Annotated in this window: 105 protein-coding genes and 8 pseudogenes (1 of these 113 cut by a window edge); 52 read left to right on the plus strand and 61 right to left on the minus strand. The window is 69.9% G+C overall.

Annotated elements, in window-relative coordinates; genetic code table 11:
• Positions 1 to 384: 384 nt before the first annotated feature.
• Positions 385 to 606: a hypothetical protein gene (locus ACFYZ4_RS32335; RefSeq protein ID WP_390785535.1), complete on the minus strand. Its 222-nt coding sequence runs from the start codon at positions 604 to 606 to the stop codon at positions 385 to 387.
• Between the two features lie 251 nt (positions 607 to 857).
• Here ACFYZ4_RS32335 and ACFYZ4_RS32340 point away from each other — a divergent pair, with 251 nt between their 5' ends.
• From ACFYZ4_RS32340 to ACFYZ4_RS32350, 3 genes are all read left to right on the plus strand, one after another.
• Positions 858 to 3,395 (plus strand): Helicase associated domain protein, encoded by a 2,538-nt coding sequence (locus ACFYZ4_RS32340; protein ID WP_390785536.1) that lies wholly within the window; start codon positions 858 to 860, stop codon positions 3,393 to 3,395.
• Between the two features lie 164 nt (positions 3,396 to 3,559).
• A complete protein-coding gene (locus ACFYZ4_RS32345; RefSeq protein WP_390785537.1) occupies positions 3,560 to 4,315 on the plus strand; it encodes an HNH endonuclease in 756 nt (251 codons plus the stop codon).
• A 1,055-nt stretch (positions 4,316 to 5,370) separates the two neighbouring features.
• Positions 5,371 to 6,600, plus strand: coding sequence for a PQQ-binding-like beta-propeller repeat protein (locus tag ACFYZ4_RS32350; RefSeq protein ID WP_390785538.1), 1,230 nt, complete (start codon positions 5,371 to 5,373; stop codon positions 6,598 to 6,600).
• On the opposite strand, the gene ACFYZ4_RS32355 is transcribed toward ACFYZ4_RS32350, so the two are convergent.
• The 4 genes from ACFYZ4_RS32355 to ACFYZ4_RS32370 form a co-directional block, all read right to left on the minus strand.
• Positions 6,582 to 6,797, minus strand: coding sequence for a hypothetical protein (locus tag ACFYZ4_RS32355; protein WP_390785539.1), 216 nt, complete (start codon positions 6,795 to 6,797; stop codon positions 6,582 to 6,584). The two genes, ACFYZ4_RS32350 and ACFYZ4_RS32355, sit on opposite strands and share 19 nt — an antisense overlap.
• 153 nt (positions 6,798 to 6,950) lie before the next feature.
• Positions 6,951 to 7,319: a hypothetical protein gene (locus ACFYZ4_RS32360; RefSeq protein ID WP_390785540.1), complete on the minus strand. Its 369-nt coding sequence runs from the start codon at positions 7,317 to 7,319 to the stop codon at positions 6,951 to 6,953.
• A gap of 151 nt (positions 7,320 to 7,470) precedes the next feature.
• On the minus strand, positions 7,471 to 8,058 hold the full coding sequence (locus ACFYZ4_RS32365) for an SMI1/KNR4 family protein (protein WP_390785541.1): 588 nt from the start codon (positions 8,056 to 8,058) through the stop codon (positions 7,471 to 7,473).
• 42 nt (positions 8,059 to 8,100) lie between these two features.
• Positions 8,101 to 9,702: an ISL3 family transposase gene (locus tag ACFYZ4_RS32370; RefSeq protein ID WP_390785542.1), complete on the minus strand. Its 1,602-nt coding sequence runs from the start codon at positions 9,700 to 9,702 to the stop codon at positions 8,101 to 8,103.
• A gap of 108 nt (positions 9,703 to 9,810) precedes the next feature.
• On the opposite strand from ACFYZ4_RS32370, the gene ACFYZ4_RS32375 reads away from it, so the two are divergent.
• From ACFYZ4_RS32375 to ACFYZ4_RS32390, 4 genes and pseudogenes are all read left to right on the plus strand, one after another.
• Complete coding sequence (locus ACFYZ4_RS32375; RefSeq protein ID WP_390785543.1) at positions 9,811 to 10,017, plus strand: hypothetical protein; 207 nt, start codon at positions 9,811 to 9,813, stop codon at positions 10,015 to 10,017.
• 71 nt (positions 10,018 to 10,088) lie between these two features.
• Positions 10,089 to 11,213: a prenyltransferase/squalene oxidase repeat-containing protein gene (locus ACFYZ4_RS32380; protein ID WP_390785544.1), complete on the plus strand. Its 1,125-nt coding sequence runs from the start codon at positions 10,089 to 10,091 to the stop codon at positions 11,211 to 11,213.
• Positions 11,210 to 12,223, plus strand: coding sequence for a terpene synthase (locus tag ACFYZ4_RS32385; protein WP_390785545.1), 1,014 nt, complete (start codon positions 11,210 to 11,212; stop codon positions 12,221 to 12,223). Before ACFYZ4_RS32380 ends, ACFYZ4_RS32385 begins: the two co-directional genes overlap by 4 nt.
• Positions 12,224 to 12,333: 110 nt before the next feature.
• Positions 12,334 to 12,621 (plus strand): annotated as a pseudogene (locus ACFYZ4_RS32390) (HNH endonuclease); the annotation flags it as partial.
• Between the two features lie 91 nt (positions 12,622 to 12,712).
• Here ACFYZ4_RS32390 and ACFYZ4_RS32395 read toward each other — a convergent pair.
• Positions 12,713 to 12,973, minus strand: a complete 261-nt coding sequence (locus ACFYZ4_RS32395; protein ID WP_390785546.1) for a DUF2795 domain-containing protein — start codon at positions 12,971 to 12,973, stop codon at positions 12,713 to 12,715.
• A gap of 31 nt (positions 12,974 to 13,004) precedes the next feature.
• Between ACFYZ4_RS32395 and ACFYZ4_RS32400 the strand changes: the two genes are divergently transcribed.
• The 3 genes from ACFYZ4_RS32400 (at position 13,005) to ACFYZ4_RS32410 (ending at position 15,841) form a co-directional block, all read left to right on the plus strand.
• Positions 13,005 to 13,430 carry a Tn3 family transposase gene (locus ACFYZ4_RS32400; RefSeq protein WP_390785645.1) on the plus strand — a complete coding sequence of 142 codons (426 nt, stop codon included), beginning with the start codon at positions 13,005 to 13,007 and terminating at the stop codon, positions 13,428 to 13,430.
• 398 nt (positions 13,431 to 13,828) lie between these two features.
• Positions 13,829 to 14,740: a hypothetical protein gene (locus ACFYZ4_RS32405; protein WP_390785547.1), complete on the plus strand. Its 912-nt coding sequence runs from the start codon at positions 13,829 to 13,831 to the stop codon at positions 14,738 to 14,740.
• Between the two features lie 510 nt (positions 14,741 to 15,250).
• Positions 15,251 to 15,841, plus strand: a complete 591-nt coding sequence (locus ACFYZ4_RS32410) for a hypothetical protein (protein WP_390785548.1) — start codon at positions 15,251 to 15,253, stop codon at positions 15,839 to 15,841.
• Positions 15,842 to 15,912: 71 nt separating this feature from the next.
• Here the strand turns inward: ACFYZ4_RS32410 and ACFYZ4_RS32415 are convergent, their stop codons facing one another.
• Both ACFYZ4_RS32415 and ACFYZ4_RS32420 read right to left on the minus strand, forming a co-directional pair.
• Positions 15,913 to 16,734, minus strand: a complete 822-nt coding sequence (locus ACFYZ4_RS32415; RefSeq protein ID WP_390785549.1) for a hypothetical protein — start codon at positions 16,732 to 16,734, stop codon at positions 15,913 to 15,915.
• Positions 16,735 to 16,933: 199 nt separating this feature from the next.
• Positions 16,934 to 17,992, minus strand: a complete 1,059-nt coding sequence (locus ACFYZ4_RS32420) for an NAD(P)/FAD-dependent oxidoreductase (RefSeq protein WP_390785550.1) — start codon at positions 17,990 to 17,992, stop codon at positions 16,934 to 16,936.
• Between the two features lie 168 nt (positions 17,993 to 18,160).
• Between ACFYZ4_RS32420 and ACFYZ4_RS32425 the strand changes: the two genes are divergently transcribed.
• Entirely contained in the window at positions 18,161 to 19,060 is a 900-nt protein-coding gene (locus ACFYZ4_RS32425; RefSeq protein ID WP_390785551.1) for an RNA polymerase sigma-70 factor, read from the plus strand.
• A 418-nt stretch (positions 19,061 to 19,478) separates the two neighbouring features.
• Here the strand turns inward: ACFYZ4_RS32425 and ACFYZ4_RS32430 are convergent.
• From ACFYZ4_RS32430 to ACFYZ4_RS32445, 4 genes and pseudogenes are all read right to left on the minus strand, one after another.
• Positions 19,479 to 19,685 (minus strand): annotated as a pseudogene (locus tag ACFYZ4_RS32430) (hypothetical protein); the annotation flags it as partial.
• 356 nt (positions 19,686 to 20,041) lie between these two features.
• A complete protein-coding gene (locus ACFYZ4_RS32435; RefSeq protein WP_385162710.1) occupies positions 20,042 to 20,245 on the minus strand; it encodes a hypothetical protein in 204 nt (67 codons plus the stop codon).
• A 1,241-nt stretch (positions 20,246 to 21,486) separates the two neighbouring features.
• Positions 21,487 to 21,747 carry a hypothetical protein gene (locus tag ACFYZ4_RS32440; RefSeq protein WP_390785552.1) on the minus strand — a complete coding sequence of 87 codons (261 nt, stop codon included), beginning with the start codon at positions 21,745 to 21,747 and terminating at the stop codon, positions 21,487 to 21,489.
• Positions 21,744 to 22,052 (minus strand): DUF6247 family protein, encoded by a 309-nt coding sequence (locus ACFYZ4_RS32445; RefSeq protein WP_390785553.1) that lies wholly within the window; start codon positions 22,050 to 22,052, stop codon positions 21,744 to 21,746. The genes ACFYZ4_RS32440 and ACFYZ4_RS32445 overlap by 4 nt, the downstream gene beginning before the upstream one ends.
• Before the next feature lie 303 nt (positions 22,053 to 22,355).
• Here ACFYZ4_RS32445 and ACFYZ4_RS32450 point away from each other — a divergent pair, with 303 nt between their 5' ends.
• Both ACFYZ4_RS32450 and ACFYZ4_RS32455 read left to right on the plus strand, forming a co-directional pair.
• On the plus strand, positions 22,356 to 23,582 hold the full coding sequence (locus ACFYZ4_RS32450) for a cytochrome P450 (protein ID WP_390785554.1): 1,227 nt from the start codon (positions 22,356 to 22,358) through the stop codon (positions 23,580 to 23,582).
• A 162-nt stretch (positions 23,583 to 23,744) separates the two neighbouring features.
• Positions 23,745 to 24,545 (plus strand): crotonase/enoyl-CoA hydratase family protein, encoded by an 801-nt coding sequence (locus tag ACFYZ4_RS32455; protein WP_390785555.1) that lies wholly within the window; start codon positions 23,745 to 23,747, stop codon positions 24,543 to 24,545.
• 637 nt (positions 24,546 to 25,182) lie between these two features.
• Here the strand turns inward: ACFYZ4_RS32455 and ACFYZ4_RS32460 are convergent.
• From ACFYZ4_RS32460 to ACFYZ4_RS32480, 5 genes are all read right to left on the minus strand, one after another.
• Positions 25,183 to 26,154 (minus strand): hypothetical protein, encoded by a 972-nt coding sequence (locus ACFYZ4_RS32460; RefSeq protein ID WP_390785556.1) that lies wholly within the window; start codon positions 26,152 to 26,154, stop codon positions 25,183 to 25,185.
• A 200-nt stretch (positions 26,155 to 26,354) separates the two neighbouring features.
• Positions 26,355 to 27,374, minus strand: coding sequence for a CorA family divalent cation transporter (locus tag ACFYZ4_RS32465; protein ID WP_390785557.1), 1,020 nt, complete (start codon positions 27,372 to 27,374; stop codon positions 26,355 to 26,357).
• A 228-nt stretch (positions 27,375 to 27,602) separates the two neighbouring features.
• Positions 27,603 to 27,950, minus strand: a complete 348-nt coding sequence (locus ACFYZ4_RS32470) for a hypothetical protein (protein ID WP_390785558.1) — start codon at positions 27,948 to 27,950, stop codon at positions 27,603 to 27,605.
• Positions 27,951 to 28,094: 144 nt separating this feature from the next.
• Positions 28,095 to 28,565: a lamin tail domain-containing protein gene (locus tag ACFYZ4_RS32475; protein ID WP_390785559.1), complete on the minus strand. Its 471-nt coding sequence runs from the start codon at positions 28,563 to 28,565 to the stop codon at positions 28,095 to 28,097.
• A 444-nt stretch (positions 28,566 to 29,009) separates the two neighbouring features.
• Positions 29,010 to 29,171 carry a hypothetical protein gene (locus ACFYZ4_RS32480; RefSeq protein ID WP_390785560.1) on the minus strand — a complete coding sequence of 54 codons (162 nt, stop codon included), beginning with the start codon at positions 29,169 to 29,171 and terminating at the stop codon, positions 29,010 to 29,012.
• Between the two features lie 610 nt (positions 29,172 to 29,781).
• Here ACFYZ4_RS32480 and ACFYZ4_RS32485 point away from each other — a divergent pair.
• Complete coding sequence (locus ACFYZ4_RS32485) at positions 29,782 to 30,510, plus strand: hypothetical protein (protein ID WP_390785561.1); 729 nt, start codon at positions 29,782 to 29,784, stop codon at positions 30,508 to 30,510.
• Between the two features lie 39 nt (positions 30,511 to 30,549).
• A complete protein-coding gene (locus ACFYZ4_RS32490; RefSeq protein WP_390785562.1) occupies positions 30,550 to 31,158 on the plus strand; it encodes a hypothetical protein in 609 nt (202 codons plus the stop codon).
• A gap of 350 nt (positions 31,159 to 31,508) precedes the next feature.
• Here ACFYZ4_RS32490 and ACFYZ4_RS32495 read toward each other — a convergent pair whose 3' ends face one another.
• The 5 genes from ACFYZ4_RS32495 to ACFYZ4_RS32515 all read right to left on the minus strand — a co-directional run bounded on the left by ACFYZ4_RS32495 (position 31,509) and on the right by ACFYZ4_RS32515 (position 38,140).
• The gene (locus tag ACFYZ4_RS32495) at positions 31,509 to 32,111 is read right to left on the minus strand and encodes a hypothetical protein (RefSeq protein ID WP_390785563.1); all 603 of its coding nucleotides are present in this window, start codon (positions 32,109 to 32,111) and stop codon (positions 31,509 to 31,511) included.
• A gap of 57 nt (positions 32,112 to 32,168) precedes the next feature.
• Complete coding sequence (locus ACFYZ4_RS32500; protein ID WP_390785564.1) at positions 32,169 to 32,360, minus strand: hypothetical protein; 192 nt, start codon at positions 32,358 to 32,360, stop codon at positions 32,169 to 32,171.
• A gap of 850 nt (positions 32,361 to 33,210) precedes the next feature.
• Positions 33,211 to 34,401 (minus strand): caspase domain-containing protein, encoded by a 1,191-nt coding sequence (locus tag ACFYZ4_RS32505; RefSeq protein ID WP_390785565.1) that lies wholly within the window; start codon positions 34,399 to 34,401, stop codon positions 33,211 to 33,213.
• Positions 34,398 to 34,754: a hypothetical protein gene (locus ACFYZ4_RS32510; protein ID WP_390785566.1), complete on the minus strand. Its 357-nt coding sequence runs from the start codon at positions 34,752 to 34,754 to the stop codon at positions 34,398 to 34,400. The genes ACFYZ4_RS32505 and ACFYZ4_RS32510 overlap by 4 nt, the downstream gene beginning before the upstream one ends.
• Positions 34,755 to 35,074: 320 nt before the next feature.
• Entirely contained in the window at positions 35,075 to 38,140 is a 3,066-nt protein-coding gene (locus ACFYZ4_RS32515) for a Z1 domain-containing protein (RefSeq protein WP_390785567.1), read from the minus strand.
• 123 nt (positions 38,141 to 38,263) lie between these two features.
• On the opposite strand from ACFYZ4_RS32515, the gene ACFYZ4_RS32520 reads away from it, so the two are divergent.
• The 8 genes from ACFYZ4_RS32520 (at position 38,264) to ACFYZ4_RS32555 (ending at position 49,221) form a co-directional block, all read left to right on the plus strand.
• The gene (locus ACFYZ4_RS32520) at positions 38,264 to 38,419 is read left to right on the plus strand and encodes a hypothetical protein (protein ID WP_266506179.1); all 156 of its coding nucleotides are present in this window, start codon (positions 38,264 to 38,266) and stop codon (positions 38,417 to 38,419) included.
• A 172-nt stretch (positions 38,420 to 38,591) separates the two neighbouring features.
• Positions 38,592 to 38,990 (plus strand): hypothetical protein, encoded by a 399-nt coding sequence (locus ACFYZ4_RS32525; RefSeq protein ID WP_390785568.1) that lies wholly within the window; start codon positions 38,592 to 38,594, stop codon positions 38,988 to 38,990.
• Complete coding sequence (locus ACFYZ4_RS32530) at positions 38,987 to 41,017, plus strand: hypothetical protein (RefSeq protein WP_390785569.1); 2,031 nt, start codon at positions 38,987 to 38,989, stop codon at positions 41,015 to 41,017. The genes ACFYZ4_RS32525 and ACFYZ4_RS32530 overlap by 4 nt, the downstream gene beginning before the upstream one ends.
• 830 nt (positions 41,018 to 41,847) lie before the next feature.
• Entirely contained in the window at positions 41,848 to 42,183 is a 336-nt protein-coding gene (locus tag ACFYZ4_RS32535; protein ID WP_390785570.1) for a hypothetical protein, read from the plus strand.
• A 28-nt stretch (positions 42,184 to 42,211) separates the two neighbouring features.
• On the plus strand, positions 42,212 to 42,694 hold the full coding sequence (locus tag ACFYZ4_RS32540; RefSeq protein WP_390785571.1) for a hypothetical protein: 483 nt from the start codon (positions 42,212 to 42,214) through the stop codon (positions 42,692 to 42,694).
• Between the two features lie 81 nt (positions 42,695 to 42,775).
• Entirely contained in the window at positions 42,776 to 47,341 is a 4,566-nt protein-coding gene (locus ACFYZ4_RS32545) for an AAA family ATPase (RefSeq protein ID WP_390785572.1), read from the plus strand.
• A gap of 711 nt (positions 47,342 to 48,052) precedes the next feature.
• Positions 48,053 to 48,628, plus strand: coding sequence for a DUF6368 family protein (locus ACFYZ4_RS32550; RefSeq protein ID WP_390785573.1), 576 nt, complete (start codon positions 48,053 to 48,055; stop codon positions 48,626 to 48,628).
• 314 nt (positions 48,629 to 48,942) lie between these two features.
• Positions 48,943 to 49,221, plus strand: a complete 279-nt coding sequence (locus ACFYZ4_RS32555; protein WP_390785574.1) for a hypothetical protein — start codon at positions 48,943 to 48,945, stop codon at positions 49,219 to 49,221.
• Between the two features lie 57 nt (positions 49,222 to 49,278).
• Here ACFYZ4_RS32555 and ACFYZ4_RS32560 read toward each other — a convergent pair whose 3' ends face one another.
• From ACFYZ4_RS32560 to ACFYZ4_RS32570, 3 genes and pseudogenes are all read right to left on the minus strand, one after another.
• On the minus strand, positions 49,279 to 50,502 hold the full coding sequence (locus tag ACFYZ4_RS32560) for an aminotransferase class I/II-fold pyridoxal phosphate-dependent enzyme (RefSeq protein ID WP_390785575.1): 1,224 nt from the start codon (positions 50,500 to 50,502) through the stop codon (positions 49,279 to 49,281).
• A gap of 343 nt (positions 50,503 to 50,845) precedes the next feature.
• Positions 50,846 to 51,049, minus strand: a pseudogene (locus ACFYZ4_RS32565) (hypothetical protein); the annotation flags it as partial.
• A 335-nt stretch (positions 51,050 to 51,384) separates the two neighbouring features.
• A pseudogene (locus ACFYZ4_RS32570) lies at positions 51,385 to 52,239 on the minus strand (chloride channel protein); the annotation flags it as partial.
• 729 nt (positions 52,240 to 52,968) lie between these two features.
• Here ACFYZ4_RS32570 and ACFYZ4_RS32575 point away from each other — a divergent pair.
• Positions 52,969 to 53,694 (plus strand): peptidylprolyl isomerase, encoded by a 726-nt coding sequence (locus ACFYZ4_RS32575; RefSeq protein ID WP_351291226.1) that lies wholly within the window; start codon positions 52,969 to 52,971, stop codon positions 53,692 to 53,694.
• A gap of 697 nt (positions 53,695 to 54,391) precedes the next feature.
• Positions 54,392 to 55,402, plus strand: a complete 1,011-nt coding sequence (locus tag ACFYZ4_RS32580) for a quinone oxidoreductase family protein (protein ID WP_390785576.1) — start codon at positions 54,392 to 54,394, stop codon at positions 55,400 to 55,402.
• Between the two features lie 359 nt (positions 55,403 to 55,761).
• Here the strand turns inward: ACFYZ4_RS32580 and ACFYZ4_RS32585 are convergent, their stop codons facing one another.
• The 3 genes and pseudogenes from ACFYZ4_RS32585 to ACFYZ4_RS32595 all read right to left on the minus strand — a co-directional run bounded on the left by ACFYZ4_RS32585 (position 55,762) and on the right by ACFYZ4_RS32595 (position 60,599).
• The gene (locus ACFYZ4_RS32585; protein ID WP_384342677.1) at positions 55,762 to 57,120 is read right to left on the minus strand and encodes a DUF4157 domain-containing protein; all 1,359 of its coding nucleotides are present in this window, start codon (positions 57,118 to 57,120) and stop codon (positions 55,762 to 55,764) included.
• A 237-nt stretch (positions 57,121 to 57,357) separates the two neighbouring features.
• Positions 57,358 to 58,909: pseudogene (locus ACFYZ4_RS32590) on the minus strand (Mu transposase C-terminal domain-containing protein).
• A gap of 91 nt (positions 58,910 to 59,000) precedes the next feature.
• Entirely contained in the window at positions 59,001 to 60,599 is a 1,599-nt protein-coding gene (locus ACFYZ4_RS32595; protein WP_390785577.1) for an APC family permease, read from the minus strand.
• A gap of 80 nt (positions 60,600 to 60,679) precedes the next feature.
• Between ACFYZ4_RS32595 and ACFYZ4_RS32600 the strand changes: the two genes are divergently transcribed.
• On the plus strand, positions 60,680 to 60,976 hold the full coding sequence (locus ACFYZ4_RS32600; RefSeq protein ID WP_390785578.1) for a hypothetical protein: 297 nt from the start codon (positions 60,680 to 60,682) through the stop codon (positions 60,974 to 60,976).
• A 99-nt stretch (positions 60,977 to 61,075) separates the two neighbouring features.
• A complete protein-coding gene (locus ACFYZ4_RS32605) occupies positions 61,076 to 61,312 on the plus strand; it encodes a DUF6233 domain-containing protein (protein WP_390785646.1) in 237 nt (78 codons plus the stop codon).
• A 239-nt stretch (positions 61,313 to 61,551) separates the two neighbouring features.
• Here ACFYZ4_RS32605 and ACFYZ4_RS32610 read toward each other — a convergent pair whose 3' ends face one another.
• A complete protein-coding gene (locus tag ACFYZ4_RS32610; RefSeq protein ID WP_390785579.1) occupies positions 61,552 to 62,022 on the minus strand; it encodes a hypothetical protein in 471 nt (156 codons plus the stop codon).
• Positions 62,023 to 62,432: 410 nt separating this feature from the next.
• Between ACFYZ4_RS32610 and ACFYZ4_RS32615 the strand changes: the two genes are divergently transcribed.
• Positions 62,433 to 63,683, plus strand: coding sequence for a serine hydrolase domain-containing protein (locus ACFYZ4_RS32615; protein ID WP_390785580.1), 1,251 nt, complete (start codon positions 62,433 to 62,435; stop codon positions 63,681 to 63,683).
• Between the two features lie 46 nt (positions 63,684 to 63,729).
• Here the strand turns inward: ACFYZ4_RS32615 and ACFYZ4_RS32620 are convergent, their stop codons facing one another.
• Positions 63,730 to 64,410, minus strand: coding sequence for a DUF4386 domain-containing protein (locus tag ACFYZ4_RS32620; protein WP_390785581.1), 681 nt, complete (start codon positions 64,408 to 64,410; stop codon positions 63,730 to 63,732).
• 143 nt (positions 64,411 to 64,553) lie between these two features.
• Between ACFYZ4_RS32620 and ACFYZ4_RS32625 the strand changes: the two genes are divergently transcribed.
• Positions 64,554 to 65,237, plus strand: a complete 684-nt coding sequence (locus ACFYZ4_RS32625; protein ID WP_351291238.1) for a TetR/AcrR family transcriptional regulator C-terminal domain-containing protein — start codon at positions 64,554 to 64,556, stop codon at positions 65,235 to 65,237.
• Positions 65,238 to 65,360: 123 nt separating this feature from the next.
• Here ACFYZ4_RS32625 and ACFYZ4_RS32630 read toward each other — a convergent pair whose 3' ends face one another.
• Both ACFYZ4_RS32630 and ACFYZ4_RS32635 read right to left on the minus strand, forming a co-directional pair.
• Complete coding sequence (locus ACFYZ4_RS32630; RefSeq protein ID WP_390785582.1) at positions 65,361 to 65,537, minus strand: STAS domain-containing protein; 177 nt, start codon at positions 65,535 to 65,537, stop codon at positions 65,361 to 65,363.
• Positions 65,538 to 65,949: 412 nt separating this feature from the next.
• A complete protein-coding gene (locus ACFYZ4_RS32635) occupies positions 65,950 to 66,399 on the minus strand; it encodes a spore-associated protein (RefSeq protein WP_351291242.1) in 450 nt (149 codons plus the stop codon).
• Positions 66,400 to 67,641: 1,242 nt separating this feature from the next.
• Here ACFYZ4_RS32635 and ACFYZ4_RS32640 point away from each other — a divergent pair.
• From ACFYZ4_RS32640 to ACFYZ4_RS32650, 3 genes are all read left to right on the plus strand, one after another.
• Positions 67,642 to 68,118: a cupin domain-containing protein gene (locus ACFYZ4_RS32640; protein WP_351291246.1), complete on the plus strand. Its 477-nt coding sequence runs from the start codon at positions 67,642 to 67,644 to the stop codon at positions 68,116 to 68,118.
• A gap of 119 nt (positions 68,119 to 68,237) precedes the next feature.
• Positions 68,238 to 68,369 (plus strand): hypothetical protein, encoded by a 132-nt coding sequence (locus ACFYZ4_RS32645; protein ID WP_390785583.1) that lies wholly within the window; start codon positions 68,238 to 68,240, stop codon positions 68,367 to 68,369.
• A 980-nt stretch (positions 68,370 to 69,349) separates the two neighbouring features.
• Complete coding sequence (locus tag ACFYZ4_RS32650) at positions 69,350 to 69,826, plus strand: hypothetical protein (protein WP_384342771.1); 477 nt, start codon at positions 69,350 to 69,352, stop codon at positions 69,824 to 69,826.
• Positions 69,827 to 70,226: 400 nt separating this feature from the next.
• Here the strand turns inward: ACFYZ4_RS32650 and ACFYZ4_RS32655 are convergent, their stop codons facing one another.
• The 6 genes and pseudogenes from ACFYZ4_RS32655 to ACFYZ4_RS32680 all read right to left on the minus strand — a co-directional run.
• Complete coding sequence (locus ACFYZ4_RS32655) at positions 70,227 to 71,849, minus strand: MFS transporter (protein WP_390785584.1); 1,623 nt, start codon at positions 71,847 to 71,849, stop codon at positions 70,227 to 70,229.
• 125 nt (positions 71,850 to 71,974) lie between these two features.
• Positions 71,975 to 72,049 (minus strand): annotated as a pseudogene (locus ACFYZ4_RS32660) (Lrp/AsnC family transcriptional regulator); the annotation flags it as partial.
• A gap of 643 nt (positions 72,050 to 72,692) precedes the next feature.
• The gene (locus ACFYZ4_RS32665; protein WP_390785585.1) at positions 72,693 to 72,896 is read right to left on the minus strand and encodes a hypothetical protein; all 204 of its coding nucleotides are present in this window, start codon (positions 72,894 to 72,896) and stop codon (positions 72,693 to 72,695) included.
• A 127-nt stretch (positions 72,897 to 73,023) separates the two neighbouring features.
• A complete protein-coding gene (locus ACFYZ4_RS32670; protein WP_362860081.1) occupies positions 73,024 to 73,596 on the minus strand; it encodes a snapalysin family zinc-dependent metalloprotease in 573 nt (190 codons plus the stop codon).
• Positions 73,597 to 74,302: 706 nt separating this feature from the next.
• Positions 74,303 to 74,641 carry a hypothetical protein gene (locus ACFYZ4_RS32675; RefSeq protein WP_390785586.1) on the minus strand — a complete coding sequence of 113 codons (339 nt, stop codon included), beginning with the start codon at positions 74,639 to 74,641 and terminating at the stop codon, positions 74,303 to 74,305.
• A 238-nt stretch (positions 74,642 to 74,879) separates the two neighbouring features.
• Positions 74,880 to 75,791 (minus strand): annotated as a pseudogene (locus ACFYZ4_RS32680) (alpha/beta hydrolase family protein); the annotation flags it as partial.
• A 201-nt stretch (positions 75,792 to 75,992) separates the two neighbouring features.
• Here ACFYZ4_RS32680 and ACFYZ4_RS32685 point away from each other — a divergent pair.
• From ACFYZ4_RS32685 to ACFYZ4_RS32695, 3 genes are all read left to right on the plus strand, one after another.
• Positions 75,993 to 76,205: a hypothetical protein gene (locus tag ACFYZ4_RS32685; RefSeq protein ID WP_351291254.1), complete on the plus strand. Its 213-nt coding sequence runs from the start codon at positions 75,993 to 75,995 to the stop codon at positions 76,203 to 76,205.
• 362 nt (positions 76,206 to 76,567) lie between these two features.
• Positions 76,568 to 76,783, plus strand: a complete 216-nt coding sequence (locus ACFYZ4_RS32690) for a hypothetical protein (protein WP_390785647.1) — start codon at positions 76,568 to 76,570, stop codon at positions 76,781 to 76,783.
• Positions 76,784 to 76,952: 169 nt separating this feature from the next.
• Positions 76,953 to 77,792 carry an SDR family oxidoreductase gene (locus ACFYZ4_RS32695; RefSeq protein WP_351291258.1) on the plus strand — a complete coding sequence of 280 codons (840 nt, stop codon included), beginning with the start codon at positions 76,953 to 76,955 and terminating at the stop codon, positions 77,790 to 77,792.
• Positions 77,793 to 78,076: 284 nt separating this feature from the next.
• Here ACFYZ4_RS32695 and ACFYZ4_RS32700 read toward each other — a convergent pair whose 3' ends face one another.
• Positions 78,077 to 78,517 carry a hypothetical protein gene (locus tag ACFYZ4_RS32700; protein ID WP_351291260.1) on the minus strand — a complete coding sequence of 147 codons (441 nt, stop codon included), beginning with the start codon at positions 78,515 to 78,517 and terminating at the stop codon, positions 78,077 to 78,079.
• Between the two features lie 520 nt (positions 78,518 to 79,037).
• Between ACFYZ4_RS32700 and ACFYZ4_RS32705 the strand changes: the two genes are divergently transcribed.
• Entirely contained in the window at positions 79,038 to 79,421 is a 384-nt protein-coding gene (locus ACFYZ4_RS32705) for a hypothetical protein (RefSeq protein WP_351291262.1), read from the plus strand.
• Between the two features lie 783 nt (positions 79,422 to 80,204).
• Here ACFYZ4_RS32705 and ACFYZ4_RS32710 read toward each other — a convergent pair.
• A complete protein-coding gene (locus ACFYZ4_RS32710) occupies positions 80,205 to 81,296 on the minus strand; it encodes a hypothetical protein (RefSeq protein ID WP_351291264.1) in 1,092 nt (363 codons plus the stop codon).
• Positions 81,297 to 81,422: 126 nt separating this feature from the next.
• Positions 81,423 to 81,605: a hypothetical protein gene (locus tag ACFYZ4_RS32715; RefSeq protein ID WP_351291266.1), complete on the minus strand. Its 183-nt coding sequence runs from the start codon at positions 81,603 to 81,605 to the stop codon at positions 81,423 to 81,425.
• A 59-nt stretch (positions 81,606 to 81,664) separates the two neighbouring features.
• Here ACFYZ4_RS32715 and ACFYZ4_RS32720 point away from each other — a divergent pair, with 59 nt between their 5' ends.
• Positions 81,665 to 82,687, plus strand: a complete 1,023-nt coding sequence (locus tag ACFYZ4_RS32720) for a pentalenene synthase (protein ID WP_351291268.1) — start codon at positions 81,665 to 81,667, stop codon at positions 82,685 to 82,687.
• Between the two features lie 25 nt (positions 82,688 to 82,712).
• On the opposite strand, the gene ACFYZ4_RS32725 is transcribed toward ACFYZ4_RS32720, so the two are convergent.
• Entirely contained in the window at positions 82,713 to 83,390 is a 678-nt protein-coding gene (locus tag ACFYZ4_RS32725) for a GAP family protein (RefSeq protein ID WP_390785587.1), read from the minus strand.
• 293 nt (positions 83,391 to 83,683) lie between these two features.
• On the opposite strand from ACFYZ4_RS32725, the gene tap reads away from it, so the two are divergent.
• Both tap and tpg read left to right on the plus strand, forming a co-directional pair.
• On the plus strand, positions 83,684 to 85,801 hold the full coding sequence (gene tap, locus ACFYZ4_RS32730) for a telomere-associated protein Tap (protein ID WP_390785588.1): 2,118 nt from the start codon (positions 83,684 to 83,686) through the stop codon (positions 85,799 to 85,801).
• Positions 85,802 to 85,804: 3 nt separating this feature from the next.
• Positions 85,805 to 86,359, plus strand: coding sequence for a telomere-protecting terminal protein Tpg (gene tpg, locus ACFYZ4_RS32735; RefSeq protein WP_390785589.1), 555 nt, complete (start codon positions 85,805 to 85,807; stop codon positions 86,357 to 86,359).
• A gap of 338 nt (positions 86,360 to 86,697) precedes the next feature.
• Here the strand turns inward: tpg and ACFYZ4_RS32740 are convergent, their stop codons facing one another.
• The 5 genes from ACFYZ4_RS32740 to ACFYZ4_RS32760 all read right to left on the minus strand — a co-directional run bounded on the left by ACFYZ4_RS32740 (position 86,698) and on the right by ACFYZ4_RS32760 (position 91,269).
• Positions 86,698 to 86,946, minus strand: a complete 249-nt coding sequence (locus ACFYZ4_RS32740; protein WP_390785590.1) for a hypothetical protein — start codon at positions 86,944 to 86,946, stop codon at positions 86,698 to 86,700.
• A gap of 402 nt (positions 86,947 to 87,348) precedes the next feature.
• On the minus strand, positions 87,349 to 87,774 hold the full coding sequence (locus ACFYZ4_RS32745) for a hypothetical protein (protein WP_351291276.1): 426 nt from the start codon (positions 87,772 to 87,774) through the stop codon (positions 87,349 to 87,351).
• Between the two features lie 334 nt (positions 87,775 to 88,108).
• Positions 88,109 to 88,903, minus strand: coding sequence for an alpha/beta hydrolase (locus tag ACFYZ4_RS32750; protein ID WP_351291278.1), 795 nt, complete (start codon positions 88,901 to 88,903; stop codon positions 88,109 to 88,111).
• Positions 88,904 to 89,239: 336 nt separating this feature from the next.
• A complete protein-coding gene (locus tag ACFYZ4_RS32755) occupies positions 89,240 to 90,145 on the minus strand; it encodes an NADP-dependent oxidoreductase (RefSeq protein ID WP_390785648.1) in 906 nt (301 codons plus the stop codon).
• 44 nt (positions 90,146 to 90,189) lie between these two features.
• Positions 90,190 to 91,269, minus strand: a complete 1,080-nt coding sequence (locus ACFYZ4_RS32760) for an alkene reductase (RefSeq protein WP_390785591.1) — start codon at positions 91,267 to 91,269, stop codon at positions 90,190 to 90,192.
• Between the two features lie 241 nt (positions 91,270 to 91,510).
• Here ACFYZ4_RS32760 and ACFYZ4_RS32765 point away from each other — a divergent pair, with 241 nt between their 5' ends.
• Positions 91,511 to 92,068, plus strand: a complete 558-nt coding sequence (locus ACFYZ4_RS32765) for a MarR family winged helix-turn-helix transcriptional regulator (protein WP_390785592.1) — start codon at positions 91,511 to 91,513, stop codon at positions 92,066 to 92,068.
• Positions 92,069 to 92,372: 304 nt separating this feature from the next.
• Here the strand turns inward: ACFYZ4_RS32765 and ACFYZ4_RS32770 are convergent, their stop codons facing one another.
• Positions 92,373 to 93,125: a DUF4328 domain-containing protein gene (locus tag ACFYZ4_RS32770; RefSeq protein ID WP_390785593.1), complete on the minus strand. Its 753-nt coding sequence runs from the start codon at positions 93,123 to 93,125 to the stop codon at positions 92,373 to 92,375.
• 340 nt (positions 93,126 to 93,465) lie between these two features.
• Positions 93,466 to 93,858: a hypothetical protein gene (locus ACFYZ4_RS32775; protein ID WP_351291285.1), complete on the minus strand. Its 393-nt coding sequence runs from the start codon at positions 93,856 to 93,858 to the stop codon at positions 93,466 to 93,468.
• Positions 93,859 to 93,998: 140 nt separating this feature from the next.
• Between ACFYZ4_RS32775 and ACFYZ4_RS32780 the strand changes: the two genes are divergently transcribed.
• The 3 genes from ACFYZ4_RS32780 (at position 93,999) to ACFYZ4_RS32790 (ending at position 96,686) form a co-directional block, all read left to right on the plus strand.
• The gene (locus ACFYZ4_RS32780; protein WP_390785594.1) at positions 93,999 to 95,186 is read left to right on the plus strand and encodes a histidine kinase; all 1,188 of its coding nucleotides are present in this window, start codon (positions 93,999 to 94,001) and stop codon (positions 95,184 to 95,186) included.
• Between the two features lie 153 nt (positions 95,187 to 95,339).
• A complete protein-coding gene (locus ACFYZ4_RS32785; RefSeq protein ID WP_351291289.1) occupies positions 95,340 to 95,996 on the plus strand; it encodes a response regulator transcription factor in 657 nt (218 codons plus the stop codon).
• Positions 95,997 to 96,104: 108 nt separating this feature from the next.
• A complete protein-coding gene (locus ACFYZ4_RS32790; RefSeq protein ID WP_390785651.1) occupies positions 96,105 to 96,686 on the plus strand; it encodes a hypothetical protein in 582 nt (193 codons plus the stop codon).
• A gap of 701 nt (positions 96,687 to 97,387) precedes the next feature.
• Here the strand turns inward: ACFYZ4_RS32790 and ACFYZ4_RS32795 are convergent.
• Positions 97,388 to 97,972 carry a hypothetical protein gene (locus tag ACFYZ4_RS32795; protein ID WP_351291295.1) on the minus strand — a complete coding sequence of 195 codons (585 nt, stop codon included), beginning with the start codon at positions 97,970 to 97,972 and terminating at the stop codon, positions 97,388 to 97,390.
• Positions 97,973 to 98,346: 374 nt separating this feature from the next.
• Complete coding sequence (locus ACFYZ4_RS32800) at positions 98,347 to 98,517, minus strand: chaplin (protein WP_351291307.1); 171 nt, start codon at positions 98,515 to 98,517, stop codon at positions 98,347 to 98,349.
• Between the two features lie 690 nt (positions 98,518 to 99,207).
• On the opposite strand from ACFYZ4_RS32800, the gene ACFYZ4_RS32805 reads away from it, so the two are divergent.
• The 3 genes from ACFYZ4_RS32805 to ACFYZ4_RS32815 all read left to right on the plus strand — a co-directional run bounded on the left by ACFYZ4_RS32805 (position 99,208) and on the right by ACFYZ4_RS32815 (position 101,009).
• Entirely contained in the window at positions 99,208 to 99,501 is a 294-nt protein-coding gene (locus ACFYZ4_RS32805) for a hypothetical protein (protein ID WP_351291297.1), read from the plus strand.
• A 99-nt stretch (positions 99,502 to 99,600) separates the two neighbouring features.
• Positions 99,601 to 100,128: a 2'-5' RNA ligase family protein gene (locus ACFYZ4_RS32810; RefSeq protein WP_351291299.1), complete on the plus strand. Its 528-nt coding sequence runs from the start codon at positions 99,601 to 99,603 to the stop codon at positions 100,126 to 100,128.
• A 230-nt stretch (positions 100,129 to 100,358) separates the two neighbouring features.
• Entirely contained in the window at positions 100,359 to 101,009 is a 651-nt protein-coding gene (locus ACFYZ4_RS32815) for a response regulator transcription factor (protein ID WP_351291301.1), read from the plus strand.
• A gap of 90 nt (positions 101,010 to 101,099) precedes the next feature.
• Here ACFYZ4_RS32815 and ACFYZ4_RS32820 read toward each other — a convergent pair whose 3' ends face one another.
• Both ACFYZ4_RS32820 and ACFYZ4_RS32825 read right to left on the minus strand, forming a co-directional pair.
• The gene (locus tag ACFYZ4_RS32820; protein ID WP_351304686.1) at positions 101,100 to 101,483 is read right to left on the minus strand and encodes a hypothetical protein; all 384 of its coding nucleotides are present in this window, start codon (positions 101,481 to 101,483) and stop codon (positions 101,100 to 101,102) included.
• Between the two features lie 110 nt (positions 101,484 to 101,593).
• Complete coding sequence (locus tag ACFYZ4_RS32825; protein WP_390785595.1) at positions 101,594 to 102,478, minus strand: C40 family peptidase; 885 nt, start codon at positions 102,476 to 102,478, stop codon at positions 101,594 to 101,596.
• A gap of 252 nt (positions 102,479 to 102,730) precedes the next feature.
• On the opposite strand from ACFYZ4_RS32825, the gene ACFYZ4_RS32830 reads away from it, so the two are divergent.
• A complete protein-coding gene (locus ACFYZ4_RS32830; RefSeq protein WP_390785596.1) occupies positions 102,731 to 103,522 on the plus strand; it encodes a rhomboid-like protein in 792 nt (263 codons plus the stop codon).
• A gap of 106 nt (positions 103,523 to 103,628) precedes the next feature.
• Here the strand turns inward: ACFYZ4_RS32830 and ACFYZ4_RS32835 are convergent, their stop codons facing one another.
• Together ACFYZ4_RS32835 and ACFYZ4_RS32840 are read right to left on the minus strand one after the other, a co-directional pair.
• Positions 103,629 to 104,231: a hypothetical protein gene (locus tag ACFYZ4_RS32835; protein ID WP_351304694.1), complete on the minus strand. Its 603-nt coding sequence runs from the start codon at positions 104,229 to 104,231 to the stop codon at positions 103,629 to 103,631.
• Entirely contained in the window at positions 104,228 to 104,509 is a 282-nt protein-coding gene (locus ACFYZ4_RS32840) for a hypothetical protein (protein ID WP_390785597.1), read from the minus strand. The genes ACFYZ4_RS32835 and ACFYZ4_RS32840 overlap by 4 nt, the downstream gene beginning before the upstream one ends.
• A 277-nt stretch (positions 104,510 to 104,786) precedes the next feature.
• Between ACFYZ4_RS32840 and ACFYZ4_RS32845 the strand changes: the two genes are divergently transcribed.
• From ACFYZ4_RS32845 to ACFYZ4_RS32855, 3 genes are all read left to right on the plus strand, one after another.
• On the plus strand, positions 104,787 to 105,509 hold the full coding sequence (locus tag ACFYZ4_RS32845) for an alpha/beta hydrolase (RefSeq protein ID WP_351304699.1): 723 nt from the start codon (positions 104,787 to 104,789) through the stop codon (positions 105,507 to 105,509).
• Between the two features lie 194 nt (positions 105,510 to 105,703).
• On the plus strand, positions 105,704 to 106,066 hold the full coding sequence (locus ACFYZ4_RS32850) for a DUF1330 domain-containing protein (RefSeq protein WP_390785598.1): 363 nt from the start codon (positions 105,704 to 105,706) through the stop codon (positions 106,064 to 106,066).
• A gap of 146 nt (positions 106,067 to 106,212) precedes the next feature.
• The gene (locus ACFYZ4_RS32855) at positions 106,213 to 107,166 is read left to right on the plus strand and encodes an MBL fold metallo-hydrolase (protein ID WP_390785599.1); all 954 of its coding nucleotides are present in this window, start codon (positions 106,213 to 106,215) and stop codon (positions 107,164 to 107,166) included.
• 20 nt (positions 107,167 to 107,186) lie between these two features.
• Here ACFYZ4_RS32855 and ACFYZ4_RS32860 read toward each other — a convergent pair whose 3' ends face one another.
• From ACFYZ4_RS32860 to ACFYZ4_RS32880, 5 genes and pseudogenes are all read right to left on the minus strand, one after another.
• Positions 107,187 to 107,408 carry an I78 family peptidase inhibitor gene (locus ACFYZ4_RS32860; RefSeq protein ID WP_384340999.1) on the minus strand — a complete coding sequence of 74 codons (222 nt, stop codon included), beginning with the start codon at positions 107,406 to 107,408 and terminating at the stop codon, positions 107,187 to 107,189.
• A gap of 168 nt (positions 107,409 to 107,576) precedes the next feature.
• Positions 107,577 to 108,101, minus strand: a complete 525-nt coding sequence (locus ACFYZ4_RS32865; protein WP_390785600.1) for a hypothetical protein — start codon at positions 108,099 to 108,101, stop codon at positions 107,577 to 107,579.
• A gap of 118 nt (positions 108,102 to 108,219) precedes the next feature.
• The gene (locus ACFYZ4_RS32870; protein WP_390785649.1) at positions 108,220 to 108,960 is read right to left on the minus strand and encodes an SAM-dependent methyltransferase; all 741 of its coding nucleotides are present in this window, start codon (positions 108,958 to 108,960) and stop codon (positions 108,220 to 108,222) included.
• A gap of 39 nt (positions 108,961 to 108,999) precedes the next feature.
• Positions 109,000 to 110,190 (minus strand): annotated as a pseudogene (locus tag ACFYZ4_RS32875) (glycosyltransferase); the annotation flags it as partial.
• A 35-nt stretch (positions 110,191 to 110,225) separates the two neighbouring features.
• Complete coding sequence (locus ACFYZ4_RS32880; protein ID WP_390785601.1) at positions 110,226 to 110,867, minus strand: hemerythrin domain-containing protein; 642 nt, start codon at positions 110,865 to 110,867, stop codon at positions 110,226 to 110,228.
• 131 nt (positions 110,868 to 110,998) lie between these two features.
• On the opposite strand from ACFYZ4_RS32880, the gene ACFYZ4_RS32885 reads away from it, so the two are divergent.
• Positions 110,999 to 111,892: a LysR family transcriptional regulator gene (locus ACFYZ4_RS32885; protein WP_390785602.1), complete on the plus strand. Its 894-nt coding sequence runs from the start codon at positions 110,999 to 111,001 to the stop codon at positions 111,890 to 111,892.
• Between the two features lie 9 nt (positions 111,893 to 111,901).
• On the opposite strand, the gene ACFYZ4_RS32890 is transcribed toward ACFYZ4_RS32885, so the two are convergent.
• Positions 111,902 to 112,519, minus strand: a complete 618-nt coding sequence (locus tag ACFYZ4_RS32890) for a TetR/AcrR family transcriptional regulator (RefSeq protein ID WP_390785603.1) — start codon at positions 112,517 to 112,519, stop codon at positions 111,902 to 111,904.
• Between the two features lie 119 nt (positions 112,520 to 112,638).
• Here ACFYZ4_RS32890 and ACFYZ4_RS32895 point away from each other — a divergent pair, with 119 nt between their 5' ends.
• A protein-coding gene (locus ACFYZ4_RS32895; RefSeq protein WP_390785604.1) for an amidase crosses the window boundary here: on the plus strand, positions 112,639 to 112,804 show its 5' end (the start). It continues 1,274 nt past the right edge of the window; the window shows 166 of its 1,440 coding nt (coding positions 1-166); it begins with the start codon at positions 112,639 to 112,641; the stop codon falls past the right edge of the window.

The following is a 112,804-nucleotide window of genomic DNA, read 5'->3' on the forward strand; positions in this document are numbered from 1 at the left end:
ACTTCTAGCCCCCCGCGGGGGGGTTATTGGGGCTCCGGCTCTGCCCCCCCCGCCGGCCGCGTTGCGAGGGGGGAGGCACCTGAGCGCTGGCGCGCTCAGGAGCGACGCCCTTCGCTACGCTCCGGGCTGGCTTCGCTGACGCTTCGCCAGATTCCCGCGCGAGCGGGGGAATCGACGTCCGCAAGCGGACGTCCAGGGGAAGGGCCGGCGCAAGCGCCGGCCCGGTGGCGCTGACGCGCCACCAGATGTCCGCGCAAGCGCGGACATCGAAGGGGTGTCCGCTGACGCTCCCACCCCTTCGGGTCCTTCCGGCTCCGCCTCCAGGACCAGGCCCGCTACCGCGGGCCAGCTGGCAGCGGTGATGGGGGCTTGTCACTGTGCTCGTCATTCCCAATAGCAGCCGCTGATGTAGATGCTCGACCGGGTCGCGGTCCGTTCGTCGACATGGACGTCCCAGCGGGCGGCGGCCTCGGCGTATGCAGCCTCCACCTCTTCGGACGGCCGGCAGCAGTGGGTTGTCACCACTTCCTCCCACACCATGCGGATCCTGGCTGCTTCCTCTACCAGGTGCAGAAGGCGTGTCGTGTCCTGTGCACTGCGCTGCATGGCACTCCCCCATCGGTGTGTCGGCGCATCCATCGTCCACGGGTGACCCACAGCTGCGGTAGAGGCCGCTCGTTTCCGGTACGGATTCCGGTGATGTCTTGTTCCGGACGCCGTCGTGGGTGTAAGAGCGGTACAGTCGTAAGTGTGCATCACGTTGGATATGATGCGTGTAGCTGTGTAGGATCCCGAGAACATCGCCACCCCCTCCCTGGCGGGTCCGACCCGCTGCTTCGAGTTCAGCGGAGTGCCGAATGCAGAAGTCCGGTGACATCGTGTTGCGTCCTCATCAGGAGGAGGCGGTGGAGGCCATTGTCCGAGGGCTGGATATTCCGCCTGGGAAACAAATTCCGGAAGCGGGTCTGCGGGCGACGGTGGTGGCGGCGTGCGGGACCGGGAAAACCTTCATCGCCGCCGCTGCGGCTCTCCGGCTCGCGCGGCACGGCCGGGTCCTGGTGCTGCTGCCGACCCTGGATCTGCTGACGCAGACGGTGCGGGAGTGGCGTCTCGCCGGGCACACCGGGCCGGCTGTCGCGGTCTGCTCGTTGGAGGACGACCCGCAGCTGTGGCAGCTCGACGTGCGGACCACGACGTCGGCTCCGCAGCTGGGGCTGTGGCACGGCCGCGGCCCCGTCACCGTCTACGCCACGTACGCCTCCCTGCCGGTCCTCGCCGAGGCCCACGAAGGCGCATATGGGCTGCCCATGGACGTGTTCGACCTGGTGGTCGTCGACGAGGCGCACCGCACGTCGGGGTCGGCGGGGAAGGCGTGGGCCGATGTCCACCGCCAGGAGGTCATCCCGGCGATGCGCCGGCTGTACATGACCGCGACGCCGCGGATCTGGATGGAACGGCCCCCGCGGTCCCGGGCGCAGGAGCGGGAGCGGGAAGAGGCGCGCCGGCTCGCCGAGGAGGAGCGCAGGGAGCGTGAGGAGGCGGAGGCCGAGGGGCGGGTCTATGTCTCCCGGCCGCGGTGGGACCGGCTGCCGAAGGAGCTCGCGTGCTCGATGGACGACAAGCGGGTGTTCGGGCCTGTCGTTTATGAGCTGTCGCTCGCTTCGGCCATTTCTCGGGGGCTTTTGGCGAAGTATCAAATTGTCGTCGCGGAACTCCTCGACCCTGTCGTCACTCCGCAACGGCTGAATAGTGAGGAGCGGTACGAGGAACAGCTGCGCGGCCAGCGCCTCGCCGCCATGCAGACCGCGCTCCTGGAAACCATGGCCGCCCACGGGCTGCAGACCACCATCACGTTCCACCACCGGACCGTGGAGGCAGAGGCCTTCGCCGCCGGGCTCGACCGGGTCGCGCGCCGACTTCACGCCGTTGACCCGGGACGGCATCCGGAGCGGGTGTGGTCGGGCTGGCTGTGCGGGGAACACGAGGGCTCCCACCGGCAGTCGGTGCTCGCGGACTTCGGGCGCAGGGCCGGGCGGGCGGTGCTGAGTAATTGCCGAGTTCTGGGCGAAGGGGTCGATATTCGGGCGACGGACAGTGTGGCCCTGATCGATCCCAAGGGATCTGCCGTCGACATCGTGCAGGCGATCGGGCGGGCTTTGCGGCAGAAGCCCGGTGAAGGGAAGATGGCCACCCTGATCGTGCCCGTGTTTCTGCGGGAGAATGAAAAGCCTGAGGACATGCTTTCATCCAATTCCTATCGGCCGCTGGTTCGGGTTTTGGCTGGACTTCGGGCGCATGATGAAAAGGCTGTGGAAATGCTTGCTATTCCGCAGGAGAACCAGAAAAGGATTGTGGACCCGTCCTTGCCGGTCGGGAAGGCGCCGGAGGAGGGCGAGGAGGAGTCACGGCTGCTGCTCCGGTTCGCGGCCCCGCGGGATCCGGCGCTGATCGCGAAGTGGATCAGCTACCAGGTGATCAACACCGAGCGGCAGGACTGGCGCCGGGGAGCCGAGGCCGCGTACCGGTACCGGCAGCGCGAGGGGCACTTCGACGTCCCGTACGAGCACGTCGAGGAGGCGGGGAAGTTTCCGCTCGGGCGGTGGCTGTCCGACCAGAGGCGCACGTTCCGGGCCGGGAGCATGAGCGGGGAGCGGGCGGCTGAACTGGAGGAGCTGGGGATCGTGTGGGACACCGCCGACGCTGGCTTCGAAACCAACCTCGGCGCGGCGCGGGCCTACTACGAGCTCCACGGGACCTTGGCCGCGCCGCGGGGCGCGGCGGTCCTGGATGTCGCGATCGGGCAGTACCTCACGAACATCCGCCGCCCCGGCGGACTGGGCAAGGAACCCGGCCGGGCCCGCCGGCGGGCCGCCGCGCTGGCCGCAATCGACCCCGACTGGAACCCTCGCGAGCAGGGGTGGACGGTGGACTGGCAGCGCCACTACGCCTACCTGGGGCAGGCCCTGGCGGCCGGCGCGCGGCTCGCAGACGTCGTGCCGGGGGTGACGCGGCATGGGGAGGACGTCGGACGGTGGCTCGCCGCCCAGCGGCGGAACTGGGATCAGCTGAACAAGGAGCAGCAGCGGCGGCTCGGCGAACACGGCGTGAAGAAGGCCCCACGGGCCCGCAGGACGGCGGCGAAGACGGCCGCGGCGTCCGGGCCGCGCGAAGGCGGCGAGGCGTTCCAGAAAGGCCTGGCGGCCCTCCAGCAATACACCGCGCGTACGGGGTCTGTGACCGTCCCAAGGAGCCATGTGGAGGCCGTGGTCATCGACGGTCAGGAGCACGCCGTGAAACTCGGAATCTGGCTGACCAACACCAAGACCAGGCGCGACAAGCTCGACCAAACACAACTCACCGCCCTCACCGACGCCGGCATCCATTGGGCGCAATAGCGGCATGAGCAGTCATCCAGTCACCGTGGAGTCACCGGGATCGTCTGCCAGACCACCAATACCGCAACCAGCGGCATCACACCCGCTCCTCCCTCTCCTTCACCCGAAACGAAGGCCTCGCTGTGCTCGGCCGTACTGTCAGTGGTGCCTAATACGCTTCCCGCATGGCCACGAACCGGACCAAGGTGCCTCGCCCGTTAGCACGCCAGCTCTTCGTCGAGACTGGCCACCGATGCGCGATACCGACGTGCCGCGCGACACCTCTGGAGATCGCGCACATCGTGCCCTGGCACCGCGTCCAGAGGCACGACTTCCACAACATGATCGTCCTGTGCCCTAACTGCCACACCCGCTTTGATCGCGGAGACATCGACCGCCAGGCCATGTTCCGCTACAAGGAGCTGCTGCGACTCTCGGACCCCAACCGCGTAGCGCCCGACGATCCTTCTCCGAGAGCCGGTCTCATTCGGGCGTACCGGCTCTTCCAGAGCGAAATAATCAAATGGCACAAGAGCATCTCCGAGCTGGTCTTGGCATTCACGTTCTCCACCGGCGGCTTTCCGACCGACAATCTGAAGTCGTGCCGCACAGCGGCGTCCATCACCCGCGCAGCCACCGACAAACTGAGCGACCTAGGCGACGAGGCCGTCGCCGAGGCGGCGAACTACATCTTCGACTGGTACCGAAACTGGGCACACGACGTGTTCGACCTCAAGCCTTCCGCCTTCAACGGGGCCGGGGACAACTACGATGACTGGGCTCAGGAGAGGTTCATGGCCTTCGTCATACTCCATGAGGAGCTCTGCGCGGCGCTGGACCTGGACCCCACGGAGCTGGACTTCTTCGAGGCCGAGAGGTCCCGCCAGGGGCTCCCCAAAGTCCCCCTCGGCACCTGCGGCTTCTGGGAGACGGATGAGTGACCGCGCGGCGCTATTCGCCTACCGCCGCCGGGAGCCTCCTGCCGGCGGCGGTAGACCACGTACGCGACGACACACGCGACCGCCACGACCATCGCGTTCTCGCCGTTGATGTGCAGATTCACCGAAGCCCTTAAGGGGTCCATGGGGCCTCGCCCGGCGGACCGGACCCAAGCCCCAACGAGAGGTGGAAACCCCTCCCCGGCCCATGAGAGAAACCGTCCACGCAGTCCCGAAGGCTGTCGCTCAAAGGAGTGAAGGAGGGGGTTTTAACCTCTCGGGCCCTGCAGACCCGCGGGATCCTTCAGCCGGTGCCTGGAAGGCAGCTCCGCCGACACCCCCCCGGATCCAAGCTTCCGAACGCCGCCCCGGGCCGTCGCCGGTTCCGACCGCCTTCACCCGCGCGGGTAACCGTGACCGGGCAGTGTGCGGCGGCGACCGCCAGGAGGTCGCCGAGGGCGGCGACATCACCGGCACCCTCCGCTTGTGCGGCGCGGGTGGAACCTGCGGCCGATCAGTCTTGATCCTGGCCAGCGTCCATCGCTGGTCCGGCCAGTCGTGCGAGACCGGATTCTTCGCCAGCTCCTCCGTGAACACGGCGAACACGGCCGGCACGTCGGGCTCCGGGAACGAACCGCGTCCTGACGGGCCGCCCGCCACGCTTGCCGCCACCACTGGACCGACCGAACGCTGCCCCGTAACTCCTTCGCGATGTCCGCATGCCCCGCCTCCGGCGAACATCGCGACTGCTTCCATCCGGATCTGCTCGCGGAACGCTTGCCTCTCCGCGGTCAGACCCCCACCCTGCGGATACCTCATCCCCTGGCATACCGCGACGATCACCGACCGTCAGCCCCACGACAAAACGACTTCAACGTCAGAAACCGCGGGAGTTGCTCACGACGGTCGGGAACACCCCGGGGACCGGCGGTCGGAAACGAAAACCCAGCGGGTCGGCGCTCGAATCGAACTATCATGTTGGGCGCCATCGGTGACAGTCATGAGACGGGGTAGCGATGCGGTGGGGAAATCGGATGCGGCAGTGTGCCGCTGCGGCAGTGAGCACGACGCTGGCGATGACGGTGTTGGTCGCATGCAGTCAGGGAAGTGACGCGCCGGACCCGAAGTCGCCCGGCACGAGCCGGTCGCCCCGGTCCGATGTAACGAAGCCCGGCCGTCCCGCCTTCGATCCGCCCATGCGTTTCGAAGGGCCAGGGATCGATTTACTGGGCGCCCGACAGCCGAGTACGACGAGCGGGGGAGCGTCGCGGCCTGCGGTCACGCTCGCCAACGGGGTCGCCTTCGTCACTGCCGAGGAGGGGATGGAGGCGATTGACACGCAGACCGGAGAGCCGCGGTGGGAGGCGAGGCCGAAGAACGCCGCTGAGAAGGGTGGGTTCGGCAGTGACCGCGCCTCGCCCCTCGTGTCGGCTGATGGGAAGACGGTGTACGCCGCCTGGAACAGGTGGGTGAAGGGCGAAGGAACGGCCCCGGGCCGGGCGGTGATCGAGGTACTTGCTGTCGACACCGTCACCGGCAAGACAGCCGGGTCAGCCGAGATCCCGGCTGCTCCCAGTTCGACCGGGCTCTCTGCGACCCCTATTGGCGCCGACGAAATCCTCGCGGCGCGGGTGATCGGAGCGGATGCGACTACGGTGGTGGTCACTGCAGCCGATACGACGTACGCCGTGGACCCTGTCGCGGGCACGGTCCGTTGGAAGAAGGCCGATTTCCTTGCCGTGGTGCTGGCTGACGGCATCATCGCCGGTGGTGAGAGGACGGGATTCAGGGAAGGGCGCCTTACCGGACTGTCCGTGACCTCGGGCGACCAGCGTTGGACGATCAGCGATGCCAAGCGACCTGCAGGGGTCGGGTCCGGGTTGCTGACCGCCGTGCTCGGTGCCAAGACGCTCGTCGTTGACGCTGTCAAGGGCGAGCAGCGCTTGGCCCTTGACGGGGGCTGGGGATGCCGTTATGACCAACAGTCTCTGGTCCTGTGCTCCGGTGGTGCCACCGGGTCCGGTCGGGGCATTGCGGTGTTCGATGCCACTTCGCTCGAGAAGCGGTGGGCTCTGCCCGACGGATCCGGCCGGAACGTGCCGAGGGTCAGCGGATTCTGGCACGGGGCCGTGTACGGGGAAGTGGTGGCGGACGAGAGCCTGGTCCTGGACGGCAGGACGGGGCAGGACCGGGAGACATCAGCTGGTGCGGCGCCCACCGAGATCGACCAGTTCGGCGGCGTGGCCTTTGGGGCCGGTCGTCCCACGTTCTATCGCGCTACACGCTGAGACAGCCGCAGCAACAGGGCCAGAGCCTGCTTGCCCATGGCGTCCTCGACGAGGGGCAGCTGCCGCGGGGCCTCCTGGCGGAAGAGCTGCTGGATTCGTTCCGCGTCGGTTTCGATGCCCCGGCGGCGGCCAGCCCGCCGGAGCATGGCCGTCTGCTTCCACATCTGCAAATTGGTCGTCGCCAGCACGTACTTCACCCGGTAGCCGGCCGACCGGCACCGACTCCTACCGTCTCGCCAGCACACGAGCCCGCGCCGAAGCCGCGGCCAGCTAGCTTCCGCCAGGGCCGTCGGTCGCTTCTCCTGCCCCCAGGGAAGTTGGCCCGCGGCCATCAGCGCGAAGGGCGGCCGCTACTCGTCGGGGGTCGCAGGCTCTGGGTCAGGCACTGGCTGGCCCTCGTCGGATGACCAATTGGGGCGGATGCGTTCGACCATGGCCGTGAAGTCGTTCCGTAGATACCGAGAATCGCACGGCACCAACCGGATCTGTTGGCGGCCGTCAGCCCAAAAGATCTTGAAATTGGCAACCGTGCCTTCCGCTGGCCAGTCCTCGATCTCGTCTGACAGCCACAGGACGTCGACAAACCCTCCGACGCTCAGGCCGATGTCCACGAAGATCCCGATCACACCGGGCCGGGGAACCTTCACCACGGTGCCTTCAACTACCTGCCCGAAGCGCAGGCCCCTCCGGATCCGCGTCCACTCGGCATCTGTCACCACGAACAGATCCTCGCACCTTCGTCCGGGACGCCAGCATCCGGGACTCAACGTGAACCGAACCAGCGTCCCCTCACGATGTTCGCCTCGACGACACGGCACTGCCGCTACTTCTCGGGTTCTGGCTCACTTTCCGTGGAGTGATTACGAAGAGTCAGATCTTCGGAGCCAGGCGATGGCGGTTTGGATGAGCACGAAGCCGAGGCGAGGTGAGCTCCAGGGCCCGGTTGTCGCGTCCGGCGCTCATGTGGTTGAGCCAGCGTTCGTACCAGTCGAGGAAGTCGGTGGCGGAGGAGACATTGGGGCCCCAGTACCCGTCGCTGTTACCGATGAGGACGCGGCCGGTGAGGGGACCGGTCACCGCGATGAGGCATACGTCGGTGCAGCCCATCTCGATGATGTGGAGGAAGAGATCGCGTCCGTGGACATTGGGTTCTCTGCCGTCGAAGCCGCAGGGTGTCCCTGGTTCTCCGCGCGGATTCATGACCATCAGGGAACATCGCTCCAGCGGCATGAGGCCGTAGAACGGCGCCGCGCCTGAGCCGCCGATCTGCGTGAGGAACTGCCGATAGGCGTCGGGCAGGACGATGTCGTGCTCGGCCTCGAACGCAGCGACGCGTGGTTCCGCCAGCTTCGGACCGAGGCAGAACTTGTGTTGCTCTTCCCCGAAGGAGTGGCTGCGCAGTGGTTGGAACGGGATCGCGGCCAGCTTGCGACGCAGGCGGGGTATGCGGGGATCCATCGTGCTCTTCTCTCGTCCCCGTCACCCTACGAGTGGCTGTGGTCAGATGGCCAGAAGAACCCTCTTCCGCAGGAGAGCAAAGCCGGCCCGGCCGAACATCTGGTGCTTGAGCATCTTGATCCGGTTGACGTGTCCCTCGACCACGCCGGAGTTCCAGGGCAGGGTGAGCCCGGCGATGACGGCATCGCGGTCACGTTCGATGCCCGCGGCAAGAGTGTGGAGGCTGGGGAGGTCGTCGCGCCGAACGGCATCAAGCCACTGCGGCAGCCGTTCGCCCTGGCGCTCGGTGAGCATCTGGGCGAACGACCGGACGTGAGTGGTGAGGGCGTCGAGTTCGGGGCAGTGGACCAGGACAGCCTTGAGTCGAAGGTGGTCGATCTCTGAGAGGGTCTCGGGGCGCCGGAGAATCCAGCCGGCGACGACGCGGGGTGACGGTGGCCGAGCTGTGATCGGGTTGGGAGAAATCCGCTTCTCCCGGAAGTAGGCGCGAACGCGCTGGTAGCTGCCCTGATAGCCGAGTGACACGATCTCCTCCCACACCGTCCAGGCGTTGGTGCAGCCCTGGTTCCAGCGGTCATCCAGGTAGGGCTTGAACGCGTCCAGCTTGGATGGCCGCCCCTGCCACTGCCCGCGGAAGAGGTCCTCCGGGGTGGCTGCGTCGGCGAAGAGCTTGACGGTGCGGGAGGTCATGCGGAGCTGGCGGCCGATCGCCCTCCGGCTGAGCCCGGCCGCCAGCAGTTCGCGGACGGCCGCGTGCTTGTCGCGGGTGCGGTCAGCGAAGCGGTGTCCCCTTGGCCAAGGCGAGTCGGAGGGGTCTTCGAGCTTCTTCTGCTCGGGGGCCGACTGGGCTGAATCCCGCACCAGGACCTGCAGGCATCCGCGGTGGTCTGCGACGCATCGCTCGGCAGCCTCGCTCAGGTTGTGCCAAAGATGCCACCGGTCCGCGACCTGTACTGCTTGTGGTGCCCCGGCCGTGGCGCCTTCGGCGAAGAACGGTGCCCGATCGCGGCAGACCACCTCCACCCCGGGCCGTTTCGCGAGCCAAGCGGTCAGGCTGGACGCCTCCCGGTCGGGCAGCAAATCCACTGGACGCCGGCTTTCGACGTCGACCAGGACAGTCCCGTAGTGACGCCCTTTGCGGGTCGCGTACTCATCGACGCCGACGACCCGCGGGGCCGGAACTTCGGGGTCGGGCAGCGCTTCGACCAGCCGCAGCACCGTGCTGCGGCTCACTGAAACGCCGATCACGCTCGCCAAGCGGGCACCGGCCCGGCCGGCGAGCGCGAGCCCGACCGCGGCCAGCGTCGACCGCAGCCGCTCGGTCCGTCGGCCGTACCTACGTGTCAGCCCTGGCAGCTGTTCGGCGAAGGTCCGCTGCCCGCACGATGTGACCGGGCAGAGAAATCTGCGGACGCGCAAACAGAGAGCGACCCGTCTGCCACCGCTGGGCACATCCGCGGGAAAGCGCAGGTAGGAACTGTGAACCCGCCGTGACCAGCTTCCGCATTTGGGACAGACGGCCTCAGCCACCGTGCTTCGAGCCTCTATGCGTACCGTCTCGTCGTTCACGTCGACCGACAGCACCGCCACGTCTGCGATCGACGGGAACAGTAACTCCTCCAGCCGAAGCATCACTTCTTCCACGGGCCGAACTGTCAGCCACACCCCACCCGGTACGGGCCATTCTTGGGCAACTTCCCCAGGGGCCCACTCACCCGACAACCGTCACTCAGCGTGCAAGCTCCACGGAAAGTGAGCCAGAACCCAGATGACAAGAAGGCAGGACAGATGCACCAGAAGGTCGCCCAGCTCCGCGCATCCTCCACACCTGATATCGCCGCCTACGCCACCGCCTGCGCGGAAGTTGTCGCCATCAACAAGGTGTACTACGAAACCACCCTGCGCTACACGGCCCCGCAGCCCCAGCCCGGGCACCAACCGCACGATATCCATCCGTAAAGCACGAACGACGAGCGAGGCGTCACCCTCCGGTAAACCTGGAGATCCCGGCGCCCGCCGACCGCGGCCGCGTGTGGAAGCAAGGGCCGCTGCCGCGCCCGGTCGGATCCGTTGAACCACGGCTGGAACAGCTGCGGTCCGCGCTCCGCGCCGGCGTCGAACTGCCGCTGAAATCCTGGCACGTCCTCGAAGCCGGCGGCCCCCTCGCACACAGGGCAGCCACCGTCCATCCGGTAGGCGGCACGGTGGGCTGTTCACCCGCGGCCACCGCGGCCTGGCTCGGACCTCGCCGGCCCGCCGGCGACACCACCGGCAGCGCGGCCTACCTCGACCGGGCGGCCGCCCGGGGCGGCGGTCCCGTTCCCAGCGTCTGGCCGATCACCGCGTTCGAACGCGCCTGGGTCCTCTCCTCGCTCCTGCGAGCAGGCGTCCACATCACCCCGCCCACCGACCTCGTCCAGCAGATGCGCGCCGCGCTCGGGGACACCGGCACCGGCGGGGCACCCGGGCTGCCACCGGACTGTGACACCACGGCAGCCACCCTTTTCGCCCTCAGTCTGGCCGGCCGCCCCAGCCCGCCCGACATGCTGCTCGCCTTCGAAAACGCCACCCACTTCCACTGCTGGCCGCAGGAACGCACGCCTTCACCGACCGCCAACGCCCACGTCCTGGAAGCCCTGGGCCTCCACCTGCACCACCACCCCGAAGACCGCGGCGTATTCGGCCCGCCCCTGGCCAAGGCAGCGGCCTGGCTGGCCGCCTGCCAACGCCCGAACGGCAGCTGGCACGACAAATGGCACGCCTCCCCCTACTACGCCACCACCGTCGTTGCCCAGGCCCTCCACGACTTCGCAGGCCCCCGGTACACCGACGCGGTGGCCAAGGCCACCGGCTGGATCCGCACCACCCAGCACGACGACGGCAGCTGGGGCATCCACGAAGGCACCGCGGAAGAAACCGCCTACGCACTCGGCTTCCTGCACTCGGTCACCCCCGCCAGCCCACCCGACCAGCAGACGATCCGTGCCGCCCAGGCCCTCACACACCTGGCCGAAGCAGGGGAGCACACGCCGCTGTGGCACGACAAGGACCTCTACGCCCCGCCTGCCATCATCGACGCTGCCGTCCTGGCCACGCTCCACCGCGCCCACACCGACCCCGCGCTCGCCCCGCACCTGCCCGGAGGGACCGCATGAGCGAGCACTCTCCCCTCCAAGCGCACAGTCCCCTGCCGATGCCGAAGTTCCTGCACCTGTTCCACCACCGCACCAGCCCCCTGGCACAACCCGTGGAAGAACATGCCCAAGCATGGCTCCATCACTACCGCCTGCCCGAGGACCCCGCCCTGCGCGAGCGCGTGGCGCGCACCTGCCTGGGCACCACCACCGCGAGCGTCTACCCCGGCGCAGGGCAGGAGGTCCTCGAACTGGGCGCCGACCTGATCATCTGGCTGACCGCGTTCGATGACACCCACGTCGAGGCACCGGGCAGCACCGCCGCGCACCTGACCGAACAGCTCGCCGTCTTCGCAGGGATCCTGGAGCAGGGCGGTCCGACCACCGGGACCGGCTTCGCCTCGGCCCTGGCCGACCTCGTCCGCCGCATGCACACCGCCCTCACCCCCGGCCAGCGGGCCCGTCTGACCTCGTCCTTCTACACCGCGTTCCTGGGATGGAACTGGGAACTCTCCCTCCACGGCCGACCCGTCGGCCTCGACGAATACAACGCGATGCGCCCCCACACCGTCTACGGATCCATCGTCACCACCCTCATCGAGCCCGGCGCCGGCCTCGACCTACCTGACGGAGTCCGCGACACCCCCGACATCCGACAGCTGAACCGCACCGCCTCTCTGCTGTCAGGCTGGATCAACGACCTCTACTCCTTCACCTACGAACAAGGCACGCAGAGCCCACCCCCCTCGCTGCCCACGGTGCTCGCCCACCAGCACCACCTGCCACTCCCCGAAGCATTCGCCACCGCCGTCCGGATGTTCGACGACAAAGCGGGCGAAATGCACCAGAAGATCACCCAGCTCCGTACATCCCCCACACCCGGCGTCGCCGCGTACGCCACCGCCTGTGCGGAGTTCGTCGCCTCCAACAAGCTGTTCTACGGCGTCACCCGGCGCTACACGGCCGCACAGCCCCAGCCCTCACACCTGCAACACGCAAAGCGTGCAGGAGGAGTGACGTCTCGCTCGTAACGTCCTCATCCCGGAACGCCACCAGGGCGCGCTCCTGGCCAGTCTGCAATCTGCCCTAGTGCCCAGCGCCAGGCAGGAATACCGCGTGGTTCGAATCGCGCTCCCCGCCAGCTGGGGCGTCGGAATGGACCCCGGCCCGGCGCGAGGCGTACGCGAACGACCAGGGCCAGCTGGCCTCCCTGGTGGCCGTGACGGCCCGTTCGAACAGGAGCAAGGCTGACCAGGACCCGGCGGAGTGGCTGCCGCCGTCGGCGGACGCGCTGTGCCGGTACGGCGCCGAGTGGACCGCGACCAAGCTCCGCTGGGGACTGGCGGTCGACGAGGCGGAGCAGGACCGGCTGCTTGACATCGCGGCCGGCTGCGGCGGCACGGAGGTGGAGTTCACGCCCGCCCCGTAGCGCAGCCCGGAGGTGAGGGCCGCCGCCTCGACGGGACGCTGTCGGCCCATCCGGCTCGCCGTGTCATCGGCGAGCCGGATGGTGCCTGCTGTCAGAGAAGGTCCTTCATGAGCGTTGCGGCGTCCTGGTAGGCATCCTTGGGAAGCCTTTTCAGGGCCGCAATCGCTGCCTTGGGCGACCCCGCGTTCTTCGCCGCAGTGATGATGTCCTGCTTGGTGGCTGGCCACTTCTTCACCAGCCGGTCGGGGCGTAGTCGACCCCAACATCGACGAGCCCCGGTTGGTGGGATGCGGCAACGTTGACGGAGTCGCTGCGGCCGGTCACAGGGTTCAGGACCGCGACCTGCGCCCACTACGCGGCGTTCCGCGAGGTCGGCCGGGTGGATCCGTACCGTCCAGCTGCTGGGGTATCTGACGGACCCGCAGACGCGCCGGCCGGTGACGGCCGCGACGAACAAGGTTGAGGCGTACAACGGGTTCTCCGAGTGGGTGCGGTTCGGCAACCGCGGTGTCATCACCGACAACGACCCGGTCGAGCATGAGAAGGCGGTCAAGTTCAACGCCCTGCTGACCAACTGCCTGATCTTCCGCAACACCCTGGATATCGCCGAGGCGGTGCGCGCCCTGCAAACCGAAGGCTGGAAGGTCGAGCCCGAGGACCTGGCGGAGGTCTCGCCCTACCTGACGGAGGAAGTCATGCGGTTCGGCCAGTACTCCACTCACGAACTGGACCTGGCGCCGGAGGCGTACGAGCCGCACCTGGAGGTGGACTTCAGGGTGCTGGGCGCAGACGAGGCGGTGGCGGCGTGACGGACAAGCCGACCGGGAGCCGGGCCGGCCCGCCGCGCGGCCTTCGCCGCTATCCGCGGGTGGCCCTTGGCCCGGTAACGCTCGGCGGCCTCGGCGGACTGGTTCGCCGACTGGGCCGACGATCGACCGCCCGTCGCCGGTGCGGTTCCCGTACCGGCCGCGCTGGGTACAGGGTCGGCAGCGCGGCCGGCCATTCCGCCGCTCCGCGGCACGCATGCGCAGTTTGCCCGATTTCCGCCTGCCAATCGTCGCCGGATGCGACGATCTTCGTCAGGTGTCTCGCGGCGTGCCCGGCACCGACCCGGTGAAAGGCCAGCATGGACTCCACTTGTCTGCTGAACGCTCCCAGGGCGAGCAGCGTCATCGACGGAACGCGGTGGCAGAGCGACGGAAAGGACATGTCCTACGCCGATGCGGTCACCCGTGGCGCGCCGATCGCGATCCGCCGATCCACCTACTGCACCGGCGACAAGTCCTACGCAATGATTCCGCTGGGGCTGGCCGTGTTCCTCGGGGACGGCCCGGAGAGTGAACTTGATTACGTCTTGCAGGACATGCGGCGGTCTTACATGACCCGCGCGTGGACCGGCGGCAAGGTCAACCTGTCGAATGAGGAAATCGAGGGAATGTCCGAGGCGCAGGTACGGGAATCACCCCTGACCGGTCCCCTTCTCCTGCTACCCAGGGACCCGGAGTACGCCGACCTGCCGGACGACAGCCGGAACCCCACAGCGCCGTCGTTCGATAGGGAGAACCCGCCGCCCTACCGGTTCGTCCACGTCGACCCGGCCGACATGTACGGTTTCGTGGCCGCGAACCGGGTCCCCACCGCGGCGGAGATCCGGGCGGTGGATGGCCAGATCGTCAACAATCCCCCCTCCGGTGTGCACAGCCGCATCTCCGAGGGGGGCGGCCGGAAGATGAACGCCCGGGCCATCCTGAACATCAGCCCGGTGGGCAAGGACGGCAAAGCGTCCCTGGAGATGGTTATCGGGGCGGACTTGTTCACCTTCTGGGGCCTGCTCGGCATCGGGGCGTGGGCCCGTGCCGGGCAAAATCTGGCGGACGTGATCGCCACCCTGCGGGTGAGGAAGGGGAACGGCACGCAGTGGCTGGAGGAGCAGGTCCACGAGGAGATGACCGGCGGCTACTACGGCACGACGCTGAAGTTCAGCCACCGCCTCGATCCCGGCGCGACCTACGAGATGGCGTGGACCTGTACCAAGTATTGGACCTCCTCGAGAGGATCGGACTCCAACGCCACTACGGACACCGTCCAGGTCATCAGCGCATTCAGTTTCACCGTCTGAGGCCACGGGTAGGCCCCTGTGCTCGCATGGGCGCGGCGAAGTACAAGTAGCTCTGTGCAGCCGATCTGACGGTCTGTTGTCACAGGGGCCCCGGGATGGCGTTTCATAGGTGGTCGCTCGTGAAACACCCGGCCGCCCGGCGGTCCACCTGCGCCGATCATGATTCATGAGTTGTTGCAGACGACTGAACGTCTGAAACGCCGGACCGGCTGTTCGATCTCGTGGCGGACTGCGGGTCACCCCCGCCCCGTAGGACACCCCGGAGGTGAGGGCCGCCACCTCGACGGGGGCGGCCCTTCGTCATGCTCCGGAGTTCCGGCGTCGCGTCCAGGTCGTCTCGGGCCCTTCCGGACGCGTCAAATGCTTCGGGCGCTGCTGACCGCAGCGTGGCCGGCTGGGTCCAACTGGGTGCGTTGTTGGGCGGCCGGGGGTGTGGGCGGCCATGCGGGTGGGGCAGGGTGGCAAACGGGATCCGGCCGGCTCGTCGGCGGGTGCGCGGGAGAGGGCGGTGTGCTGGTGGAGTGGGACTGGTGGACGGTGGAGTTCGGGGACGCGCACGCGGGCGCGGCGGGTGTCCTCGTCGATGGCAGCGAGCCGGGTCCGGTGTACTTCGATGTCGGGAGCCGTCCGACCGTGCCGTCGACCACGCACTGGTCGGCCTATGATGGCCGGCACCGCCGCCCGCGCGCCGAAGCCCTTCGGGCGGTGTGCGAGTGCGGGTGGCGCGGCGCCGCGGAGTATCCCCTGCACTGGGATTCGATCGGCGACCAACCTCTGTACGAGGCGGACGTCGACCTCACCGGGCCGCTCGCGGACTGGAACGCCCACCTGTCCCTCGTCCGCGACAAGGCGGCACCGCTGCCCGAGCCGCTGGCTGCCCTCCTGGTCGAGATCACCGGGCAGCTGACCGCCACGGCCACGGACACACCCCTGGCAGCGCTGCGCGCCGCTGGCGTCCTCGAGCGGATCGCCGCCCGCGTCGGCCGGGAGGCGGCCGGCGCGCTGTGCGATGAGGGCGTGTCCGCCGAGACGGTGGCCACCGGGCTCGGGACCACCCGCTCCAAAGCCTTGGTTCTCCTCCTGACCGCCCAGGAGGGGTAACCGCAACAACCGCGCTCGCCCTGCCCGTTTCGTAACCGCCCATACTGACGGAACAGCTGGCAGCGCCGGGCTCACACCCCGCTTGTGCGGTAGTCGATACGGCGCTCGTCCCACTGCTTCCATGCGGTGGAGGTCAGCATCACGCATGCGGCTGCGACGGGCCCGACCTCGTCGAGGTCTGCCGTGGCCCGTACCCAGCTGGTTCCGTTCGCGCCCTGGAGGATGTTCTCGCGTTCGATCTGGAGCCAGCGTGTGTAGGCGTGTCCGTGAACGTGTCCGCTGGTCATCCGCCAGAGCATCAGCGGGGCATCGCGCACGGCGGGATCGAGCGCGACGATTGCTGCCTTCTTGATCACGTCGGTGGCGTTCACCCGCCACAAGGCGCCCTTGCCAGCTGGGTAACCGAGGCGCTGGGCAGCAGCGTCGATATCGAGGAGGACCTGCTCTTGCTTGGCTGCCTCGGCATCGCGCAGCGCCCGCAGCTCGTCGGTGGCAGCGGGCAGATCGTTCACGAACTTGCGCCGCTCGTCGGTGTTCGTCGCCGCGATCGTCAGCGCCCGCTTTTGGCGCTCCTCGCGCGAGGCCGGGGCCAGAACCCATACCGCCTGCGCCGCGCCCAGCAGAGCCGTACGCAAAACCGTGTAGTACGCAGACGGATACATCGTCCGGGTCGCTGAAAGAGCCGTGAAGGTGAATCCGGTGTGCTCGACCGCGGTCACCAGCCCGTGCCACGCCGCGCTCGACACCGTGAATTCCGGGAAGAGCCGGTCATCGGCTCCCAGGCTGCTGCCGGGATCGATCCTCTCGGGAGTGGAGCCGCTGGTCCGCTTCTCCCAGCTCTGCACTATCTCGTCCATACGCGGAACGCGCACGTTCCAGTTCATCTCCGCCATTTCACACACGCTAGAGGCCTCCGGCCCGTGCCAGCCGCCCAATTTGGCTGCGTAGGTGAAACCGAAGACCACTTGTCAGTGTGTACTGAGGGCGGTTGCTGGCTGGCTGTCATGAAGATGTCGCCGAGAGATGGGAGCCTCTCTGCTGGGGCCGGAGGGTCTACAGGCGCCGCGTCTTCGTCGTGCTCCGGGCCGGTGTTCAGGCGCCGATGCCTGTGCGGGCGCCGTACTTCCCGCCGCGGGACGCCATCTCCTTGATGACGACCGCGGTGCGCCCGGTGACGTAGGCCCGACGGAGGGTGTCGTCGGGGTGGGTGAACTGGCCCACCGCGTTGTTCCGTCCGAGCGTGACCGCCCGGGCGACGTAACGCAGGGCGTAGGGCTCGGGCTTGCGGCCCTCGATCAGACGGGCCAGGGTGTCGGCCGCGTGAGCGGCCTGCGGTGTGGCGAGCGCGCAGGCGAAACGGGCTCCGGGGACTGCCGCGCAGTCGCCCACGGCGAAGAGCCGTTCGTCGTCGACGCTGCGCAGGTATTCGTCCACGAGCGCACGGCCGTCCGCATCGACCTGTAGACCGCTGCGTGCCGCGAGGTCGGGCACGCCGGCCACGATCGCCCACAGGGTCAGGTCGGAGGCGAAGGCGGCTCCCGACCGGAGGTGTACGACGCCGTCGGCGACCTCCGTGACGCCGTCGTCCACGATGTTGACCTTCAGCCGCTCCAGTCCCGCGCGGACTCGCTGGTACGCGCGCTGGGAGAAGCCGTCGGCGACCGACGATCCGACGATCCGAACCCGGAGGTCCGGCCTCGCCTCCGCCACCTCGGCCGCCGTCTCGATGCCCGTCGCGCCGCCCCCGATCACCGCGACGGTGCTGCCCGCGGGAAGCACGGCGAGCGCCACGCGGGCCTGTTCGGCTCCCTCCCACGTGCCCACGGGGATCGTTCCCGGCATGGGCCGGGCCGTGCTGCCCACGGCGAGGAACGCGTAGTCGAAGTCGAGGCTCGTCCCGTCGTCGAGGCGGACGCTGCCGTCGCCGATCTTGTCGACGGTGGCGACCAGTGAGGTGATCCCGTCGCGCAGCATCGAGGTGAGGGGCGTGGCGGCGGCGCCGGTTCCCGCGAGCTGCTGGTGCAGCCGTACGCGCTCCACGAAGTCGGGGCGGGGGTTGATCACCGTGATCTCGGCGGTCTTCACCTTCTTGGCGATCCGGTTCGCCGCGTACATGCCCGCGTATCCGGCGCCCACCACTACAACCTTCATGTCGGCCTCCTGCCTTGGTGACTGGTCGGACATGAGATGCCGGCGGGTCGAGTCCTGTGACATCCCTGCGTACGTGTCGCACGTCACAGGGCGTGTGGTGTCACAGGACGGTGGGGTCCGGCGTCCTGTGGGTGACACCGTCGAGATCGAGAACCAGGAGACACCGGCATGAGTGAGGACGCCTCCCGTCCCGACCCCGCCACCGAGGTATTCGTCGCCCACCGCAACCTGCTGTTCACCGTCGCCTACGAGATGCTCGGCTCGGCGGTGGACGCGGAAGACGTCCTGCAGGAGACCTGGCTGCGCTGGGTGGGCGTCGATCTCGACACGGTGCGGGACCGGCGCGCGTACCTGGTGCGGATCGCCACCCGGCAGGCACTCGGCCGGCTGCGTACGCTCGGCCGGCGCAAGGAGTCGTACGTGGGGCCCTGGCTGCCCGAGCCGCTGCTCACCGTGCCGGACGTGGCCGAGGACGTCGAGCTGGCCGAAAGCATGTCGATGGCGATGATGCTGGTCCTGGAGACCCTCGCGCCGACCGAGCGGGCGGTGTTCGTACTGCGCGAGGTGTTCGACCTCGGGTACGAGGAGATCGCGGAGGCCGTGGACAAGACCCCGGCCGCGGTCCGCCAGATCGCCCACCGGGCACGGTCGCACGTCGCCGCGCGCCGGCCCCGCGGCGCGGTCTCCGCTGCCGAGACCCGGGCTGCGCTCGGGGCCTTCCAACGCGCGCTGGAGACGGGCGACCTGCAGACCCTGCTCGACCTCCTCGCTCCGGACGTCGTCGCCCTGAGCGACGGCGGCGGCATCAAGCAGGCCATGCCACGGCCCGTCGTGGGGGCCGGCAAGGTGGCCCGGGCCCTGGCCGCCGGCGTGGCGGTGTTCGGCCCCCGGGTGACGGTGGAACCGACACGGGTCAACGGCCACCCGGCACTGATCACGCGCATCGACGGGGAGATCGACATGGTCGTGGCGATGCGGATCGACGACGGCCTGATCACCGGGCTCTACACCGTGCGCAACCCCGAGAAGCTGACACGCATGGAGCAGGAGACCGCCGTGAGCCGCTGAGGTTGGGGATCCTCGTCCCCTCGCTGCACAACCATGGTCCCGAAGCAATCATCCAAGTGCTCTCAAAACCAACGACATCACTTTCCCGTGAAGGAAGGTGCTCTTGGCGCTGAGCAACAGGTGCTCTCGTGACTCGCCGACAAAGCCATCGCGGGCAACGCCGCGACGGCACGGCCTGATTCCGGCAGGCAGGGGTGGAGTCACCCACCACCGTCAAAGCCTCTGGAACATTCACGCCCGGGTGCATCTCGCGGACGTGATCTCCGGCCCGGACCATCACCAGGTCCAGCCGCCGCCCTCGAGGACGAGCACCGAGTGCTCCGCACTACGCGCACCGGACGTATGTCACCGCGACCGGGGTCCGCATCCCGAACGGCAGCTGCTCCACCATCTCCATGCCATGCCCAACACGGCGGAGTCACGCCGCACGCCGTCGGATCGGCACGGCGTGAGCAGGTGGGGTTAAGGACTGTTCGACTTCCGTCATGAGGAGTCGGAGGGTCAGGGAGTGCTTTTCCGGTGGGAGGGCATCCAGCGCGGCGCGGGCGTGGGCGGTGCTGGCTGCGGTGTCGCCGGAGCGGGCGAGCATCAGACCGCGGGGCTGCGCAGCCGGCTCTTGGCGGGCCGGATCCCGGGGGCGTCACGCGCATGATGTCGAGATGCGTAAGTCGACTCACGCTTCGCGGAGACCGACACGAGCCCGCCGTGAGGGACCTCGCCGGGAGGTGAGCGGGACGGGGTAGCGCATAGCCCGCTGCGCTAGGGTGGGGTGCGGTGTGACGTGAATGCCTTACGCGACTGCGGCGACGTGCATGAGGCTCGTTGATCAGATTCTTCTGAACGTTGTCAGTGGCGCGCGGCAAACTGATGTCACGCAGTACGGCGGCCTCTGCCCGGCTCGAACCTTGGACAGAGACCGCCGCGGGATGTACCCGCACCTCGCGCCTCTTGGTGTCCTACCACCAGGGGGCGCGTCGCGTTTTACAGGTGGCTGACGAGCATCTCGTACAGCCACACCAGGCACCGGTGGAACCAGTGCGCAGTCTCGTCGGCGACGCCAGCCATGAAGGCCTGGACTACGCCGGCGAGCAGGATCTCGCGAACGGTGGTGCGGCCCTCACCCCGGACAGGCGGTCGGCCTTCGTCCTCAAAACCGTCGGACGTCGGCTTGTCGCTCTCCGGCATGGGAGCCCCCCAATCAGGACCGCCGTGTGGCTTCAGGAAGGCCGGGCGGACGATCCGTGACACCCAGCCATCCCGAAGTCGCACAAGCGACCCGGATGGGCGCACCCAGAGTATCGGCACCCGCTGACAAACCCGTCCGCCCGACCACAAAGTTCGGGCACCCTCGATCGGCCGCACGCGGCTCCCGGCGCCTGCTTCGTCGCACGGGCGGGTTATAGAGCTGTGACCAGCTGTGCGCTACTCAGCACCCCACTGTCTAGGCGAAGTTATCCACAGGCGCGTCCCCGTAGAGCGCTCATCTTCGTGACGACCTGTGGGCGTTTCGCGTGTAGTAACCGCGTGACCGCTAGCGTTGAACTGGCCCCGAACGCCTGCTTACCCAGGACCATCTTCTCGCTGGTGAACTCGAACACTCGTCCAACTTGCAGTCGAAGATGCGACACATGGACGCGTCATCCCGGGATGCCGGTCATCTGCCGTCACCGGGACTGTCCGGAGCCCTGCCGAGGCTCCGACCTGGGAACAATCGGCGGCAGGGCGGGCCCGCCACAAGGACCTCGTGCTGCACTGCTTTTCGACCTTCTCGACTTTCAGTCCGGGACCGAGGTTCCGAACACGGTCGTCCGTGACGATGACCGTTCCTCCACCTGCGCGAACACGTCCCGTGTACGCGGAAGCGGTCCCGTTCGACGTGCAGATGGAGTTGGACCCTTGTCGTAGATGAGCAAGGCGCCAAAGGCGAGGACGGACATCTTCATGTACGCGAACGACGTCCTGGCCATGTGACGCCAGTCCCGTTCATCGACCTGTTCGCAGGTCCCGTCGGCCGTGCACCCGCTCGGTGATGTCCTTGTAGAACTCGACCATGATCTCGTCGAAGAAGTACGTCATGCCCTTTGAGCCGTGACGCTCAAGCGGTCCCGTTCGACGCCAACCTCACCACGAAGTCGGCGGGCTACCTGGCCGTAGAGACGGGTTGTGGGCCGGCAGGCCTGGCGAAGGTGGCCAAGGCGGCTAACCAAACTCGATGTTCTTGACCACGAAGCCGGTGTACGCGACGTCGTCGTGCGGGGTCACCTTCTTGCTCGGCGGACCTGGACCATCCTGGCCTTAGTTTCCGGTGTGGCCCTCGAACTTCAGGAACAGGTGCAGGAACTTGAAGATGCCTGTCGACGTCGTGTCCGGGAGAAGAGTGATACGGGCGTGCTGCGCGTCGTCCGCAGTGTCGTCGCCGGACAGGCTTAGCCGAGCCAGACGATGTCCAGGACGGACAGATGCCGCAGCGCTCGGTTGGCGAAGTAGATGACGGACAGGCGGCCAGCGGACGCGATCCGGACGTCTTCCCCTTCGGGGTCTGCGGGGTCCCACTGGCGGAATCCCCACGGGTCGACTGCGGCGGCGTCGAGCAGATCCCACGCCGTCTCTTCGGCGTGCTCGGGGAGGGCGGCGAGGACCTTCGCGGCCGGGGTCGAGAGGCGGACCGCGTACGGGGGCAGGCTCACCGGCGCCGCCGGCCGCGCAGCTCGGCCATGTCCACGAACCCGCTCTCGTCGTGGCCGGAAGCGGTGAACGCGTCGACCGCGGGGGCGGAGACGAGACGGGCCTGCCAGACGTGGACGACCTCGTAGAGGGTGTTCAAGGAGAACGTCCGGCGCGACTCCTCCAACGCGGACGCCCACTCCCGCTCGAAGGCCGGCACCCACCGCTCCGCACGCCGATCGGCCCGGAGCTGGACGAGGAGTTCAGCCGGCGCCCCGGGCGCGGGCGCGTACGGGGCGGCGGGCGTGTGGTCGGGCTGGGCGCTCATCGGCTCCTCCTGGCGGCGGGTGCTACCAGCCACCGTAGAACGCCGCGGCCCAGGCCGGGGAGCTTCGGGCGGATGCGAGAGCCCGGAGCGGCATCTGACGCGACTGTCCGGCTACTCGAGGTGAGGGTTCGTCGGTGGCGCCTGCGCCGGAACCAGCTGGACGGCCTGACCTGTGGCGTGCGCGGGAGCGGATGAACGCTTCAGCCGTGCCGCTGGATTGCGCCTGATGCGGCGCACCTTCGGGTGGATGCGGGTCGTTGGACCGGGGACTGTGTCCCCCTGCTGTACCGGAGTCCTGCCCCCGTGTCCTTTGACGTCCCCGCTGTGCCCGTACCGCCCCAGGAACTGCTCCGGATGCGGGTGAGCGACCCGTACCCGTATTTCGCGTGGCTGCGTGCGCACTCGCCTGTCTACGCCGAACGCAAGGCCGATGGCCGCTGTGTCTGGCACATCTCCCGCTACGAGGACGTCGCCGCCCTGCTGGCTGATGCCCGCCTCAGCAAGCAGCCGGCTCTGGTTCCCGGCTATGTGCCGGGTCCGGCCGGCCTGAACCGGCACCTGGTCCATGCCGATCCTCCCGACCACACCCGGCTGCGCCGACTGCTGTCCAAGTCCTTCGGCCCCAGGCGGATCGCCCACCTCGCACCGGTCATCGAATCGGCTGCACACCGGCTCCTGGACCAGGTCGAGGGCTCCGTCCACATCGATGTCATCGCGGACTTCGCCGCCCCTCTCACGTTCCGGCTGATCTGCACGATCCTCGGCGTCCCCGACCACCTGGACACCCCCGCCACCCGCGACACCCTCATGGCGACGCTCCTCCCAGCCCAGTACCGCCCCCAGGCCCCCAGCCCAGCGGCGGGCCCAGCGGCCGCCGACGGCCTGCACGCCCTCCTGGTGACCCTGGTCGCCCTCAAACGCACAGCGGGCCCGTCCGACGACGCGGACCTTCTGGCAGCCCTCGTCCAGGCCTGCGACGAGACCGGCGACATGAGCGAGGAAGAACTGCTCTCCACCGCCTACCTGCTGCTTCTGGTCGGCCACGACACGACCATGAACCTCATCGGCAACGGCACCCTGGCCCTGCTCTCCCACCCTGAACAGAAGGCACGCTGGGAGCAGGAACCTTCCCTCTCCCCCACCGCTGTCGAGGAACTCCTGCGCTACGACTCACCCGTCCGCGACGCCACCTTCAGGGCGGCAGCCGCCCCCATCGAAATCCTCGGCCACACCATCGGCAGAGGCGACATCGTCAACCTCCTGATCGGCTCCGCCAACCGCGACCCTGCCGCCTTCCACGATCCGGACCGCCTCGATGTGGCCCGCGCCCCCAACGACCACCTCGCCTTCGGCTACGGCCCCCACTTCTGCATCGGCGCCGCCCTGGCCCGTCTCGAAGGCACCCTCGCCCTGCCCCTTCTCCTCCGCCGCCTGGGCCCGGTCCGCCTCGCCAAACCCGCAGCCGAGCTCCAGTGGCGACCCGCCCGAGTCATGCGCGGCCTGACCCAACTGCCCCTCCAGCGCATCTGAATCCACACCGCAGAAGGCACGCCCAGAGGCCGGGGCACCTGCCCTGACCGCCAGGGCGCCCCGCACCGCCGGGACCGGGTACGTGAGCGCACACCGAGCCCGGGCCGCGGGACAGCCCACCATCACCGCCCCCGTCCGACCACTCTCGAAAGGCAGACCTTCATGAACACCGCCCCGGCCACAGCGGCCGACCCGGCACCCGACACCCGAAGCGTGCTCACCGAGCGGCACGGCCACCTGCTGGTGATGACCCTGAACCGGCCACACGTCCGTAACGCCGTCGACCACGACCTGGCCCGGTCGCTGAACGGGGCACTGTGCCGGCTGGAGGACGACCCCGCTCTGCGGGTGGGGATCCTCACCGGCGCGGACGGCTGTTTCTGCTCCGGCATGGACCTCAAAGCCTTCCCCGCCCAGGGTGTACCCGTCGTCGAGGACCGGGGGCTGGCAGGCCTGACCCGTGCCTGCTGGAGCAAGCCGCTCATCGCCGCCGTGGAGGGGCCGGCCGTCGCCGGCGGCTTCGAACTGGCCCTGGCCTGCGACCTCATCGTCGCCGGCACCTCGGCCGTGTTCGGCCTGCCGGAGGCCGCCCGCGGACTCCTCGCCGCAGAAGGCGGACTCATCCGCCTCCCGCAGCGCCTGCCCTACCACCTGGCGATGGAAGTCATCCTGGCCGGCCGCACCCTGGACACCACCACCGCAGCCCGTCACGGCCTGCTCAACCAGGTCGTCCCCGACGGCACCGCACTTCAAGCGGCTCTCACACTCGCCGAGACGATCAGCGCGCAGCCCCAGCACGCCATCCGGGTCTCCAAGCGGATCGTGCACGCCACCCGCGGCCTCAGCGACGCGGACGCGTTCGCCGTCCAGGACCCCTTGAGCGCACCCGTCTTCGCCACCAACGAAGCAGCGGAAGGAGCCCAGGCCTTCTGCGACAAACGCGCCCCCGTCTGGCAGTCCTGACCCACACCCCGCTCGCACACGACCCTCGTGAACAAGCCACGCGACCTCCGCGCACGCGTACGACCGTGACCACTGCATGCCGGGCCGTCCCTGCCTCGACCTCGACCAGGGGCCGACGCATCCTCGGCGGACTGAGCGCCGTCAGCGCCGCTGCGTCTGGGGCTGGACCACTAGCCACCCGATCCCCCTCCGGATCGTGAGGGCCGCGACCCCTGGTGGGTGGCGGCCCTCATCTCGTCTGCGTTCGTTCTACGGGGCGGGGGTGAACTCCACGTCCGTGCCGCCGCAGCCCGCCGCGATGTCTCACCGCCGGTCCTACTCCGCCTCGTCGACCGCGAGGCCCCAGCGGAGCTTGGTCGCGGTCCACTCCGCGCCGTAGCGGCACAACGCATCCGCCGCCGACGACAGCCACTCCGCCGGATTCCTGTTGGACAGGGGGACCGCCTCGGTGCGCGCAGGAGTGGGGGCCGTCGCCTGGTGGGGGCGACGGCCGTGCTCGCGTGCTGGTCAGTGGTTTGGTCGCCGCGCCGGCGGAACGGACGGAGCGGTGGCGGTCATCGGCCCTATGGCCGCCCTGGGGTGGTGGGTCAGTGGGGGATGCTGTCGATGACCTCGCGGGCGCCCTGGCGGAGGAGGGCTACGGCGACGGAGGTGCCGAGGGTGGCGGGGTCGAGGCGGCGAAGGTGAGGATCTGGTCCGCGCCGGCCCGCTTGAGCATGCCCAGGTACTCCACCATCCCGGCCGGCCCCAGGGCCTTGAGTGCGTTCCACTCGCCCGAGGTGGAGTAGGCGACGACCGGTACAGGCTGGTCGTCGCGGAGCCGGACGAGGACGTCCACGGCAGTCATGACGGGCTGGAGAGTGAGGGAGTCGGCTCCCTCGGTGATCCACCGGCGGGCCTGCACGAGGGTGTCGCGCTCGGCGCGGCCGGGCTCGAGCTGGAGGCCGCGGCGGTGGCCGGCGCGCGGGTCGGTCGCCATGAGGGCCTTGAACGGCCCGTAGAGACCGGTGTGGATCGCGAGGTTCGGGTTCACGCCGACGTCCCGGTGGCCGGCCTCGTCCAGGGCGTCCCGGACGACGCGGACCGACCCATCGAGCATCGCGGTCGGTGAGACGACATCCGCGCCGGCGTCCGCGTGCCGGACCGCCATCGCTGCCATGAGGGTGTACGTGGCGTCCAGATCGATCCCGCCGTCATCGCAGAGCAGGAGGCACCTGCCGTGATCGGTCCAGGAGCAGCCGCACACCTCGGTGGTGACCGCCGTCTCAGGAGCCGCAGCCTTCACAGCGGCGATGGCGCGCACCATGCGGTTGCCCGGCAGGAGTGCGCCGGTAGCGCGGCCGTCCCGGTCATGGCCGTACGCGAAGACCTTCACGCCCCGGATGCCGAGGTCGGCCCAGCGGCCGACGGTTGCCGCGATGCCGGGTACGGGGACGGCGCCGGGTAAGGCGGTCTCGACCGGCTCTGTGTCGGGGAGCGCGAGGAGGGGCGCGCTGAGGTCGGCGGCCGTCAGGGTGGGACCGGCGTAGAGGGCCCGGACGGCACGGCGGGCCCGGGTCGGGCTGATGCCTTCAGGCGCAGGCGTGGTGCGCGCGGTGAGGATGGTCATGCCGACGAGTGCATACCGACACGGTGTCGGTATACAGGGGCGCGCGGCAGCACTCGCGGCGCGCGCAGGGCATCGGACTGCGCCGCCTGGTACGCGCGGCAGTACGGGCCCGCAGCTTCGTGCAGCGGGCAGGACATCTCAACGCGGTGGCCTCGTGGGCGGCGGCTCGCCGGGGTCCTGATCACGTCGACCAATGAAGATCAAGATGGATCCGATAGCCGGCTGCCACCCGCATCGTGGGACCTGTCGTCGTCCCGGAGCTGGCGCCAGTGCGTCCGGTACAGCACGACGTACATGGCCACGGCCAGGGCGCACACCTGCATGCCGATGCCCAGCCACAGGAAGGTCTGCTCGCTGGCCAGGTTGTTGCTGAGGAAGCTGAAGTTCATGCCGAAGAAGCCGGTCAGGAATGACAGCGGCAAGAAGATGACCGAGGCGATCGCGAGTTTGTTGATCACGAGGTTCTGCTGGTCGGCGACGAGGGAGGCGTAGGCATCGGCGGCCCGCCTGGTTTCGTCGCGCAGCGACTCGATCTCCATCGTCACCAGCTGCACGGTGCGCTCGTGCATGCGGTTCAGAGCTCGCCGCTCCTCCGAGAGGTCGGGGTCCGCCATCCTTCGATGAGCGAGGAACTCCTGTGCGATCGCGGCGTAGGGAAGGAACGCACGGTGCAGCTGGGCCGCGCGCCGTCGCAGGTGAGCCAGGCGGTGGACGTGCTGCGACGCCCGCCCCTCGAGCATCGCCTCCTCGACCTCCCCTACCTCCAGGAGTGCTTGGGCGGTGGCCTTGCGAAAGACTTCCAGTACACCGTGCAGAAGGAGGAAGACCGCCGTCGCTCCGTTGGAGGGCGTGTCCTCCGGCAGCCGTCCGATGAAGGTATCGATCAGCCCCACGGGTCCGTGGTGAACCGTGACGAGATGGCCTTCGCCGGCGAAGACGTGGATGCGCTTGACGAGGCTGCCGTCGATCACCGGCACAACACATCCGACCGCTCCTGCGTGGTAGTCGGCCCGTACGGGTTCATTTCGTCTGCCGAGCCACTCCCACGTCGTGTCGTCCAGGCCCAGCGAGCGGGCGAGTGGCTGCTCGTCGGACGGGGCGTCTTCTCCCTGGTCGATGTCCACGATCACGAAGTCGGGGGCCGCCAGGCGCTCCCTGACCTCGGACAACGCTGTCCGAGCGACGACACCTTCCGGCATCGACACCACCGAAACGATCATCGCCCCTCACCCAAGATGACAACGCTGCCCGGAAGACGTGCCACCGTGCCTTCCCGCTTGCTCCACCGGCCGGGTTCCGCAGGCAGCGCGAAACCACTCAGCCTCCGCAGACCCACCGGCTCTGGCAGGGACACCCGTCCACGTGCATCGAACCACTGCGGTGGGCGTGTGGAACGGTCAACCAAACCGGAATGTCCCCATCCCCAAGAGGTATACCGCCGCCCCAGGTCAGAAGGCGACGGGAACACGCAGGCCGAGAGCAACCGCCGCGCGCCGGCAGCCCGCGCGAACAGCAGCAAGCTCCACCCGCACGTCCGTTCCCGGCTGCTCACCCGCGGCCGCGAGGGCCCTGGCGGCCGCCGCGTGCAGCTCGGCCCGCGCAGTCGCACCACCACCGGGGAGCACCGTGACCTCGGCAGCATCCGCGACCGCCCCGACCTCGGCCGGCCCCGACACCGATCGGTGAACGTGGACGCCGAGCATCCCGGGCACCCATCCTTCGAGGGCGCCCCGGATGTCCTCGTACAACCCGCCGAGACCCGCGTCCGGGCCCTCGGGAGTGATATCGGCGCTCATCTCCCCATGGTCACCGCCGCCACCGACATCCCACTTCGGTGCCGGCACTGGCCCAGCAGTGCGGGCCGTCGCCCGAGGAGGCGACGGCCCGTGCGGTCATGTCACGCAGGACCCCGACATCGTGCGCGGCCTGCGGTCGCGGTCCTAGCGGCGGCGGCCCCAGGACTCGGTGTCGACGGTGCGGCCGCGGTCGTCGCGCAGCGTCGCGGTGTCGGAGCCGTTGTCCCAGACGTAGTCGCGGCGGTCCTGGAACAGGTCGGTACGGGTGTCACGGCCGTTGCCGGTGTGGATCCGGACGGTGGCACGGGCGCCGATGCGGACGTTGTCGAAGCGGTAGCGGTTGCCCTCGCGGTCGCGCAGCGTCCAGCCGCGGAGGTTGATGCCGTCGCGGGTGTTGTTGGTGATCTCCACCCACTCGTTGTTCAGGGACCGGTTGGAGCGGTCGTCGCGTCCGGGGCTGTCGGCCTGGACCCGGCTGATCTCCACCCGCGGCCGCTGCTGGTGGTGACGGTCACCGTCCGCGGCGGACGCCGGCAGCGCGGCGGCGGAGACGATCGCGCCGGCCGCCAGGACGGTGGCGGCGATACGGCGTACGGAGGAAGAAGCAGAGGACATGGGTGACGCTCCCTCAAGAACAGCGCCCCACCAGCCGAAACAGGTCGGTGGAGGCCCTTTGCGGTGTCGGCCCGGATGAGCCGAGGGCCACACTCTCGACCCGACACGGACCCCACGGCAGCCCCCGCAGACGCCGGTTACCGGACACGGACATATCCGCCACACTCGCCTGCCGGATGCACGCATTTCGCCCGAACGTGCCCCTGACATTCACTGACAGCTACACCCATCCGCCCCGCAAACCGGACATCAGGCTCAACACACTCCGGCGCACCACCGGGCGCACTCCTCCCCCGCCTCACCCGCCCGGACCAGCGGATCAGGTAACAGCCGTTCTGCGGAATTCTTCGCATATCGGTCCGGAATTCGCACATACTTCCCGCCCTGTGGCAGGCCTCGCACCTCTCGCTCGGAGCCACGTACGCCGATGCCGACCGGGTGCTGTCACCTGTCCTGGACGGTCAGGCGGAGGACCAGGGCCTTGGAGCGAGTGGTCCCGAGCCCGGCGGCCACCGCCTCGGCGGACACGCCGTCTTCCGCCAGCACGCCGGCCGCCTCCCACCCGACGCGGGTGGCGATCCGGTCCAGCACGCCGACGGCGCGCATCCGCAGCCAGCGGCGACCGACAGGTCTTCGACGTCGCCCTGCCCCTGAACCAGAAGTAGCCACCTCACCCACACCCGCACCGCCGGCCTCTGCCATGGCCGCGCCGTCTGCCCGACCACCACGGCCTACGCACGCCAGCAGCTGTGCGTGTTGCTCCACGACGCCGTCCTCGCCCGCCCCGGCTTCTCCGTCAACCGGCCAGCCATCCTCGGAACTGCGTCACGCCGGCGCCGCGCACCAGCACCACGGCACCCACCGCCGGCGCCTCGGGCACAACGGTCACCGTCCCGACCAGCGCCGTACCGTCCGGAGACCTGAAGGGATTCTCGCCGCCACGGCGGCGTCGGAACCTGAGCCCCAGCGGGACATCCCGCCTGCGTACCCGCTCAACCGGCTCCGCCTGCCAAGTGCGGCATGAGATTTTCGGAAAGGCGGGAATTCGCCACAGAGGCCAATTTCGTCAGCACTTCCATGCGTACCCGCCAAGAAGCCAAGTGGCTTGAAGTGACATTCCCTTTGAGGTGAATCTGAGATTCCTGTGTGACCTGGGGCACAGTTCCGGGCGATCGATTGATCACTACACGCATTCATGAACAGAATTCCTAGGTCATTGAGCGAAGCCCGTCGGTGCCTGAAAGTCCTGGCGGGCGAACTCTGGAATGTTGAAAAATGGAGTGTCATGAATCTCGATATTTTCCGGCCGAAGCGGCGTGAAATCACTACGATTCTGGCCGCATCGGGTGTGGCTGTCGCCCTGACTGCGACCATGGGCACCGGGGTGTCTCATGCGGAAGGAAGTTCTCCGTTAGGTGTCCCCACCAGCTCGATCTCCGCGGACGGCAAGTTCTTCACCCCGGGCCCGAACACCGTAGTCAAGAGGACTGAGGCCCCGGCCGAAAACAGCCAGCTGTCGGCCGAGACCACTTCCCCGATAGCCCCTGCGCCGACAGGTGCGGAGGCCTTCTACCGCATCAAGAACGGCCACTGGATCGCCCAGTCCTGCGGGACTGACATCATTCAGCAGACCAGCGGGCAGGGTAAGGCCACGCTCGTCCTGTCGGTCGACAAGAGCGTCGCCGCCACCGTCACGAAGGAGGTCAACGTCGACCTCAAGTACGTCTCGATGGGCCTGGGCTGGAGCGTCACCAGCACCTACGGTGTCAAGAACGAGTCGCGCTACGAGGTGCCCGAAGGCAAGTGGGGGGCCATCCAGGCCTTCCCGCTCTACGACATCTACGAAGGCGAGGCCTGGTCCGGCGCCGGCGGCGACCTGCCCACAGGGAAGAGGGTCTGGGCCTACAAGCCTGTGGGGGTCTGCTTCAATCAGTGGACACAGTAACGAAGCCCTGAAGATACGACCTGAATGAGGTGCAGCCCCATGGCTCGAAATCATCGGACTCTAGCCATCGGGGCTGCCTTCATATTCTTACTCGCAGGGTGCGAAAGTGGCGTCCATCCCGGTGGCGAAGAATCTTCGAATGGAAGCCACTCCACCCCTCTGGCCGAGCTGGAATCGATTCCTGTCGCGGATGATCCGCTAACCGATATACCGGGCCCCGTTAAGATCCTTTCAGAGCTTCAGTACCGACAGAATCGTCTTATCGCCTATGTCAATGCCGACTCCTGCGGAATCCTGGCCACGCCCGAGGACGACCCCAAGGCGAATCGAATTCATCTGGTCTCGAAGCGGCCTGCTGAAGGCGAGGGGAGCAACAGCTACCCTGCAGGACCGTACAACAGTGCCTCAGGAACTGGTGGCCCGAAAATCTGGGCATCCCTCCTGTGCAGCAAGAGCGCCATGGTCATTGAATACGCCTCGGATGAACAAGGTGCCCCAGAACACGCACGCGGCCAGGTCACCGTCACACAGGTCACCAACAGCCCTGCAACCTCGCGAATCACCATCGGGGACTCGCAGACGCGAAAGCAGATCGAGAACTGGGTGAAAGACTCAGGCAAGCCGGCCCATACACCCGCCGCCCAGTAGCGCATCGATCCCGGGCAGGAAACCGGTGTTCCACGCCTGCAGACCCTGCAGCGTGCGACGAGCAAGGCACAGGCCAGTCCGGAGAGGCGGCATGGGCTCGCGTACCTGGCGACGGTGCCCCAGGCTCTCGCCGACCGACCAGGCTGCCCACACACCAGCGCGTCCCGTTGACCACCTCAAGTGGGGCCGCACCCAAACCGCCTGCCGCCGCCAGACCATCACCGATCCGAACCGCCTGGCCAGATCCCCAAATACGATCCTGGTCCTTTCCATGCCGATCTGGCGCGGGTATCCGTCGAGCGTGGCCCAGCGCGTCCGCAGGAGGTACGAGGGTGACGTTTGCGGCGGGCTCAGCTGACAGCGCGTTCGACGGTGGAGAGCACCCGCACCAGTGCCGGTGACGCGGGGGCCGACGCGAAGCCGAAGCGCACTGGCGGAATGACGGGAGCCAGTGCGCCGAGGTCGGTCCCGTCGAAGGAGGTTCGGGCGGTTGCGATCGGCCACAGGCCGCCTGCCGCATACCACTGGCGACATCCTGGGCGCGAGCTGCCCCGGGTACGTACGCCGGACATCAGGCGTACGGGCACGTCTGTCACGGTCGCCCACAGCGGCCGTCGAGCGAGCGGCCAGGGGACAGCCCGCAGGGCCAGGCCGAGGGCTCCCTGATGCCCGACCCGGAAGCGCAGGTCAAGGGGTCCCGCCTCGACGTCCCACACGCTGTCGCGAATCTGCACTCCCACGGGGTCCGTCCGGACCTCGTCGAAGTGATAGGTCCCGGCGATGTACTCCGCCGTCCGGGCGGTGGGGGCGAGCAGTGTGCGCCACCCGTCGGCGCGCTCCAGCATCACGTCACTGAACGGCCCGAAGGGTGACCGCGGCCAGTGGCCCACGATCACGCGCGTACCGGACCCCGTGCCGACGGCGGCGATCCAGCCGTTCGCATCCCACGCCACACCCGTACCCCGCTGCCCGGCTGCCCACACCGCCTGGCCGGGCGCGGACGGTCGCTGCTACGGCCTCGACTCGTAGACACCTTGATCAAGGTCGCCGCCTCGAATCGCCTCGGCGATGCGCAGCGCCACCGGATCGGCGGTTACCGCGCCGGCCGTGGCGGCCACTGGCGCGACGAACGGCGATATGTGCTGGAGACCATCGGCGCTGTCCTCTTTTTGCGCGGAGAACAGATCAGGCTGATCCGACACGCGCCCCCCTCACTCCCCCGCCCCGGACCGATCGACCAAGCATGGCTGTCGATGGCGTCAACGCGCCTGGAAACGAGCCAACTTGTACTTGATCATCGACAGGAGGCTCTTCACCCGAGACCGCACGATCGTCACGATCTCGAAGTACGCCGTCGCCCTGAGGCGGCAGTCGCAGAGGATCTTCCAGGTCTTCATGCGGGCGAAGACGTGCTCGACGCGGGATTGGCCCTCCGGCTGTAGGACAGCAGAGGCGCTGACAGGGGCGGTACGGTCGCCAGGACGTGCCGGGCGGCGGCCTTCGGCTCCGCGTCGAGGTTGCTGCCTGTGCTGCTCGGGAAGGGGTGTCTCAAAGAGTCTCGTGCGAGTACGACAAGAGCCTCCTGTTGGCTGTGGCGGCACCGATTGGGGCTGCGCCGTACGCGGACGGCCAAAGGCCGGGAGCCGAACTACTCGCCGCGCTGCGCTCCTATCGGCAGGCCACCGGACGCCTCGCACCCGGCAGGACGCGGAGCGGGCCTTGACCCGCAGCAGCTGGCCATGATCGGCCCGGGCTGGAACTGCCACTTGGCCGCTGCCCTCCGAGCGCCGGAATTCGGACATGCTTAGCCGTTCAGTGCCGAAAATGGAGCGCCATCAGAAGACTGGTGAGACTGTAAGTCTGCCGCGATGGGGGATGTGGAGCTGTGGCACAGCAGCGTAGGGGGTATTACCGGGCACGGCACTACGTGCAGCCGTCGTCGGCGTCAACCAGCCGGTGGAAGAAACCGTCCACCGGCGCAATCCTGGTAGTCGGTCTTCTGGTGATCGCCGGGTGGAACACGCTATTCGGGAGCGACACGGGGGAGAGCCCTCAGCCTCTTCCTTCCGGGGCCTCTGCCCCGGCTGACCCGGGTCGGTGACTGCGTCCCGGCCAAAGGGCGGAGAACCTCCTCCGTGTCTTCCCGTGCTCAGCGGTGCCGCCCTGCGGCGTAGCGATAGCCCTGTGGTGTGGCGCGGTGGCGTTGTGGCGCAGTTCCTGCCAGGTTCCGTGCCATTGCTGGATCTGGTCGTCGGGGACACTGCATGCGGCCAGATAGACGGCTGTGGTGTTCCAGGTGGCGGGAAGTGTGTCGCGGTTGGTCAGTCTGCTGACGGTGCCTGTGGAGATACGTCCGGCGGAGCGGCGGCTGATCTCCTGCTGGGTCAGTCCGCTGATTTCTCTGACCGCCGCAAGGTTCGTGACGAAGCCGGTGATCGTGCGGATCGAGGTCGGGTCGGGCCACAGTCGGTGCTCTGGCTCCAGTCCGGCTTCGGCGGTGACGGGTGTGTTGGGAAGGTCTGCATGGTTGCGTCCCAACGCCACTCGGGCTCCGGTGTTGCGATTTCTGGCCTGGGGAACAGGATGCGCCCGGGCTTCCAGAGTCAGGCGCAGGTGCCGGTAGATGGTCTCCAGGTCGAGTAGGGGCGGCCCGCCGGGGATGCCGTGGCGCAGCGCTTCAAGAAGGGCGCCCGTGAACGCTGTGTGAGCGTCGCCGACCGGGGCCAGGGCCGTGCGCGTCTCGGCGGAAGCTGCGAGGAGGAAGGTACCTTCCACTGCGGCCTGGTCGGCGAGGCCCTGGGATGTGCTCATCCTGCCGAGGGCGAGGCCGCTGTAGCAGCAGTCGAGGAGGACGATGTGCCGCTGTGCACGGGAGTCCAGGAGGATCTGGCGCAGCCAGTCATAGGTGAGGCTGGTCTCGACCCGGCCGGGCTGTGTGTGCGGCAGAGCCAGGGTGAGGGCGTCGTGGGGGTCGATGAGGCCGTGGCCGGCGTAGTAGACGATGAGCGTGTCAGTGGCCTCTGCCGCTGCCTGGCGCAGTGGATCCATCACGGTGGCCGGGTCGGGCGGATTCTCGACAACGGTCACGTGCGGGGCCGGCATACGCAGGGACAGCGGGCCTCTCAAGAGGGATGCGAGGGCGGTCACGTTGTTCGAGACGGCCGGCAGCTGCTCGAGGTGGTCGTAGCGGCTCGTACCAATGAGTACCGCGCGTGACGCCCCCGGGTCGGGCAAGACACTCACGTGTCCCGGTCCTCCTCCGCGGCAGAGTCCAGTGCTCTGGTTGCTCGTTCGATCTCATCGGCTGTGCAGTCGGTGAGGATAACGACCGTGTCGCCGCGGTGAATCTCTATCCGCGGTCGCTGCGGCCGGGTCTGCCGCCACGCCACCAGAGCCAGCACGAACGACGCCGCACTCCACCCGTTCCCCGTTACCAACTGCAGCACGTCGAGCGCGGAGCCCATCGCCCCCGGCCGAGGATCGTTCCCCCGCACATCGGTCACAGCCGTCCTGCGCACATCTGGGTCCGAACGAAGCCAGCTCTGCATCGAACGCAGTTCCCCCGCGCCCGACTCCAGGTGCACCTCTAACCGCACCTACGCCTCCTGCAACCGACCAGGGCGCCGCCCCGCTGACGGCGTTCTGTTCACATCGTCGTGCACCGGATCGCACCTCGCCTCGCACTCCGAAAAATCGCCCTCCACCGAGGGCGCGGCACGCAGGATTGGAGGTGGGTTTTACGGGATGGCGGTGGCCGATATGGCAAGAGACCTCCCGGGCACGGAGCGCGCACATACGGACGCGGCGGTGCCTCATATCGAACGTGCTGACCCCCGCCTTGGCTGGCTGCGCCGTGCCGGTGTCCCGTCGCCGACCCAGGTAACCAGGAAAATCCCCGGCTTCAAAGCCAGTCGCATCAAGGCCTGCGTAGGGACCGGAAGCGAAGCAGGGGGCTCTCTTTTCCCTTCTCCGGGGTGTAGATGCTGACCCCCATGACGATCTGCGACGGGTCCGCCTCTCCCTCCTTGGCGGAGCCGTCTTCCCCTTCGTGAATGGGGTACAGGAGCACCGCCCCCAGGGGCGACGGCGCCCCGTCGCCCCGGCCCATCGCGGCCTCGACAGCAGACTCGTGCGACGGGTTCGTGAACCTGCCAAAGCCGTCGCCTCGGCGCGCTCGGCTGAAGAGAGGTAGCGATTCGAAGCCGAGAACCGATGCCGTGGGGCCGTCGCCGGCGGGGTGCGGAACGACCAGCAGCCACTGGCTCCCGGGCTCCCGTCCCAGCTGCTCCAGGTACGAGAGGTGCGGACGAAGCTTCGGTCCGGCCCCTTCCAGCGCAGAGAGGGCATCCATCAGGCGGGCGTGCGGGACCAGGCCGGTGCGGGCACGGAGGGAGGCGGAGCGACCGCTGAGCACGCGGGGCTCCGCCAGAACATCCAGCAGTGGCCGCCACTGCTGGATGTTGCGGGCTTTCGCCACAGCGTCCACGGGGTAGGCAAGCGGCTCGATCCACCGGCCGGGTGAGCGGATCTCAACCAGTTCGGCGTTGAACAGGGCGCTCCGTCGCTGCTCCGCATCCAACGCGCCCAGGTGCTGCGCGAGCAGCGGGGGCACTTGGTCGGGCGTGAGTTGTGGCCTGCCGTCGACCTCGACGGCGTAGCGTGCCATGTCCTCCTCGAACGAGCGCTGGTCGCGGAAGATCGCAGCGAAGGCGTCGAAGACACCTCCGCCGGTATCGCCTGGGACCTGCGCGAAGTAGAGCCGCATCAGGTCCCGGTAACCGACACGGAAGCCGGCCCAGCGTCCGATCCCGGACAGTGCCACCGCGCTATCGGTGCGAGGCCCCTGGTAGATGACTGTCAGGCCCTCGACAGTGCCGCCGTGGGAGAGCCGTGAGCCGCAGACAAGGATCTTCCAGATGTGTCGTCGCGTGAAATCCAGCTCGTACCTGTCGTGTTCGCCGTCCGTGTATCTACTCTCGATCACGACGGCGTTGCCGTCGGAGTCGATCCGCGACCACGCGGCACTGACGTACGGTGCGAGCTCGTCGAAGGACTCGGGGACGGGAAAGCCGTCGGCCCGTTCACAGGAAACGGGCTCGACGTCTCTTTCGTACAGCTCGCGGAGACGTCCCAGACCCTCGGCCCGGTCGTACGAGCCCTCGTACCAGAGGCGGCGCAAGCGCGCTGCGTGTTCCCGCTTTCGGCCAATGAGATCCGAAGAGTGAACGATCATGGTGTGGTGGCGGTAGCCGGTTCGTGCTTCGATCTCGCCCCGCGCCGCGCGGTACAGCTTCACCGCGCCGGTCAGGACGAACATGTCCATCGCCTGTCGTTCGCCCTGGTCATCATCCTTGTCGCGGAGCACGAGATTACGGACGTGCGCCTTCTCCTGGGAGTTGGCGAAGGTCCGCTGCTCTGCCGGGACGTCCGAGTCGATGTCGTGGAAATCCCCCACACCCACGTAGCCGGCGGGGCGCGGCAGGGAGACGATGAAATCCCTCGGGAACAGGTCCTCCGAGGCGGCCGAGTCCATGAGGGTACCGACGAACGGTGACGTGGCGTAGGCGACATACTGCGCCCTGGGCATAAGGCCCAGCAGCTCCGCCATGGTGGCCTGGACGGACGTGAGGCCCGCCTTCCCTGTCCCGGTCGCCTTCCTGTGGGTGTTCACAGCGCCCGGATCCCATTCCGTGCTGTCGTCGATGATCAGCGTAGGGATCTCCGCCAGCGGCAGGTGAATGCTCTTCAGGTCCTTGACCAGCTTGGACAGAATGGTCTTGTTCTTCTTCACAACCATGAGCCGTGCGGACGCAGCGTGCAGGTTCTCGGGGTCGTGCAGCGGCAGCCCCGGCATCCGCTTCTCAAACTCGACCGCGGCGAGCTCCTGGCGCAGGCCGGTGTAGTCGTTGTCGCGCGTCGTAAGGCGGACGATGTCGAACCCGCCATCCGAGGCGGGACGTCGGCCGTGCCGCAGGAACCCGTCCGCCTTGAACCAGTCGGGATCGTCCACGTACTCGGAGTCCTCGGACTGGCCCGCGCCGCGCAGGATGTTCTCCCGCCCCACCAGATCGCGGTCGAGGGTCCGCTGCAGCTGGTACCGCAGCGCGTTGGTCGGTCCCGTCAGCACAATGACGAGGCGGTAGCCCGCGTCGACCGCTTTGGCCACGGTGCCAATGATGTGGGCGCTCGCGCCTGACTGCACGGGCGCGATCACCAAGCCCTTGGACTGGTAGGCCTCCGCCGCGCTCGGGTCGGCCAGCTTCTCCACCACCTGGTTCGTCGCCTCGTCCAGGCCTGCCACCCTGGATGCCTGCCACCCCCGCCGCGCCAGGAGGTCGGCGTACGCGGGCCAGTACTGACCCCGGTCGGGTCGTGGCTCCGGGCGGTACCACGGGGCAAACGCCGACCGAATCACCACGGGACCGCCGCCGTCCCGGGGTCCGGCCTCGGCGAGCAGCTTCCCGATGCGCCGCGCGAGCTGATCGCGCTCCTGCTCGACTCGGGCCAGCTCCTGCTCGCGCTGGTGCAGCCGGTGGCGCAGGGAGTCCATCTCGGCCGCGGTACCGTTCGTGTCCGCGGCGGCTCGGCTGTTCTCTACCTCGCGCAGGCGCTCCTCCAGCTCGCGCCGGCTACGCTCGAGGAGCCGTATGCGGCCAGCCGGATCCATGCGGCTCTCTTCGTCCTTGCGGAACAGCGCCCACACCCGGGCTGTCTCCTCATCGGGCAGCGGCGGGCGAGGGGGCTCACCCGCGTCGTGGAGGAGGTTCTTCACGAAGTCCTCCTGGGCGGCGCGCTCGCCGCTGAGCGTGCGGCTTACGGAGCTGGCGGCGCGCGCCTCCTTGCTCGCGTACGCCCGCAGGGGCATCTCCAGCCGCTGGAACAGCTCACGCAGGGCAAGAGCAAGTTCGCGGCGCTCCGGGCCCGCGTCAGGATGGAGCGGGCCCAGGGAGGCGGTTCCGCTTCGGCGTCTGCTGGTCGTCACCCGTCCAGTGTCGGACACCACTCGGCCTCACAGGACTGTTGCGCATGAATTGGCAACGCGTTGCGCACCATTGGCAACTGTTGCGCGCTGCGCACCACCCTCCGCGCCCCTCAAGCTCGCAGCATGACCCAGACGGCTCCCGAAGCCCCCCAGCGCAAGACCTCCCGCCTCCGCCGCACCGCCGCGGTCGTAATCCTCAGCTTCGTCGGCGGAATCTCCACAGGCCTGGGCCGCATCGCAGGAGCGGAGCTGCTCGACTGGCTGCAGCTGCTGCTCTAACAGCGCAGCACCCAAACATGCTTTGCCTGATGATCAGTCATTAGGATGCAACGTATGCACGGCCCGGCGCGGTGATCTTCCTCAGCAGCCTGCATCAACTCCATTTACACCAGCGTAGGTTGGAATCGCAGGTTTCAAGGACATCGGCTCTCGACGGCGGTTTGATGAGCCTATGCAGGAGTGGAAGAGATACGCGCTCGTCGTATGCGCAGCCGTCTGCGGGACGGCGGCCGCGTGTCTGGTGGTGGTCGCCGTCTTCATGGACCTCGAGGCGGCGGATCGGCTCGGCAGCGTTATGGGGGCGGTCGCCGGGCTCGCGGGCCTGGCTGTCTCTGTGTGGGCGCTCGCCGGCTCCAGACACCTCTCGGTCGAGGCACGCGACGGTGCTGTGGCGTCGGGTGGACACGTAGGACGCGTCATCTCCGGCCATCGGAACGAAGCGGCGTCACCACCGGCAACACCGCTCCACAGTCCGCCCGCAAGCAGCATCGTGCGTGCCTCGGGAGCGGGCAGCACGGCCGCCGCGGGAGACATCGGTGAGGTCATCACCGGGGACGGCAACCGCTCATGATTCCCGTATGGGGGCGCCGGGACCACGGAACGCAGGACGACGGTGGGGGCATTCCCCGGACGCCGCGCGGCGGGGTGCATGCGAGCAAGGAGTCGGTCGCCGCAGGCGGAGACATCGGCACGGTCATCAGCGGCGACGGCAACGCCGTCACGCATTTCTACGTCCTCCCCTCGCCGCAGCCCGGCAGCAGCACGGGTCAGGAATCACCCGTCGCCCGTCTTATCAACGAGTGCCACCCGCTCGACCTGGAGGTGCACCACGCGATCCGTGCCGTCTCCGGGAGTGATGAGCTTCCCGCCTACCTGCCGCGCGAGCACGACGCCCACCTGCGGCGCGTCGTGGACGCTGCACGGGGCGGCAGGAGCCAGCTGTGCGTGCTGGTGGGTGAGTCCTCCACCGGCAAGACCCGTGCGTGCTGGGAGGCCGTCCAACCGCTGGCGGACGAGGGCTGGCGGCTGTGGCACCCGTTCGACCCAACCCGAGCCGAGGCAGCACTGGCCGGCCTGGCTGCCGTAGGGCCAAAGACCGTAGTCTGGCTGAACGAAGCGCAGCACTACCTGGCCCCTCCCACCGTCGGAGACCGGATCGCCGCGGCCCTGCGGACTCTGCTGACCGACACCGAGCGCGCTCCAATCCTGGTGCTTGGCACACTCTGGCCCGTGCACTGGGACCAGCTGACCTCCCTGCCCACCAAGCCGGAGCACGATCCGCACGCCCAGAGCCGACATCTGCTGACAGGTCGGCAAGTACACGTGCCGGGCGCTTTCACCACACACGACCTCGTCGCCCTGCGCCACGCTGCGGAGACGGACGAGCGCCTCGCACAGGCCCTGGCAGGGGCATCTGACCGCCGCATCACCCAGTTCCTGGCCGGTGTCCCAGCACTGCTGGACCGGCACAGGCATGCCAGCCCAGCTGCCCGAGCAGTCCTCGACGTCGCCATGGACGCGCGCCGCCTGGGCTGCGGATCAGACCTTCCCGCAACGTTTCTCGAGGAGGCGGCCACCGGCTACATGCCCTATTCAGTGTTCCAGTCTCTGGACGACGGCTGGTTCGAACACGCTCTCACCTATACCGGGCGTCCCGTCCACGGCAACGCAGCACTGCTGCACCGGACACGCCGCACCCCAAGCTGCCACAACGACCGCTCCTTCCGGCTGGCCGACTACATGGAACAGCACGGCCGCAGGACACGAAGCCATCTGTGCCCGCCTGCCTCATTCTGGGAGGCAGCCCTGCAGCACCTGTCACGACGCACCGATGTCAGCGCGCTGGCATCAGCAGCCTCAGCCCGATGGCGGCTGCGCTACGCCGACCTTCTGACAGAGCGCGCCCGTCAACTGCCATGGACCGGACCCGCCATCGGCCCGGACGCGCATCCCCTCGAGGACGACTGGCTCGACAGAGACGCCAATTGGCCGGCCGAACATCTCACCTGCCGGGCGCTGACCGACCTCGCCTTCACCGCCGCCGAAGCCTCCGACTACGAGGAAGCTGCGGCCTTGGCGCTACAGGCCGCCGAATGCTGCCAGCCGGAAGCGCTCGCTGAGATCGCGCTGCAGCACGAAGAGGCCGGACTGACCGTCGAAGCATCCGACCTGGCTCACCACGCCGCAGCCAACGGAGCCCCCACTTGCTTGAGCCGCCTGGCGGTGATGCGAGAAGAGGCAGCCCTACACGACCAGGCAGAGCACTACGCGCGAGCGGCCGCCGAGTACGGGCTGACCAACACACTGGCCGACCTGGCAGTGCGCCGTGAAGCAGTCGGCAACCGAGAGCACGCCCAGGACCTATGGGAAGCCGCCGCTGGGTACGGGCACCCCGAAGCTCTCGCCACCATCGCCCGTTTCCAGTACGAAGCGCACGATGTCGACGGAGCGGCACGAACCGCCCGCGAAGCACTCGACCGGGGAGACGCCGCCCACCCCCGACACCGCGTCGAACCCCTATGGGCGCGGCTATGGCCACACGGCATTGAACCGGACGGCACCGCTACCCTGCCGCCTCACAAGGACCTCTCCTGGTGAGGGCCGCGTGATGTGGGCAGCCACTACCGAACGGACTGCCCACGAAGGCGGCGCGCCGCAAATACGGTGTCGCTGATGACGAACGAGGCCTGTGACGCGGAGACTGCGGCCGACGCTGCAAACCTTGTGCGCAGGTCCCGGCGCTCACCTACGTTCGCGCAGCAGAACGCAAGGCGCATCGTCAGCTGAGCCAGCAGTGGCCATCGACCGCCTGTCCACCCGTGATCGCATGGTCACGGCAGATGCCTGCGCTCGCGAACTACGCATGCCCCGCGTCCACGTAGTACGTCTCCGGAGGCGCCCTGGGAGAACGCTCGCGGGCTCCTAACCGGCCGTGAACGTCCGCAGCGCCCCTACCCGCCAGGAGGGCCAGCACGGATCGGCGCCGGCTGTTGCGCGGGCCGGTGAAAGCGCCGGAGAACTTCAGTGCTGCTGCTTGCAGACGTGTCGCCCTGCGTATCTCCTCGGCGATCGGAGCCTCCTCGTCGCCGCTGACAGCGATCGATCCCATGGAAAGAAACCGACCGCGGGGCTGGCCGTAGAGCTGGTCACCGTCCCACCACGGCTCGTCCAGGGCCACCCACTGCCCAGGGTCCTCGACTTGAGTGGTCGGATGAGGTCGATTGCGGTGGGTGCAGGGGACACTCACGCCTGATCGAGGTCCGATGGGGCGTCACGAGCAGGAGCATAGTGTTCGCATCGTGCAGATGGGCGAGGTGGCACTCCCGGAGGCCCTTGAACTCGAGGGGGGTGCTCCATACGGTTCAAGAAAGCGAAAGAGGTGGGGGCAGACGTTGGCCGGAGTCACTTTGGTTCACGGGATTGGGAACTTGCAGAAGGGCGTGTCGTCGGATCGTGCTGCGACGCTCCTGGCCGGAGCGGCTCGGCCGAAGCTGGAGCTGGGGCTTCGCAAGGCGGGGCTGGCTCATGTCGCGGTGCCGGAAATGGTCATGGCCTACTATGCCGACCTGCTCGCGGATGGGGTGGAATCTCAATCGGGCGCATCCGCCGGGGGCCTGGAAGCCTTGTCGACGGCCGAACTGAGTCTGGCGTGGGAGTGGCTGCTGGCCATGGGTGTACCAGAGCCTGAGGAGCCGCAGGCAGCGTGGCTGGCACCGGTCCGCCAGGGCATGGCGTGGTTGGTCCGCAGGCAGGGGGGGCGCTGAGCTGCCCCAGACATCGTACGCAAAGGTGATGGACCGTCTTGAACGGGTCATCTGCGCTCTGATCCGGGAGGTAGACGCATATACGTCCCGGCCGCAGACGCGTGCAGCAGCCCGCGCTCGCGTCGCGGACGCCATACGGGCCAGCCATTGTCAGGTTGTTGTGGCGCATTCGTTGGGGTCGGTAGTGGCCTATGAAACGCTCCATGCTTTCCCCGAGCTCACGGTCGAGCTGCTGGTGACATTGGGGTCACCTTTGGGGCTCCCCGCTTTGAGTCGCACGCTCGAGCCTGCCTTGCAGAACGGGACGGGCGCCAGACCGCCGGGAGTGGGGCGTTGGGTGAACATCGCAGATGTGGGTGATCTGGTGGCCTTGCCGCCTGAACTCGGAGGCCTCTTCGCGGTGGACGCACATCAGAACACCGATATCGGCCTGTTCGACCCGCACACCCTCGGTGCCTACCTGAGCAACGGAATGGCAGCCGCCGCTATCGCCGCGTATCTTCAAGGCTGACAGGTCATAACGCGGCGTACTCCTAAGCGGTTGCAGCTTCCTGCAGGGCGAAGGCCGCAGCAGTGAGGAGGGCTGCCGCCGGTGCGTTCGTTGGTAATCGGGGCCGGAGGCTCCGCAGCGGTCTTTGTCGACGAGGACGACGTGGCCCTCGGCGAGGAGCCTTTTGCCTACTTGCCCAGTGTGGCTGGCGCTGTCGAGGGGGTCGCCCGTGCGCTGCACCAGGCCGGCGTCCAAGCTAGTGCCCCTGTTCTGAATCCTACGGCCGACGACTTCAGGCATGCATGGGACGCGGCGTTGAGCAGCGCGGCAGGGCGGCCATTGATCGTGCACTTCAGCGGGCACGGTGAGCAGCAGGAAGGCACTCTCTACCTGGCCGTTCAGGGGAGCCAGCGCGGCAGCAGACTGCGGGCCACGAGCGTGGAGGTGAGTGCGCTCGTAAAGGACGCTCAGGCGGCTGCGTCGCCCGTCCTCTTCCTACTCGACGTGTGCCAGGCGGGGCAGGCGGTGACCGAGCAGTTGGTGCGGGAACTCATTCTGACTACTGGTGCCACCCATGGGGCACAGGCCCGCAAGGTGTGGATGATCGGAGCATGTTCGGCACACGAGATCACACGGCAGGCAGTTTTCAGCCGAGCCACCACCGCCGTGCTGCGCCGGCTCGCGGGGGGCCTGTTGGACGTATCCCCTGCCTTGAAGTTCGTGCCGGTGGAGACTTTTGCGGCCGAAGTGGCACGAGAGGTTGCACGCTCGGGTGGGATTGGCCAGTGCGTCGTGCGTACCCCCACCGATGTCGCGCTGGAGGAGGTTCCCGGGTTTTTCCCCAATCATTCTTTCGCGCGGGACGCGCCGAGCCGATTCCTTGCCGGTGTCAGCATGGCTCTGCAGCAGCTCGCGCTGGCCGTCGACCCGGGTGTTGACCTGCTGCACTTCGCGACGCGGGCTGCCGGCAATCAGCGAGTGGACGTCTGCCAGTTCTCGGGCCGCACGGCCCATCTGAAACGTATCCGGGAGTGGATCGACAACGCACAGAGGGATCAGCCGAGGCTCCTGGTCATCACCGGCGGCCCCGGCACGGGCAAGTCTGCTCTGCTCGGCGTCACTGCCTGTCTTCTGCACCCCGAACTACAGCCGCTGAGGCGGCAGGTTCGCGCGCGCCTGCCCGACTTCGATCCTCGCCCCGAGGCGAAGGTTCTCGCGATCCACGCCCGGCAGCTGACGGCACATCAGATTATTCAGTCCCTCTGCCGCCAGCTCTCGGCTCCCGCTTCCGGGACGGGGGTAGGCACCGACGAGCCGGAAGACGGGCAACGGCGAGAAGGCACCACCCATGCGCAAGGAGGCATCGACGACCTTGTCACGCTGATGCGCTTCAGCGGCGCCGTCGTCATCGTCCTGGATGCTCTGGACGAGGCCATCGACCCTGCTGCCGTTGTACGCGACCTCATCACGCCTCTGGTGGGCGACTCCGAGCAGGAGGGCGTGCCCGGCTGCCGCATCATGGTCGGCACGCGGCCGTGGTGGGAAGCCCTGAGCCAGCTCCATGAGCGCGCTTTCAGCACGGTCGGCGACGTGCTCGCACTTGACCCGACGACCGCGGCCGACAGGGAAAGCCTCGCCGGCGACCTGGCTGAGTACCTGAAACAACTGCTGGACGAGCACTACCCGGTCACCACGCCACGCGCCGTCGCCGACCGTCTCGCCACCCATGCGCAGACCGGCGCCTTCCTCATCGCTGCCCTCTTCGCCGACCATCTTGTCCAGCAAGCCATGGCCGGCCGGCCCCTCAGCGATGCCGAGATCCGCACTCGTCTGCCCTGCAGCATCACCGAGGTCTTCGACCTGCACACCCAGAGCCTGGCTGCCACCGACCGCTGGTTCCTGCCGGTGCTTCAGGTCCTGGGGCAGGCCCGCGGCATGGGGATGCCGCTTGCTCTGCTCCACGAGGCAGCCCTGGCACACGCCGCTCTGGCTGACGGCACCAGCCTGGCCCCGACGCAGGACGACACACGCCAAGTCCTGCTCAAAGCCTCGTTCTATCTGCGAACCGCTCCGGACAGCGACCATCGCCTGCTCTATCGATACTTCCACCAGGCCCTCAACGAGCACACGACGGCTGCCATCGACGCGGTGGCCGTGCACAAGGCACTGGCGGCCAGCATTCCGCTGTCTGCCGACGGCAGGCCGCAATGGGAATTCGCTCATCCGTATCTCAAGCGTCACGCCGCCGCGCATGCGCTGGCAGCTGGTGTGGAGCACCTTGATGAGCTCCTGAGCGACCCGGGATTCCTGCTGCACGCCGACCCCGACGGTTTGGTCCCCTACCTGCACCATGCGGCGACGGACACGGCGGTTCACCATGCCCACGTCTACCGCAGCACACTCCCCCAGCACCCCAAGCGCAGTGACGTCTCCAGCCGTCGGGGACTTCTCGCCCTCGACGCAGCCGCCTGGCACAATGCCTCCCTGGCCGCGGCACTTGCGCTCCCCCCACTCGAAAACGGGATACCGCCCGCCGTACCGGTCTGGGCGACCAACAGCACCGCCCACCCCGCTCTCCTACATACGTTCAGAGGACTCGCCGGGACGGCGGGTGCGGTGTCCGCTGTGGCCCCGCATCGCGGCGGCGCCCTCGCGGTCAGCTCCGACGGCGACAGAGTCCAGGTATGGGACATCACCACCGGCAAGCAGATGAGCAGCCTCGACCAGCCAGCCCGCGCCCTCGCCACGGTCGCTTTGCTCGACGGCCGCTCCTTGGCGGTAACCTCCGACGGCGGCAAGGCACAGGTATGGAACATCGCCACCGGCGAACCGGTGAGTGCTCTCGACGGGCCAACTCGCTCCATCGCCGCGGTGGCCCTGCCCGACGGCAGTGCCCTCGCCCTCACCACGGACGGCGGCCGGGCCCGGGTGTGGGACCTCATGACAGGGCAGCATCAGCGGTTCCTGTCTACTCGCGGCCGGTCCGGTGCCGCAGTGGCAGCAGTAGCCCTGTCCAGCGGCCGTGCGCTCGGCATCACCGGCGACCGCACCCGAAAGGCACTGGTCTGGGACCTGAACACCGGCAAGCGCCTGATGACCCTGAACAGCCACTCCGCCGCAGTCCGTGCGGTGGCGGCTGTAGCTCTTCCCGATGGTCGCGCGTTCGCGGTAACCGCCAGCATCGGAGGGGCCGCCGTCGTGTGGAACCTCCTGACGGGCAAACAGCACTGCAAATTCAATGGCCATGCCGCTGCCGTCCACAGCGTGGCGACAGTCGTCACCGAAGACGGCCGCCCTCTGGCCATAACCGCCGACCGCACCCGAAAGGCACTGGTCTGGGACCTGAACACTGGCAAGCGCCTCATGTCCTTGACCGGCCAGCATCGCGCGGTGGATGCGGTCACAGCCGTCGCTCTGCCCGACGGACGCGCCCTCGCCATCACAGCGGATCGTGCCGGCCTTGCAACGGTGTGGGACCTGGCCTCCAGTGCCCACCCACAACGGCCGGTGCCCGGCCACAGCAGACCGGTGCAATCGGCACTGACGGCAGCCCTGCCCCATGGCCAAGAGATCGCAATGACATCCGGGGGCAGTGTCACCTTCGTCTGGGACCTCGACACCGGCCACCAACTGCACACGCTCAACGGCCACGAAAGATTTCACACCCTCGAGGTCCTTAAAATCGATGGCCATGGGCTTGCAATGACCACTGACCAGCCGACGCCAGGCAACGAGCTGGTCTGGGACCTTGAGACCGGCGCCTGCCTTACTCCTCGCAAGAATGTTGCCCCCGGCTCCAAGCCAGGCCCTCTACACGTGGCTCTCCCCAAGAAACCCGTGCTGACTATCACCACCGGTCACGGCAGGGTTACTCGTGTTGAAAACCGTGTCACCGGAGAGGTCGCGCACACGGCAGCTCGTTCCCGATGGACGACCAATCGACGGGTCATGCTCCACGATCCTCAGGATGGCGGGAGTTGGATCTTCTGGGATCCCGCCACCGAATCGATGCGTAGGGCGGTGATCGGATCACCCCGATCACCGCAGTTGGAAGACCTGCTCGAGAGATGGCAGAACTACCCGCGGCATCAACGTGCCGAGATCCGAGGATGGCTGCGCTCGATCAACGTCAGACGAGAACTGCTCGAACTGCGGCACGCCAATCCATGGACGCGATACGCCTTGCTGGAGCAGCTGCGCTGGAACCACCATCCCTTCTCCCGGCATGCTCTCTCTACGGCTGAGGCCGAACTCCTCCGCCACGATCCCGAAAACATCGATGACTTGGACCGCTACCTCCACTGGGACACCCTAGATGCCTCGAAGAATCGAGTCTTCGCAGTCATCGATGACAGGTATGGTCCCGAAGTTTGGGAACTAACAGGACATCGAGACATCTGCCGCCTACGGCATTACACCAGTTCGGTGAATACGATGACCATCACACATCTCCCTGATGGACGCCATGCAGCTGTCCTCGCCAACCATGAAGGGGAGATACGCGTCTGGGACCTCGCCGAAGACCGCCAAATCGGCTCTCCCCTCACCCTGCCCAGGCCAGCGCAGGTCGTGACCGCGACGACTGCTGGGCTCATCGCCGGATACGGGTCAGAGGTCGCTTACCTGTCATGGAATACAAACAAAGAAGGCCCACTAATCACACGGTGATCGCCTGGTCGGTCGGCACGCGACAGCTTCGACGCAGCCGTTCAAGTCGCGGTCCCTTCGCCTCCATATCAGTGCGACCGTGCCTCGATCCCCTCGATCGGATATCGAGGCAAAGGCACCCCCGACCCGGACCCCACACCCAATCCGGGAAGCGGCCAGCGAACATCATCTAGTTCAGATCCAGCCACAGCAGCCACGTGCATGAACAGGACAGCCTCACCGCCCACGGTCCAAGACGAGATAGCGAGGGGCAACAATCGGAGGCACCAGGCCCATGGCCCAGGCGCGCAAGGATTCAGCCCCGGACATCGCTCCAGCCAGACGCAAACCACTTAGTGAAGACGTTCTCACCGCATCTGCAACAATCTCAACCAACCTGCAAGACTGCAGTTCAGACCTGCCCTCATGACTCGTAACGTCTCTCAGTACCGTCTCAAGGCATCTACAGGCCCCCCGGTCTGAGGCGCACGGCCACCTCAACATCGATGAGACCTCACAGTCGCAGTGCAGGCACTGGCTCAGGACTTGGTGGCCGCGATCGACAACCACGTCTGCGAGGCCTGCCGTCCCACCTGACAACAGACCCGCTGTCGCTCTCCCGGCGACCGTCCATTGACGAGCAGGTCCGCGTCCCGAAATCGATCGGATGTCTCTCCGTGGACCTGGTAGAACCAGGTCCACACGGCACTGGGCCGCGAATTTGGGGGCATCATGGCGGGACCCGCAGTGGGACTGTGGCTCTTTGAGCACCGCAGCTTTGAAGAGATACGCGCCGGTGTGATCCCGTGGCTGGAGACGTTCTGCGGACCGGTCGAAACCGGGGCTGACGGAGACTTGGCCTTCCGAGTCCGAGAGCCTGCAGGCCTCGGTCTGCACGCCCTCGAAACGGCCGAGGCGGGCATGTTCTTCCTCTCGGAGGACGACTGCATACCGGCAGACGACGAGGACTACTCCGAATTTTTGCTGCCGCCGGTTCAGGGCCTCATCCTCGCCGCCGGCTGTTCAGGGCAGGTGAACCACATTCTGCTCGGTCACCTCGCCCTTGCCTTCGCCCAACGGCTCCACGCGACGATCGACTTCGACGGCGTCCTTGGATACACCCCTGACGATCGGGCCAAAGAAGCTGCGGACTTGGCCCGAGCGCGGGCGCTGGTGGCAACACTCCCTGGCACCGTCAGGGAAGTCTCCTACGACACGGGCGGCGGCGACCGCTGGATCCGGCATGTCGGCGATCTGCAGTTCCTCAGGGCCTGGCTGCAGCACCCAGACTTCCGCCTCGTCAAGTAGGCCCAGGTGATCGGGGTCTCGGTGACGGGCCCGGGTTCGTGCCCCTCCCCTGTAAGCGAACGCTCCCATCACCCTCCGCGACCGCTCCCCAAGATCTGTGCCAGAACCTCGTTTTCACCTACGCAGCCAGGAAGCAGTTCCTGCGGTGACCACTGCTCGTTGAGTCGGTTGATCTGGGCTTGGTCCACGAGCTGCCCGAAAGCGTCCTTGAGCTGTTTCCTCAGTGACGGCCAGGTGGGGGGGTTCGGCAGCTTCCTGCTGCCGTTCCCTTTCCGTAGCGCGTGCCCAGTCGGCGACGGCGAACAGTCGGTTCCATGCACTCGTGGACGGGGCTGCTCCCCGTCGACGGCGTGGGCACCGCAACGATGTCGGCGCGCAACGCCTCCCTCACCGTAACCCCCGACGGCTCGGCCCAGCTCGTGGCCATCGGCGACGACGGCAATGTGTACCACCGCATCCGGAACGCGGCGGGCGGCTGGAGCCCGTTCCAGCCCATCGCGGGAGCGGGTGGCGCATCGACCTTCTCCGCTCCGCGCGTCCGTATCGCCGCCCTTCCCGACGGTTCCGCCCAGCTCCTGGTCACGAGCTGCTGACCGACCCGGCCCGGAACGGCGGACCCGACCTGTCGTCGGACGTCCGGGAATCAGGCATCAGCCCGGTTTCGGGGTCGCCGTCGGCCGCACCTCCGGGCCGGCGGCCAGTCGTGACGCGTGGGCGGTGACACGGCTCCAGGCGGCGGGCAGGTCCTCGGCGCAGTCCGGGTCCAGGAGCAGCCGGTGGTGCAGCCACAGGGCGCTGCGCGTCGCGCCCTCGGCCACGGGCAGCGACCTCGGGGCTCCCGTCGGGGGCCGGAACGCCGGCAGCAGGTGCCATGCCGGGAAGAGGACGCGCGCGGGGATTCCCTCGGCGGCTAGGGCCCGGACGGTGGTGGCGTTGTCGAGCCCGTCCGTGAGGGCCGCCTGGGGCAGTCGGAGGAGCACCATGTAGTGGTCGTGCCGGGTGACCCGGGGGTCGACCGCCGCGAGGGCACCGGCCGGCAGGGCCCGGTCGAGGCGCTCGTACGTACCCTTCCGCCGAAGCCACAGGGCGTCGGTTCCCGCCATATGGCTGAGCACCAGGGCCGCGTGGAATTCGCTGATCCGTGCGTTGGTCCCCGGTTCGAGATGATCGTAGTCGGAACTCCCTCTCGGTCGACCACAGTTGGCGATGCGTTCGACCCGACCGGCCAGGGCTCCGTCCGAGCGGATCAGTACGGCGCCGCCTTCGCCACCCGGCCACAGTTTCGCCGCCTGGAAGCTCATCGCGGTCATGTCGCCCGCCGAGCCGACGGGCCGGCCGTCCCATGCGGCGGCGACCGCCTGGGCGCTGTCCTCGATGAGGAGCAACCCCTTTTCGTCGCACAGCAGCCGGGCACCGGTGAGATCGGCGGGCTGGCCGCCCAGGTGCACCACCACCAGGGCCTTCGTCCGTGCGGTGACGCTCTCGCGGGCGGACCACAGGTCGAGGGAGAAGGTGTCGGGTCGCACGTCCGCGGGCACCGGCGTCGCGCCCACTGACGAGACCGCCGAGGCCGACGACACGAAGGTGGTGGCCGGGACGACGACCTCGTCGCCCGGTCCGATGCCCGCGGCGCGCAGGGCGACTTCGAGAGCGAGCGTTCCGTTGGTGACCGCGACGGCGGCGCGCACCTCGAACCGGTCGACCAGTGCGGCTTCGAGTCGTTCGCCGGCGCCGTCGCCGTTCTGCCACCAGTGACCGCTGTCGAAGACCGCGTTCACTGCGGCGCGGGCCTCGACGGAGGGGCTGGGCCAGGCGGGGAAGGGCCGGGTGCGGACGGGCCGGCCTCCCAGGGCCGCAGGTAGGTCGTGTGGCATGGGACGGCTCCCGTTCGGATGGGCCGCACGGGGCACTCCCACCCCGGGCCGCGAACGGCCGACAGCAGGAACGGACTGCGGAACGGCACTGGCGGAACGCCGTGTGCGGCCGGTGGATTTGCAGTTGGATCCACCCCTGTTCGAGGCTAACAGGACGCCGGTTGCCGCGGCGGGGTACGGCGTCGAATCGTCCGGAAGGCGGACCGATCGAACGACAGGGAGCGGCCGCAGCGGCGAGCGCAGCGGCGCCGGGCCTCGCGTCGAGGAGCAGGAACCCCTCCAGAAGGACCGCCGGCGCGGCACGGACGTACCCCCCGGGCAGCGTCAGACGGCTTCGGTGGTGAAAGAGTTCCAAGTGGCCGCAGCGGGGGCAGCGGTACGCCTCGATGCGACGGCGGGGCCGGCCCAGCCGCTTGGCGCCCCCGAACATACCCCGCTCCAATGCCCCGGCGATCCAACGGGCGTAACCGCGGGAGCCCTCCCCCGCGTCCTCGACAAAGCCGGGTTCGAGGCCTGCTCCGCCGGCAGTACGTACGCTTCGTCCCATCCACCGGACGAGTGTGCGAAGCGGGCGTGCGTCCCGCTCGCGGTTTCAGTGGCGGGGTCGGCGGTGCGCGAGCAGAGGGGGTCGCGGGGTCCGCGATCCCGCCCATTGACGGAACCGCGCGGCGTACCTGCGCAGTCGAGGTCGGGGCCGTGCGGGCGGTGGCCTGCCGCGTGCCGGGGCTCCGGTCGACCCGGCGGCCTGTAGGCGTGATGCAGAAGAGGGTGCACCCGGAGAGCACCCGCGGAGCAACAGAGTGTAATGATGAATCCCGCGCTCGGCTGGTTTCCCCGAAGGCACAGGAAGGCGACGGGTGCGCTCACCAGCAGGGCGTTGCCGCGCGGCGCCCGTTCGCTCGCGGCCGCCGTGAGCCGGGAGAACCCGTACGCGCACGCTCCCACGATCGGACCGACGAGCGCCGACCACAGCGGCAGCGAGCCGCTGAGGGGCAGTTCCGGCCGTTGGTAGGTCGGCTCGTCCGACATCGCCACGCGCACGAACATGGTCGCCAACGCGGCCGTCGGCACCGCCGGTACCACCGCGCCGAGGGCCCCGCTCCCCAGGAGCACCTCCAAGGTGAAGAGGGCGCCCCCTGCGCAGCAGCAGGAGCAGCAGGCCGCCGCACACCCGGATCCCACGCCGACGACGCAGGCAGCGGCGGCGAACCGGACTCGCCGCGCAGTGAGGACGGGCCGAACAGCTGGAACCAGAGGTTCTGGGGCAGCGTCCCGGCTGGACCCACGGGGCCACGGCAACCCTGGGTGGCCGGCGGGACACCCGAGCCGCGGCACAGGTGCCGCCCGGACCGGGCTGAAGCCCGCGGCCGACGCCGTGGGCGCGAGAGCGAGCAGCCCGCCGGCCACCACGGCAGACCGCAGCCCGAAATCAACGGGCTGAAACCCAGGACAGCGGGGCCGTGACGTCTCACCGCCAACCGTGCACGAGCTCGTGAGCCGAGACCCGCGCGGCCTGTCCCTCTGCATCATCTCCGCCCACTGCCGGAGCACGATCGGATTCGTGAGGCTCGAAGCATCCACCGGCGCGGGACCGGCCAAGGCGGCCGCGAAGAAAATGCGGCCCTGCCGGAGCATCCCCGCAGGCGCGAAGTCGAACTGCCGCCGGTCCGGGTAGGCCGCGCACACCGGACCATCCCCGCGGGCGGGGGCCGACGGCTCTACCTGGTTGACCGGCATCACCGCGGCCTGCCCGGCCGCCGCCCGCGCACAGAGCCATGGGCTCGGGCGGCGTCGTCGAGGGGATCTCCTCGTGTACGGCCGTGTGCAGGGTGCCCGCGGCCCGCAGCTGCCAGAGCTCGCGCATCCAGCAGTCGTAGAGTTCAGGCTTCCCAACGGCGATGGCCCGTATCCGGAAGCCGATCATCGAGGCGCGGCGGACGAAGAGTTCGTACGCCTGCACCGTGCCACAGCCGGAGCTGAAGGCCACCAGGCGGTCCCCGTCTCAACCTCTGCTCCCGGCCGCTGGGCCGGCCGCCGCCGAGTGCAGGGCGGTCTCTCATCGTCCGTCGTGGTGGCAGTCTGCCCGACCTTGTAAGGCCTTGAGCGCTCGGACCCCCACGCCGGACTGCGGCCGGCGATTCCCGCCCTGCTGTGTCAGCTGGACGGCGCGAAGGAGATGAAGTAGGTCGGCCACCGAGCGGCCAGGGCCGGGGCGCTGCGGGCGCGGGCGGCGGCGCTGCAACGCCTGGAACGACAGCCAGCCGACCGCGGTGTCCCAGACGACGAGCTCGCCGTCGAGAACCAGGCCGCCGGGGCGCTGCCCGGCCACCGCCACCAGGTCCGACCACCGCGGTCCCGGACCAGCGCCCCTCGCCGGCCTCCTGTCATTGACCATTCCCGCCGACCGCATCACGTCCTAGACTGCGACCGCTCCAAAACCTGGCGATCATCAGGAGGGCGCGCAAGATGAACCGAGCACTGATCAGCGCATTAGCGGCCGTGACGTTAGTCGTGTCCGGGGGAAGTGCCGCCACCGCTTCCGACGGCGCTCCGCCGCGCACCACGCACGGCCCTTGCCAGTACACACAGACCCCGGACGAGCCGCCCGCGCGTCATGTTCCGCTGCCGCCCGACCCGCGGCGCACCCCTAGCCGTGGCACGGTTGACATGGCTGTTCCGACCAGCCAGGGTCCGCTCCCGCTGCGTTTGGACCAGGCCAAGGCGCCGTGCACGGTCCAGAGTTTCCTGCACCTGGCACGGCATGGGTTCTACGACCGGACGGTGTGCCACCGTCTGACGGCGTATCCGACGCTGAAGGTCCTGCAGTGCGGCGACCCGACCGGGACCGGTGAGGGAGGGCCCGGGTACAAGTACAAGGACGAGCTGCCGGTGGATTTGCCACCCGCACCGACCGATCCGACCGGCGCGCGCCGCCTGTACGGGCGCGGCCTGCTGGCGATGGCCAACGCCGGTCCGGACACGAACGGCTCACAGTTCTTCGTCGTCTACGGCGACTCCGCACTACGCCCGAACTACACGGTGTTCGGCACGGTCGGCCCCGACGGCCTGGCAACACTCGACAAAACCGCCGCCGGAGGAATCGAGCCGACCGCGGAGGACCCGGCACCGGTCGACGGCACACCCGTGCTGCGGACCGAGCTGCTCCGCGTCCGGCCGTCCTGCCGGCATTGACCCCCCGCGGCCCGCGCCGAAGCCGCGGCCGCTGCGGTGGCGTCTGTCCAGGGCCGGGTGGTGGTGGAGCGGGAGCGGGCCGCCATCGGGGAGACCCACAGCCGGGACGCGGACGCGGGCCGTGCGGTCAGCGGCGTGGTCAGGGAGTGGAGGGTGGCGTCCACGAGGTGGCCCACCAGAGCCGTGCCGGTGGCCTGCTTCCAGGGGGTGTCGGCCGTCAGGCGGTTCAGGTGGTGGGCGACGGTGTGTGTGCTGTCGCTCTCGCGGATGTTCTGCATGCGGGCGGCAAGCAGCGGCCACTGGCGTGAGCCGACCAGGAGGCCCGCTTCCCGCTCCGGCAGGATGTCCCGGACCATCGACACCATCTGCGAGTGCGCGGCCGGGTGCACCCTCAGCTGCTCCAGGGCACGGGCCCGGTTGCCGAGGTCGATGTCGAGGTCGCGGGGGGACGTTCAACCCCTCGGTCAAGGGTCCCCAGGAGCGCTTCGCGTCCACGCTTGCGGGCGGCGCCCACGGATGGCGGCCTCCCGCACCCGTGGCGCCGCAGCGCGAGCGGCGGGCGCGGGCGCAGCGGCCGGAGCGGGAGCGGGGGCTGGCGCGGGGGCGGGGGTCTTGGCGGCGGCCGCGGGCTGGTCTGCTTGCCGGGAATCGGATCGCCATCAACGGGGTTGGTGGGGGATGAGCCATTAGGAGGGCCATGCGAGCGATTCAGGTGTACGAAGTGGGCGGTCCCGAGGTGCTGCAGGAGGCCGAGGTGGACCAGCCGCGGCCGGGTCCGGGCGAGGCGGTCGTGGAGGTCGCCGCATCCGGGGTCAACTTCCTCGACGTCTACCACCGCGAAGGCCGGTACAGCCTCCCGCTGCCCTTCACCCCGGGCGCTGAGGGCGCCGGCACGGTCGTCGAAGTTGGACCCGGCGTCGTTGACGTCGCAGTCGGGGACCGGGTCGGTTGGGTGGAGATTCCCGGCACGTATGCCGAGCGGGCCGTCGTGGACTCCTCCCGGCTGGTGCCGCTGCCCGACGATATCGACTTCGAGACAGCCGCCGCCGTGCTCCTCCAAGGCATGACCGCGCACTATCTCGTCAAGGACGCCTACCCGGTTCAGGGGGGCGACACGGTGCTCGTGCATGCGGCTGCTGGTGGCATGGGGCTGCTTTTGACCCAGCTCATCACCCATCTCGGCGGCAGGGTGATCGGCACGACGTCGACCACGGCGAAGGCCGAGCTGGCGAAGCGTGCCGGAGCCGCTGAGGTGATCCTTTCCTCCGCAGTCGACGATCTCGCAGCCGAGGTGAGGCGGCTCAACGGCGGTCAGGGACTGCCGGTTGTCTTCGACGGCGTCGGCGCGCACACCTTCGATGCGAGCCTCGCCAGCCTGCGAACCCGCGGCCATCTCGTGCTCTTCGGCGCGGCAAGTGGTGCCGTGCCGCCGTTTGATCCGATTCGGCTCGCCCACGGCGGTTCGCTGACCCTGATCCGGCCCAGCCTCGGGGACTTCATCGCCGATCGGTCCGAACTGCTCCGACGGGCCGCCGATGTGTTCGAGTGGGTGCGCTCCAAGGCGCTTGAGGTCACCGTAACGGGCCGCTACGCATTGTCCGAGGCCGCCCAGGCCCACAGCGATCTGGAGGCTCGGCGTACCACCGGCAAGCTGCTCCTCGTACCCGATGCGGCCGCTTTTGGACGCCGCGAGGAGACGCAGAGCTGATCGCGGGTGACGAGGTCGGGGATCTTGGAGACTGGGATGTCGAGGGCATGGCCTACCGTCATCGCCAAGATCCCCGACAGCGTCAGGCACTCAGCAGGCCAAGATCAAGTTCTGGCGGGTTTCTGGCGTATCCGGGTCACACCCCTTCAAGATCCCTCAGCCGAGACCTGGCTCACCCGTCCACAACCTCCCGGGACAGAACACCTAGTCGCTGCGCGACGACTATCCCTTGCCCTTGAGTCCGTTGCGCCTCTTCCGGCCCGACCCGCGCGTCTTCCTTCACAGCCTGGCGCGGTTGCCCGAGGTTCGGCGGGCGTGGTTGCGCGGGCTTCACGGGCGGGTTCGGGCGGTCTCCTGACCTAGGCGACGTTCGGGTTGGCCGGCTGTTCTGAGCCCGCCGTCACCCGGCGGCCCTTGCCGCGCTTGACGAGGACCACTGTCTTCATGGTGACCCCCGGGTAGTTCGGGGTGTAGTACGCGCCCGTCCAGTAGTCGTGGAAGGAGGCCACCGTGCCGATCGTGTACGTCATCGGGTTCGCGGACATCTGGCCGCTTCCGGCGAAGGCCTCCATCGTCACCGTGTCCTGGCCGTCCATGCCCACCACCGCTGCGGCGTGGTACTGCGACATGATCTGCTCCCCGGGGTTCATGGCGAGCATCAGGTAGGACTGTCCCACCACCGGGCTGGCGTCGCGGTCCGTCGCCCCCTGGAAGTCGCCTGCGCGGTCGCGGTTCTGCTCGTCCGACATGCCGAAGGCCTTGAGCCCGGCGCTCGTACGGACGTTGCTGTTCGCGCCGTCGGCCAGCTCTCCGACGGCGTTGTGCATGATCTCCTCCGCCGTGTGGAGGCAGTCGTCCAGGATGTTGCGCGCCAGCTCGTGCTCCTGGTACAGCTCCGTGCCGCCGAGGAGGGCCTGCTGCGCCGTGCTTGTCGGGCGCAGGGCCGGGGAGTAGGACCCCGCGGGTGCGCTGACGCGGATCCAGATCGACGTGGCGTCGTTGCTCGGGACGGCGAAGACGCCGTTCGCCGAGACCGTCATGTGCTGCTGGTTCGGGCCGGCCTGGGCCGCCCAGCGCTGGACCGACTCCTGGGCCGCCCCCTGGTCGGCCCGGCCCGCCGCCTGTGCGTGCTGCTCGGTCCTCGGCGCCGCCCCGCTCATGGCGCGGCGCGCGTTGCTCTCCGCCTCCCGCTCGAAGCGGTCGGAGGGGTCGGAGACCCGCAGGCCCGCTCCGTTGTCCGTACCCGCCACGGGGCCCTGGCGCTGCTGGATCACGTGGGTGAGTTCGTGGGCGAGCGTGAGCTTGTCGGCGCCGCCCTCCCCGATCACCACGTGGTTCCCACTGGTGTACGCCCGAGCGCCCACCTCGGCCGCCGACGCCTTCGCCGCGCTGTCGTCGTGGATGCGGACGTCGGAGAAGTCGGCGCCCAGCCGGCTCTCCATGTCCGCGCGCGTGCTGCCGTCCAGCGGCCTGCCGCCGGCCCGCATCACGTCGTGGACGGCCGAGCGCTGGACCGGCGCCTCCTCCGCCTCGTGGCCGCACCCCGCACCGTGCCGGTGCGGCTGCTGCTTCAGACGCTGGACGACCACTGCGTTCCCCAGCGTCGCCTGCAGCCCGAGGAGCCCGGAGGCCTGTGCGGGTGGTGCGGTGACCGGCCTGCGGACCGTCGACCGGGCGTCCTCGGTGGCGTTCGACCTGGCCTTCGCGTGGTTCTGCACTTGCGCTTCCTTCGTCGGAGAATCGGAGCCGTACGTGATGCCTGTGTCCTGCGTTCGTCTCGCGTACGTCCTTGTCCTGGATACGCCGGGCGACCCCGCGGACGCCAGGTACGCGAGGGCAGACTCGACCGGCCGTGAGGGCAGTCTCGGTTCCTCCTGAAGAACTCGACCTCCGCCAGCGCCACATGACGGCCCGGGGTGAGCCCCGCCGCCTCACGGATCACCAGGTCGGGGCGGTCATCGTGGTTCTCCTTCGCCGGTGGTGTCGGCATCGGCGGCAGTGCCCGGGCTGTGAGCGTCGGCAGTGCCTGAGCGGGGCTGCTCGTCAGTGGTCGGCCCGCTCGCAGGGGTGGGGCGGGTGCGGGCGGCGAGGGAAGGTGGTGTGCGCCAGCCGGTGGGCGGCGCGGCCGGCGGGATCAGGTCCGGCAACGCCAGCCGCGACAGATCCGCCGTCTTCTCCTCGGCAAGTTCCCGGCCCGCTTCCTGTGCGGTGAGAGTGTTCAACCTCTCGGGGCGGGCCGGCCGGGCTTGGGCGGCGTAGCGGTCCTGCTGCGCAGCTCTCAAGTCCTGGCGCAGCCGGCGGGTGCGGGCCGCCCGCGCGGTACGCACGGCGCTGATCTGCTCCGGCGTCGCAGCATTGGCCGGCTCGGCGGGGCCCAGGTAGCGGCCGGTGGATGCGTCGAACACCTCGATGCGGTGATCGTGGTGCGGCATGAACCGTACGCGCACCCGCTCACCGGCCAGGCCCGTCATCCACGCCGCCACGTAGTCGCGATTCCTGAAGCGGATGCCCTTGGTGGAGAGCACCCGGACACGGCCGTCGTCCTCCAGGGTGAACGTCCACAATGCGTCCGCGCCGATCTCGCGCAGCGGCGTCGGGTCCGCCTCCCACACCTGGAGCGGGGACCGGCCCTTCAAAGGCCCGGGGCGGTGGGAGGTGTTCCACCAGGCCACCCAGTCCAGCAGGCGGGTGGTGAAGTCCTCGAAGTCCAGGAGCGCCCCCGGTTCAAGCCCTCCACGGTGCCCTTGAGGTGCGGGGTGTACGGGGGCAGGTCCTCCACCTCCACGGCCAGGGCCTCGAACGCGGCGGTCACCGTCCTCGACAGAAAGTCCTTGCCCCGGTCCACGCGTACCTTCTCCGGGAGCCCGCCCTGCGACCCGAACGGCTCCTGGCGCACCACCGCGGCGCGCAGCGCGGCCAGGACCGATTCCCCCGCGATGGATGCCCGGGCGTGACAGCCACACCCATGATCGTGTTCGTCGCGCAGTCCACGAACCAGGTGACCCACGGCCGGCGGACGGTGCCCTCGACGTCGACCAGGACCGGGGCCTGGACGTGATCGGCCTCCCAGACCTGGTTCCGCCAGCCCCGCGGGCGCGACAAGAACACATCATGCTTGCGGGCCTCGCGCTCACCACCGGCAAGCCCGGCCCGCTCCCCCGGCGTCGGATCACGCCGGATCGCGCGGTGCAGCGTCGGAACCGACGGAGGCGGATCGCCCTCGCCCCGGGCCGCACGGGCGGTCAACTCACGATGGACAGCAGCGACGTTCCCCTTCCACAGCCCGAGCAGAACCCTCACCTCCGCAGTGACCGTGAACCGCCCCGGATACGGGGCCCGCTCCCCCGGCACCGCAGCCGCAGCCTCGTCCTCCTCGGCGGCCGCCAGCCACCGCCACACCGCCCGCTCCCGGACACCCAACGCATCCGCCGCCGGCCGAACATGCCGAGTCGTCAGCCTCTGCTCCCGACGCAAGGCCAGCAGCCGGCGCGCCTCCGGCCCCCGCAACGCCCGAACCGACACAGCCGGCAAAGCTGGCCTGCCACCCGTCGCCGCATCGCGTGCCTCCTGTTCGTCCGCCGTGGGGGACGAACCCTCCTCAGGGGCCGAAGGCCTCGCTCATGTCTCCGGGCTCGGTCTCCAGCGCCTCGCGGTCGACCGTCAGCATGACGAGGAAGAAGAGCCCGCCCATCAGGAGGAGACCGGCCACGACCACTACGGAGACGAAGGCCTCCCTCGGTGAGACCAGCACGAACAGCGCGACAAGCGTCCACACCAGGGCGGAAATCGCGACCGGCAGCTCGAAACGTCCCAGGTCGAACGCGCCCTTCTTACGGCCCAGCCGCCCGCGCACCGCCAGGTACAAGACGATCGTCGCGCCGTAGATGAGCGCCGGGAGGATCGTCGATGCCGTGATCAGCTCTAGTAGCGCGGCGCCCGGCAGCGCGACCATGAGGACGACACCGAGGGCGAAGATCAGGACGGTCGCCGGGACCGGGGTCTGCGTCCGCGGGCTGACCCGCCGCATCAGCCGATGGGCAGGGAAGCGCCCATCGCGCGCCATCGCGAAGACAAGGCGCGCGCACGCCGTCAGAGTCACGACCCCGGCACCGAAGAACGCGAACGTGATGGCGACCAGCAGCACCCGCTCCATGACCGGACCGAGCTGATCCCGCATGATCGCCGCGACCGGTGAGCCGCTGGCGGAGATCCGCGGGATGTCCTTGATCGCGACGGTGAGCGCGATCAGAAACAACATGCCCAGGACCGCGGCCGCCACGACCGATCCCACGATCGCGCGCGGAACGGTGCGGTGCGCGTCCTTGGCCTCCTCGGCCAGGTTCGCCGCGGAGTCGAAGCCGACCAGCGTGGCCAGGCCCATGATCATCGCGAGCATCAGACCGCCGCCGACGGCGAAGTAGTCGGGAGCATGCGCGGCGATCCCGCGCGAGGTGAGATTGCCGGCCGCGCCGTCGCCGGTGACCAGAACGGCGACGGTCAGCGCAATCGACACCACCACGACCAGGGCCACTTCGATCGCCACGGCCGCCGTGTTGATGACGCTGACGATGCGGGTGGAGGCGATGGCGAGCACGGTCTGCACGAGCAGCACCACCACTGTGATCACCCGTGCGGCGTCCTCGTCGGGCTCCATGCCGACGAGCGGCATGAGCGCCTGGCTCGCCAGCGCATTGTCGACGGCCACCACGGCAACCGCCAGGAAGCAGAAGGAGAGCCAGCCGAACCCCCAGCCGACCTTCGGGTTCGCCAGCCGCGAGGCCCACTGGTACGAGGAGCCGCTGAGCGGGATGCGGGCCGCGAACTGCGCAACCACCAGAGCCACCAGGATCTGTCCCGCGCCCGCTACCAGCCACAGCCAGATCCCGACCGGCCCGGCGGTCCTCAGCACGTCGTCGTACGTCCCGAAGATGCCGACCGCCACCGAGATGAAGGCGAACGAGATCGCGAACACCTGGAAGGAGCCCAGTGTCCGCTTCAGCTCCTGGTGATAGCCCCCGAGTTCGACGGCATCGCTGCCGTCGGCGCCGCCCTCGCCGTTCCGCGGGTCCGCGGGAGCCTTCGCCACGTCGGCCACCTCGCCTCTCCTCGGCCGCTCGGCTTCCAAAAGCAGCGGCAGGGCCCGACCCAGTGTGCTCCTCCCGGGCACCGCATTCCGGGCGTGGTAGCCGACGCACACGAGCGACCGCCCGAATGGGCGCCTCTCCGACGACAGCAGCGCCGTCTCGCCGAGCTCGGCGTGGAGTGGGCGCGAAATGGGTGACGTCCTTCCGCTTCCCTGCCGACCTGATCAGCCTCAAGCGCCAGCAGATCCGCGCCTACAACCAGCTCGCCCTTCGCCCCACCGTGGGAGCGGCCGAGCTGCGACGGGAGCTGATCCGGTTGTCGTGCCTGATCAGCTCCCACCCGTACTGGGCGGAGCGCCGATGGAGCACGGCGGGGCGCATCGAGCTGTTCCGCGCGGCCGAGAGCGGGCCGGACGGGGTGCGGGAGCTGAGCGTGCGCTGGAGTAACGAGGAGTTCGTCGTCACCGAGCCCGGGACGCGGTCCTCATGAGCGGCCTCGAGGCCCGCCTGGAGAACTGACGGGCCGTGCGGGCGTGGCCGGGCCGGGCCGGGCCGGCAACAGAAGCCGGCAGAGCGGGCGATCAGCGAGCTGGAGGTAGAGCCGGCCGCCGAGGCGGCCCGCCGGCCCCCGCCTCCGCCGCCGGGCTGGAAGCTCGAATCCATCCGGACCGGGGCCGGACCGAAGGCGCTGCACGTCCACGTCGGGGATTGCGCGATGAGTGGCGGCAAGCCCCTCAGCCGTGAGGAGGCCCGCCGGATGCTCGCCGAGGGCGTAGAGCCCTGCCCCTGCTGCAGCCCCGAGAACGCACTCGGCATGACCGGCTGACCGCCGGCCTCCAGGCGGCGGGTACGTTCGCAGGCAAGGGGTGCGGCCCTGGCCACCAGAAGGCAGCGACGACGGGGGCCGCGCCCCGATCCGTGTCCCGGAGCCGGACGCAGGCGTTGAGCGGGACGGCGTGGACCCCCGGCCCATCCTCCGGGGCGGCCCGCGCGAGACGGCCCTGCTCCACCGCCCGTGTGCAAGATCGTCTCCACTCCCCCGGCAGCCTCACCATCCGAGCGCCGTCATCGGTCACCCCGCAACTGCAGCCGGGCCCCGCCGAACCGGGGTACATCGTCGACGGTCGCGTTCAGGCGCAGGCGCACGTACCGGATCGGGTGCCGGTAGACGCCGCCGCGGTCGACGGAGGTGTCGGCGCTGATCTCGGCGACGAGTTCGGGCCGGACCAGGGTGGTGTCGAGGACGTCGCGGGTGCCCCGGGCCGAGGAGAATTTCGCACCGGTCCATGGATGGCCAGAGCCGGCTGGGGCGAGGTGCTCGGCGAGCGTGTGGGCCGCGTCGGGGCGCAGTGGGACGGTGCGGCCGATGGGGCGGAGGCGTCCAGTCGAATCGTGGCGGCCGAGCACGAGGAGCTGCGGGCGGGCGAGGGTCCCGGTGATCGCGCCGGTGATCGCTTCGGTGGTGTTCCTGCGTCTGATCCTGGTCCGGGCGCGGTCGCGGGCTCCCGGCCGATACCGCCGGCCCATGTTCTTCACGAGGATGCCTTGTGCACACCCGGTCAGTGACCGTTTCGATCGGCGAGTACGAGCCGCTGAAGGTGTTCGGCTTGCGCCTGAGGAGGTGGCTGAACGGCGGCGGGGGATGACGTGGAGGGAGGGCCGAGGGCTACGAGGGGACGGGTAAGGGAGTCGCGTCGGGTGGCGGGGAGGTCGAGGTGCCATCGGTTGGCCAGGCGGCGGGCGAGGCAGACGGTGGGCTCGGTCATGCCGAGGAGCTCGCCCATGCGGTTGCGGTGGCCGGCGCTGAAGGCGAGCCGGGGGCACTTCGCCACTCCGATGGGCGTGACCTGGATGCACCCGTCCGCCCCACCCGTGACGCTGGTGAGAAGGCCGGACTTCTCGCTCGCCGGGGACCGGAGAGATCAACACACGGGAGCCGTGGACCCATGGGCCGGCACAAAGGACGCTCGCTCGGTGCCCTGATCCTGCTCGGAGTCCTGGCGGTGTCGGCCTGTCAGTCGCCACACGCCGGCATCGCGGTGGCGGGCGGCGGCGGCGACAGTGGATCTCTCGACGCGCCGACCAGGGCCAAGGTCAAGCAGATCGTCCGCCGGTTCCAGGACACGAACCGCACTCCGGGGGTCCTGGTCGGCATCTGGAGCCCGAAGGGGACCTTCGTCAGTGCCACCGGCGTCGCCGACCTCGCGACGGGGGCGCCCCTCCGGGCGGACATGCAGTTCAAGATCGCGAGCCAGACCAAGACGTTCACGGCCAACCTCGTCCTTCAGCTGGTGGGAGAGGGAAAGGTCGCTCTTGACGACCACATCTCCAAGTGGGTGGCGGGCGTCCCCAACGGGGACCGGATCACCATCCGGCAGCTCCTCAACCACACCAGCGGCCTCGCTGACGGTTTCACGTCGCCCGCCGTCCAGGGGAGGGTACTCACCGGCTGTACCGTCGCGGAGCTCCTGTCGGCAGAGGCGAAGTTTCCCCCCGTCGCACCGCCCGGCGCCACATGGTCGTACAGCAACTACGGTTACAACCTGCTCGGCCGTGTCGTGGAGCTGGCCGGCGGCCAGGATCTGAGCACGGCCGTCCAGCAGCGCATCGCCCGACCTCTCGGACTCCGACGCACCCTGCTGCCGACCTCGGGGAACGGCCTCACCGAGCCCTTCACCCACGGGTACGGGCGGGGCGGTCTGAGCCCCACCCAGGCACCCACCGCGTCCGATGACGCCACCGCCATTCCGGCGTCGTGCCTCTGGGCGCACGGAGGCATGGTTTCCACGCTCTCGGACATGCGGTTCTGGTCCCGCGCCCTGGCGACCGGTTCGCTGCTCAAGCCGGAGGTCTGGGCTGAGGCGACCAAGAACCCGGTCCCGTTCGTCTTCAAGGGGAACTACAACGGGCCCGGCACGTGGCGGTACGGACTGGGATTCGTCGAGTCCGGCGGGTTCATCGGCGGAGAAGGCAGTTTCGCCGGCTACGAATCCACCGCCATGTACTCGCCCACGCTCCAGACTGCGATCCAGGTGGTGTCCACCAAGAACCCCAACGCCATCACTCCTCCCCCGGCGTTCCAGGCCCTTGGCATGGCGGTCTACGGCACCGGTCTCGGCTTCGGCCTCACACCCGAACAGGCGCTCGCGCCCACGTTCACCGGAGCGGCGGGAGTGCCGGACGCACGGCGGAGTTAGTGCGCGCTTCGTAGCGGACGGCACCGCCGTCCGTCTCGGGTCGGCCTCACCGACGGACACCTGCCGGATCAGCCACGTCTCCGTCTGCCCGGGACACGGCGTCTGAGCCGGGCCCGAACCCCCTGACGATCAGCCACCCGGCCAGCGCCAGCTCCCAGGCGAACACCGGGAGCGCGGCGGCCGCTCCCGCCGTGGAGAGCTGCGCGTAGGCCCCGAACATCACGGCGACGGCCGAGGCGCAGATCAGCGGCCCGCCGACCAGCCCGAGCACGGCGATGAAGCGTGGCACGAGCCGTGCGCGGTACGCCAGGTACGCCAGCACGACGGTGTTCAGGCCGAGGGCGATGTTGGGCCCAAGCAGGAACGTCCAGTCGTGCACGGCCGCCAGCGCGACCTCGGCGCCGTCCGCCGCCCCCGCGTCCCGCCGCAGGGTGACGAGCGCCAGGACGGCGACGATCCCGAGGGCGATGACAGCCGCCTCCAGCAGTCGCCCGAAGGCGTACCCGAGCGCGAGCCCCTCACCGTGGCGCCGCAGGACGGGGAACAGCGCCGCCCCGGTACCGGCCACCGCCACCACCAGCACCACCTCGCAGAGCGCCCCGAGCAGCGCCTGTGTGTCGGCGCCCTGCGCGAGCCGGCCGTCCGCCGCTCCCAGCAGGGGGCGGTACAGAACCGCCCCCGCTATCGCGGCGGCCTCTGTCAGCAGGAACAGCGACCCGGTGGCCACTGCGGTTCTCCGGTCCGGACTCATCTTCTCGGCACCCCTCGCTCGATGGTGGTGTACGCCGTACACCTCGCAGCGACCATAGGTGTACGGCGTACACTCGTCAAGGAGAGGGTGCTGTCGAGAAGGGAAGGGGCCGAACCGGAATGACCCGGCAGGAAGCCACCCACGCGCAACGGATCCCCCTGAACAGGGACCGCGTCCTGCGCGCCGCCGTCGCGCTCGCCGACGCCACCGGCATCGACGCGCTCAGCATGCGCAGGCTCGCGCAGGAGCTGGACGTCGTACCGATGGCCCTCTACAAGCACGTGGCCAACAAGGAGGAGCTGCTCGACGGCATGGCCGACGCGGTCGTCGGCGAGATCGACCCGCCGGCCGCGGGCCCCGACTGGCAGCGCGTGGTGCGCGGGCGGATCCTCTCGGCCCGGCGGGTCCTGCTGCGCCACCCCTGGGCGGCCCGGGTCATCGAGTCGCGGACCGGCCCCACCCCGGCCGTGCTGGCGTATCTGGACTCGATGGCCGGGAGCTTCCGGGACGGTGGCCTCTCCGCCGACCTCACGCACCACGTCATGCACGCGATGGGCAGCCGCCTGCTCGGCTTCAGCCAGGAACTGTTCGACACCTCGGGCCCCTCGGGCCCGCCGGACCCCGGGCTGGCGGCGCGCTACCCGCACATCGCGGAACTGGCCGCGACGGCCGCACACGACGTGGGCTCCACGGTCGGTGGCGGCTGCGACGACCAGTTCGAGTTCGAATTCGCCCTGGACCTCCTCCTGGACGGCTTCGAAAGCCTCCGCCGCCAGGGCTGGACATCCGCGCGGAAGGCGTAGCGGGTGTGGGGGCAGGAGCTGATCCAGCGGCGAAGGGGGAGGGAAACCCAGCCGAGCCGGGGCCAGTGGTTGCGCGCGGGCCCGCGCGCGCTCGGCGCCGTTCCCACGCGGATCCGGTAACACTCAGCTTCCGGGGCGTGGCGCGTCCACATGGACCAGCGCGAACGCGGCCCCGGCCTGTCGTGCCGCGGCCCGGGCCCGCAGGAGGGCGGTCAGCCCGGCGCAGTCGCAGAAGGTCACGTGCGTGAAGTCAACTTCGAGGTGGTGCGGGCAGCCGAACCAGGCCGACCAGTTCGGCACAGATCTTGGGGAGTGGTCGCGGATCGTGACGATGCCGTTCGATTGCAGGGAAGGGGCACGAGGCCGGGTCCGTCAGCTTTCACGCATGCTGGTCCACCACCGCTGAGGACCTGTCCGTGGTCCCGGAGGCGGTGGTCCGTTTCGCCACCGAGCAGCTGCAGGTCGGTCCGGGTGAATGGGGTCGGCCGGACCGGGACCGCATCTGGTCCAGGTGCCCCGGTTGCGGCGACGCGCCGACCGGACGGCCGCGCACCCGAGGGAGGAGGCCGGACGCGCCCTCGCCCCGGCAGAACTCGGCGAGTCTGCCGGGGCGAGCCGGACCACGGCGGTTCCCGTGCGGTCGTCGGGTCGTAGGTCCTGCCCCCGACGACCGCACGACGGCACAGAACGTCGCGGTCAGGAGGAGCTCGGGTCAGCGGACCTCGGTGACCCGGTGCTCCTTGCGCGCGCCACAGTTGGAGTTGTACACCTGCACGTGCACGTTGCTGATGCCCCCGCCCCAGTCGACGCAGTGGCCCTTGCCGTACACGTAGGCCGGGCCGGCGTACGACGTGTACCTGCCGTAGTCCTCGCCCCGCTCCCAGGTTTCGGGGACTTCGATCCAGAGAGCCATGTCCACGGCCGCACCCGGGTTGTTGCGGATGGTCGCGACGCAGTTCTTGCCGTTCGCGGCGTTGTACGTCAGGTAGACGGTGCCCAGCGAGCCGATGGCGGCCGAGTTCACGGTCTTGTAGGCGCTTCCGCAGACCTTCTGCGGCGTGGTGTTGGGCGCGGCGGTGGCGGGCGCCGCCAGCGCGGTCGTGGCCCCCAGGGCCAGGGCGGCGAATGCGGTGGTGGCAAGGACGGAACGGGTGAATTTCATGTTTCCCCCTGGTCGTCATTGGAGTTGGTCGCTCCTGCAAGGTGGGACATACAGGACGGCGGAACGGTTGCACATCGTTCGCAAAAGATGTGACCGCGCCGCCCTACCACCCCGCCCGCCGGCCGACGGACGGCCTCCGACGGACGGCGGGCGGGCGGGCGTCGAGGCCACGCAGGCCGACTTCGCCGCGTTGCGCCAGCCGTCGACGACTACGCCCCTCACCGCTTGGCGGAGTCGCCACTCACCGGTCCAATCCTCCCCAAGGACCGAGAAGGCGTACGCGGTCTCACGCGTAGCCGTCTCCTCGCAATCGAACATCGAGGTAACACTCCACGACCGCTCCCCAAGATCTGTGCCAGAACCCCGATCGGGCGTTGACCATGGCGAGCGCCTCGGTGGTCAGGCGGGGCGTGGGAGAGCCATCCGATGTCGACGTCGCCCTGGTCGACGCCGACGACGAGCCCGCCCGCCATGCCGGTTCCCCGTGTGACACGTGAGCGCGGGCCGCAAGGGGGCCGGCCCTCGGCCTGCGCGCAGCCCTACAGGGCGGGTGTGAACTCCACGCCGGCCGCCGCAGCCGGCCGCAATGCCCCACAGCCGGTCCCGCTCCACCTCGTCCATGCCGAGGCAATCTGGTTGGCGGGGCTGAGACCGTTCACACCCGGGTCTGGAGGAGCCGGCCCGGCCATATCGAACCTGAGGGTCGCGGTGAAGCCCAACTCTTCGTATTCACGCACGCGGCGGCCGTCCTCGCTGGTCCAGCAATGCGCCCACAGCACCCGTGCGCCCCGCTGGGCGGCCTCGGCGCGGGCGTCCGCGACCAGGGCCGCCATACTGAACCGGCCCCCGCGACACATCCCGAGAACGCGACACACCCGATAGGGTCCGGGCCGCCGTCATCCACCACCGGCCCCAGCCCCGACCCGGGGTGCTGGGGTGGCCCTGGCAAGGTCTCAATACCGGTAGGCCGACCTGCACAGCCATCTCGGTCGGTCGATTCGTCCGTGCAGTCAGCGACGTGCGGTCGGACTCTCGGCGCGGCCCGCCCCGAGCGCGTCGACTGCTGCGGAATCCGACCAAGCCCTATGAGTGACCTGAGTCTGGGGTTCGGCGTTACGTCGGCATGAGTCGTGCTGGTCCGCTCTGCGAACCCGGTCGACCAGACGACCGGACGCACGGCGGAATGTGGCAGCGGGCCACGGCCGTGTACCCCGTACCGCCTTCGTTGACCGGGAGAGAAGTGTGACCATCAAGGACATCGGGCCGGACCCTCAAAGCTTCGACCTTGAGAAGGCGACGCTTGAGAACACGGAGTATCGCGCGGTCGCCTGGTCTGGGAAGTACCTTCAGTTGACCCTCATGTCGATCCCGGTGGGTGAGGACATCGGCTTGGAGGCGCACCCGGAGACTGACCAATTCCTACGACTCGACGCAGGCCGGGGTCGCGTCCAGATGGGCCAAACGAAGGATCGACTCGACTTCGACCGGGAGGTCGAGGATGGCTGGGCGATCTTTGTACCCGCCGGCACATGGCACAACGTCACCAACGTCGGTGACGAGACCCTGCAGCTCTACGCCGTATACGCGCCGGTCCACCATGCATCGAGCAAGATCCATGCGACGGCCGCCGACGCGGAGCGCGACGAGGACTCAGGCAACGACGAGCCGCCGAGCTGGTCGGTCCAGCCTGCCCGGCAGCCATCGGACGAGCACGCCTGACCGGCGAGGGCCTTTCGCGACAATGATTCCTGTCCCCCAGGAGAGTCGAGAGAATCACGATCTTCCCTCCCAGCAGCCGTCCGAGCGTGCGCAGCTGATGAGCGACCAGGAGGACGTGCATGCGGACCTGGCAGCTGGCCGGCAGTGCCTCCCGGCTGACGATCCGCGCGGCCGTGTTCACGGGCAGCAGGTGCCTGCCGCCCGCCCGCTGCTCAAGCCGGCGCATTGATGGTGCGCCCGTCTTCTCGTAGAAGTACTCCAGTGCCTCGCTCAGGGCTCCGCGTGTGGTGAGGAGGAGCGGTGAGCCGGGCCGGCGCAGCGCGGCCAGGCGACCGCACTCGGCGATCCGGGCGGTGAGCCACAGCTGTTCCGTTGCGGCCGGGTCGGTGTCGCAGGTCGCGGCGATGGCTGTGGCCGTCGCCAGGGCGGGCAGGGCCCGCCCTGGAGCGGCGCGTTTGAGGGTGGCGGCCGACAGCCCGGTCTTCTGTGCGAGCTCGTCGTATGTCAGCCGCGCCTGCCAGGAGCTGGAGCACCTCCGCCATGGGCAGCCCGTACAGGCGCATCACGACGGCCAGGACGAGCACCACGCAGATGACCGCGGCCTGCGGCACTCCCGTCCCGGCCGCCGGGCCGGGCCGACCGCCCGTGTTCCGCCGACAAATAGCGTTCACCGGGGGGCGGTTGCCGCCGCTGGACCCGGTAGCCCCGGTTTTGGCAGGGGGCGGCGTTCCGACCTACGGGCCACCACCCACCAAGAGTCCTGAATGCCGGATTTGCCGGTTCATTCGTTCACTGGCGTCCACAACTTGCACGCGTGCAGGTCCCTCGACGACCAGCCCCGGACCAGCGAGGACACGCGGACCGGCCCAACGGCTCCGCCGCAGGCACCCCTGAACGACCGACGTTCGGAACGCTGCTGTCGCCATTCGTCCACAACCGTCCAAACCGGGTTTGCTCGCAAGCAACCCTCGGTGGCACCGTGGGGTGCAGAACCGACCGGGCAACCGGTGGACCCCTTGAATGCTGGTGACATTGCCGGACGTTGTCGAAGCGGTAGCGGTTGCCGTCGTTATGGCGCAGGGTCCAGCCCCGGAGGCTGATCGGGTTGTGGGTGGTGTTTGGCGATCTCCACCCACTCGTTGTTCAGGGAGCGGTTGGAGCGGTCCTCGCGCCCGGGGCTGCCGGCCTGGACCGGTGCGCGGCAGGGTCAACCGGCTTAGCATGGTGGGGTATGAGCGAGGTTGTGGACGCCAGGGGCCCGAAGGTCCCGCCGAGTTTTCCTCCGAAGTCGCTCACCGGGATGCCGCCCCGGCTGGTCGTCACCAGCCGGCGGGCGAGGGTACTGGCGTTCCGTGCGGACCAGTGGGCGGCGAAGAAGGCCGCCGCACAGGCTGCGCTCGCCGTCGCCGAGTGGGACTACCCGCTGCTGGACGAGCACGACTTCCTCAAGACGGTCCACGGCCTGGTCCACACAGCCGTGGCAGCCGGCGGGAAACGCGTCAGCGTCCACCTCGCCGACCAGGACAACAAGATCCTCGTCATGGTCCTCAACCACCAGACCGGCTGTCAGGGCGATGCGGGAGGTGTTCCGGCGGAGGTAGCGGTACTGCGGACCGTCGACGCGTGCGGCGCCCACACCGACCACGACGGCCACGCCTGGTGGGCACTCCTCGACGCCCAACCCCAGCCGAAAAGGCGCCTGTCATAGCACCGGAACAGGGCTCGGGCACCAGTGGCAACGGGCCCTGTGAGTCGATCCCTCCCCTCCGCATGGAGGAGCCCCGACCAGCCCCGACCAGCCCCGACCAGCCGGGGCCGGCCGGGGCCTGCCCCTCGGGGGCTGGTCGTCCGGGGACTTGCACGCGTGCACGTTGTGGACGCCAAACTGGGCGACAGGCCCGTCATAGTTGAGCGCCATGAGCGCCGCTTCGGCAATCTTGTCGTGGCCGGCGGCGAGGAACCTGCCGAGGCCGACATCCTTCCCGCAGCCACACCAGCACTTACCGGTCGGGATCAGGTGAGGCTTGCTTTCGATGGCCATGGGGCAAGGACGCGCACGACACGGTCGGCGAGTGGCTGGCCGGCTGGCCGGCTGGCCGGCTGGCCTCTCAGGCTGCCGGGCGGCTCGGCCTCTCGGTGGCGGCGGAGACGGAGTCCTCGGTGTAGTAGCGCCGCAGGAGTTCCCGCTCGGCGTCCCGGTGCGGGAACATGAAGAAGATCAGCAGCGCACCCAGGGCGATCGCGGCCAGGCCGACGGTGTACGCCCAGTCGTCGCCGTGGAGGAACGACTGACGTGCTGCCGCGACGATCTGGTCGGCGTACTGGGGGTGCTGCTGGGCGACCTGCCCGGCGGAGGCGAACGACTTCGTCAGCTCGCTCTGGACCTGGTCCGACACGTCCTTGCTCTCGGGGGAAGCGGCAATCGCCGCGCTGAAGGCCGAGGCGTAGCCGGCGGTGAGGAGCACGCCCATGATGGACTGCATGACGGCCCCGCCGAGGTCCCGTTGCAGGTCGGCGGTGCCTGAGGCCATGCCGGCCCGTCGCACGGGCACCGATCCGGTCAGCGAGTGGGATGCGGGCGTCCCGGCGAAGCCTGCACCGATTCCGATGAGCACGTAGGCGAAGCCGATCTGCCAGTAGCTGCTGTCCTCGCCCCAGAACAGCAGCATCCAGGCGAAGGCGAGGAAGAGGAACGTGTAACCGATCAGCAGGGTCGTGCGGGCGCCGCGTGTCTCGACCAGCTTGGCGGACCGTGGTGCCACGAGCACGATCATCACGACGAGGGGGAGGATGGCGGCGCCGGCTTCGACGGGGTTGTACGCGAGCACGTTCTGCAGGTACTGCTGGCTGATGAACGCCGACCCCATCATGGAGCCGTACACGACGATTCCCGCGCATGCGGCGACCCAGAACGTGCGCCGGCCGGCGATGTGGAGGTCGTACAACGGGTTGGGAGCCCGGCGCTGGCGCCAGAAGAACGCCGCTCCGGCGGCCAGGGCGATCACGACGAGGCCGACGACCAGTGCCCTCTGGCCGGGGACGGCGGCGAAATTGATCGCCAGCACCAGTCCCGCGATCAGGAGGACGGACAGGATGCCGCCGAGGTTGTCCACCGGTTCGGCTGACTCGTTGGCGTGTGCGGGGACGAACAGCAGGGCCATGACCAGCGCGACCACGGCGAGGGGCAGGGTGACCAGGAACACCGACCCCCAGTAGAAGCGTTCGAGCAGCGCGCCCGCGATCACCGGCCCAAGCAGGGAGATGCCGCCGCCCAGGGCCGACCACAGCGCGATCGACTTCGTGCGCTCCGGCCCCGCCCACAGGGCGGTGATCAGCGCCAGGGTGGTCGGGTAGGCCATGCCGGCCGAGAGCCCGCCGAGGATCCGGGCCACCACGAGGACGGTGTCGTTCGGCGCGTACGCGGCGAGCAGGCAGGCGGGGACGGACAGGGCAATGCCGAGGAGCAGCAGCAGCTTGCGCCCGTGACGGTCGCCGACCGCACCCAGATAGAGCACCGATGCGGCCAGACCGAGGGAGTACCCCACGGCGATCAGGTTCAGCGTGGTCTGGGAGGAGTCGAAGGCCTTCCCGATCGCGGGCAGCGCCACGTTGGCCACCGACAGGTTCAAGTTGGCCACCGCGGCAACGATGATCAGGGACGCCAGAACGAGCGATGCCCGCGCCGGGGCCTCACGCGGAACGTCGATGCGAGGCGCGACGCTTTTCGACATGGAACCTCCGGGGCGAAGTTGGGCTCGGCGAGAGTCTTGCCTGATCCGCCGTGCCGCACATCGCCCCATTGGGATGACACGCCCACCGTCGCCGACGCGGTCCGCACGCCCCGCCGAGGCTCCTCGGGCAGCGGTCTGTCCCGGACCGCGTTCTTCATGACGATGGTGGAGGTCAGGCGCTGGACCCCGGGCAGGCGGGCTTGGCTCCGCGCTGGGCGGCACACGGATCTCATCGGATCTCGGTCGGGCAGGCCCCGGAACGAGCCGCGCAGCCCGACTTCGGCGAAGCAGGAGGCCGCGGCGGCGGGGTCACGGAGAACGAAGCGGCGGCGCGCAGCGCGGCCAACGGCGCGTCCGCGGCGTGGCGGCCGGCTTCTCGGCCATCTCGGCCAGGAGCGCGGCCAGCGGCACGGTCGCCTCGCGGACGACGGACAGGTGCGAGGTCCATCCGCGAGCGGACCGGTGAGGTCGACGTCCGCTTCGTACCGGGGCTGGTCGCCGATCGTGTCCCAGTCCAGGGGGTACTCCGTGGCTCCGCGCCATCCGCACGCGCACACCGCCCGGAGGACCTCGGCGTACGACGGCCGGCACGTCCGGACCACTCCCGACGTCGAAGTACACCGGGCCCGGTTCGCTGCCGCCGACAAGGACACCCACGGCACCCGCGTGCGCGTCCCCGAACTTCCACCGTCCACCAATCCCACTCCACCAGGCATGGCTGCCTCCCTCTGTGCCCGAGCCGACGGGCGTGATCGACGAGTCGGCGCCCGCGAAGAACAGTCGGCCCTCGGTGGTGCGCAGGTCCGGCAGCACCTTCGCGAGCAGTCCCGGCCGGTGGATGGATCACGTGTCCGGCGCGAGCGGGTCGTTGCTCCAGTCCCAGCCGACGGTGCTCTCCACCTCGACGCCCGGCCGGAGCGGTTGCAGCGCAGTCTGCATGCCCTGGGCATCGTCGAACTCGCTCATCTGCAGCTTGTCCGGGTTGGCGGAGAACATGATCGGCCACGAGCCTTCCGAGCCGTGGGTGCAGGTGACCCACGTGTTCACCGCCTGAGCAGTACCCGCGCCCGAGGCTGCTTCCCGATGAAGGCGCGGCAGTGGACCGGCACGGCCGCCCTCCGGGAGTCCCGTCCCCGCCAGGGCGCCGCACCGGCCCACTCGCCGACCCCGCCGGTCAGGGGGCGTCGATGAGTACCCGGCCGTCGGTCGGCACGGTGGCCGCGAGCCCGTTCGCGTACGCGTTCTGCACGCGGGAGCGCTCCGTCGCGTTGGGCACGGCGTTGGTGCAGGCCGTCCCGGCGCTGGACCCGGACATCAGCTGGGAGCACGGCCCCGGCTTGGTGTCCGGGAGGCCCAGGCTGTGGCCCAGCTCGTGCGCGGCGATGCGTGTCTTGTCGTACCCCTGGCTCACGGCTTGCGCGCCGAGTTCAACTCGGACCTGTCGTCCCGGACGGACCGGACCGAGGGTGGCTTGCGGCCAGCCGGTGGTGGCCACGATGACGATCTCGGCCCGGGCCCCGGGCGCGGCCTCCACCAGCCGTACGTTGCTGACGTTCGCGTTCCAGGAAGCGACCCCGGCCGCGATGGCCGCTTCCCAGCCACCGGCCCGGCTGTCGTCGTATCGGAGTGTCACTACCGCTGCGGTGGCGTCCGGTACGGGCGCGGGTGCCGCGGTCGCGGCGGTTGCCGCCGCGAGGACCAGCGCGGCGGCGGAGGTGCCGACTTTCAGCCAGGTGCCCAGAGACATGGTCGTCTTCCTTCATGCGTGGGGGGGGACCCGGCCCCTCGGCGGAGCCGGGGCACTGGAGACGCCGCCACCGCCCGCCTGTGGCCCGCGAGTTCGGACAGCCGCCTCTCAGGAGTTCTAAGAAGGTAGCCCCGCACCCCGCTGATCGGTCATGCACCTGCCAGCCAATTCCCGCAGGCACTCCAGCCGATGCCCGGTCAGCGGGCGGCACCATCCAGGGGCTGGCCACCTTGGCGATTGACGCCGGCCGGCAGCAGCTCGGTCAACCCGTGACAGCCACGATGCCGCCACCGCCGATGACGGTCCGGTTGGGCCCGCAAGGCCCCCGCGAAGGGCGGCTGCGGCGTCCGGGCCGCGCGTGGGTGGTGAGGCGTTCCGGAAGGGCCTGGAGGCCCTCGCCCGGTACGTCGCGCGGGAGGAGCGGCCTGCCGGGGCGGGCTGTCGTTGGGCGGCTGCCCGATGGCAGCGAGCACCGTACCGGGATCTGGATCGCCAACCAGAGACAGCTCCGCGGCAGGCTCGACCAGGCGCAGCTCGCCGCGCCCGCCGACCTCGGAGTGGGCTGGGCGCGCGGATGTCCGGGCTGAGCGCGGCGGTGTGAGGCTGCTGCGTCGCCGAGGTCCTCCGTGCCGGCCCGCGTGACGCCTTCCGCTCGTACGCGACTGCCGAGATCGGGAGCAGCACCCGGCGCGGGTCCGCGGTTCGGTCAGGCTGCGGCGGCGAGGGTGTCGTCGAGCCAGTCGTAGATGCGGGAGATGGACAGGCGCATCGCGCCGGGGTGGCAGTGGGCGCCGGCGCCTTCCTCCGTGGTGAACTCCATGAGCGTCTTGGGGCAGGTCAGGTGGTCGTAGAGCTGCTCGGGCTGGCCCTTGAAGAAGATGTCTTCTTCGGCGTCGCACACGAGGGTGGGGCACTGGATCCGCTCGGCGATGCCCCCGGCGAGGGTGTGGTCGAGGTAGGAGGCGTTGAAGGCGCGGGGGGTGTCCACTCCCATGACGTACATGCCGTGGTTGATCGCCCAGCGTGCGATCGGGTCGTTGGTCATGGCCTGCTCGAAGGCGGCGTCGAGTTCCGGGGCGGACTCGGCGCGCAGGAGGCGCTCGGCCTCCTCGCGGGTGCCGGGGACGTTGCGGACGGCGATCTGGCCGAGGTCGTAGAGGCCGTCGACGGCGATCAGCGCGGCCAGACGGTGCTCGAAGGCGGCGGCCCGGGGGGGCGAGGATGCCTCCCATGCTGACGCCGAGGAGTGCGATGCGGCTGTCGTCGATCTCGGGGAGGGTCTCGGCGAAGTCCACGACCGGGGTGATGACGTTCTCCCAGTCCGGGCGGAAGACCAGGCCCTGGTGGTGACGCGGTCCGGGCATGCCGGGGCCGTCGAAGGTCAGCACGTTGTAACCCCGTTCGACAGCGGCCATCGCCCCGAAGAAGTGCAGCTCCTCCGCGGTGCCGTCGAACCCGTTGTGCATGATCAGTGTCGGCCGCGGTGTCCCCGAGTCGTCGACCCGGTAGAAGTAGCCGGGCAGCGTGGTGTCCTCGTAGGGGATCTCGACCGGCTCGATGACCGGGGTGAACAGTGCCGCCGCCGCCTTGAAGCAGGCCACGGAGCGGTCGTAGGCGTCGTCGTGACGCGGGTCGCAGGGGTGACCGTGCAGGAAGAACTCCGCCGAGCGGTAGTAGTTCGACGCGCGCAGGAACCCGTCCCGGGCACTGACGCGGTGACCGGCCGCCAGCGCCTTCTGCGCCTCGCCCGACACGCGGTCCGCGGTGGCCATCCACTCGACGTACCAGCTGTCGTAGTCGCCTTCGGTGATCCGCTCACCGGTGGAGACCACCTCGCCGAAGTCCGCACCGCCGTAAGCGATGTGACTCATCGACCGCAGGGTCTCGTACCAGAACTGGGCATTGTTCGGGAACAGCAGCGGCTTCATCGGAATCTCCCATGTCATCTGAAGGTGGGGATTGACGCTTCTTGGTCCTGGCGAGCCTGCTCGCCCGGCCCTGCTCAACCCTGCTCCGGAGCGCGCACCCGAGCACCACGGCGCGGTATCCGGGCCGCCGTCATCCACCACCGGCCCGGCCCCGACCCCGACCCGGGGGTGCTGGGGTGGAGACGTCGGACGGTGGCTCGCCGCCCAACGGCGGGACTGGGACCGGGTGAGAGAGGAGCAGCAGCGCCGGCTCGGTGAGCTCGGCATGAGGAAGGCCCCACGGGCCCGCAGGCCCCGTGCGAAGACGGCTTCGGCGCCGGGGCCGCGCGCGGGTGGCGAGGCGTTCCAGAAGGGCCTGAACGTGTCCTACTAGGACGAACGAACGCGGCCCATCAACCGCCCGCCCTTGACTCGTACCCGGCGCCGCCAACAGACTCAGAACGCTTGCTGATCTTCGCTGGGGGGGCTATGAACGGCTTGATCGTTTTCTATGCATGTCTGGGACTGCCGGTCGGCGCACTGGTCGCGTTCCTCCTCTGGAGCGACAGGGCCACACGGACGAAGAACCTCGATGGGCTGCAGATGGAGGAACAGGCCCGCCAGCAGGCCCGCTTCGACAAACTGTCCCCCGCACGCAGGCTGTACACCCCGCCGGGCGAACTCAACCGCCGCCGCCGCTGACTCCCGGCCGTCTGGCAAGGCTCGGACGGCGGCCGTTTGACGGTTCGGGCGGACGGTTCTGCGGACCTGGAAAGGTCTACCTCGTGGTCTTCGCGCTGAAGGACGGCACGAGGGGGTTCCTCACCCAAGACCCGCCCGGCGTGAGCTACGTACGCTCGGCCGGGCAGCAGGGATGAACGAAACAGACAGCCGCCCGATCCCTCCCGACTGGACCGGACCCCGCCCGCCCGCCCGCCGCATACGAGTGGGTGAGGGCGACGACTCCGCATGGTGGGGACCCAAGAACGGCTGATCCTTGGGGCCCGTCGCGTGCGGGGCGGAGCAGGGTGCGGGGTGGTTCTTACACTTTCCCGGTGGATTCGATGAGGTGTACGTACTGCGGTGGCTTCGGCCTGGAGCCGGGTTTCGTCGAGGACGCGGGCGAGGGGACCCGGGGGTACGCCCGCTGGATCGCCGGGCCGCTGGAACGCGGCCTGTTCGGGGGTGCCAAACGGCTGGGTCGGCCCCGGCGCCGCATTGAGGCGTACCGCTGCCCGCGCTGCTCCCACCTGGAGCTCTTCGCGACCGAAGCCGTCTGAGGGCCAGGCCGCGGGCGGCCGCGGTGCGGGCGGGTCGCGCGCGGCGTGCCCGTACGTGCGCCCGCGCGCCTCCGCACGCCCCCGCGGGAGGGATGACCGCGTGCCCGTGCGCCAGGACCATGGCCGTCACCACCACAGTCCGGAACGACTCGACGGTCACGGGGGAACGATGGGACGACGCTGGCTGGTCACAGGATGCTCCTCGGGCCTCGGGCGCGCGCTGGCCACGGCCGCGGCGCGGGCCGGGGACGAACTGGCGGTCACCGCACGCAAGACCGCCGACCTGGAGGACCTCGCCGCCGCCTGGCCGGGCCGCATCGTGCCGATCCCGCTCGAACTGCGGGACGCCACCTCCTGTGAGGAGGCCGTGCGCCGTGCCGCCGACCGTCTGGGCGGCATCGACATCCTCGTCAACAACGCGGGAACCGGGCTGTTCGGCGCGGTCGAGGAGGTCTCGGACGCCGAGCTGCGCGACCAGTTGGAGACCCTGGTGGTGGGCCCGTGGCGGCTCGCCCGCCTCGTCCTGCCTCTGATGCGGGCCCAGGGCCACGGCCACATCGTCAACGTCTCCTCCGTGGTCGGCCGCATGGCGTTCCCGGGTCTGGCCGCCTACGTCGCCGGCAAGCACGCCCTGGAGGGCATGAGCCAGGCCCTGGCCGTCGAGGGCGCCCCGCACGGCATCCGCGTCACGGTGATCGAGCCGGGCATGTTCGCCACGCGCTATGGCACGTCCTTGACGGAGGCACACCGGCGGATCCCGGCCTACGAGGTGACCAACCGCGAGATGCTCGAGGGCACGCGGGGCCTCGCGGACAACCCGGAGACCGGGCGCCCCGAGGACTTCGCCGCGCGGGTCCTGGGCATCGTCGCGGCCGAGGGGCCCACTCCGCTGCGGATCCCGGTCGGTGAGGACGCGTACGGCTACCTGGAGTTGGCCGGGGAGGCCTGGCGCGAGGAGTTCGCCGCGGCCCGGATCCTCACGCAGGGCCCTCCCCCGCCATCGGCGTGACGGAGGAGGCCCCGAGGGCCAGGGGGGCCGGGGTCAGCGCGCGTGGTGCCGGATGCCCCCGCTGCGGGGCCCCTGGTCGACCGGAGGGCGGCCGCACGGCGCTGCCTGCCCGTCATCACCACCACTCCCCCGTCCAGCGCCTGCCGGCCGCGTCCCCGGTCAGGCCGGCGGCCTCCCGCACCCGCGGCGCCGCAGCGGGTGCGTCGGCCGGAGCGGGACCCGGCAGGGTGCGGCGCGGTCAGATGACCACCATCTCGACTCGTGTGTGGGTGGGTGATCCCCGATCAGCGGCGGCCGGTGGCCAGGATGACGAGGAACTGGCCGCCGCCCGCCTGGATGTCGGCGGTCACCGGCATTCCCGGTACCAGTCGGGAGAACCGGTCCACCAGCCAATCCGCCGCCTCTTGTGCGTCCTTCCTGGTCGGACAACGGCCCACCATCTCGCGGCCACCCTTGCGCTCCAGCCTCTCGGCGACGGCAATCAGCGGCGCGGGTTCGACTACGTACAGGCGCTCCGGCCAGGGGATGACCACCTTGACCGCACCCTTGCGGGTGTTGCACCCGCGGTGCGCGAGCCGCTCGGGCACCTTGGCCTTCCGGTCGGCGGTCCGGCTGTCGACACTGGGGCCCCGCGGGTCGTTCACCGACTCGTCGGGGTCGACCGGTTCGTCACACACCCAGCACTGCCAGCCGTCGCGCTCGGCCACATCATCAAGGAGACTCATCCGAGCAAAGTAGCCTGCCCGGCCGGCCCCCGCCGACCGCCCACCCGGCAGCCTCAGCCGGCCAGGCGCCTCCTTGTACGGAAACGGGGGGCGTGCGGCTACCAACTCTGCCTCGTCGGGGCGGGGTAGCGGGGTGCACGCCGCTTGCGGTACACGAGCTGCACGTCCATCGCCCGGTGACAGCGGGGGACGCCCCATGTGAACAGGCACGTCCATGACAGCCGGCCATCTTCGGGATTGGCGCCCGACGGCAGCAGCCTGCTCACCTCGTGACAGCCATGATCACTACGTCGGCGGTGACGGGCAGGGACAGGACAAGAGCGGCGGCAGCCGCGACGGCCGACCGCATCATGCTCATCATGTGCCGGTTCTGCCGGGCGCTCCAAAATCGGCAGCAGTCTCCAGATGATCTTCAATATGATCCCAAACGCCGATGACCAGGAACTGGTCGTCCTGCATATTCTCGCGACGCCGCAGTCACGTGTGCGTCGGATCTCACGATCGAAGGAGCAACACCGCATTGGAATCCCAGGAGAGCACCGACGTCTGGTTCCGCTGGAACCACCCGTCACTCGAAGAACTTGCCACCGCGCTCGGCGCGCGGGTGGACCAGGTCGACGGAGAGAATTATTGGGAGTGGGTCATCGCCGACTTCGCCGGTATCCAAATCGACATCACGCGCACCCACACCACGGCGCCCGAGGATACGGACACCCGCATCTTCCCGTACGCATCGGATCTCTCGCCGTTTCCCCGGCCCGTACTTCGCCGGCTCGTCGCCGGTCTTCAGCGCATCGGGATAGACCCGATCCACGTCGGCGAGTGGGTGTACCTGCGTGACAACGACTTCGACCAGGTCGTGCACGAGACGATAACGGCCGAGGCGCCCCCGACTCGGAGTTGATCCAGTCGGGAACGAACCTCCTTCGCCGACTACCCAGGGTTGAACGGCAAGTTGAGTGCTTGTTTCCGCTCCTCTGATTCAGCGACGCGGGGACCCGAGTGGGCCGGCGTCGCTCGCCACCGGCACCCGGGCCAAGATCAAGTATCCGTTCAGCACATCGGCGACGCCTGGGACGAGCGCGTGGCTGACCTCCGAACCGAGCACGCCCTGCCGCCTCGGTTGCACCTGTGCCTGACCCAGCAACCCGAGCCCCGCACCGCTGTGCGGGGCCAGCCCCACGGGGAGCGCACCGCGAGGGGCCGTGGAGCGGGTGGTGCCGAGCCCCGTGGCGACCGTCTCGACAGACACGCCGGCGTCGCACAGCGCGCTGGCCGCCACCGACTGGCTGGCTGGCTGGAGGCTCGGACACCCACACCCCGGCCCTCCCACAGCAGGACTGTCAGCAGAGCCATGGTCGCCGCCTCCATCGAAACCTGGCCAGGGGGACATCGCTCGACCGTTGCCGCCTGCGGCGTAGGCCTCGATGGCGTCGTGTCGGCATGCGGCCAGACCTGGGGCGATCGCCTGGTACGCGGTGCGGGCGGCAGGCCTCATGTCCGTGCAGGAGCGTCCGATTGCCCGGTACGGCTAGTACGGCCGGGGCGGCGGCCGGATGCACGACAGCGCGGCTGCCGCCGCGTGGTGGCTGCCGCGCTGGGTCTCCAAGGCGGTGGTGAGGCGGTGCGGATGCCGATGTTGCGGCTTCCCACTCCTGATGTCCGGATCGCTGGTGCGGCGGGCTTGTCAGTGGTGGGTGAGCGCGGCGAGTCCCGCACGGGAGGCGATCAGCAGTCGGCCTCGGGGTGTCAGGGTCTGGGCTTCGGAGAACCACGGACCGTCGACCACCTGTCCGGCGGGCTCCCGGCCGGTCAGGTCCCACACGCGCAGGGTCTGCCCTGCCAGGTCGTGGCGCGGCCCGTCGGCCAGGACGGTCTGGGCACTGGTGACTGCCACGGGACGGCCGTTCACCAGGCCGGCCGCAATCGTGAGCGGCTCATTGGTGGGGCGGGTGTAGAGCTGTTCGCAGGTGGCCAGATCCCACACCCGCATGGTGTCGTCCGCGCCCCCGGTGACGGCGATCGGACGGCCGTCCAGCACCGTCGTCGCCACGTCCTGTACCAGCCCGTGATGACCGGTCAGCTCCCCGAGCGGCCGTCCGGTGGCCAGGTCGATGACCTGCACGGGCCCTTCGGCCTCGCTGGTGATGGCGATCGGGCGGCCGCCCAGCATCGCCGTGGCCACCGCCCACACGTCGCTGTGGGCGGAGACGAGATGGTCGCCGATCTGTTCGCTGGTGGCCAGGTCCCACAGCCGCGCCGTCCCGTCGTCGCTCGCGGTGACGACCACCGGACGGCCGTTCAAGACCGTTGTCGCAACCGCGTTCACCGGGCCCCTGTGGAGCTCGAGCATCTGCCCGATCTGCTCGCGGGCACCCAGGTCCCAGACACGCGCCGTACCGTCCCCGCTGCCGGTGACGGCGACCGCGCGGCCGTCCAGTACCGCCGTCGCCAGGCCCAGCACGGACTCTTCGTGGCCGGTGAGAGGCTCACCGACCGGGAGTCCTGTGGCCATGTCCAGCATCCGTACCGTCGCGTCCTCGTTCCCGACGACGGCGACCTCGCGGCCGTCCAGGACCGTGCTCGCCACCGCATTGACCGAGCAGTTGCCCGAGACAGACTCGATCTTGCTGTCCCAGTCCGTCCGCCACCGCGCACCCGAACTCTCACCCGCCTGACCGGCAGGCGTGCCCCCGGAACCCGCCGGGAACACCGTTCCCTCCCGGGCAGGGGCTACTACTGCGGGCGGGAAACCGTCACTCTGCTCGATGTGGGACATGCACGCCACCCTAAAGCGGGCCGCTGACAGCCGGAGATGGGCATCTCTCCCGCATGGGCACCGTGTTCAGCGCTGAACGACCGCGCTCGCGTTTCCAGGCGGGGACATCCAGCCGAGTGTCCGGCGCTACGAGGCGGCGTCGGCCGGACCCGTCGCCTCCTGGGCCTCCGGTCCGCCGGCAGCGATGATCCGGCGCAGGACTTCGTGGTAGCCCGGCCAGTCCTGGCTGCGAAACCACCAATCCATCTCGACCACGTGATGCAGCTTCAGCTGCATCTCCCGCAGCGCCGCGTCCTTCGCCTCAGCCACAAGCCGGCGGCTCTCCTCGCTGTCGGTGGCACCGGGACCAGCGGTCTTGAGGAGGACGCGTGCCGCAGAACGTGGAGTTCGACATCCCCCTGCCTTCCTGGACAACGCCCGAACTGGCCGCGGCTCGGGAGCGGCACCTTCAATGGGCGCGGCGTTGGGGGTTGGTGGGCGGTGTGGAGGCCGAGCGGCGTTACCTGTTCGCGCAGGTGGCCGATGTGGCGGCGTACTCGTATCCGGATGCTGTGGGTGCGGACCTTGATCTGGCGTTCGACGTGAACGGGTGGTTTTTCCTGTTCGACGACCAGTTTGATGTTCCGCTCGGGGAGGATCCGCCGGCGGCGTCGGTGTGTGAGGAGCTGATCGATCTGCTGCGCCTGCCGCCGGGCACGGCGCCGTCGTCGTCTTCCCCGCTGGGCGACGCGTTCGCCGATGTGTGGGGGCGTATGGCCGAGGGCATGTCGCGGCGCTGGCAGGAGCGGACCGCACGTCACTGGATGGACTACCTGTCCGCGAACCTGACCGAGGCCTGTGACCGCAGGGCCGGCTTCGTGGCGGACAGTGGGGAGTGGATGCGGCTGCGTCGCAAGGTGATCGGAGTGAGCCCGTCGATCGACGTGTGCGAGCGGGTCGGACGTTTCGAGGTCCCGGCCCCCGCCGTACACAGCACCGCCGTGGAATCCGCGCGGGAGATCGTCACCGACGTCATCATCCTCGTCAACGAGGTGTACTCCCTGGAGAACGACGAAGCCCGCGACGCTCCCAACCTGGTCACCTGCCTGGTGCGGGAGCGGCAGTGCACCCGGCCGGAAGCCATCGTCGAACTCCGGCGACGCGCCGACGCCCAGCTGCGGCGGCTGCCCCGCGTCCGGGAACAGGCCTCGCGCCTGTGCGGGCCGCTCGGGCTGCCGGAAGCCGCGCAAGAAGCCGTCGACCGGTACCTGGGCGCGATATCGGCCTACATGCGGGGCATCTACGACTGGCACCGCCTCGCCGGCCGCTACACCCCCCACGTCGCCCAACACGCCTCCCCCACCACCCCCGGCTACCTCAACCTCACCGACCTCGCGGCCCCAACCCCCTGACGCCCGTGTTGACGACGGACAGGACTCAGCGGCCGAGTCCGGCGAGTCCGTCGCCCAGGATGCCGGCGCCCAGAAGGAGGAGCACGACCGCGGTGATCACGGCGCTGTTGGTGATCATGAATTGCCTGACACTGTCCAGGAACGAGGCCGCGCGGTGTCCGCCGAGGAGATGGATGACGACGGCGCCGAGGACGGTGCAGGAGCCGACGAGAACGAAGACGGCGACGGCCACCGTGAGATCGCCGTTGTGAACCCCCGCTTCGACGATCGACGTGGCCGCCGAGGCCGTCAGAACGAGGTTCTTCGGGTTGGCGCCCGACAGCAGCAGCCCCAGGAGCAGCGCCCGCAGGGCCGAGAGGTCATCGAGTGACGCCATCCAGCGTGGCGTTCCGGTCTCGTCGCCGGCACGTGGACGCTGCCACCATGTACGCGCCCCCAGCACGATGAGGGCCGCTCCGGCGAGCACCCGTCCCCAGCCCGCGATCGCGGACGATGGGCTTTCGGGGTCGTCGGCTCCACCGAGCACGACCACGACGAGTGTTGCCACGATCCCGAGCCCGGCGATCCACCCGGCCGCGAACAGCAGGCCGTTGCGGCGGCCCTGCCGGCCGGCCAGGATCAGCACGATACCGATCACAGGGAAAGGGCTCAGCGCGACCGCCAGCGCCGCCGGCAGCACGGCCCCAATGGCCTGGATCAGCACCGTCTCCCCTTCCCAGCCCCGCACGCAGGGCGCCGCGGAGTGCCCCTTCCGGGACAGTACCGAGCGCACTCGTCCGGCAGCCTCTCGCGTTGCCGTCCAAATGGGGCATCGAGTGGTCCTGTCTGCGGCAGCCGTGAGGGGAAGCGGCAGGGGTCGGCCTCCCGAAGCACCGTCGAACGCCGCGCGCCCTCGTCAACGAAGCCCACCGCACCCGAAAGAACACCCGCAAGGGTTAAATTCAGCAGCGATTTCAAGGTTAAAATCTACTAGAGTCCGGGGTGGAGGTGCAGCAGATGCCGAGTCAGGAAGAGCTGTTCGAGGCGGTGGACGCGCTGCTGGAGGGCGCGCCGACGTTGCCGCCGCCGGCGGAGCGCGCCCGCCTGCGTGAGGCGGCCGGTGTTTCGCAGGCGAAGCTGGCTCAGGCGCTGAAGTCGACGCCTCAGACGGTGAAGAACTGGGAGAACGGCCGCTCGGAGCCGAGGCCGCCGCGCCTGCAGGCGTACCTGCGGCTGCTGGAGGGCTGGGCCGAGCGGTACCCGGCGAGTGCGGTCGTGCCGGTGCCGGCGCCGCAGACTTTCACCAGCGCTACGCAGCAGCCGGCCCCGGCTGCACCCGCCACCGAGCCCGTGACGGCCGTCGCGACCGTGGCGGCCGCTGTCGCGGAGCCGGCGCCTGCACCTGCACCTGCACCTGCGGCCGGGCCCTCGGTGGCGTCGCGCCGCCCGGTGCGGAAGGCCGCCCCGCAGGCGCCCGCCGATCCGCGATACCCGCACGGCCCGCTCGCGGTCCTGGACGGTGACGGGACCGCGTACGGCGTGGACGGCATCGTGCTGGACTGCCCGGCCACCACCGTTGCGCAGTTGGTGGAGTGGACGCTGAAGGAGTCCGGGCTCGGCGCCGCGCAGCTGAACCGCAACGGGAAGGACTCCGATCCGCTGGTCGTCCTCACCGAGGCGGCCGCTGTGAAGCTGGGACTGCCCGAGCGGCTGGAGGGGCCGGAGGCCCGCCGGAATCTGCGGCTGCCCGACGACCACCCTGTCGTCAGGCAGCTCGCGAGGGCGAAGTGGAAGCTGACGCAGCGCGGCTTCGGACCGTGGCCGCGGATCTACCGGCCCGCCGCGGCCGGGCAGCGCCAGTGCGTGCAGCTCGCGGTCCTGTCCTGGGACGCGCTCGACGAGCGGTCCTGGCCCGGCGTCAGCGGCATGGAGCCGGCCGACATCGCCCGCGTCCTGGGTACGTACGCGTCCCGGGTGCTGACCCCGCGCGGCTCGACCGCCGTCTCCGGGCTGGAGCTGATGACCGCGCTGCGCCCGCCGACCCGCGCCGTCAAGAACGACCAGGGCGTATGGGAGTCCGGCTACAACCCGGGCTCGCTCGGCACGGAGCCGATGGATCCCGCGCCGCCGGAGGCCCCCTCCGAACACCCCGTCGCACAGGGCTGGACCGGCGGCTTCCTGGACGAAGAGGCGTACCAGTGGGTGCGTGAGGTGGACCTGCTGTCGGACGAGGAGTGCCTGCTCCCGTACGCGGTCGGGCTGGACATCAACACCGCGTTCCTCGCGGCCTCCGCGCGCCTGGTCGTCGGCCTGTCCGGCCCCGACCACTTCCACGGGCCGAGGTTCAACAAGAAGATCCCCGGCTCCTGGCTGGTGGACCTGTCGGGGATCGAGCTGGACCCGCGTCTGCCGTCGCCGTTCACGCCGTCCGGCCGGCGGCCCGAGGGGCCGGCCTGGTACCAGACCCACACCCTCGCCTACGCCCAGGAACTCGGCTACGAGGTGCAGCCGGTGGAGGCGTATCTGCGCAGGGAGACCGGCGCGTACCTGGACCCGTGGCACGACCGCCTCAAGACGGCTTACGTGGACACGCTCGCCGACCTCGGCGTCACCGCCGAGCTGGACGACCGGCAGTTCCTCGCCGCGATGGAACAGCACAAGGACGTCGACCCGGCCATCGCGGCTGTCCTCGCCGCGGTCAAGGCGACGGTCAAGGGCGGGGTCGGCAAGCTGCGTGAGCGCCCGCAGGGCCGTCACTACCGCGACGGGGAACGGTGGCCGGCGCTGGAGCGGCCGACCTGGCGCCCCGACATCCGGGCCGCGGTCATCGCCAAGGCGCGGGTCAACATGCACCGCAAGATGGCCAACGTCGCCAAGGCGACGGGCCGGTACCCGCTCGGCGTGCTCTCCGACTGCGTCGTCTACGCCTCCCCCGGGCCCTCGCCGCTCGACTTCCTGCCCTACACCACCTCCGGCAAGCCGCTCCCCGGCTCCTTCCGGCTCGGGCCGACCCCCGGCGCGGCGAAGGTGGAGGGTGTGCAGGAGATGGCGTGGGCGGTGGACCTGATGGAGAAGGGCCTCAACCCGGCCCGCCACATCAAGGGCGGCGACGCCGTCCTGGACGAAGGGGAGTAGACGGTGGGGGACATCGAGGATGCTCTGCAGCGCGCGGACGGCGAGGCGTTCACCCGGGAGCCGCCCAAGACCCTGAAGGGCCGCATCAACTTCCTGTTGGGGAAGCTGAAGACGACCAGGGCCGTCGCGGCCGAGCTCGGGGTCAGTCAGCGGTCGGTCGAGCGCTACCGCACCGGGGAGCGGAAGACCCCGCCCAAGGCGATCACCGACCGCATCGACACCGCCGTACGCGCACGCTGGCAGCCCGTGGTGCGCGGACGCCGCCGCAAGCAGGCCGCCACCAGCACCGGCATCACGGTCGAGACCCGCGCCCGCTTCGGCTACACGGCCCCCATCGGCACCACCGACGACGGCCGCATGCGACGCCTGACCGTCCACCTCCCGCCCGCCTACGCGCAGCGCCTCTTCGACGCCCAGCAGCAGGGAACCGGGGACCAGGAACTGCGCGCCATCGTCGCCGAAGGCCTCCAGGAGGTGTACTTCAAGGACGGCGGCACCCGCGCCGACCAACTCGAAGTCGAACTCACCGACATCGACTACATCGACGTGTCGTTCTAGAACGAAGGCTGGGCGGTCGCGTCCACCCGGAGCAGGCACTCCAGGAACGGCGGCGGCGGTCGCCGTGCCGTTGACGCCGCCGCCGTTTCCCGCCCGGACTGCGTCAGCCGGCTCGCGCGGTCAGGGCGTGGATACGGACTTCCTGATCGGTGGCACGCGTGTCGCAGCTGATCAGGGCGTAGCGGTGCAGGACCAGCAGGCTGTCGCGTACCTCGCGCTCGGTGACCGAAGTTCCTTCGCGTGCCGTCGGGGTCAGGGCGAGCGCCGCGAAGGTGGTGGCCGCGGCGCAGGAGGGGCGAAGGCGGACCGGCGTCCACCGCGGGCGGTTTCGGTCGTGCTCACGAACGGTGGTGGTCGCGCCAGGCCCGGCACGGCTCCTTGGACTCGCGCTGCCGTTCCGCCAGAAGGTCGTGGGGCCGTTGCAGGTGGCAGTCCGGGATGTGCACGCCGTCGGCGAACGGCTTGAAGCCGAGGCGTGACCAGGTATCCGCGAGCTTGGCAGCGGCCTCGCGGTGCCGGGCTTCGGTCAGGTCCCGTCCGTCGGCCGAGCCGGGCTCGCAGGAGACCGCTACGCAGTCCTTCGACACCGGGCGGACGGCCGCGCCCGCCAGGCCCGGGCCCGGGCCGAAGCCGCGCCACTCCGGTTCCAGGGGCGCCGTTCCACTCCCCGCTGGTGACGTCCAGGGCCGTCTCGCCGATGCGGCAGAGATCGCCGGTGCAGGAGTCCATCGCCTGGAAGGGACGGTCGGGGCCGAACATGCGCACGCGGACGAAAGACTTGCTGCCCACCGTGATGTCCTGGACGGCAGTAGTGGCCGCCCTCGCCGCTCGCTGGCCTGCCGGGGATCCCGGACGGATGGTCGCCGCGTATGAAGTGCCCGGTACGGCAGGTTGAGGCCAGTGTGCTCGTCGGCGATGCCGCGATCAGGGGAGGTGGCCACGTGTTCTCCCGTTCTGCCCCGCCCGCGATGGGACCGCCCGCTCCTCTCCTAGCGGACGGTGGAACCAGCCCCTGGCCTGCTGCGCTTCCGGAGGAAGCGTGTCCAGCGTGATGAACCCGGGCCGTCTTCGGGTGGGGGTGGCGACAGCAACTCGCGCTGGACTACCGGGTGTGGGCACCAGGTGAGGTCGCGTACGCAGTCGCGCGGGATGCCCAGAATCTCGACGAGCGCCGCGAGTGAGGTCTCGTCGTCGGTGTGCCGGCGGTCGAGCCACACGGTGACGCCCGTGTCCTCCACGTCGGTGAACTGGCTCAGCACGAAGAAGCGCCGGCCCAGTCGGAACGAGGCGACGTCCACAGCGCCCAGGTCCTCCCAGCTCTGCTCCACCCGCAGCACCAGCCTGTCCGCGTAGGCCTGCATGGGCGGTGGGAGCACACCGATCGGCCGGTGGGAGAGGGCAATCGAATCCCACATCCCGTACTGCAACGCGGGATTCGGATTCCCACTCTGATATTCGGGCGCGGGCCGCCAGTCAGGTTCCGGGGCGGGCACCGCAACCGGCTCCCATCTCTTCGGCTGCCGGTATCCGGCCGACTCGTCCCCTGCAGGTACGCGCCCGCTCATCTCCGCCCTCCCCTTGGCACACCCTCGGACGGACATCTTCCCAGGTGGTGGTCATCGCGCCGCGGTCCGCGGAGCCCGGTCGACGCGGACCTGCGGCAACACGCTCGTCCGCACATCACGTGAACCGCGTCGCAGCGTCGGCTTCGGGAAGTACGCAGGCGCCGTCCGGGGCTCGGCGGGTTGCTCAGGCGTGGTGCTGGGCGAGGAAGGTGGTGATGAGGTTCTGCCATTCCTCGGGGCGTTCCACCATGGGCAGGTGGCCGGTGCGGAGTTCCACGAGCCGGGCGCCGGGGATGGTGTCGGCGAGTTGGTGGTGCAGGCGGGTGGAGGTGAACCGGTCCTGGGTGGTGGAGATGACCAGGGTGGGTGCCTTGATGTGCGGCAGGTCTTCGCGGACGTCGGCCCGGGGGGCCAGCTCGGCGTGCTCGGGGGTGCCGTCGGCGACGCCGGCGGCGGTGAACCCGATCGCCTGCCGGAGCTGTTCGGCCGGCATCGCCTCCAGGGCGTCGGCGCCCAGGGCCATCATCGTCAGGTACTCGGCCAGTACTTCGCGGTCGTCCGACTCGGCCAGCTTGCGCCAGATCGGCAGGGCGAGAGCGAGGTGGTTGTCCCGGTAGGGGAAGGTCGCGGTCAGCACGAGGGCGGTGACGCGCTCGGGGTGGCGGGCTGCGGCGCGGATGGCGACGGGGCCGCCGAGGGAGTAGCCGGACAGTGCGAAGGTGTCCAGGCCTTCGGCGACGGCGGCGGCGACGAGCTGGTCGGCCAGGTCGTCCAGTGACAGCGGCGTGGTGGAGCGGGGGGTGTCCCCGCTGCCGGGGTAGTCGACGCCGACGACGGTGTGGCGGGCGGCCAGGCCCTCCAGGATCGGTCCGTAGGTGCCGGCCACGCTGCTGCCGGCGCCGTGGGCGAGCGCGAGGCCGGGGCCGGAGCCGAGAACGGTGCGGGCGAAGGTGGCCTCGGGCAGGGTGCGTGCGGACATGGGTCTTCCAATCTGCGGGTGTGGGGATCGGGTCGTGCGGTGCTCGGGCCGCCGGCGGATCCGCTTCGGTGCCGGGGGGCGGGGCCCGCTCGTCGGGGTCGAGCGTGCAGGTTGCGGGTCCGGGCAGGGGCTGGTCACAGGGTCCGGGCAGGGGCTGGTCGCGGGGCCGGCCCGGCGTCGGGCGGTCTGCGCTGCCGGTCGGCGAGCGTCGTGGTGCCGGCGCGGCCTGCTGCGGTGCGCCCTTCGCCGAAGCGGACGGATCGGCCCGGGGACGACCGGCTGCGGCCCCGGGGCCGCCTCGCCCGCGCAGGCAGTGCGAGGCGGCGGCATGGGAGGTCAGGGCAGCAGGACGGCCTTGCCCCGGTTGCGGTGGGCTTCCAGGTCGGCGTGCGCGGTGGCGGCCTCCTCGAGCGGGTAGGTCCGCCAGATGGGCAGGGTGAGCCTGTTGTCGGCGGCCAGCTCGACCAGCTGCGGAAGGGCTTCCTCGGCCTGGTCGGCGCTGCCGGCGCTGAAGCGGACGCCGTGCTGCGCGGCGGACATGTCGGCGATGGTGATGACGTGTGCGCTGTCGCCGGTCAGGGCGACGGAGTCGGCGAGGACGCCGGCGCCGGAGGCGTCGAGGACGAAGTCGACTCCCTGGGGCGCCGCGGTCCTCACCCGCTGCACCCAGCCGTCGCCGTAGCGGACGGCGGTGGCTCCGAGCGCGGTGACCCGCTCGATGTCGTGCTCGCCGACCGTCGCGATGACGGTGATGCCGCGGGCGACGGCCAGCTGCGCGGCGATGATGCCGACGCTGCCGCCGGCACCGTGGACGAGCAGGGTCTGGCCCGTGCGCACGCCCAGCTGGGCAAGGACACGGAAGGCGGTCCGGCCGACGGTCACCAGCGATGCCGCGACCTCCCAGGACAGCGCTGCGGGCTTGGCGACCGGCTGCTCCAGCAGCGCGTACTCGCTGTAGCTGCCGCCCGCGGTGGCGCCGAGGACCTCGTCGCCGACGGCCGCGTCGGCTCCCTCGCCGACCGCGTCGACGACACCGGCCGCGTCCAGTCCGGGGACTACGGGGAAGTGCGCCGGGACGGCCCCGGCCATCAGGCCGGAGCGGATCTTCATGTCGAGCGGGTTCACGGAGGCGGCCCGCACGCGGATCCGGACCTGTCCCGGGCCGGGCTCCGGCGCGGTGACCTCCGACAGCCGCAGCACCTCGGGGGTGCCGTACTCGGAGAAGGCGATTGCTTTGGACATCATCAGGAACTCCCGGGTAGGGGCCTCGTCGGCGGGGCCGCCGGTCAAGCGGTGAGGGTGGGGTAGTCGGTGTAGCCGCGGTGGTCGCCGCCGTAGAAGGTGGCCTGGTCCGGGGTGTTGAACGGGCCGCCTGCGGCGAGACGCCGGGGCAGGTCGGGGTTGGCGAGGAACAGCGCCCCGTAGGCCACCATGTCCGCGCTCCCGTCCTCGATCAGCTTGAGCGCGTCGGGGCCGGTGACGTCGGGGTGGGTGAACGGGTTGAGGACGAACGTGCCGGGCCATTCCTTGCGCAGCCGCGGGGTCAGCTCGGGGTCGGGGCCCTCCATCAGGTGCAGGTAGGCAAGATCGAGGTCCAGACCTGTGAGCCGGTCCAGCAGGGCCCCGTAGATCTCGCCCGGGTTGTCTTCGACGATGTCGTTGTAGCGGTTTCCGGGCGAGATCCGCAGACCGACCCGCCGACCGCCGATCGCCTCGGCCACGGCCGTGACGACCTCGACGGCGAAGCGGATCCGGCCCTCGGTGGAGCCGCCCCAGGCGTCGGTGCGGTGGTTGGTGTTGTCCGCGAGGAACTGGTGGATCAGATAGCCGTTGGCGCCGTGGATCTCCACGCCGTCGAATCCGGCCTCGACGGCGTGGAGCGCGGCGGTCGCGAAGTCGGCGACGGTCTGCCGGATCTCCGCCTCGCTCAGCTCCTTCGGCGTGACGAAGTCCAGCGGCCCCTGGTGGGTGTAGACGCGGCCCTTGGCGGCGACCGCCGAGGGCGCCACCGGCGTCAGGCCGTCGGGCAGCAGGCTGGGGTGGCCGATCCGTCCGGTGTGCATGAGCTGCGCGAAGATCACCCCTCCCTCGCGGTGCACGGCGTCGGTCACCGTCCGCCACGCGCGCACCTGGCCCGGTGTGTGCAGGCCGGGGGTGTCGGGGTAGCCCTGGCCGACCGGCGAGGGCTGGACGCCCTCGGTGACGATCAGCCCGGCGCCGGCTCGCTGCGCGTAGTACGTCGCCATCAGGTCGGTCGGCTCCGCGTCCGGGCCGTGGGCCCGGCTGCGCGTCATCGGGGCCATCGCGACTCGGTTCGCGAGGCGTGTGCCGCCGCCCAGGACGATCGGATCGAAAGCAGTGGTCATGGTCGCTCCCTCGGGATGGGTGGTGCTCTGCGGGCCGGGCGGCACCGTGGCCCACGCCAGCCGTTTACTGTCCGAACAAGTAAATTACCTGTCTGAACAGTAAACCTGCTTCCCGTGGCCTGGCAAGTGAGGCGTGCAGCCGCCTCCACCTGTCCATATGCGCCGCTCGATGGACGGAACCACTGCTGATGGGCCTGATGAAGGTAGAGTTCTCCTGTCCAAACAGGAGAGCGGAGAAGAGATGGCCGAGTCCACATCCGAGGCCGGGCAGGATTCCGGATCCGAGGCCGGGCAGGATTCCGGAGCGACGGAAGGGAAGGCCACCGTGCCGGTCCCCGGTGCGGCCGCCGGCGGACCGATCAGTCACGCGATCTTCCGGCTTGCCCGGCTGCACCGCATGTTCGCGGGACAGCTACTGCGCCGCATCGGCCTGCACCCGGGCCAGGAGCTGGTCATGATGCACCTGTGGGAACTCGGTCCCCAGCGTCAGATCGACCTGGTACGCCTGATGGACTCCGACGCCGCCACGATGACCCGCACGGTCCGCCGCCTCGAACAGGCCGGCTTCGTCCGCCGCCGCCCCTCGCCCACCGACAAGCGCGCCTCGCTCATCGAACCGACAGCGGCCAGCCACGCCCTGCGCCGGGAGGTGGAGCGGGTCTGGAGCCAACTCGAGGACATCTCGGCCACGGGCCTCTCGGACGACGAGCGCGCCAACGCCCTCGCCACCCTGGAACGCCTGGAGCAGAACCTCGTACGTGCCGACGCCCAGCCCGCGGAGCCGAGCGCGGAACACTGAGAAGCCGCGCGAGGAGGTACAGCCTGGTCGGTACGCGGGCCCCGGGCGGGCACGCGGTGCGGATCGCCGGCAGCCGCCCTGCCGGAACCGTGATCACCCGGCAGGATGCCACGGCTGGGCGCGGAGATCTTCGGCGCACGGCCGGGCTCGATCTCCGCGCGGCGTCGGAGTTCAGGCGCGAGGAGCGTCAGGCGGCCACGACGCAGACCCCGGGCTCGCCTCGCGCACCAGGCCCTCACGGCACGGGGCCGGGCCGGGCGTGCTGCGTCGCGTGACCGGGGAGCGGAGCCTGGCCCTTGCCCGGCTACACCGCTGCGGCGGCGGGTCCCTGCGCGGCCCTGGCGTGCTGCATGGCCGTGAGCCTGCGCACGAAGAGCACCGCGAGGATGGCCGCCACGATGTCGAGAGCGTCGCCGACCAGCATCGTCGTGGCCGCGTCGCGCGCGGCGTCGGGGCTCTGGGCACGGCCGTAGGACATGCCCCCGAACCACCCCAGGACCCGGGACAGGACGAAGACGCCCCACCAGAGGTTGACCAGGGTCAACGGGAAACGCCGGTACCCCCCGTCGGCTCCGAGGGGCGTGCTCGACCCCCACGTCGTCACGGCGATCCGGTACGGCAGCCAGAGGTTGGCGAACGGTACGAACCAGGCACCGATCGCCCAGCCCAGCGAGAGCTTGTCCGCGCCCGGTGCGAAGACTTCGGCGTTCGTGCGCACCCGGTGGAACCAGACGATGAAGACGATGGCCGTCACGATCAGGGCGTTGCCCTGGATCGTGCCGACCAGACCCGTCAGTCTCTGGCCTCGGTCGAGCTCGGCATCGGTGACCGTGGCGGGATCCGTGAGGAGCCGCTCCATGAGCGTGCGCATGTTCCAGTCGGCGTACACGGCGTACGCGGTGATCCCGATGACCAGCGAAAACAGCACAGCCAGGGCGATGGCCAGGCCCACGGGCGCACGGAGCCGATCACCCTGTCCGCCGGGCGCAGCGTACGGGGACGGGGACGAGGTCAGGAACGGAGTCGGGGCCGGCGGACCGGCCGGAGCTGCGGACATGCTGAAGAACCCCCAGGGTGCGCATACGCGAGAAGGCGCGCCGAGCAGGGCGGGCCAAGCCGGAACCTACGTCAGCCGGTCCGTCCGTGTCACACCCGTTTCCCCAGGTCAGGGCAGACCGTAAGCACGTCGTCCCACCGGACCCGCTGCCCTCCCACCGTGATGGTGTGCAGAACCCAGCAGCGATCGGGAGAACCCTCCTGGGGCTCGTAGCCCAAGACGGCCCCGGCCCCGGCCCCGTCCCCGTCCCCGGAATCCCTCGACACTTCGGTCATGCGTGTGGCGTTCTGTGACCGATCGAGGTTGGACGACAGGCTGAGCCAGCCGTCGCAGCCGTGGGTCAGTCCTGCAGGTTGACGTTGCAGGAAAGGGTGCCCTGGGAGTCCGGCTTGTCCTGGCTCTCCCGGAGCTTGCCGTCGACGTAGATGCGGCAGGCGGTGCCGGGCTGGGCGTGGAGGACGGCGAGGTTGTTGAAGCCGAAGCCGACGTTCTGCGAGACCGTCCAGGGCAACGGCTCGCTCGTGGCCTTCGTCTGGTTGTTCTCCCCGGAGAAGTTGTAGCCGATCTCGGCCTGCCCCGTCCCCGTCACCTCCATCGTGACGTCCCAGTTCTCGCCGAAGACGCCGCAACCGGTGAGCGTCGTGGCGGCGAGCAGCGTCGCGCCGCTCGCCAGCAGCGCCGCGGGACGGGCCACGCGGTGCAGGAGGGGGAAACGGGAAACAGCGGAATTCACGAGGGCTCCAGATGTTCTGCCGCCGGACCTGCCCCTCCCAGCGGTCGAAAGAACGCATTCGCACTGGAGGCCTCCACCGAAAGTACGCACTCGTCTTCCCGCCCCTGTCCCTCTGACCAGCGGCATCTATCCTCATCGCCATGCCGTTCCCGTCCCCGTCCCCGTTCCCGCTCCCGACCGCCCTCACTTCTCCCAGGCTCGCCGCCGGCTTCCTCGCCGCCCTGCTCGCGGTGGTCGACGCGGGTGTGGTCAGCAGGACCAGGCTCGGACTCGCCATCCTGGCCTGCGAGGCACTCGTCTGCTGCACGGTGGCCGCCACGTCGCGTGCCCTTCGTACCGGCCGGCACGGGACGGCCTGCGCCCTGACCACAGGCGCGTCCGTACTCTCGCTGCTGGTGACCTCGATGGTGCAAGGGTCCGTACTGCAGCGGACCCCTGGCTGGGCCGAACTGGCGGGACTGCTGCTTCTGGTGTGCGTGACCTGCCGCTACGCCCGCGGGCTGCCGCTGGTGCTTTCCGCGGCCGCGCTGTTCGCCGCGACGACGCGGCTCGGCCAGCGGGCACCCGGGCTCTCGGACATACCGCTGCTCAGCCCACTGGACGGGTTCTTCACCCTGCTGCCGACCGCATTCGCCCTGCTGGGCTTCTATCTGCGCGCCGAGGACCGCCGCCGGCGCTCGACGGCCGAACAGGTGCGACAGGCCGAACGACTGGAGCTGGCGCGCGACCTGCACGACCACGTCGCCCATCACGTCACGGCCATCATCGTGCAGGCCCAGGCAGGCGAACACGTCGCGGAGCGTGATGCCGCCACCGCCCGGCGGCTGTTCTCCGACATCGAACGGGCCGGTCAGGACGGGCTCGTGGCCATGAGCCGTATGGTGCGGCTGCTGCGCGACCCCGACACCCGCGAGCAAACCGCCCCGACCACTCCGGCCCTGACCAGGGTCGGCGATCTGGTACGACGTGCCAACACACCGGAACAGCACACCTCGCTGACCGTCTCCGAGGAGGTCGACAGCACCACCTGGTCTCCGCAACTGGCCAAGTCGGTCGAGAGGCTGGTGCAGGAGGGGCTGACCAATGTCCGCAAGCACGCCCGTGGCGCCACCTCCGTGCACGTCCTGCTGGAGAGCGAAGGGGATCGCGTCGTCATACGGGTACGGGACAACGCGAGCGGCGGCCAACGCGCACGCCCCCGGTTCCGCCCCAGTGGCTTCGGCCTGATCGGGCTGACCGAACGGCTCACCGAACTGGGCGGCGAGCTCAACTGCGGCCCCATGCCCGAGGGCGGCTGGGAGCTGGCCGCCGCGATACCCCTGAAATAGCCGGCGGCGGTCGCCGTCAACCGCCGCACCCGGCTGTGCCAACCTTGAGCCCCCGGCAGCGAGGCGTCGCCGGGACCCGACCCCGACTCCGACCCCGACCCCGGCCCCGGCCCCGGCCCCGGCCCCGGCCCCGACTTCGAGGAGCACCCGCGCGTGACTGTCACCGTCGTGATCGCCGACGACCAGGAGATGGTACGGACCGGATTCCGGCTGATCCTGGAGAGCCACGAAGGCATTTCCGTGGTCGGCGAGGCGTCCAACGGTGTCGAAGCCGTCGAGGCCGTGCGGCGGCTTGCCCCCGATGTGTGCCTCATGGACATCCGGATGCCGGGGCTCGACGGCCTCGAGGCGACGAGACTGCTGCGGACCGGCCCGCATGCCGCGGCGTCCCGCACGAAGATCGTCATCGTCACGACGTTCGACCTGGACGAATACGCCTACCAGGCGCTGCGCGCCGGTGCCAACGGCTTCATCGTCAAGAACTCGGGCTCGCGGTTGCTCCTGGAAGCGGTACACGCGGCGGCGAAGGGAGAGTCGCTCATCTCGCCGTCCACCACGGTGCGGCTGCTGAAACACCTCAACAGGCTTCCGGCTCAGCGGAACACGGAGCAGCTCCGGCGCCTCACACCGCAGGAGGTGAAGGTCGCCACCCTGGTCGCACGCGGGCGCACCAACAACGAGATCGCCACCGAGCTGACCCTGGCGGTCAGCACGATCAAGAGTCACCTGAGCCGGATCCAGGAGAGGCTCCCGGCCCGCAACCGTGTGGAAATCGCGGCTTGGGCCTGGGAGCACGGCCTCGTCTCCTGAGCCCAGCGGACCGACCGCGTGCGACCCGTCCCGGCGCCCAAGGGCTGCCAGGCACCGAGCAGGATGTGTGAGACTCCCTCTGAATGATCACTCGGGGGGAGTTTCGCGTTGAACGTGCTGTTGAAGAGGGTGTGGATCGGGCTGGCATCGGCCTTGATCGTGAGTCTGGCCGCGGTGGTCATGCCGGACCACGTCCAGATAGAGGACGACGGGCGCGTCCACCTGGGCGCGCCCGCGCCCACGCCGTCCCCCTCCGCAGCGGCGCCCACACCGGAGTCCACGTCACCGCCCCTCACACGGGACGAGGTGGACGAGGTGATCCGGACCGCGGTCAGCTCGGCGGGGCTCGATCCGGCGCAGGGCCGCCCGACCGTCGCGGCCGGCGCCAACTCGAACAGGACCGGCTGGATGGCCGTCCGCGAGAAGACCGCCGCGCAGTCGGAGATGAACGCGATCTGCGCCGACCTGGAGCGCCAGGGCTGGACGCTGAACCCGAACGGCGACCGCCCCGACGCCTCCCGCAGTTACAAACGCGGGGGCTGGTACCTGCTGGTGAGCACGCGCGGGAAGACCCAGGCGCCGTCCACCACCTCCGACTTGACCGACTCGCAGACCTACCTGACCCTGACCGGGCTCCAGTTGAACCTTTCCGACATACCCCTCCCCAAGGTCACCGTCCGCATCGGCTGACCCCTTGATACGGCCGAGGGCAAGGCGTTGCTGCCCGAGCCATACGACGTCCAGGACGTCGCGGACCGCCTCCCTGGCCCAGTCCCGCCCGAACGCCGGCACCCACGTGTCCGCACGGCGGTCGGCGCGCAGCAGGGCACGGAGTTCGGCCGGGGCCCCGGGCGCGGGCGCGTACGGGGCGGTGGGGGTGTGGTCGGGCTGGGCGCTCATCGGCTCCTCCCGCGGCGGGTGCTACCGGCCACCGTGGAACGACGGGGACACGACGGTGGAGGTTCGGGCGGATGCGGCAGCCCGGCGCCGTCCTTAACGCGGCAGTCCGGCCGTCCGGAGCGTGGAGTTCGCCTGCGGTGACCCCGCCGGTCCATCTCGTCCCGTCCTCCCGGCCCCGTCCCGGGCGCTGTCCCGGGCACAGCGCCCCGGGACAGGGGGACGGCCGATGACGGGCACGAACCTCGCCGAACCTCCTCGGGCAGGCCACGCGCACCGCTCTGCCCGGCAGCGGCACCGTCTGTGCAGGGGCATCCTGCCCAAGGTCATCAGCCAGGTCCTGGCGGATGCCTCCGAGGCGACGCGCAACGAAGCTCTCCGCCACGTGGCCAACACCCGCCACCGCGAATAACCCGGCCCGCCCGCCCTCTTCCCCACAGCGTCAAACAGCCGCTGCGGACGGGGCGACAAGGTCCGATGCCAGCCGGGTGCTGTTACCCGTCCTGTGCGGTCAGGAGGAGGACCAGGGCCGTGGAGCGGGTGGTGCCGAGTCCGGTGGCGACCGTCTCGGCGGACACGCCGGCGTCACACAGCGCGCCGGCCGCCTGCCGCCCGACGCGGGCGGCGATCCGCTCCAGCACGCCGACGGCGCGCAGCGCTGCCAACGGTGTATCCGTGGCCGTGGCGGTCAGCTGCTCGGCGATCTCGACCAGGAGCGCGGCCAGCGGCTCGGGCAGCGATACCGCATCGCCGCGGACGAGGGACAGGTGCGCGTTCCAGTCCGCGAGCGGTCCGGCGAGGTCGACGTCCGCCTCGTACAGGGGCTGGTCCCCGATCGTCGCCCAGTCCAGGGGGTACTGAGCCGGGCCGCGCCATCCGCACGCGCACACCGCCCGCAAAGCCTCGGCGCGCGGGCGACGGTACCGGCCGTCGTACGCCGACCAATGCGTGGTCGACGGCACGTCCGCACCGCTCCCGACATCGAAGTACACCGGACCCGGCTCACCACCGCCGACGAGGACACCCACCGCACCCGCGTGCGCGTCCCCGAACTCCACCGTCCACCAATCCCACTCCACCAGCACACCGCCCTCTCCGACGCGTTCCCGCCTGCCACCCTGCCCCACCCGGGCACCCGCCCACACCCCGGCAGCCCAACAACGCACGCAGTTGGAGCCGCCCGGCCACGCTCCCGGGCAGGAGCGCCGGTCAAACCCCTGCGGGCGGGCGGTGGTTTCGAGGCCCTTGTCCGCGTACCAGTCGCAGGGCGGTCTGTTCCTCGGGCCGCACGGGGGCAGTACGCGCCGAGGCAGACTCGAACGAACCGGCACCGTGTTTGTTCGCAGCAGGGGTGAACGTGGGTGAGCGCGGCCGACCGGGGAGGAAGCCGGGGCCGCGCTCACGTGCCACGCGGGGAAACGGCATGGCTCCCCGGTGCGCTGCTGGGCCTGTGTCAGACGTTGACGCAGGTGTTGCCGAAGGACGGGTTGAGCAGCGCGATGATGTTGACGGTGTTGCCGCAGACGTTGACCGGAACGTGAACCGGGACCTGGACGACGTTCCCGGAGGCGACACCCGGCGAGCCGATGGCCGCACCGTGAGCACCGGCATCGGCGGAAGCCATGCCCGCCGCGCCGAGGAGGATGGCGCCGGTAGCGGTGATGACGGCCGTGGTCTTCTTCACTGAGGACTCCTTCAAGATGTGCGTCGAACGATGTGCGTCGAACGGGGAGCGAAAGCGAGCGTCGACTGTGGGCCGGGCAGACAGGCCCACGCCGGGCGCTTGTCCCCTCCAACCCCTCCACCGGGTGCATGGACACGGTGGTCGACCCATTCGGGTGCCGCGCGTACACCGGACTGCGCAGGCCGGAGCCGACTTCCCCGTCCCGCTGTCGCGGCCACCCACCCCCGTCACCGCGCCGGTCTCCCGGTCTCGGGGAAGCCGGACGGCGACGGCTTCGCGATGCTTGCCGAGTTGAAGCGTGCGCTCGCCGCCGCTTCCCGCGGCCGGTGGGAACCTGCGGCGCAGCTTCTGCTCAGCGCCGGAAACGACTGGGAGCGGCGTGCTCTGTACGCCAAGCGGTTGGCGGAGCTCGCCGCCAGGAAGGGGGACAGCCGGCTGCGGTCGTGGCAGGCGGCTCGCCCTGGTGACCCCGACGCGGCGCTGGTCCACGCACGCGCCCGGGTCTGTACGCGTGGAGGCTGCGCGGTGGACGGTTGGCGCGGCACACCGCCCAGAAGCGGTTCGAAGGCTTCCACCAGGTGCTGATGAGTTCCCGTGAGGCCATAGCCCGGGCCGCTGCGCTCAACCCGCATGGAGCTGCCCCGCGACGCGTACCGGAGCCCGAAGGTGCGGGCTCTGGTCGATGCCGCATTGGCGGATGCCGCGGCCGCGGGCGACCATGCGCGGCTGCCTGAAGTACGCCACCTGCTCGCCCACTTCCTGGTCAAACAAGGCCGCTACCGGGCGGCGGTGGAACAGTTCCGTTCGGTGGACGGGCATCTGGACGCCCTGCCCTGGCACTCCTGGCCCTGGAAGGGGCTCTGCTACCGGGCGGCGCGCACCAAGGCGGCCCGGGGCGCGTTGGTGGAGCGGCTGCGCCGCTGAAGCGCGCCTGGGAGGCATGCCTGACGCTCCGTTACACCACGTCCTCGCAGACTCGGTCGACGTTCTCGGGTGCTGTGTCTGGCCTGCGATGATGACCGAGTGCCAGAGATAGGAACCACTGCCGTCGTCATCGCTTTGCCCGATGCCGCCCCGCTGCTCGATGCGGCGTGGCGTATCGATCCGGCTCTGGTGCGGCGTGGGGTGCCGGCGCACGTCTCGCTCCTCTACCCGTTCGTGCCGGAATCGGCGCTGACAGGTGAGGACGAGAAGGGCGTGCGTTCCCTGGCGGCGGGTTTTCCGGCGGCTGAACTGGTGTTGGGGGAGCTCGTGGCGGAGTCCGGCTTCGTCGCCGTCGCCGTTCCGGAACTCCAGCCGCTCGTTGATGCGTTCCGCGCCCAGTGGCCCGAGGTGCGCCCGTACGGGGGCCGCTTCGGGACGCGGCCCGCCGCTCATGTCACGGTCGCCATGGGTGCGGACGATCCGACGGCCTCCGCCCGTGTCCGCGCCGCGGTCGGCAGCCTGCTGCCTCTGCGCGCCCGTGCGGCCGCGGTTCAGGTGGTGGTGCTGACGGAGGAAGGCTGGCGGCCGCGGTTCACCGCGCCGCTCGGTGGCCCGGACGGAAGGTGACCCGACGGACGGTGACCGACGGACGGTGACCAGACGGACGGTGAACGGCTCGGAGGCGAGCCGGACCGTGTCCTGGGCTGTGGGCGGCTTCGCGTCGGCGGTCACCGAGCCCCCTGCGACGCCACCGAGTGTCCCCCACCATCCCTCCCGTTCCGCTATTGCCCTTAATCATCCGTTTCATCCCTTGCGCTGGGGGCAAGGGGAGAAGGGGGGCTTCTGGTGGGAGCGTCATGATCGATGTAGTGGTCGTAGACGACGAACCGCTGATCAGGGCCGGTCTGCGGCAGGTCCTCGACGCGGCGGACGACATCAAGACCGCGGCCGCCGTTCCGGTGGAGGAGGCTGTGGCCGCCATCGGTGAAACGCAGCCGCAAGTGGTCCTGCTGGACTGCTGCACCACGGACGCGCCCCTGGTCAGCGCGGGGCTGGGACGGCTGACGGTGGTGCCCGCGGTGTGCGTCCTGTCGAGATCGGCCGATCCCCGGTACGCGGCCCTGGCACTGGCCTCGGGCGCCGCCGGATACGTGCTGAAGTCCACGGACCCGGGGCGTCTGCCGCCGCTGGTACGTTTCCTCGCCGACGGCTGGACCATGATGTCGGCCGAGGTCAGCCACGCCGTCGTCACCGGTTTCCTCGACCACGCCCGTCGGGAGCCCGACGCCGCCCTCATCTCGCGCCTGACCCGGCGGGAACACGACGTCCTGGTCCTGCTCGCCGGCGGGCTGTCGAATGCGGACATCGCCCGCCGTCTCCACCTCGGCCACGGCACCGTCAAGGACCACGTCAGCACCATCCTCGCCAAACTCGAGGTCACCGGCCGGATCCAGGCCGCCCTCCACGCCGAACGCGCCGGACTCCTCCCCCGCGACAGCGCACGCTGACCACCCGCCAAGCCGCGGCAAGGGCTGACCCCCGGGCCGTGCCCGGCTCCCCGCCCGTCCCGGGCGGGGAGCCGTGCTCGGCGCGAGAAGTCAGCACTCGCGCAGGCCCGGCGCGGGGTCGACCGACGTGTGGACGTCCACGGCCGCGACGTTGCCCCACTGGCCGTTGTCCAACTGGGTCCAGTACCAGACGTTGTTGCCGCCGGCGTGCTGGTCACCGCGGCCCCAGCACTGGAACCAGCTGGGGCTCGTGTTCAGCGGCCCCCGCACCGCGGAGTTGTACCGGCGGTGCTCGTAGCCCTTGGCGCCGACCCGATTGCCGCACCACAGCTTGCCGTCGGCGCGGACACCGCATTCGGCGGCCGCGCTCTTCCCGGTGGCGGGCGTCGCCGCGGCGGGCCCGGTCACGGTGGCCATGCCGCCCGCCAGTGCGACGGCGGCGAGCCCCAGGACGATCTTCCTGCCTGCGTACATGCTTCCTCCTCGGAAGGGCTCCCTCGGGAGCCGGGTGATGGGTGAGGGTGATGGGTGTTGGGTGTTGGGGTGATGGGTGTTTGGGTGTGCGTGATCAGTGGCGGAGGGGCTCAGGGGCAGGTGCGTACGCCGTCCAGCCAGGCGGCGCCCTTGATGTAGATGTTGGTGATCCACGCCCCGTAGTCGGGCAGGTAGGACCAGGCGTCGTTGGTGTAGCCCTCCGCCGTCACCACTTCGGCGTGCTTCTGGCACTCGACGCGCACCGTGGTCGGGCCGGGGAAGCGGTGCACCCGCGGGCTGGTGGTCGACGGCTCCTTGTGGGTCCACACATCGGTGCCCCACGTGCTGAACGTGCCGGGTGCCGCGGCCGGCGCGATGCGGACCGCTCCCGCGTAGTCCCCGCCCAGCCGGACGTCGCTGACGGTGATCCGGGTACCCGACTCCCGGGCCTCGACCATCTTCCCCGCGCCCAGGTAGATCGCGATGTGGTGGACGGAGCCGCCCGACCCCCACGCCAGCAGGTCCCCCGGGAGCAGCGGCCCGGTCCCCTGGGCGGCCGTGAAGCGCTGGTTCACCTGCGGCGCATGGAACTGGTGGTACGCGTTGCCGGGCAGCGGGTCGCCGCCGGCCGCGCGGGCGTAGGCGTACCGGACCAGTCCCGAGCAGTCGAAGCCCAGCCGCTCCGGGTCGTGTGCGCTGTCCGGGTCGCTCGGGTCGACCTGGCCGTACGTCGGCCCCGGCTGTTGGCCGTGGCCGCCGCCCCACGTGTACCAGACGCCGATCTGTTCGCATGCGGCTCCTACGGCTCTCTCGGCCACCGCGGAGGCCCCGGGGGCGAGCACTCCGCACTCCCCCGCAGCGCGCGCCGCCTTCGGTGCCGCGACCGCCGTACTCGCTGTGCTCGCTGTGCTCGCCGTCGCGCCGCGGGCACCTCCGCACGTGGCCAGGAGGGTGAGCACCGCCACCGCCGTGACCGTCGTTCTCCGCATCGCCATGTCCGGTCCCCCGTCGTGGTATTCGCGGCGTGCTCGTCGTACGGAGCACGGACCGGCCCTCCGTCCGTCTGCCGGCCGATCGGGCACTCCGAGACTGTGCCCCGCCACCCCTCCGTGTCGAGGAAGCGCGGGTCGCCCACCGCAACGGGCAACGGGAAACTTCCCGGGAAACCCCTTCCCATCAGGCTCTTTGAGCATCCGTCAACATCCCGCCGACCCCCGCCTCCGGCTCGACCTGGAGAATGCGACGTTATGAACTCTCAGTCGCTGTGGGGTCCCCTGGGCAGACCGCTCCGCGCCGTGCGCGGGTATCCGCGCCGTGCGCCGCTGACGCTCGGCTATGTCTGCCTGCTCCTGGCCGGCCACGTCTGGGTCGGGCACGGGCTGTCCACCGAGCGGGCGGACGACATGCTGGGCTACCTCAGCACCAACCTGGACAACCTGCGCGACCATCCGTTGTCCGCGCTGCTCGGCAGCGCGCTGTTCTTCGACGGCACGCTCACGGATGTCACCTCGACCGACTTCGTGGGTACCTTGATAACCCTGGGCCTCGGTGTCTGCTGCTTCCTGGCCTGGGCGGAGCACCGGTGGGGGAAGCGGCGCGCCGTGGCCGTGTTCCTCGGCGGGCATGTCGCGGCCACCCTGCTCACCGCTGTCGTCATCAACGTCGCGCTGCGGCACGGCTGGTATCCGACGGCCGTGCGGCAGGCCCTGGACTACGGGGTCAGTTACGGCGCCCAGACCGTGCTGGCGATCGGCACGCTCGCCCTCCCCCGCTGGGGCCGCCTCCCCTGGGCCGTCTTCGTGCTCGCATGGCCGCTCGGCGGTGCCGAATGGGCCGGGCCGCTGCCGGACTTCACCACGGTCGGCCATCTGACAGCGGCGGCCCTTGGCTTCGGGCTGTTGGGTGTCCCGGCTTTCAGGCGGCAACGGGTCCGCGCCGGCGGGCTGCCTTCCCCCGCGGGCGACGTGGGGCCGCAGCGAGGGTCCGCGCCGGAATCGGCGTCATCGGCGGCCGGAGCGAAGACGCCTCCCTCGGTCTGAGCTCCGGCGACGACGCGAGCGGGGCGAGTGCGGCGAGTGCGGCGAGTGCGGCGAGTGCGGCGAGTGCGGCGAGTGCGGCGAGTGCGGCGAGTGCGGCAGCAGCGTCTCACCGCTTGGGGGTGCCGGGGTCGACGGGGCGTTTGTAGTACCGCCACGGGAACCATCCGGCGCCGACCGGGATCCATCCTTCGGATTCCAGTCGGCGGTGGCGCGCGGTGGTGGGGAGCGTGACCCGGCAGTGCTCCCAGGGGTGGCCGGACGCCTCCACCTCGTGGAAGAAGGGGCCGTAGCCGACCACGTGCCAGCCGTCGCGGCCGGCCTCCTCCAGCGCGGCCATCTCGTCGAACGCGGTCAACCCGCTGAGGGTGCGTCGTTGGGGGGCGTTCGGGCCCTCGGCGGGCGGTGCCGACGGGCCCGCCCCCGTGGTCTTGCCCGCGAAGCGCTGCTGGGCGGCCTGGCGGCTCACTCCCAGGACGCGGCCCACCGTGTCCCAGCTGTGGCCGGCGGACCTGGCGCCCTGGACGGCCTCGCGCAGCAGCCGGCTCGCCTCCTCGGCGCCGACGCGCGAGGCGTCCAGCAGGCGCAGGTACCCGTGGGCGTCGTGTTCGAGCGAGTCGGCCAGCCCGTCGGGGGCGCCGAGGACGGCTGCGGCGATCCCTTCCCTGATCCGGTCCGTCTCCGCCGGGTGGAGCAGTGGTGCGTCGTTCATCGGCGCAGTCCGGCGAGCGGGTCGAGGGCGTCGAGGACTGCCTCGTCGCGGCGTGCCTGCTCGGCGGAGTCGCGGGCCGCCCGGGCGGTCAGGGCGGCCGTGCCGGCGATGAGCACGAGGCTGCCGACGACCAGGGCAAGGGTGGCGAAGGTGCCGAGCCGGCCGCCGAACATCACCGTCAGGGCCGGCAGGCTCACGGTGAGCGGCAGTACGGCGGCCATGGACGTGTCTGCGGGAAAGAGGTCCCGGTGCCGGTCCTTCGACTTCAAGATCAACATGCGTCAAGGAAACCTTGACACGGCCGACTTGTCAAGAATTCCTTGACACCCCGCGCACGCAGACCTCCCACCCCCTCGGCGACAACGGAGCCCGCACGGGAAACCGTTGGCGGGGCCGCGGCGGCCGCTGCTACTTTTCCGGAGGCCGTGCGAGAGAACGAGGAGGTGGTACCCGTGAACGCAGTATCGACATGGGTGCTCCCCTCCGGGGTCACGGTCGGGCGATAGGCAGGTCGTCCGGGAGCGCCGTTTCAGCGCACTCCCGAAAGGCACGACCATGCGATTCACTTCCGAGCAGCGCCTCGACGACGGCGTCCTCGAACGCGAATTCACCCTCGGCGAGATCCCCGGCACCCTGTGGACGCCCGAATCCGACGCACCGGCCCCGCTGATCCTGATGGCCCACAACAACGGCCTGCCCAAGGGGGCGGCCCGGCTGGTGGCCCGGGCCCGGCACACCGCGGCGTACGGCTACGCGGTGGCCACCATCGACGCCGCCGGGTGCGGTGACCGGCCCCGTTCCGCCGCCGACGAGCAGGCCCGCGCCGACCTCCGCCGGGCGATGCAGGCCGGCGAGCCGGTCGACGAGATCTTCGAGTCCTTCATCGGCCCGCTGGTCGACAACGCGGTCCCGGAATGGCGGACCACCCTGGACGCCCTCCTTGCACTGCCCGGGATCGGTGGCCCGGTCGGGTACTCGGGGTGGACCGCCGTCGGCATTCGGCTGGCGGTGGCCGAGCCGCGCATCGCGGCCGCCGGCTTCTTCGCCGGGGGTTACGTGCCCCGCGCCCAGCGCGAGGAGGCCCGGCAGGTCACCGTTCCGCTGCTGTTCCTGTTGCAGTGGGACGACGAAGGCAACCCCCGGCAGCGGGCCCTGGACCTGTTCGACGCCTTCGGCACCCGGGAGAAGACACTGCACTCCAACCTGGGCGGGCACACCGGCACCCCGTGGTTCGAGGTGGAGGACGGGGCCCGGTTCTTCGACCGGCACCTGAAGTGAGGCCGGACCGCCGGACCGACCGCGGACGGTAGGGCGGTAGGGCGGTAGGGCGGTAGGGCGGAGTGCCGCATCGCGGGCCCCTGCCTCGTCGGCAGGGGCCCGCGATGCAATTACCTCTGGGGTAATCGCACCGCCCGGCCGCCCTCGGCTACGTTCGCGGTCATCGCTCACCCCGAAAACGAAGGAGCCCCGTGGTGGCCGCTTACGGCTTCGCCCATCTCCGCAGCCGCCGGAACCACTCCGACGTCATCGAGTACCTGGAGCGCATCCAGGCGACCCTCGACCCCTTCGCAGGCCGCTTCGTCATCCACGGCCCGCCGGCCGAAGTCGTCGAGGGCACGTGGCCCGGCAGCATGGTGCTCATCGAGTTCCCCGGCCTGGCCGAGGCCCGTGCCTGGTACGACTCCCCCGCCTACCGGGCCATCCTGCACCTGCGTACCGACCACATCGAAGGCGACCTGCTGCTGATCGAAGGCGTCGGCCCGGACTACCACCCGGCCGAACGGGCTCGCAAGCTGCGCACGGAAGCCGGCCGGTCGAACCGGTCGACCCCGTAGTCCGCCAGTCGCGGTCGTCAGCGGCCGGGGCGGTCGGTGACGGTTCGTGAGGCGTGTCGCGGGCCGGGAAAACCGCGGGCCGCGCCGGCAGGGCGCCCGCTACGATCGGCCCCTCACCTGATCATGGCGGTCCGACGGAGGCACCGATGACCCTGGCCCCGGCGCGGACGCCCGCCCACCCCGAACGGCTGGAGCGAGGACACCCGTTCCGCCAGTGGAAGACCTGGCGCATACCGGGAACCGAGCTCACCCTCACCGGGTACTCGCGCGCCAACGACAAGACGTTCTTCCACATCCCGGAGTTGCGCTGCGCGCTCGACGCCGGGCTGGCGGAAGGGCGTCAGCCGGAGACCGTCTTCCTCACCCACACCCACCACGACCACTCCAAGGACCTCGACTACCTCGCCGCCCGGCCCGACGGTGTCGACATCCACCTGCCCGCCGCGTCGGCGCCGTACGTGGAGACCTTCCTGCGGGCCTCCGCCGAACTGAACCACGGCCCCGCCTACGACCCCTCGCTCGCCGCGGGCTGCCGGCTGCACGGGGTGCGCGGTGGCGACGAGTTCGCGTTCGGACGCCGCGGCCACCGGGTGCGGGTGGTGGAGTGCGTCCACAAGGTGCCGTGCGTGGGGTACGCGTTCTCGGAGCCCCGCAAGGCGCTGCTGCACGAGTACGAGGAACTGCGGCGGGGCCTCGTGGAGCAGGGCCGGGGGGCGGAGTTCGGCCGGGTCCTGGCGCAGCGCCGCAAGGAGGGCGCCGAGGTCGAACGGGAGGTGCTCAGGCCGTTGTTCGCGTTCCTCGGGGACACCCACGTGAGCGTCTTCGAGGACAACCCGTGGCTGTTCGAGTACCCGGTGATCATCACCGAGTGCACGTTCCTCGACGACGCCGAGCTGGCCCGGGCCGAGCGGGTCGGGCACACCGTGTGGAGCCGGTTGAAGCCCGTCGTCGAGGCCCACCCGGACACCCTCTTCGTCCTCACCCACTTCAGCCTGCGCCATTCGGATCAGGAGGTGCTCGACTTCTTCCGCGACGAGCGGCCCGAGAACGTGCTGCTGTGGGCGCACCCGGAGAGCCGGCTGCCCGAACAGCACCAGTGACGGTGGCCGCACGGATCGGGTCAGCCGCTCCAGGCCCTCCGTACTCTGCCGTCCTCGACCTCGACCTCGAAGTTCAGCCTGCCTTCGAGGTACTCCATGGTCAGGATCGTGCCGGGCGGGACCATGCGCACGGCCGTCCAGCCGCGCGCTCGCGCCCGGCGTTCGGCCTCGTCGGCGTCGAGTCCCACGTAGCGTGCCGGATCGTCGGGGGCGGGTGAGGAAGCGGAAGCGGAAGCAGTCATGGCTCTCACCTGCCCCGCCAAGGCGGGGACCAGCGCACGGGAAGCCGGAAAAGCCGAAGCCCCTGGGGCCCGGCGGGCCTGACAGGGGCTGATCAGCTGCATGACGGGCTTCACCGTGACCGTGTGAACCGATATCGGTACGGGGAGCTACGTCGGCGGGTCTCCGGCTCAGCCGGCGGCGCCCGGGGCTGCCTCCATGGGGGCCTCGCCGGCCTCCGTGGCCGGGGTCTCCGTGGCCGGGGCCTCCGTCTCCGTGGTCGGGGTCTCCGTCGCGGGGGTCTCGGTGGTGGGGGTCTCGGTCTTCGGCGTCTCGGTCTTCGGGGTTTCGGTCTTCGGGGTTTCGGTCTTCGGGGTCTCCGCGGTCGGGGCGGGCTTTTCGGGCTTGTGCTCGCAGTACACCGTGCCCTTGTAGAACTTGCAGCCCGGCATGTTCTTGACGTCCTTGATCTTGCCGTGCTTCTTGCCCTGGTTCTTCTTGCCGTGCTTCTTGCCCTTGTTGTGGCCCCGGTTGTCCTTCTTGCCCTTGCTCTCATGACCGCTCTTCGCGTGGTCGGCGACCAGCGTGGCCGCCTCGCTGACCTGCGGCTTGGCCGGTGCGGCAAATGCACTGGTGGGCAGCAGCACGCCTCCACCGACAATCGCGGCCGAGACGGCGAACATCGAGAAACGCTGCTTCCGAGAAGTGCGAGCCATGAGAATTACTCCAATAAAAGGGGACGGGGGGAAGATTCGAAGGAAAGTGGTGAAATGTCTGCTTTGTCCTTCTGCTAAAAGACTGACTTCCGGACTTCACGACGCTGTCCGCCGACTGTCACAGGCGCGTGACAGGCCCCCCGGCCGTCGCGGTCCGGCGCAGGACCAGGCAGAGGAAGCCGAAGCTGTCCCGATAGGTGTGCAGCCACTCCGTGCGCTGGGTGGTGGCCGTCTCCAGTACCTGTGCGGCGCCCGGATCGTCGGGGTGGTCCAGGGCCCATGCGGCCAGCGAGCCCCAGCAGGCCCACTCGTAGGCGTCCAGCTCACTGCGGGTGCTGATGTGGCCGTGGACGGGGGTCCAGCCGTCGGCGACGACGAGGTCCACCGTGGTCGCCAGGTCGGCGAGGTCGCCGAACATCTCGACGGCCTCGGGTGACGGCGTACGGTCCCAGAACGACTCGCCGATCAGGACGCGGCCGCCGGGAGCCAGGTGCTCGCGGGCCGCCGCGAGGGTGGGGAGCAGACCGCCGAAGGCGTGCGTGGCGCCGACGCTGATCACCAGATCGAACGGATGCGCGGAGACGAAGTCCGCGGCCTCCTGGTGGTGGATGACCAGGCGCTCGTCGACTCCGAGTGCGCTCGCCGTCCCGCGGGCCTGCGTCAGGGCGGCTTCGGAGACGTCGACGCCCTCGGCGTGCAGCTGCGGGCGCGTGGCCAGGGCGCGCAGGAGCCATTCCGCGGTGCCGCATCCGAGGTCGAGGACGCGCTCGTCGCCCCGCGGCAGGCCGCGTTCGAGCAGCAGGCCGACCGATTCGTCGGCGAGCGGAGACTTAATCGGGTGGTCGGCGTGGGCGATCATGGAGATCAGTTCGCGGCTGACCGGCGCGGCGTGCCCCGTGTCGAGGAGCAGCTTCGCGGCCACCGCCGTCCCGTCGGTGCGGATCGTGTCGGCGACGGCGTTCGCCCGTGCTTGTGTCTCGGGGGTCAGGGCCGTCCCGAGTGCGGCGGACAGGGATGCGAAGGTCGGGGTGGGGCCGTCGTGTGCCGCGCCGATGCCCAGGTCGGCGACGCGGGCGGCCCAGTGCGGCTGGTCCACGAACTGGGGTACCACCACCTGGGGTGCGCCGGCTCGGGCGGCGGTGGTCGTGGTGCCCGCGCCGCCGTGGTGGACGACGGCCGCGACCCGGCGGAAGAGGGACTGGTGGTTGACGTCGCCGACGGCGAAGCAGTCGTCCGAGTCGTCGAACAGGCCCAGGTCTGCCCAGCCGCGGGAGACGAGCACGCGGCGGCCCTGCGCGCGGGCCGCCTCGACGGTCGTTTGGGCGATGTCGGTGGCCGCGCTCATGGGCATGCTGCCGAATCCGACGTACACCGGTGGGGTGCCGGCGTCCAGGAACGCCTCCAGGTCGGCGGGCAGGGGGCGCTCGTCGGGCAGGATCCACGCGCCGGTCTGTACGAGGTCGAGGTCGGTCAGGTGCTGCCACGGGCCCAGGACCGGGTCCACCGCCAGCCACGGCTGTTCGGTGAAGACGTGGTCGCGGACGTTGTCCACCGGGGCGAGGCCGATCGCCGTGCGGTGGGCGTTGAGGGGCTGGAGGTAGAGGGCGTTGACCTTCCGGGCGTCCAGGTCCCACAGGGCCTGGTGGTCGGTCGTGTCGGGCGGGGCCGGCGGGCCGGGCCGCGGCGAGGGCCGGTAGTGGGCGGAGGGCATCTCGAACGGGTGGAAGCCCGCGTACACGTAGCGGATGCCCAGTTTCTCGGCCACCGAGCGGGCGCCGGCCGGCATCAGGCCGCTCGCCACCAGTACGTCGCAGTCCTCGGCCGCCCTGGCGACCGTGTCGAAGTGCGCGGCGACGAGCTCGGCCGCGAACGCGGCCGCGTCCGACGGTGGTGCTCCCGTGCGCAGCGCGCGTACGTCGCGGCCGAAGGGCACCAGTTCCGCGCCGACGCCGGCCAGCAGTTCCGCGAACTCCTCGTCCGGTGGTGCGCACACGCGTACCTGCGCGCCGCGTGTGCGCAGCTGTGCCGCGAGTGCTGCCAGCGGCGCGATGTCGCCGCGCGATCCGTATGCCATCAACAGCACGCGCATGTCGTGTTTCTCGTTTCTGTGGTGGTGGGGGTGTGTCAGGGCGTGGTGCCCGGGTTCCAGCGGTCGAGGACGGCGTACTCCGGGATCCACCGGGTGGTGCAGGCGGTGTAGGCGTGTGCGGGCAGTCGGGCGAGGAGTCCGGCCGCTGTCGGTGGGTCGGCGCCGTCCAGCAGCCACGGCAGCAGCAGGGGTGCGTCCCGGTCGATGTGGTGGGCCTGGACCCGGCTGAAGTGGCGCCACTGCTCGGCTGTCAGCTCCCGTTGGACGAGGGGGAGCGCCGTTTCCTCCTCGTGCTCGAGGTGGCCGGCCAGGCCGCGGGTCAGCGCGTCGGCGAGCTGGCCCAACCGCAGCGGGCCGGCACCGGGGTCGGTCAGTACGGCGTCGATGGCGTCGATCACCGGGGTGAGGGCGGCGTGTTCGGCCTCCATGACCTCCAGCAGTGCCAGGTCCTTCGGCCGGCCGGCCAGGTTCTGCCGCAGCGAGGGCCACAGTGCGTCGTCCTGGGCCGTGTGGTGGGCGTGGAGGGCCTTCTTGAAGAGCGTCCAGCCGGTGGCGGTGGCCAGCACCTGCCGCGGGTCACGGTCCACGGCGGTGGTGACCCGGTCCAGGTGGGCCAGTTCGCGGCGCAGGGCGGCGTGTACCGCGTACGTCAGGGTCAGGTCCACGGCGTCGCTCATGGGCCTGCGGATGGGGGGTGTTGCGCGCGTGCCTGCATGCCCCAAACGATCTTGCGGTTCGCACATAAGATCAAGGAACACTTGCGCGGGGTTCGATAACCGCTGGGTTATCGACGGAGGGCCGGGGTCCGGTGGAGCTGCGGGACATCGAGATCTTCCTGGTGCTGGCCGAGGAGCTGCACTTCGGCCGGGCCGCGCAGCGGTTGCACGTCTCCCAGGCGCGCGTGAGCCAGGCCATCAAGAAGCAGGAGCGGCGCATCGGGGCCGAGCTGTTCGCCCGTACCAGCCGCACGGTGCGCCTGACGGAGGTCGGCCGCCAATTCCGCGACGATCTGCAGCCGGTCTACGCGGGCCTGCACGCGTCCCTGGAGCGGGCCCGGTTGGCGACCCGCGGCATCACCGCTCAGCTCCGCGTCAGCCTGATGCCCTTCAACGTCGTGGACCTGCACCCCTATTGGAAGGCGTTCCGGGCGCGGTACCCGCACTGGGGACTCCAGATCCGCCAGGCGACCTTCACCGATGTGTTCGGCCAGCTCCGCAGTGGTGCCATGGACGTCATCGTCGCCTGGCTGCCGGTGGAGGAAGCGGACTTCACCGTCGGGCCGACCCTGTGCACCGATTCGCGGATCCTCGCCGTGGCCGCCGACCACCGGCTCGCGGAACGGGACTCGGTGCCGCTGGAGCTGCTCGCCGACTTCCCGCACGGCACCGCCGACGGCCTGCCGGACTACTGGGAGGACAGCTACCTACCCTTCCACACCCCGCGGGGCCGCTCGATCGAGCGCATCGCGTCCGCGGCGTCGGACAACGCCGATCAACTGATCAACCACGTCGGCATGGGCGAGATCATCCACACCTTCCCCGGTCATGTCACCAGGCACTGGGGCATGCCGAACATCCGTTGGCTTCCCCTCCCCGACATGGCGACGATGCGCTTCGCCCTGGTCTGGCGGACCGAGGCCGAGAACGACCTCGTCCGCGCGCTGGCCGGCACGGTACGAGACCTCGGCGTGTTCCGCTTCTGACGAGGCGGCTCATTCCTCCCGGGCCGCGGTACCCCGGTCCAGTGCCGCCGAGACCGCGGCCACGAGCCTGTCCCCCGCGCGGTCGACGCTGGCGTTCTGCGCGCTGATCTGGGCGCCTTCCAGGAGGAAGGTGATCTCCGCGGAGAGGTCGTCGGGCGTGTGCGCGCCGGCCCGTTCGCACATGGCCGTGAGGCGGCGCCGCTGATCGGCCTTGTGGTTCTCGATGAGCCGGCGGGCCGGATGGCCGGGGTCGCCCAGGCCTGCGATGGAGTTCACGAACGGGCAGCCGCGTCGGACGATGTCCGGCAGCCCTTCGGCGACGAACCGCGCCACGCCCAGTACCTGGGCCCGGCCGTCGTCCGGATGCTCGGCTTCCACCTGGTCGAAGGCGGTCGCGTATCCCGCCGCGACGATCCGCAGCCACTCCTCGATCAGCGCGTCCTTGGTGGCGAAGTGCCGGTAGAGGGCCATCTTCGTGGTCTTCGCCCGCTCGGCGATGGCCTGGACCCCGACGGCTCTGACGCCCTCGCGGAGGAAGAGCTCCTCGGCCGCGTCGAGGATGCGCTCGCGCGGGGGGAGGCGGGCGACTCTCGAGTCCCGGCCCGGCCTCGGGGGGCTGCTCGTCATGGTGCGCCTCGCTTCGATCGCGTTGACCGGTCTCTCGCGGGCCATGTTACGTTACCGACCACCCCCGGACGATACCGATCGGTATCACACGGGACCGATCGGGATGCAGGTGGAACGCAGTGGAGCTGCACGAATACACCCGGTACGACGCCGTGGGACTGGCCGGGCTCGTGGCCCGGGGGGAGGTGAGCGCGGCGGAGCTCACGGGCGCGGCCCAGGCCGCGATGGCGGCCGTGAACCCGCGGATCAACGCCGTCGTGGAGAGCTGGCCCGCCGAGGACACCC

Origin of the sequence: Streptomyces sp. NPDC001513 (genome assembly GCF_042894695.1) — a bacterium.
Lineage (GTDB): Bacteria > Actinomycetota > Actinomycetes > Streptomycetales > Streptomycetaceae > Streptomyces.

Bases quoted from the DNA above. Each gene is read 5' to 3' on its own strand.
- ACFYZ4_RS32335 (WP_390785535.1), bottom strand. From the start codon at position 606: ATGCAGCGCAGTGCACAGGACACGACACGCCTTCTGCACCTGGTAGAG.
- ACFYZ4_RS32340 (WP_390785536.1), top strand. From the start codon at position 858: ATGCAGAAGTCCGGTGACATCGTGTTGCGTCCTCATCAGGAGGAGGCG.
- ACFYZ4_RS32345 (WP_390785537.1), top strand. From the start codon at position 3,560: ATGGCCACGAACCGGACCAAGGTGCCTCGCCCGTTAGCACGCCAGCTC.
- ACFYZ4_RS32365 (WP_390785541.1), bottom strand. From the start codon at position 8,058: ATGGATCCCCGCATACCCCGCCTGCGTCGCAAGCTGGCCGCGATCCCG.
- ACFYZ4_RS32385 (WP_390785545.1), top strand. From the start codon at position 11,210: ATGAGCGAGCACTCTCCCCTCCAAGCGCACAGTCCCCTGCCGATGCCG.
- ACFYZ4_RS32405 (WP_390785547.1), top strand. From the start codon at position 13,829: ATGTCCTACGCCGATGCGGTCACCCGTGGCGCGCCGATCGCGATCCGC.
- ACFYZ4_RS32415 (WP_390785549.1), bottom strand. From the start codon at position 16,734: ATGGCGGAGATGAACTGGAACGTGCGCGTTCCGCGTATGGACGAGATA.
- ACFYZ4_RS32420 (WP_390785550.1), bottom strand. From the start codon at position 17,992: ATGAAGGTTGTAGTGGTGGGCGCCGGATACGCGGGCATGTACGCGGCG.
- ACFYZ4_RS32425 (WP_390785551.1), top strand. From the start codon at position 18,161: ATGAGTGAGGACGCCTCCCGTCCCGACCCCGCCACCGAGGTATTCGTC.
- ACFYZ4_RS32435 (WP_385162710.1), bottom strand. From the start codon at position 20,245: ATGCCGGAGAGCGACAAGCCGACGTCCGACGGTTTTGAGGACGAAGGC.
- ACFYZ4_RS32445 (WP_390785553.1), bottom strand. From the start codon at position 22,052: ATGAGCGCCCAGCCCGACCACACGCCCGCCGCCCCGTACGCGCCCGCG.
- ACFYZ4_RS32455 (WP_390785555.1), top strand. From the start codon at position 23,745: ATGAACACCGCCCCGGCCACAGCGGCCGACCCGGCACCCGACACCCGA.
- ACFYZ4_RS32460 (WP_390785556.1), bottom strand. From the start codon at position 26,154: ATGACCATCCTCACCGCGCGCACCACGCCTGCGCCTGAAGGCATCAGC.
- ACFYZ4_RS32465 (WP_390785557.1), bottom strand. From the start codon at position 27,374: ATGATCGTTTCGGTGGTGTCGATGCCGGAAGGTGTCGTCGCTCGGACA.
- ACFYZ4_RS32470 (WP_390785558.1), bottom strand. From the start codon at position 27,950: ATGAGCGCCGATATCACTCCCGAGGGCCCGGACGCGGGTCTCGGCGGG.
- ACFYZ4_RS32475 (WP_390785559.1), bottom strand. From the start codon at position 28,565: ATGTCCTCTGCTTCTTCCTCCGTACGCCGTATCGCCGCCACCGTCCTG.
- ACFYZ4_RS32480 (WP_390785560.1), bottom strand. From the start codon at position 29,171: ATGCGCGCCGTCGGCGTGCTGGACCGGATCGCCACCCGCGTCGGGTGG.
- ACFYZ4_RS32490 (WP_390785562.1), top strand. From the start codon at position 30,550: ATGGCTCGAAATCATCGGACTCTAGCCATCGGGGCTGCCTTCATATTC.
- ACFYZ4_RS32520 (WP_266506179.1), top strand. From the start codon at position 38,264: ATGACCCAGACGGCTCCCGAAGCCCCCCAGCGCAAGACCTCCCGCCTC.
- ACFYZ4_RS32525 (WP_390785568.1), top strand. From the start codon at position 38,592: ATGCAGGAGTGGAAGAGATACGCGCTCGTCGTATGCGCAGCCGTCTGC.
- ACFYZ4_RS32530 (WP_390785569.1), top strand. From the start codon at position 38,987: ATGATTCCCGTATGGGGGCGCCGGGACCACGGAACGCAGGACGACGGT.
- ACFYZ4_RS32540 (WP_390785571.1), top strand. From the start codon at position 42,212: ATGGACCGTCTTGAACGGGTCATCTGCGCTCTGATCCGGGAGGTAGAC.
- ACFYZ4_RS32550 (WP_390785573.1), top strand. From the start codon at position 48,053: ATGGCGGGACCCGCAGTGGGACTGTGGCTCTTTGAGCACCGCAGCTTT.
- ACFYZ4_RS32555 (WP_390785574.1), top strand. From the start codon at position 48,943: ATGCACTCGTGGACGGGGCTGCTCCCCGTCGACGGCGTGGGCACCGCA.
- ACFYZ4_RS32560 (WP_390785575.1), bottom strand. From the start codon at position 50,502: ATGCCACACGACCTACCTGCGGCCCTGGGAGGCCGGCCCGTCCGCACC.
- ACFYZ4_RS32575 (WP_351291226.1), top strand. From the start codon at position 52,969: ATGAACCGAGCACTGATCAGCGCATTAGCGGCCGTGACGTTAGTCGTG.
- ACFYZ4_RS32580 (WP_390785576.1), top strand. From the start codon at position 54,392: ATGCGAGCGATTCAGGTGTACGAAGTGGGCGGTCCCGAGGTGCTGCAG.
- ACFYZ4_RS32615 (WP_390785580.1), top strand. From the start codon at position 62,433: ATGGGCCGGCACAAAGGACGCTCGCTCGGTGCCCTGATCCTGCTCGGA.
- ACFYZ4_RS32625 (WP_351291238.1), top strand. From the start codon at position 64,554: ATGACCCGGCAGGAAGCCACCCACGCGCAACGGATCCCCCTGAACAGG.
- ACFYZ4_RS32635 (WP_351291242.1), bottom strand. From the start codon at position 66,399: ATGAAATTCACCCGTTCCGTCCTTGCCACCACCGCATTCGCCGCCCTG.
- ACFYZ4_RS32645 (WP_390785583.1), top strand. From the start codon at position 68,238: ATGCGGACCTGGCAGCTGGCCGGCAGTGCCTCCCGGCTGACGATCCGC.
- ACFYZ4_RS32650 (WP_384342771.1), top strand. From the start codon at position 69,350: ATGAGCGAGGTTGTGGACGCCAGGGGCCCGAAGGTCCCGCCGAGTTTT.
- ACFYZ4_RS32655 (WP_390785584.1), bottom strand. From the start codon at position 71,849: ATGTCGAAAAGCGTCGCGCCTCGCATCGACGTTCCGCGTGAGGCCCCG.
- ACFYZ4_RS32670 (WP_362860081.1), bottom strand. From the start codon at position 73,596: ATGTCTCTGGGCACCTGGCTGAAAGTCGGCACCTCCGCCGCCGCGCTG.
- ACFYZ4_RS32675 (WP_390785586.1), bottom strand. From the start codon at position 74,641: ATGACCAACGACCCGATCGCACGCTGGGCGATCAACCACGGCATGTAC.
- ACFYZ4_RS32685 (WP_351291254.1), top strand. From the start codon at position 75,993: ATGAACGGCTTGATCGTTTTCTATGCATGTCTGGGACTGCCGGTCGGC.
- ACFYZ4_RS32690 (WP_390785647.1), top strand. From the start codon at position 76,568: ATGAGGTGTACGTACTGCGGTGGCTTCGGCCTGGAGCCGGGTTTCGTC.
- ACFYZ4_RS32695 (WP_351291258.1), top strand. From the start codon at position 76,953: ATGGGACGACGCTGGCTGGTCACAGGATGCTCCTCGGGCCTCGGGCGC.
- ACFYZ4_RS32700 (WP_351291260.1), bottom strand. From the start codon at position 78,517: ATGAGTCTCCTTGATGATGTGGCCGAGCGCGACGGCTGGCAGTGCTGG.
- ACFYZ4_RS32710 (WP_351291264.1), bottom strand. From the start codon at position 81,296: ATGTCCCACATCGAGCAGAGTGACGGTTTCCCGCCCGCAGTAGTAGCC.
- tap (WP_390785588.1), top strand. From the start codon at position 83,684: ATGCCGAGTCAGGAAGAGCTGTTCGAGGCGGTGGACGCGCTGCTGGAG.
- ACFYZ4_RS32745 (WP_351291276.1), bottom strand. From the start codon at position 87,774: ATGTGGGATTCGATTGCCCTCTCCCACCGGCCGATCGGTGTGCTCCCA.
- ACFYZ4_RS32750 (WP_351291278.1), bottom strand. From the start codon at position 88,903: ATGTCCGCACGCACCCTGCCCGAGGCCACCTTCGCCCGCACCGTTCTC.
- ACFYZ4_RS32755 (WP_390785648.1), bottom strand. From the start codon at position 90,145: ATGTCCAAAGCAATCGCCTTCTCCGAGTACGGCACCCCCGAGGTGCTG.
- ACFYZ4_RS32760 (WP_390785591.1), bottom strand. From the start codon at position 91,269: ATGACCACTGCTTTCGATCCGATCGTCCTGGGCGGCGGCACACGCCTC.
- ACFYZ4_RS32765 (WP_390785592.1), top strand. From the start codon at position 91,511: ATGGCCGAGTCCACATCCGAGGCCGGGCAGGATTCCGGATCCGAGGCC.
- ACFYZ4_RS32770 (WP_390785593.1), bottom strand. From the start codon at position 93,125: ATGTCCGCAGCTCCGGCCGGTCCGCCGGCCCCGACTCCGTTCCTGACC.
- ACFYZ4_RS32780 (WP_390785594.1), top strand. From the start codon at position 93,999: ATGCCGTTCCCGTCCCCGTCCCCGTTCCCGCTCCCGACCGCCCTCACT.
- ACFYZ4_RS32800 (WP_351291307.1), bottom strand. From the start codon at position 98,517: ATGGCTTCCGCCGATGCCGGTGCTCACGGTGCGGCCATCGGCTCGCCG.
- ACFYZ4_RS32805 (WP_351291297.1), top strand. From the start codon at position 99,208: ATGGAGCTGCCCCGCGACGCGTACCGGAGCCCGAAGGTGCGGGCTCTG.
- ACFYZ4_RS32815 (WP_351291301.1), top strand. From the start codon at position 100,359: ATGATCGATGTAGTGGTCGTAGACGACGAACCGCTGATCAGGGCCGGT.
- ACFYZ4_RS32820 (WP_351304686.1), bottom strand. From the start codon at position 101,483: ATGTACGCAGGCAGGAAGATCGTCCTGGGGCTCGCCGCCGTCGCACTG.
- ACFYZ4_RS32825 (WP_390785595.1), bottom strand. From the start codon at position 102,478: ATGGCGATGCGGAGAACGACGGTCACGGCGGTGGCGGTGCTCACCCTC.
- ACFYZ4_RS32830 (WP_390785596.1), top strand. From the start codon at position 102,731: ATGAACTCTCAGTCGCTGTGGGGTCCCCTGGGCAGACCGCTCCGCGCC.
- ACFYZ4_RS32835 (WP_351304694.1), bottom strand. From the start codon at position 104,231: ATGAACGACGCACCACTGCTCCACCCGGCGGAGACGGACCGGATCAGG.
- ACFYZ4_RS32840 (WP_390785597.1), bottom strand. From the start codon at position 104,509: ATGTTGATCTTGAAGTCGAAGGACCGGCACCGGGACCTCTTTCCCGCA.
- ACFYZ4_RS32845 (WP_351304699.1), top strand. From the start codon at position 104,787: ATGCGATTCACTTCCGAGCAGCGCCTCGACGACGGCGTCCTCGAACGC.
- ACFYZ4_RS32855 (WP_390785599.1), top strand. From the start codon at position 106,213: ATGACCCTGGCCCCGGCGCGGACGCCCGCCCACCCCGAACGGCTGGAG.
- ACFYZ4_RS32860 (WP_384340999.1), bottom strand. From the start codon at position 107,408: ATGACTGCTTCCGCTTCCGCTTCCTCACCCGCCCCCGACGATCCGGCA.
- ACFYZ4_RS32865 (WP_390785600.1), bottom strand. From the start codon at position 108,101: ATGGCTCGCACTTCTCGGAAGCAGCGTTTCTCGATGTTCGCCGTCTCG.
- ACFYZ4_RS32870 (WP_390785649.1), bottom strand. From the start codon at position 108,960: ATGATCGCCCACGCCGACCACCCGATTAAGTCTCCGCTCGCCGACGAA.
- ACFYZ4_RS32880 (WP_390785601.1), bottom strand. From the start codon at position 110,867: ATGAGCGACGCCGTGGACCTGACCCTGACGTACGCGGTACACGCCGCC.
- ACFYZ4_RS32890 (WP_390785603.1), bottom strand. From the start codon at position 112,519: ATGACGAGCAGCCCCCCGAGGCCGGGCCGGGACTCGAGAGTCGCCCGC.